This is a genomic window from Nocardioides sp. WG-D5 (assembly GCF_054031175.1).
This window is the reverse complement of the sequence record NZ_CM132928.1, coordinates 2,281,625-2,393,660: the sequence shown is the minus strand read 5'-3', so window position 1 is coordinate 2,393,660 and position 112,036 is coordinate 2,281,625. Positions and strand designations below refer to the sequence as shown.

General features: G+C 69.7%; 106 protein-coding genes and 1 tRNA gene (2 of these 107 cut by a window edge). 56 read left to right on the top strand and 51 right to left on the bottom strand.

Features of this window, described 5'->3' with window-relative positions; all coding sequences use genetic code 11:
• From ACWZJV_RS11695 to ACWZJV_RS11685, 3 genes are all read right to left on the bottom strand, one after another.
• A protein-coding gene (locus ACWZJV_RS11695) for a hypothetical protein (RefSeq protein ID WP_457181554.1) crosses the window boundary here: on the bottom strand, nt 1-604 show its 5' portion. The gene continues 224 nt to the left of window position 1, outside the view; 604 of the gene's 828 nt are visible here — the first part of the coding sequence; the start codon lies at nt 602-604; its stop codon lies off the left edge, out of view.
• Nucleotides 605-689: 85 nt separating this feature from the next.
• Nucleotides 690-1,631 (bottom strand): oxidoreductase, encoded by a 942-nt coding sequence (locus ACWZJV_RS11690; protein ID WP_457181553.1) that lies wholly within the window; start codon nt 1,629-1,631, stop codon nt 690-692.
• A gap of 60 nt (nt 1,632-1,691) precedes the next feature.
• Nucleotides 1,692-2,300: a LysE/ArgO family amino acid transporter gene (locus ACWZJV_RS11685; protein WP_457181552.1), complete on the bottom strand. Its 609-nt coding sequence runs from the start codon at nt 2,298-2,300 to the stop codon at nt 1,692-1,694.
• A 74-nt stretch (nt 2,301-2,374) separates the two neighbouring features.
• Here ACWZJV_RS11685 and ACWZJV_RS11680 point away from each other — a divergent pair, with 74 nt between their 5' ends.
• Nucleotides 2,375-3,277, top strand: coding sequence for a LysR family transcriptional regulator ArgP (locus ACWZJV_RS11680; RefSeq protein WP_457181551.1), 903 nt, complete (start codon nt 2,375-2,377; stop codon nt 3,275-3,277).
• Between the two features lie 4 nt (nt 3,278-3,281).
• On the opposite strand, the gene ACWZJV_RS11675 is transcribed toward ACWZJV_RS11680, so the two are convergent.
• Together ACWZJV_RS11675 and ACWZJV_RS11670 are read right to left on the bottom strand one after the other, a co-directional pair.
• Entirely contained in the window at nt 3,282-3,641 is a 360-nt protein-coding gene (locus ACWZJV_RS11675) for a hypothetical protein (RefSeq protein WP_196872574.1), read from the bottom strand.
• Nucleotides 3,642-3,733: 92 nt separating this feature from the next.
• Complete coding sequence (locus ACWZJV_RS11670; RefSeq protein ID WP_457181550.1) at nt 3,734-4,954, bottom strand: MFS transporter; 1,221 nt, start codon at nt 4,952-4,954, stop codon at nt 3,734-3,736.
• Between the two features lie 82 nt (nt 4,955-5,036).
• On the opposite strand from ACWZJV_RS11670, the gene ACWZJV_RS11665 reads away from it, so the two are divergent.
• Entirely contained in the window at nt 5,037-5,912 is an 876-nt protein-coding gene (locus ACWZJV_RS11665) for a LysR family transcriptional regulator (protein ID WP_457181549.1), read from the top strand.
• Between the two features lie 90 nt (nt 5,913-6,002).
• On the opposite strand, the gene ACWZJV_RS11660 is transcribed toward ACWZJV_RS11665, so the two are convergent.
• Nucleotides 6,003-7,856, bottom strand: coding sequence for an acyl-CoA dehydrogenase (locus ACWZJV_RS11660; protein WP_457181548.1), 1,854 nt, complete (start codon nt 7,854-7,856; stop codon nt 6,003-6,005).
• Nucleotides 7,857-7,972: 116 nt separating this feature from the next.
• Nucleotides 7,973-9,217 (bottom strand): MFS transporter, encoded by a 1,245-nt coding sequence (locus ACWZJV_RS11655; protein WP_457181547.1) that lies wholly within the window; start codon nt 9,215-9,217, stop codon nt 7,973-7,975.
• 72 nt (nt 9,218-9,289) lie between these two features.
• Here ACWZJV_RS11655 and ACWZJV_RS11650 point away from each other — a divergent pair, with 72 nt between their 5' ends.
• Nucleotides 9,290-9,742, top strand: coding sequence for a nuclear transport factor 2 family protein (locus tag ACWZJV_RS11650; RefSeq protein ID WP_457181546.1), 453 nt, complete (start codon nt 9,290-9,292; stop codon nt 9,740-9,742).
• Between the two features lie 26 nt (nt 9,743-9,768).
• Here the strand turns inward: ACWZJV_RS11650 and ACWZJV_RS11645 are convergent, their stop codons facing one another.
• The 5 genes from ACWZJV_RS11645 to ACWZJV_RS11625 all read right to left on the bottom strand — a co-directional run bounded on the left by ACWZJV_RS11645 (nt 9,769) and on the right by ACWZJV_RS11625 (nt 14,430).
• Nucleotides 9,769-10,401 carry a DUF2461 domain-containing protein gene (locus ACWZJV_RS11645; protein ID WP_457181545.1) on the bottom strand — a complete coding sequence of 211 codons (633 nt, stop codon included), beginning with the start codon at nt 10,399-10,401 and terminating at the stop codon, nt 9,769-9,771.
• Nucleotides 10,402-10,505: 104 nt separating this feature from the next.
• On the bottom strand, nt 10,506-11,882 hold the full coding sequence (locus ACWZJV_RS11640) for a class-II fumarase/aspartase family protein (RefSeq protein ID WP_196872581.1): 1,377 nt from the start codon (nt 11,880-11,882) through the stop codon (nt 10,506-10,508).
• 856 nt (nt 11,883-12,738) lie between these two features.
• Nucleotides 12,739-12,814 (bottom strand) — tRNA-Gly (locus ACWZJV_RS11635).
• Between the two features lie 49 nt (nt 12,815-12,863).
• On the bottom strand, nt 12,864-13,655 hold the full coding sequence (locus ACWZJV_RS11630; protein WP_457181544.1) for an SGNH/GDSL hydrolase family protein: 792 nt from the start codon (nt 13,653-13,655) through the stop codon (nt 12,864-12,866).
• Between the two features lie 82 nt (nt 13,656-13,737).
• Complete coding sequence (locus ACWZJV_RS11625; RefSeq protein WP_196872582.1) at nt 13,738-14,430, bottom strand: hypothetical protein; 693 nt, start codon at nt 14,428-14,430, stop codon at nt 13,738-13,740.
• 56 nt (nt 14,431-14,486) lie between these two features.
• Between ACWZJV_RS11625 and dcd the strand changes: the two genes are divergently transcribed.
• From dcd to ACWZJV_RS11580, 9 genes are all read left to right on the top strand, one after another.
• Nucleotides 14,487-15,062 carry a dCTP deaminase gene (gene dcd, locus ACWZJV_RS11620; protein ID WP_008354516.1) on the top strand — a complete coding sequence of 192 codons (576 nt, stop codon included), beginning with the start codon at nt 14,487-14,489 and terminating at the stop codon, nt 15,060-15,062.
• Between the two features lie 36 nt (nt 15,063-15,098).
• Entirely contained in the window at nt 15,099-15,701 is a 603-nt protein-coding gene (locus ACWZJV_RS11615; protein ID WP_008354514.1) for a DNA-3-methyladenine glycosylase I, read from the top strand.
• 94 nt (nt 15,702-15,795) lie between these two features.
• Nucleotides 15,796-16,854 (top strand): iron-siderophore ABC transporter substrate-binding protein, encoded by a 1,059-nt coding sequence (locus tag ACWZJV_RS11610; protein WP_008354512.1) that lies wholly within the window; start codon nt 15,796-15,798, stop codon nt 16,852-16,854.
• 8 nt (nt 16,855-16,862) lie between these two features.
• Nucleotides 16,863-17,894, top strand: a complete 1,032-nt coding sequence (locus ACWZJV_RS11605) for a FecCD family ABC transporter permease (protein WP_457181543.1) — start codon at nt 16,863-16,865, stop codon at nt 17,892-17,894.
• On the top strand, nt 17,891-18,928 hold the full coding sequence (locus tag ACWZJV_RS11600) for a FecCD family ABC transporter permease (protein WP_457181542.1): 1,038 nt from the start codon (nt 17,891-17,893) through the stop codon (nt 18,926-18,928). The genes ACWZJV_RS11605 and ACWZJV_RS11600 overlap by 4 nt, the downstream gene beginning before the upstream one ends.
• 16 nt (nt 18,929-18,944) lie before the next feature.
• Nucleotides 18,945-19,760: an ABC transporter ATP-binding protein gene (locus ACWZJV_RS11595; RefSeq protein ID WP_457181541.1), complete on the top strand. Its 816-nt coding sequence runs from the start codon at nt 18,945-18,947 to the stop codon at nt 19,758-19,760.
• 1 nt (nt 19,761) lies between these two features.
• Complete coding sequence (locus ACWZJV_RS11590) at nt 19,762-20,688, top strand: siderophore-interacting protein (RefSeq protein WP_196872587.1); 927 nt, start codon at nt 19,762-19,764, stop codon at nt 20,686-20,688.
• An 83-nt stretch (nt 20,689-20,771) separates the two neighbouring features.
• On the top strand, nt 20,772-22,502 hold the full coding sequence (locus ACWZJV_RS11585; RefSeq protein ID WP_196876268.1) for a sodium:solute symporter family protein: 1,731 nt from the start codon (nt 20,772-20,774) through the stop codon (nt 22,500-22,502).
• Nucleotides 22,503-22,513: 11 nt separating this feature from the next.
• Nucleotides 22,514-22,789, top strand: coding sequence for a hypothetical protein (locus ACWZJV_RS11580; RefSeq protein ID WP_008360358.1), 276 nt, complete (start codon nt 22,514-22,516; stop codon nt 22,787-22,789).
• A 10-nt stretch (nt 22,790-22,799) separates the two neighbouring features.
• Here the strand turns inward: ACWZJV_RS11580 and ACWZJV_RS11575 are convergent, their stop codons facing one another.
• From ACWZJV_RS11575 to ACWZJV_RS11540, 8 genes are all read right to left on the bottom strand, one after another.
• Entirely contained in the window at nt 22,800-23,561 is a 762-nt protein-coding gene (locus ACWZJV_RS11575) for a DUF4097 family beta strand repeat-containing protein (protein WP_196872588.1), read from the bottom strand.
• Nucleotides 23,562-23,634: 73 nt separating this feature from the next.
• Nucleotides 23,635-24,225, bottom strand: a complete 591-nt coding sequence (locus ACWZJV_RS11570; protein WP_457181540.1) for a toxin-antitoxin system HicB family antitoxin — start codon at nt 24,223-24,225, stop codon at nt 23,635-23,637.
• Between the two features lie 151 nt (nt 24,226-24,376).
• Nucleotides 24,377-27,766, bottom strand: a complete 3,390-nt coding sequence (locus tag ACWZJV_RS11565; protein WP_457181539.1) for a heterodisulfide reductase-related iron-sulfur binding cluster — start codon at nt 27,764-27,766, stop codon at nt 24,377-24,379.
• A gap of 183 nt (nt 27,767-27,949) precedes the next feature.
• Complete coding sequence (locus ACWZJV_RS11560) at nt 27,950-29,122, bottom strand: choice-of-anchor P family protein (RefSeq protein ID WP_457181947.1); 1,173 nt, start codon at nt 29,120-29,122, stop codon at nt 27,950-27,952.
• Nucleotides 29,123-29,493: 371 nt separating this feature from the next.
• Nucleotides 29,494-30,477: a hypothetical protein gene (locus ACWZJV_RS11555; protein ID WP_040755855.1), complete on the bottom strand. Its 984-nt coding sequence runs from the start codon at nt 30,475-30,477 to the stop codon at nt 29,494-29,496.
• A gap of 251 nt (nt 30,478-30,728) precedes the next feature.
• On the bottom strand, nt 30,729-31,589 hold the full coding sequence (locus tag ACWZJV_RS11550; protein WP_196872592.1) for an HpcH/HpaI aldolase/citrate lyase family protein: 861 nt from the start codon (nt 31,587-31,589) through the stop codon (nt 30,729-30,731).
• Nucleotides 31,590-31,591: 2 nt separating this feature from the next.
• Nucleotides 31,592-32,662: an HpcH/HpaI aldolase/citrate lyase family protein gene (locus tag ACWZJV_RS11545; protein ID WP_457181538.1), complete on the bottom strand. Its 1,071-nt coding sequence runs from the start codon at nt 32,660-32,662 to the stop codon at nt 31,592-31,594.
• 57 nt (nt 32,663-32,719) lie between these two features.
• Nucleotides 32,720-32,851 carry a hypothetical protein gene (locus tag ACWZJV_RS11540; RefSeq protein ID WP_008360370.1) on the bottom strand — a complete coding sequence of 44 codons (132 nt, stop codon included), beginning with the start codon at nt 32,849-32,851 and terminating at the stop codon, nt 32,720-32,722.
• Between the two features lie 70 nt (nt 32,852-32,921).
• Between ACWZJV_RS11540 and ACWZJV_RS11535 the strand changes: the two genes are divergently transcribed.
• Nucleotides 32,922-33,875 carry a GlxA family transcriptional regulator gene (locus ACWZJV_RS11535; RefSeq protein ID WP_457181537.1) on the top strand — a complete coding sequence of 318 codons (954 nt, stop codon included), beginning with the start codon at nt 32,922-32,924 and terminating at the stop codon, nt 33,873-33,875.
• 104 nt (nt 33,876-33,979) lie between these two features.
• Nucleotides 33,980-34,588 carry a dihydrofolate reductase family protein gene (locus ACWZJV_RS11530; RefSeq protein WP_457181536.1) on the top strand — a complete coding sequence of 203 codons (609 nt, stop codon included), beginning with the start codon at nt 33,980-33,982 and terminating at the stop codon, nt 34,586-34,588.
• 3 nt (nt 34,589-34,591) lie between these two features.
• On the opposite strand, the gene ACWZJV_RS11525 is transcribed toward ACWZJV_RS11530, so the two are convergent.
• The 4 genes from ACWZJV_RS11525 to ACWZJV_RS11510 are packed head-to-tail and all read right to left on the bottom strand — an operon-like array spanning nt 34,592 to nt 39,258.
• The gene (locus ACWZJV_RS11525; RefSeq protein ID WP_008360376.1) at nt 34,592-35,134 is read right to left on the bottom strand and encodes a DnaJ family domain-containing protein; all 543 of its coding nucleotides are present in this window, start codon (nt 35,132-35,134) and stop codon (nt 34,592-34,594) included.
• A gap of 25 nt (nt 35,135-35,159) precedes the next feature.
• Complete coding sequence (locus tag ACWZJV_RS11520) at nt 35,160-36,614, bottom strand: MFS transporter (protein WP_457181535.1); 1,455 nt, start codon at nt 36,612-36,614, stop codon at nt 35,160-35,162.
• Nucleotides 36,611-37,915 (bottom strand): M20/M25/M40 family metallo-hydrolase, encoded by a 1,305-nt coding sequence (locus tag ACWZJV_RS11515; RefSeq protein ID WP_457181534.1) that lies wholly within the window; start codon nt 37,913-37,915, stop codon nt 36,611-36,613. Before ACWZJV_RS11515 ends, ACWZJV_RS11520 begins: the two co-directional genes overlap by 4 nt.
• Nucleotides 37,916-37,968: 53 nt before the next feature.
• On the bottom strand, nt 37,969-39,258 hold the full coding sequence (locus tag ACWZJV_RS11510; protein ID WP_457181533.1) for a C39 family peptidase: 1,290 nt from the start codon (nt 39,256-39,258) through the stop codon (nt 37,969-37,971).
• A gap of 48 nt (nt 39,259-39,306) precedes the next feature.
• On the opposite strand from ACWZJV_RS11510, the gene ACWZJV_RS11505 reads away from it, so the two are divergent.
• The gene (locus ACWZJV_RS11505; RefSeq protein ID WP_457181532.1) at nt 39,307-40,479 is read left to right on the top strand and encodes a GTPase family protein; all 1,173 of its coding nucleotides are present in this window, start codon (nt 39,307-39,309) and stop codon (nt 40,477-40,479) included.
• A 6-nt stretch (nt 40,480-40,485) separates the two neighbouring features.
• Here the strand turns inward: ACWZJV_RS11505 and ACWZJV_RS11500 are convergent, their stop codons facing one another.
• Nucleotides 40,486-40,974, bottom strand: a complete 489-nt coding sequence (locus ACWZJV_RS11500) for a winged helix-turn-helix transcriptional regulator (protein ID WP_457181531.1) — start codon at nt 40,972-40,974, stop codon at nt 40,486-40,488.
• A gap of 106 nt (nt 40,975-41,080) precedes the next feature.
• Here ACWZJV_RS11500 and ACWZJV_RS11495 point away from each other — a divergent pair, with 106 nt between their 5' ends.
• From ACWZJV_RS11495 to ACWZJV_RS11485, 3 genes are read left to right on the top strand one after another with little or no spacing between them, the layout of a single operon-like run.
• Nucleotides 41,081-41,746 carry a dihydrofolate reductase family protein gene (locus ACWZJV_RS11495; protein ID WP_457181530.1) on the top strand — a complete coding sequence of 222 codons (666 nt, stop codon included), beginning with the start codon at nt 41,081-41,083 and terminating at the stop codon, nt 41,744-41,746.
• Nucleotides 41,746-42,276 (top strand): dihydrofolate reductase family protein, encoded by a 531-nt coding sequence (locus tag ACWZJV_RS11490; protein WP_457181529.1) that lies wholly within the window; start codon nt 41,746-41,748, stop codon nt 42,274-42,276. The genes ACWZJV_RS11495 and ACWZJV_RS11490 overlap by 1 nt, the downstream gene beginning before the upstream one ends.
• Nucleotides 42,277-42,293: 17 nt before the next feature.
• Nucleotides 42,294-43,232, top strand: a complete 939-nt coding sequence (locus ACWZJV_RS11485; protein WP_457181528.1) for an SDR family NAD(P)-dependent oxidoreductase — start codon at nt 42,294-42,296, stop codon at nt 43,230-43,232.
• 37 nt (nt 43,233-43,269) lie between these two features.
• Here ACWZJV_RS11485 and ACWZJV_RS11480 read toward each other — a convergent pair whose 3' ends face one another.
• Nucleotides 43,270-44,211 (bottom strand): type IV toxin-antitoxin system AbiEi family antitoxin domain-containing protein, encoded by a 942-nt coding sequence (locus ACWZJV_RS11480; RefSeq protein ID WP_457181527.1) that lies wholly within the window; start codon nt 44,209-44,211, stop codon nt 43,270-43,272.
• 202 nt (nt 44,212-44,413) lie between these two features.
• On the bottom strand, nt 44,414-45,010 hold the full coding sequence (locus tag ACWZJV_RS11475; protein WP_457181526.1) for a nitroreductase family protein: 597 nt from the start codon (nt 45,008-45,010) through the stop codon (nt 44,414-44,416).
• A gap of 146 nt (nt 45,011-45,156) precedes the next feature.
• Between ACWZJV_RS11475 and ACWZJV_RS11470 the strand changes: the two genes are divergently transcribed.
• From ACWZJV_RS11470 to ACWZJV_RS11460, 3 genes are all read left to right on the top strand, one after another.
• Nucleotides 45,157-45,279: a hypothetical protein gene (locus ACWZJV_RS11470; RefSeq protein ID WP_008360395.1), complete on the top strand. Its 123-nt coding sequence runs from the start codon at nt 45,157-45,159 to the stop codon at nt 45,277-45,279.
• A gap of 115 nt (nt 45,280-45,394) precedes the next feature.
• Nucleotides 45,395-48,313, top strand: a complete 2,919-nt coding sequence (locus ACWZJV_RS11465) for a helix-turn-helix transcriptional regulator (RefSeq protein ID WP_457181525.1) — start codon at nt 45,395-45,397, stop codon at nt 48,311-48,313.
• Nucleotides 48,314-48,439: 126 nt separating this feature from the next.
• Nucleotides 48,440-51,748 carry an efflux RND transporter permease subunit gene (locus ACWZJV_RS11460; RefSeq protein WP_457181524.1) on the top strand — a complete coding sequence of 1,103 codons (3,309 nt, stop codon included), beginning with the start codon at nt 48,440-48,442 and terminating at the stop codon, nt 51,746-51,748.
• Here ACWZJV_RS11460 and ACWZJV_RS11455 read toward each other — a convergent pair.
• Both ACWZJV_RS11455 and ACWZJV_RS11450 read right to left on the bottom strand, forming a co-directional pair.
• Entirely contained in the window at nt 51,722-52,399 is a 678-nt protein-coding gene (locus ACWZJV_RS11455; RefSeq protein ID WP_457181523.1) for a response regulator, read from the bottom strand. The genes ACWZJV_RS11460 and ACWZJV_RS11455 overlap by 27 nt on opposite strands.
• Nucleotides 52,396-53,553 (bottom strand): sensor histidine kinase, encoded by a 1,158-nt coding sequence (locus tag ACWZJV_RS11450; protein WP_457181522.1) that lies wholly within the window; start codon nt 53,551-53,553, stop codon nt 52,396-52,398. The genes ACWZJV_RS11455 and ACWZJV_RS11450 overlap by 4 nt, the downstream gene beginning before the upstream one ends.
• Before the next feature lie 154 nt (nt 53,554-53,707).
• Between ACWZJV_RS11450 and ACWZJV_RS11445 the strand changes: the two genes are divergently transcribed.
• From ACWZJV_RS11445 to ACWZJV_RS11410, 8 genes are all read left to right on the top strand, one after another.
• Entirely contained in the window at nt 53,708-53,848 is a 141-nt protein-coding gene (locus tag ACWZJV_RS11445) for a hypothetical protein (protein ID WP_176883792.1), read from the top strand.
• A 59-nt stretch (nt 53,849-53,907) separates the two neighbouring features.
• Entirely contained in the window at nt 53,908-56,829 is a 2,922-nt protein-coding gene (locus ACWZJV_RS11440; protein ID WP_457181521.1) for a helix-turn-helix transcriptional regulator, read from the top strand.
• A 93-nt stretch (nt 56,830-56,922) separates the two neighbouring features.
• Nucleotides 56,923-57,519, top strand: coding sequence for a hypothetical protein (locus tag ACWZJV_RS11435; RefSeq protein ID WP_457181520.1), 597 nt, complete (start codon nt 56,923-56,925; stop codon nt 57,517-57,519).
• 39 nt (nt 57,520-57,558) lie between these two features.
• On the top strand, nt 57,559-58,410 hold the full coding sequence (locus ACWZJV_RS11430; protein WP_457181519.1) for an aldo/keto reductase: 852 nt from the start codon (nt 57,559-57,561) through the stop codon (nt 58,408-58,410).
• A gap of 263 nt (nt 58,411-58,673) precedes the next feature.
• Complete coding sequence (gene dnaK / locus ACWZJV_RS11425) at nt 58,674-60,533, top strand: molecular chaperone DnaK (RefSeq protein ID WP_008360408.1); 1,860 nt, start codon at nt 58,674-58,676, stop codon at nt 60,531-60,533.
• Nucleotides 60,530-61,267 (top strand): nucleotide exchange factor GrpE, encoded by a 738-nt coding sequence (gene grpE, locus ACWZJV_RS11420; protein ID WP_457181518.1) that lies wholly within the window; start codon nt 60,530-60,532, stop codon nt 61,265-61,267. Before dnaK ends, grpE begins: the two co-directional genes overlap by 4 nt.
• 81 nt (nt 61,268-61,348) lie before the next feature.
• Nucleotides 61,349-62,533, top strand: a complete 1,185-nt coding sequence (locus ACWZJV_RS11415; protein ID WP_008360411.1) for a DnaJ C-terminal domain-containing protein — start codon at nt 61,349-61,351, stop codon at nt 62,531-62,533.
• The gene (locus tag ACWZJV_RS11410; RefSeq protein WP_008360413.1) at nt 62,533-62,967 is read left to right on the top strand and encodes a heat shock protein transcriptional repressor HspR; all 435 of its coding nucleotides are present in this window, start codon (nt 62,533-62,535) and stop codon (nt 62,965-62,967) included. The genes ACWZJV_RS11415 and ACWZJV_RS11410 overlap by 1 nt, the downstream gene beginning before the upstream one ends.
• 202 nt (nt 62,968-63,169) lie before the next feature.
• Here the strand turns inward: ACWZJV_RS11410 and ACWZJV_RS11405 are convergent, their stop codons facing one another.
• The 6 genes from ACWZJV_RS11405 to ACWZJV_RS11380 all read right to left on the bottom strand — a co-directional run bounded on the left by ACWZJV_RS11405 (nt 63,170) and on the right by ACWZJV_RS11380 (nt 67,504).
• Nucleotides 63,170-63,928, bottom strand: a complete 759-nt coding sequence (locus ACWZJV_RS11405; RefSeq protein ID WP_457181517.1) for a DUF6230 family protein — start codon at nt 63,926-63,928, stop codon at nt 63,170-63,172.
• Nucleotides 63,925-64,914, bottom strand: a complete 990-nt coding sequence (locus tag ACWZJV_RS11400) for a hypothetical protein (RefSeq protein WP_457181516.1) — start codon at nt 64,912-64,914, stop codon at nt 63,925-63,927. Before ACWZJV_RS11400 ends, ACWZJV_RS11405 begins: the two co-directional genes overlap by 4 nt.
• 6 nt (nt 64,915-64,920) lie before the next feature.
• The gene (locus ACWZJV_RS11395) at nt 64,921-65,391 is read right to left on the bottom strand and encodes a DUF6114 domain-containing protein (RefSeq protein ID WP_457181515.1); all 471 of its coding nucleotides are present in this window, start codon (nt 65,389-65,391) and stop codon (nt 64,921-64,923) included.
• On the bottom strand, nt 65,388-66,299 hold the full coding sequence (locus ACWZJV_RS11390) for a DUF6230 family protein (RefSeq protein WP_196872615.1): 912 nt from the start codon (nt 66,297-66,299) through the stop codon (nt 65,388-65,390). The genes ACWZJV_RS11395 and ACWZJV_RS11390 overlap by 4 nt, the downstream gene beginning before the upstream one ends.
• The gene (locus tag ACWZJV_RS11385) at nt 66,296-66,814 is read right to left on the bottom strand and encodes a DUF6114 domain-containing protein (RefSeq protein ID WP_457181514.1); all 519 of its coding nucleotides are present in this window, start codon (nt 66,812-66,814) and stop codon (nt 66,296-66,298) included. The genes ACWZJV_RS11390 and ACWZJV_RS11385 overlap by 4 nt, the downstream gene beginning before the upstream one ends.
• An 84-nt stretch (nt 66,815-66,898) precedes the next feature.
• Nucleotides 66,899-67,504 carry a DUF6230 family protein gene (locus ACWZJV_RS11380; protein WP_040755861.1) on the bottom strand — a complete coding sequence of 202 codons (606 nt, stop codon included), beginning with the start codon at nt 67,502-67,504 and terminating at the stop codon, nt 66,899-66,901.
• A gap of 276 nt (nt 67,505-67,780) precedes the next feature.
• Between ACWZJV_RS11380 and lepB (ACWZJV_RS11375) the strand changes: the two genes are divergently transcribed.
• From lepB (ACWZJV_RS11375) to ACWZJV_RS11350, 6 genes are all read left to right on the top strand, one after another.
• Entirely contained in the window at nt 67,781-68,419 is a 639-nt protein-coding gene (lepB, locus tag ACWZJV_RS11375) for a signal peptidase I (protein ID WP_457181513.1), read from the top strand.
• Entirely contained in the window at nt 68,416-68,988 is a 573-nt protein-coding gene (gene lepB, locus ACWZJV_RS11370; RefSeq protein ID WP_457181512.1) for a signal peptidase I, read from the top strand. The genes lepB (ACWZJV_RS11375) and lepB (ACWZJV_RS11370) overlap by 4 nt, the downstream gene beginning before the upstream one ends.
• Nucleotides 68,989-69,155: 167 nt before the next feature.
• On the top strand, nt 69,156-70,475 hold the full coding sequence (locus ACWZJV_RS11365) for a hypothetical protein (RefSeq protein ID WP_457181511.1): 1,320 nt from the start codon (nt 69,156-69,158) through the stop codon (nt 70,473-70,475).
• A complete protein-coding gene (locus ACWZJV_RS11360; protein ID WP_457181510.1) occupies nt 70,472-71,476 on the top strand; it encodes an Abi-alpha family protein in 1,005 nt (334 codons plus the stop codon). Before ACWZJV_RS11365 ends, ACWZJV_RS11360 begins: the two co-directional genes overlap by 4 nt.
• Nucleotides 71,477-71,571: 95 nt before the next feature.
• Nucleotides 71,572-72,894 (top strand): hypothetical protein, encoded by a 1,323-nt coding sequence (locus ACWZJV_RS11355; protein WP_355017707.1) that lies wholly within the window; start codon nt 71,572-71,574, stop codon nt 72,892-72,894.
• Complete coding sequence (locus tag ACWZJV_RS11350; protein WP_008360429.1) at nt 72,891-73,784, top strand: Abi-alpha family protein; 894 nt, start codon at nt 72,891-72,893, stop codon at nt 73,782-73,784. The genes ACWZJV_RS11355 and ACWZJV_RS11350 overlap by 4 nt, the downstream gene beginning before the upstream one ends.
• 15 nt (nt 73,785-73,799) lie before the next feature.
• Here the strand turns inward: ACWZJV_RS11350 and ACWZJV_RS11345 are convergent, their stop codons facing one another.
• Both ACWZJV_RS11345 and ACWZJV_RS11340 read right to left on the bottom strand, forming a co-directional pair.
• Nucleotides 73,800-74,129 carry a hypothetical protein gene (locus tag ACWZJV_RS11345; protein ID WP_457181509.1) on the bottom strand — a complete coding sequence of 110 codons (330 nt, stop codon included), beginning with the start codon at nt 74,127-74,129 and terminating at the stop codon, nt 73,800-73,802.
• A gap of 1 nt (nt 74,130) precedes the next feature.
• Complete coding sequence (locus tag ACWZJV_RS11340; RefSeq protein ID WP_457181508.1) at nt 74,131-74,985, bottom strand: DUF692 domain-containing protein; 855 nt, start codon at nt 74,983-74,985, stop codon at nt 74,131-74,133.
• Between the two features lie 178 nt (nt 74,986-75,163).
• Here ACWZJV_RS11340 and ACWZJV_RS11335 point away from each other — a divergent pair, with 178 nt between their 5' ends.
• Entirely contained in the window at nt 75,164-77,392 is a 2,229-nt protein-coding gene (locus ACWZJV_RS11335; protein WP_457181507.1) for a transglycosylase domain-containing protein, read from the top strand.
• An 85-nt stretch (nt 77,393-77,477) separates the two neighbouring features.
• Here the strand turns inward: ACWZJV_RS11335 and ACWZJV_RS11330 are convergent, their stop codons facing one another.
• From ACWZJV_RS11330 to ACWZJV_RS11315, 4 genes are all read right to left on the bottom strand, one after another.
• On the bottom strand, nt 77,478-78,341 hold the full coding sequence (locus tag ACWZJV_RS11330; RefSeq protein WP_008360433.1) for a hypothetical protein: 864 nt from the start codon (nt 78,339-78,341) through the stop codon (nt 77,478-77,480).
• Between the two features lie 179 nt (nt 78,342-78,520).
• A complete protein-coding gene (locus ACWZJV_RS11325; RefSeq protein ID WP_457181506.1) occupies nt 78,521-79,783 on the bottom strand; it encodes a lytic transglycosylase domain-containing protein in 1,263 nt (420 codons plus the stop codon).
• Between the two features lie 171 nt (nt 79,784-79,954).
• Nucleotides 79,955-80,188 (bottom strand): hypothetical protein, encoded by a 234-nt coding sequence (locus tag ACWZJV_RS11320; RefSeq protein WP_196872627.1) that lies wholly within the window; start codon nt 80,186-80,188, stop codon nt 79,955-79,957.
• On the bottom strand, nt 80,176-80,610 hold the full coding sequence (locus tag ACWZJV_RS11315) for a hypothetical protein (RefSeq protein WP_196872628.1): 435 nt from the start codon (nt 80,608-80,610) through the stop codon (nt 80,176-80,178). Before ACWZJV_RS11315 ends, ACWZJV_RS11320 begins: the two co-directional genes overlap by 13 nt.
• A 155-nt stretch (nt 80,611-80,765) precedes the next feature.
• Here ACWZJV_RS11315 and clpB point away from each other — a divergent pair, with 155 nt between their 5' ends.
• The 4 genes from clpB to ACWZJV_RS11295 all read left to right on the top strand — a co-directional run bounded on the left by clpB (nt 80,766) and on the right by ACWZJV_RS11295 (nt 86,019).
• On the top strand, nt 80,766-83,351 hold the full coding sequence (gene clpB, locus ACWZJV_RS11310; RefSeq protein ID WP_457181505.1) for an ATP-dependent chaperone ClpB: 2,586 nt from the start codon (nt 80,766-80,768) through the stop codon (nt 83,349-83,351).
• A gap of 94 nt (nt 83,352-83,445) precedes the next feature.
• On the top strand, nt 83,446-84,036 hold the full coding sequence (locus tag ACWZJV_RS11305; RefSeq protein WP_457181504.1) for a chloramphenicol phosphotransferase CPT family protein: 591 nt from the start codon (nt 83,446-83,448) through the stop codon (nt 84,034-84,036).
• 163 nt (nt 84,037-84,199) lie between these two features.
• Nucleotides 84,200-85,276 (top strand): hypothetical protein, encoded by a 1,077-nt coding sequence (locus ACWZJV_RS11300; RefSeq protein WP_457181503.1) that lies wholly within the window; start codon nt 84,200-84,202, stop codon nt 85,274-85,276.
• A 62-nt stretch (nt 85,277-85,338) separates the two neighbouring features.
• Entirely contained in the window at nt 85,339-86,019 is a 681-nt protein-coding gene (locus ACWZJV_RS11295) for a hypothetical protein (protein ID WP_457181502.1), read from the top strand.
• A gap of 6 nt (nt 86,020-86,025) precedes the next feature.
• Here ACWZJV_RS11295 and ACWZJV_RS11290 read toward each other — a convergent pair whose 3' ends face one another.
• Both ACWZJV_RS11290 and pyrE read right to left on the bottom strand, forming a co-directional pair.
• A complete protein-coding gene (locus ACWZJV_RS11290) occupies nt 86,026-86,700 on the bottom strand; it encodes a DedA family protein (RefSeq protein ID WP_008360447.1) in 675 nt (224 codons plus the stop codon).
• 42 nt (nt 86,701-86,742) lie between these two features.
• Entirely contained in the window at nt 86,743-87,279 is a 537-nt protein-coding gene (gene pyrE / locus ACWZJV_RS11285) for an orotate phosphoribosyltransferase (protein WP_008360449.1), read from the bottom strand.
• A 57-nt stretch (nt 87,280-87,336) separates the two neighbouring features.
• Between pyrE and ACWZJV_RS11280 the strand changes: the two genes are divergently transcribed.
• A complete protein-coding gene (locus tag ACWZJV_RS11280) occupies nt 87,337-88,503 on the top strand; it encodes an aminotransferase class I/II-fold pyridoxal phosphate-dependent enzyme (RefSeq protein WP_008360451.1) in 1,167 nt (388 codons plus the stop codon).
• On the opposite strand, the gene ACWZJV_RS11275 is transcribed toward ACWZJV_RS11280, so the two are convergent.
• Nucleotides 88,500-89,279 carry a DedA family protein gene (locus tag ACWZJV_RS11275; RefSeq protein WP_457181501.1) on the bottom strand — a complete coding sequence of 260 codons (780 nt, stop codon included), beginning with the start codon at nt 89,277-89,279 and terminating at the stop codon, nt 88,500-88,502. The genes ACWZJV_RS11280 and ACWZJV_RS11275 overlap by 4 nt on opposite strands.
• A gap of 56 nt (nt 89,280-89,335) precedes the next feature.
• Between ACWZJV_RS11275 and ACWZJV_RS11270 the strand changes: the two genes are divergently transcribed.
• Entirely contained in the window at nt 89,336-90,025 is a 690-nt protein-coding gene (locus ACWZJV_RS11270) for a TrmH family RNA methyltransferase (RefSeq protein WP_457181500.1), read from the top strand.
• A 79-nt stretch (nt 90,026-90,104) separates the two neighbouring features.
• Here the strand turns inward: ACWZJV_RS11270 and ACWZJV_RS11265 are convergent, their stop codons facing one another.
• On the bottom strand, nt 90,105-90,881 hold the full coding sequence (locus ACWZJV_RS11265; RefSeq protein WP_457181499.1) for a septum formation family protein: 777 nt from the start codon (nt 90,879-90,881) through the stop codon (nt 90,105-90,107).
• A 286-nt stretch (nt 90,882-91,167) separates the two neighbouring features.
• Here ACWZJV_RS11265 and ACWZJV_RS11260 point away from each other — a divergent pair, with 286 nt between their 5' ends.
• Nucleotides 91,168-92,667, top strand: coding sequence for a fibronectin type III domain-containing protein (locus ACWZJV_RS11260; RefSeq protein ID WP_457181498.1), 1,500 nt, complete (start codon nt 91,168-91,170; stop codon nt 92,665-92,667).
• Between the two features lie 6 nt (nt 92,668-92,673).
• Here ACWZJV_RS11260 and ACWZJV_RS11255 read toward each other — a convergent pair whose 3' ends face one another.
• Together ACWZJV_RS11255 and ACWZJV_RS11250 are read right to left on the bottom strand one after the other, a co-directional pair.
• Nucleotides 92,674-93,159 carry a SigE family RNA polymerase sigma factor gene (locus ACWZJV_RS11255; RefSeq protein ID WP_040756042.1) on the bottom strand — a complete coding sequence of 162 codons (486 nt, stop codon included), beginning with the start codon at nt 93,157-93,159 and terminating at the stop codon, nt 92,674-92,676.
• Nucleotides 93,156-94,295, bottom strand: a complete 1,140-nt coding sequence (locus tag ACWZJV_RS11250) for a hypothetical protein (protein WP_457181497.1) — start codon at nt 94,293-94,295, stop codon at nt 93,156-93,158. Before ACWZJV_RS11250 ends, ACWZJV_RS11255 begins: the two co-directional genes overlap by 4 nt.
• A gap of 162 nt (nt 94,296-94,457) precedes the next feature.
• On the opposite strand from ACWZJV_RS11250, the gene fbaA reads away from it, so the two are divergent.
• From fbaA to ACWZJV_RS11230, 4 genes are all read left to right on the top strand, one after another.
• Entirely contained in the window at nt 94,458-95,480 is a 1,023-nt protein-coding gene (gene fbaA / locus ACWZJV_RS11245; protein ID WP_008360465.1) for a class II fructose-bisphosphate aldolase, read from the top strand.
• A gap of 264 nt (nt 95,481-95,744) precedes the next feature.
• Nucleotides 95,745-97,472 carry a fibronectin type III domain-containing protein gene (locus tag ACWZJV_RS11240; protein WP_457181496.1) on the top strand — a complete coding sequence of 576 codons (1,728 nt, stop codon included), beginning with the start codon at nt 95,745-95,747 and terminating at the stop codon, nt 97,470-97,472.
• A 311-nt stretch (nt 97,473-97,783) separates the two neighbouring features.
• Complete coding sequence (locus tag ACWZJV_RS11235) at nt 97,784-98,506, top strand: FadR/GntR family transcriptional regulator (RefSeq protein ID WP_050800884.1); 723 nt, start codon at nt 97,784-97,786, stop codon at nt 98,504-98,506.
• Nucleotides 98,503-99,162, top strand: a complete 660-nt coding sequence (locus ACWZJV_RS11230) for a cache domain-containing protein (protein ID WP_008360471.1) — start codon at nt 98,503-98,505, stop codon at nt 99,160-99,162. The genes ACWZJV_RS11235 and ACWZJV_RS11230 overlap by 4 nt, the downstream gene beginning before the upstream one ends.
• Nucleotides 99,163-99,172: 10 nt before the next feature.
• On the opposite strand, the gene ACWZJV_RS11225 is transcribed toward ACWZJV_RS11230, so the two are convergent.
• Nucleotides 99,173-100,645 carry a DHA2 family efflux MFS transporter permease subunit gene (locus tag ACWZJV_RS11225; RefSeq protein ID WP_196872640.1) on the bottom strand — a complete coding sequence of 491 codons (1,473 nt, stop codon included), beginning with the start codon at nt 100,643-100,645 and terminating at the stop codon, nt 99,173-99,175.
• A gap of 58 nt (nt 100,646-100,703) precedes the next feature.
• On the opposite strand from ACWZJV_RS11225, the gene ACWZJV_RS11220 reads away from it, so the two are divergent.
• The 4 genes from ACWZJV_RS11220 to ACWZJV_RS11205 all read left to right on the top strand — a co-directional run bounded on the left by ACWZJV_RS11220 (nt 100,704) and on the right by ACWZJV_RS11205 (nt 105,128).
• A complete protein-coding gene (locus ACWZJV_RS11220; protein ID WP_196872641.1) occupies nt 100,704-101,117 on the top strand; it encodes a DUF3151 domain-containing protein in 414 nt (137 codons plus the stop codon).
• A 108-nt stretch (nt 101,118-101,225) separates the two neighbouring features.
• Complete coding sequence (gene lysS, locus ACWZJV_RS11215; RefSeq protein WP_196876271.1) at nt 101,226-102,680, top strand: lysine--tRNA ligase; 1,455 nt, start codon at nt 101,226-101,228, stop codon at nt 102,678-102,680.
• Between the two features lie 27 nt (nt 102,681-102,707).
• Nucleotides 102,708-103,688 carry a helix-turn-helix transcriptional regulator gene (locus ACWZJV_RS11210; RefSeq protein WP_196872642.1) on the top strand — a complete coding sequence of 327 codons (981 nt, stop codon included), beginning with the start codon at nt 102,708-102,710 and terminating at the stop codon, nt 103,686-103,688.
• Between the two features lie 156 nt (nt 103,689-103,844).
• Nucleotides 103,845-105,128, top strand: a complete 1,284-nt coding sequence (locus tag ACWZJV_RS11205; RefSeq protein WP_008360478.1) for an adenylosuccinate synthase — start codon at nt 103,845-103,847, stop codon at nt 105,126-105,128.
• Here the strand turns inward: ACWZJV_RS11205 and ACWZJV_RS11200 are convergent.
• The 3 genes from ACWZJV_RS11200 to ACWZJV_RS11190 all read right to left on the bottom strand — a co-directional run bounded on the left by ACWZJV_RS11200 (nt 105,121) and on the right by ACWZJV_RS11190 (nt 108,059).
• A complete protein-coding gene (locus ACWZJV_RS11200; protein ID WP_008360481.1) occupies nt 105,121-105,459 on the bottom strand; it encodes a hypothetical protein in 339 nt (112 codons plus the stop codon). The genes ACWZJV_RS11205 and ACWZJV_RS11200 overlap by 8 nt on opposite strands.
• 22 nt (nt 105,460-105,481) lie before the next feature.
• Complete coding sequence (gene purD, locus ACWZJV_RS11195) at nt 105,482-106,768, bottom strand: phosphoribosylamine--glycine ligase (RefSeq protein WP_008360482.1); 1,287 nt, start codon at nt 106,766-106,768, stop codon at nt 105,482-105,484.
• 76 nt (nt 106,769-106,844) lie between these two features.
• Complete coding sequence (locus ACWZJV_RS11190; RefSeq protein WP_196872646.1) at nt 106,845-108,059, bottom strand: DUF4032 domain-containing protein; 1,215 nt, start codon at nt 108,057-108,059, stop codon at nt 106,845-106,847.
• Between the two features lie 54 nt (nt 108,060-108,113).
• Here ACWZJV_RS11190 and purB point away from each other — a divergent pair, with 54 nt between their 5' ends.
• The 5 genes in view from purB to ACWZJV_RS11165 are tightly spaced (at most 53 nt apart) and all read left to right on the top strand, a layout consistent with a single transcriptional unit that may run on beyond the window.
• On the top strand, nt 108,114-109,529 hold the full coding sequence (purB, locus tag ACWZJV_RS11185; RefSeq protein WP_457181945.1) for an adenylosuccinate lyase: 1,416 nt from the start codon (nt 108,114-108,116) through the stop codon (nt 109,527-109,529).
• Between the two features lie 53 nt (nt 109,530-109,582).
• Nucleotides 109,583-110,149, top strand: coding sequence for an RNA polymerase sigma factor (locus ACWZJV_RS11180; RefSeq protein ID WP_457181492.1), 567 nt, complete (start codon nt 109,583-109,585; stop codon nt 110,147-110,149).
• Nucleotides 110,146-111,273, top strand: coding sequence for an LCP family protein (locus ACWZJV_RS11175; RefSeq protein WP_457181490.1), 1,128 nt, complete (start codon nt 110,146-110,148; stop codon nt 111,271-111,273). The genes ACWZJV_RS11180 and ACWZJV_RS11175 overlap by 4 nt, the downstream gene beginning before the upstream one ends.
• Before the next feature lie 30 nt (nt 111,274-111,303).
• Nucleotides 111,304-111,711: an NUDIX hydrolase gene (locus ACWZJV_RS11170; protein WP_457181488.1), complete on the top strand. Its 408-nt coding sequence runs from the start codon at nt 111,304-111,306 to the stop codon at nt 111,709-111,711.
• Nucleotides 111,712-111,751: 40 nt separating this feature from the next.
• Nucleotides 111,752-112,036, top strand: partial view of an oxygenase MpaB family protein gene (locus ACWZJV_RS11165; RefSeq protein ID WP_457181487.1) — the 5' end (the start) only. 615 nt of this gene lie beyond the right edge of the window; the window shows 285 of its 900 coding nt (coding positions 1-285); its start codon is at nt 111,752-111,754; its stop codon lies off the right edge, out of view.

Genomic DNA, 112,036 nt, shown 5'->3' with positions numbered 1-112,036 from the left:
CGACGGGCCAGACGTACTTCAGGTGGTTCGCGACCCACTTGATCCATTCGGGGATCTGTACGTTCGGCAGGTCCGGCCAGGGGATCGACGGCCACGGGATGCTGGGGAGGTCGGGGAGCGGCAGGTCGGGGAGGTCCGGCGGGTCCGGCAGGTTCGGGAGCGGGATGTCCGGCAGCGAGATCCGGGCGACGATCCACGCCACGACCATCGCCGCGACGATGCCGCCGACGACGCCCGCGGCGCCGCCGAGAGTCTCGACGAGGGCATAGCGCCTGGGGTGGTCGAGCACCCGACGTTCGTACGCAGCAGCCCGCGATCCCGGAGCCGGGGTGAGGTCCACGCCGCCGATGCCGGCCATCCCGGCCAGGTCCTCGCCGGGCGCGAAGTAGGTCGCGCGGCGCGGCGTACCGAGCCCGGAGTGGATCACGAGCAGGCTCCCGTGCGTCGTGGTCTCGAGCCGTGCCCGGTCGTCCGCGGTCTTCCGGGCGAGGACCTCCTCGCCGTCGACGGTCCACACGAACCGACGGACGATCTCGCCGGTCACCTCGAGATGGTGGGTGTGCCCGGAGATCGTCCGCGACCAGATCTGGACCTTCTTGCTCACCCTGGTGAATCTAGGATCCGGGGCACCACCAGGGCATCGGCCCGAGGTAGCGACCGGGGTCAGACTTTGGTCAGGGGTAGGCCAATCAGGGGTAGGCGATACCGGTGGTCTGCTCGGAGAGCTCCCATAGTGCCCGCGCCGCTTCGGGATCGCGCGCGAGCCGCGATGCGGTGACCGGCTTCGGCACGCCGCGGGCCTCGAAGGCGTCGCTCGGCCCGATGTAGGTCCCCGGCTCCAGCCCCGGATAGGTCGCCGCCATCAGCGCAGGCCAGGCACCCGCTACGGGGGTCTGCGCCATCGCGTGGACGGCGGCCTCGCTGATGCTCGCGATCGGTGCGATCAGCCGCCTGGACGTACCGTTCGCCATCAGTCGGGTCGAGGCGAGCCCCGGGTGGGCGGCGTACGCAGAGATCGGCAGCCCCGCCTTCTCCAGCCGCCGCTGGAGCTCGAAGGTGAAGAGCAGGTTGGCGAGCTTGGACTGCGAGTAGACGTTCCAGGGTGAGTACCGCCCGACCTGCACGGTCGGGTAGCCCAACGGCGCCTTGCGGGCCAGCTTGTGCATCATGCTCGACACGGTCACGATCCGCGCCTCGCCGCTCTCGGCCAACGGCTCGAGCAGCAGCCCGGTCAGCAGGAACGGCCCGAAGTGGTTGGTCGCCATCTGCAGGTCGAGGTCGTCGACGGTGCGCGACTGGGGCGTCGCCATCACACCCGCGTTGTTGACCAGGAGGTGCAGCGGCCCACCGCCGTCGAAGGTCGCCGCGGCGATCGCCTCGGCCCCGGCCCGCACCGCCTGGAGCGAGGAGAGGTCGAGCGCGACCCGATCGAGCTTGGCCCCAGGAACCTCGTCGGCCAGAGCCGCGGCGGCCGCGTCGAGCTTCTCCCAGGACCGCCCCGCCAGGATCACCCGTGCCCCGGCCGCTGCGAGGCCGCGCGCGGTGAAGTAGCCGATCCCGCCCAGGGTCGGTCCGGTCACCACGGCGTTCTTGCCGGTCAGGTCAGGAATGTCGGAGGTCGTCCACGGCATGCGGCCACACTAGGCGGCGACTCCACACAATGGACGCATTTGACCGTCGGCCCCGGCCTGTCAGCCCAGCCCGCCCAGCGCGAGCCCGCCGGCGATGGCGAGCATCATGCACCCGATGAGGCTGTCGAGCACCTGCCACGCCCGCCGGCTGGCGAGCAGCGGCCCGAGGAGCCGGGCGCCGTAGCCGAGGCCGGCGAACCAGATGATGCTGGCCAGGCACCCGCCGACGGCGAACCCCCACCGCGCCGAGCCGTACGTCGCCGCGATCGACCCGTGGAGCACAAGTGTGTCGATGTAAACATGCGGGTTGAGCCAGGTGAACGCGGCGGCCTTGGCGATCACGCGGGGGAGTGCCTCACGGGGTGCGTCCGCCGCCTCCAGACCAGATGGGCTCAGCGCCCGCCGGAACGATCCGATGCCGTACCAGCTGAGGAACGCCACTCCCAGCCAGCGCAGCACCTCTACCACCCAGCCCGCACGCGAGACGACCGCCCCCATCCCGCCGACCCCCGCGCAGATGAGGACGAGGTCGGAGACCGCGCACACGCTCACCACGACCAGCACGTGCGAGCGCAGGATGCCCTGCCGCAGGACGTACGCGTTCTGCGACCCGATGGCGACGATGAGGCTGAGCCCGGTGAGGAGCCCGGCGAGGCTGGCGTTGATCACGCCAGCGACGCTAGAGCGCCACCACCCAACAGGCCAGCGAAAGAATCTTACCGAAGATAAGCCACACTTAAGGCATGCCGGCCCTCGACCCGACCCAGCTCGAGACCCTCGTCGTGATCGCCGAGGAAGGCACCTTCGACGCCGCGGCGCGCCGCCTGCACATCACCCCGAGCGCCGTCAGCCAGCGGATCCGGGCGCTCGAGCGCGCGGCCGGACAGGTGCTGGTGCGGCGTACGACTCCCTGCACGCCCACCGAGGCCGGCGAGCCCCTGATCCGCCAGGGAAGACAGCTCCGCCTGCTCCTCGCCGAGGCGGCCGCGTCCCTGGGTGCGGACGAGACCAGCGCCGACACCGTCGTCGACCTCTCGGTCGTGGTCAACGCGGACACCCTCGCGACCTGGTTCCGGCCGGTGCTCGACGAGGTCGCGACCTGGGACCGGACGGCGCTGCGGATCACCGTCGAGGACCAGGGCTACTCGGCCGACGCGCTCAGACGCGGCGAGGTCCTCGCCGCGGTCACCAGCGAGCCGAAGCCGGTCCAGGGCTGCACGGTCGAGCCGCTGGGACGGCTCCGCTACACCCCGGGCGCGACACCGGAGCTCGTCGAGCGCCACCGCAAGGGCAGGGGCATCGAGTGGAGCGCGATCCCGATGATCGTCTTCAACGAGAAGGACCACCTCCAGGACGAGGTGCTCGCCGCGCACGGCGCGACCCGCCCGCCGGTCGTCCACCGGGTCCCGAGCAGCCACGACTTCCACGAGGCCATCCGGCGCGGACTCGGCTGGGGCATGCTCCTCGATGCGCAGGCCGAGGCCGACCTCGCGTCCGGGAGAACGATCCCGCTCCCCGGCGCGAAGCCGATCGACGTCCAGCTCTTCTGGCAGCGCTGGCGCCTCGACTCGGTCGCTCTCGACGACCTGAGCGAGGCCGTACGCCGCGCCGCCCGCTCCGGGCTACGCCCGACGCGCCGCCGCTGAAGGGTCAGCCCCGGCGACCGGGGTAGCCGGCACCGAAGTGCTGGGCCTGCGGGGCGTTGCCCGGCATGGGCTGCCCGGCCGGCGGGTAGTGGCCCTGCGGAGGCGGGCCCGGCGGGTAGTGCCCCTGCGGCCCGCCGGCGTAGGGGCCGGGGTCGTACTGGCGGTGCTCGACGGCGGTGGTGTGCTGGGACCGGTTCACCGACAGCAGGACGCCGATCACGATCGCGAGGCCGCCGGTGACGACGAAGATCCAGCCCAGCGGCTCGCTGGCGATCGCGCTGGCGACCTCGTCGGGCAGATCCACGGCGCTGGTGAGCAGGACGAGTCCGAGGACCAGCAGGATGATCCCTAGGCCGATGGTCATGACAGAACTCCAGAGGTTGGGGGCTGGCGCGCCACGCTACCCAGCGGGTTCAGGCCCCCATACCGTCCCCCGCATCACGGGCGCCCAGCCGTTCAGGCCGTACGCCGCGTCCCGGCCACCCCGCGCGCCGCGACCCCGAGCAGCACCAGCAGGAGCGCGCCGAAGGAGAGCATCGCGGGATCGGTGGCGACGTACTGCACCAGGATCCCCAGCAGCACCACCGGCACCGTGATCCCCAGGTAGGCCATCAGGAAGAGGCCGGCCAGCGCCTCACCGCGGCTGTCCGCGGGTGCCACCGAGATCACGGTCGCGACCGCCGCCTTGAACGACATCCCCGACCCGGCCCCGGTGACAACGGCCCCGACGACCAGCATCCAGAACGTGCCGGACAGGAGGGCTCCGACCACGAGGAGCAGCCCGGCGGTGAGCGCGACCAGGCCGGTGACGTACAGCTGACGGCGCTGCCAGCGACCGGCCAGCACCTGGAAGAGCGCCGCGGCCCCGAAGATCGAGAACCCGACCGCGCCCGCGACCACGTGGGAGTGCAGGGAGAGCTCGTCAGCCAGGAACGACGGCACCAGCGAGGTGAAGAAGCCGAACATCGCGAACGCCACGAAGCTCGCCATCCCGGCGGCGAAGTAGGCGCTGCGTGCGTCGGCAGGAACCCGCACCCGCTGCGGCCGGTAGGTCCATCCCGGCTGGTCGGTGTCGACCGTCTCCGGCGCCGCCACCACCGCCAGCAGCCCGATCACCATGAGGAACGCGAAGACCGCGTACGGCGTGTAGAGCGGCCGCGGCGCCCACTCGGCCAGGGCGCCGGCGACCAGCGGGCCCAGTCCGAGCCCGCCGATGTTGGCCGCGGTCGCGACCACCTCGGCGCGGGTCGCCGGCGCCTCCGGACGCGCGGTCCGGTGCAGCTCGGCGAGGTGGGCCGTCGCCGTCGCGGTCAGCATCCCGACGCCCAGCCCGGACAGCAGCCGCGCCAGCAGCAGCCAGCCCAGCTCATGGGTCGAGAGGAAGATCAGCGCGGCGAGCACGTTGAGCAGCACCGCCGGCGCCACCACCCGCCGCCGCCCGAACCGGTCCGAGAGGTGTCCGGCGAGGAAGAGCGAGATCGCCACCCCCGCGCCGTACGTCGCGAACACCACCGTGATCGCGAACGAGCCCCACCCCTGCTCGTCGACGTAGAAGACGTAGAGCGGTGCCGGCGCGGCCGCGAAGCCCATGGTCGCGGCGAACAGGAACGCCACCGACCAGAACCCGCGGACGTGGTGCTGCCGCTCGGTGAGAGGCGCTGCCTGGATCGTTGTCATGCCTCCATGCTCGCCGATCAGCATGATCATCTCCAACGAATCCTTTCGAAGGTAACCATCACGATCTGCGATAGTGGGAGCCATGCAGCCGCACCAGCTGGAGTACTTCGTCGCCGTCGCCGAGACCGGCAGCTTCACCGCCGGCGCGGACCGGGTCGGTGTCGTGCAGTCCGCCGTCTCCGCAGCCATCAAGCAGCTCGAGCGTGGCCTCGGGGCGCCGCTGATCGAGCGCGGCTACCACCGCCTCACGCTCACCGCCGAGGGCGAGGCGCTGCTCCCACGCGCTCGCGACGTGCTCGCCGGCATCGAGGCTGCCCGAGAGGCGGTCGCCGGCGCCCGCGGCCAGGTGGTGGGCACCGTCCTGTTCGGCACGCTCTCCTACACCGGCCGCTGGAACATCGCCGAGGTCCTGCAGGGCTTCGCCGCCCGACACCCCGGCATCACCGTGCGCATGCGCCAGACCATCTCCGGCAGCGCCACCAACGAGGCAGACGTACGCTCCGGGGCCCTCGATCTCGCACTGGTCTCCACACCCGCGGCCTCGCTGCCCGGGCTGACGCTGACCCGGATCCACGGCGACGAGCTGGTCTTCGTCTGCGCCCCCGGCCACCGCCTGGCGCGGACTGGCGTGGTGTCCGCCGCCGACCTCGCCGAGGAGACCTGGGTCGACTTCCCGACGGGGTGGGGCAACCGTACGGTCGTGGATGCCGCGTTCGCCTCCGCCGGCGTCTCCCGGACGGTCCGCACCGAGGTCACCAGCTTCGAGCTCGCCCGCAACCTCGTCTGCCGCGGTCTGGGCGTCTCCGTCGTGCCCCGGTCGTCGATCGCGGGCGACCCCGGGGTCGTCGCCGTCCCGATCGGCCTGGAGTGGTCCTTCCAGCTCGCCGTCCCGAGCAACCGACGGATCTCCGCGGCCGCCGCGCGGCTCGCCGAGGCGGTCACCGCCTCGGCGCTCTGAGCGGCAGGAGCGGCAGGAGCGGACGACGAAGCGGCCCGCCCGGAGAACCGGGCGGGCCGCTGCGTACTGCAGGTCAGAACCTGGGAAGCCTCAGAAGGCCGACTCCGGCAGGTCCATGATCGAGTTGTCGATCGCCTCGGCGATGGCCCGCTCAGCGGTCAGCTTGGGCAGGTTGTAGGAGGCGAAGAACTTCGCGGCGGCGACCTTGCCGGTGTAGAAGTCCTTGTCCTTGCCGGGGTCGCCGGCCAGGGCGGCGAGGGCGATCTCGGCCTGGCGCAGCAGCAGCCACGCGACCACGACGTCGCCGACGGCGAGCAGCAGGCGCGAGGTGTTCTGGGCGACCTTGTAGATGTTGGTGATCTCCTCCTGGGAGGCCATCAGGTCGTTGAACATGTGGCCGACGATCGCGTTGACGTCCTCGAGCGCGGTCGCGAGCAGGGCACGCGACTCCTTGAGCTCGGCGGAGCCCTCGTTGTCGAGGAAGGCCTGGATCTCGCCGGCGACCTGGCCGAGCGCGGCGCCCTGGTTCTTCACGATCTTGCGGAAGAAGAAGTCCTGGCCCTGGATCGCGGTGGTGCCTTCGTAGATCGAGTCGATCTTGGCGTCGCGGACGTACTGCTCGATCGGGTACTCCTGCAGGAAGCCCGACCCACCGAAGGTCTGCAGCGACTCGGTGCCGAGCAGCGTCCAGGCGCGCTCGGAGCCGTAGCCCTTGACGATCGGCAGCAGCAGGTCGTTGACCGCGGCGGCCAGCTTGTTCTCGTCGGAGCCGTCCTCGGTGAGGACGACCTTCTCCTGCCACGAGGTCGTGTAGTAGACCAGCGCGCGCATGCCCTCGGCGAACGACTTCTGCACGAGCAGCGAGCGACGTACGTCGGGGTGGTGGGTGATCGTGACGCGCGGGTCGGTCTTCGCGGCCTTGGTCAGGTCGGCGCCCTGGACGCGGGTCTTGGCGTACTCCAGCGCGTTCAGGTAGCCGGTCGACAGGGTCGCGATCGCCTTGGTGCCGACCATCATCCGAGCGTTCTCGATGACGTCGAACATCTGGCGGATGCCGTCGTGCACCTCGCCCAGCAGCCAGCCCTTGGCGGGCTCGCCGCCGCCGACCTGCGGGTCGCCGAAGGTGAGCTCGCAGGTGTTGGACACCTTGATGCCCATCTTGTGCTCGACGTTGGTGACGTACGCACCGTTGCGCTCGCCGGTCAGCTCACCGGTCTCGTGGTCGAAGTGGTACTTCGGCACGAGGAAGAGGGAGAGGCCCTTGGTGCCCGGGCCGCCGACGCCCTCGACGCCCTTCGGGCGGGCGAGGACGAGGTGCATGATGTTCTCCTGCAGGTCCGACTCGGCGCTGGTGATGAAGCGCTTGACGCCGGTGATGTTCCAGGAGCCGTCCTCGTTGGGGGTGGCGAAGGTCTTGCCGGCGCCGACGTCGGAGCCCGCGTCGGGCTCGGTCAGCACCATCGTGGAGCCCCACAGGCGCTCGACCATGATCTTGGCGATCTGCTTGTCGCGGTCGTTGCCGTTCTCGTAGACGACCTTCGAGAAGAACGGGCCGGCGGCGTACATCCAGATCGCCGGGTTGGCGCCGAGCAGCATCTCGGCGGTCGCCCAGATCAGCGAGTTCGGGGCCACCTGGCCGCCGATCTCCTCGGGAGTGTGCAGGCTCCAGAAGCCCGACTCCATCCACGCGTCGTAGGACTTCTTGAACGCGGCCGGGACCGGAGCGGTGTTGGTCTTGGGGTCGAAGACCGGCGGGTTGCGGTCGGCCTCGACGAACGACTCGGCGAGGTCCTCGCGAGAAAGACGCTCGACCTCGGCGAGGATCTCCTTCGCGGTGTCGACGTCCAGGTCCGCGAAGGGACCGGTGCCGAGCACCTTGTCGGTGCCGAAGACCTCGAACAGGTTGAACTCGATGTCGCGGAGATTGCTCTTGTAGTGGCTCACTGATCCACCTTCATAACCTTTGTCGGATTTACCAGTTGCGGGAGCGCCGGTCGGCACGCACTACTGGCGGGTAACATCAAGAATAGGCATGCGGTTAAGGGGTGGCAAGCCCAGGGCTACTCACAGGTAGGGTTCTTTGTCACAGCGGAACGCCAGGGGAGCAGTCCGGAGGAGAGCAGGAGTACGCCGCCGACCACCGCGATCGCGGTCCGCGGGCTCGTCGCGGTGGCCAGTGCCCCGGCCGCCAGCACACCGATCGGCTGGGCGACCCTCATGGTGATCGACCAGGCCGCCTGGACCCGCGCCATGTGGTCGTCGTCGGTCTCGCGCATCCGGTAGGCGGCGAAGGTGGGGTTGAAGACCCCGGCGCAGAGGATCGGCCCGAAGTTGGCCGCGGTGAACCACGCGAACCCGGCCACGCCCGCCGGGGTGAGCGCGATCAGGACGGTCCAGACGGTCCGGGCGACCCCCGACCCCAGCAGCACCGCCCGCTCGCCGAGCCGGTGGGTGAGGCGAGGTGCGCACATCGCGCCGAGGATGCCGCCGAGGCAGGGGAGGCCCATGGCGACGCCGTACATCCACGGCTCCATGCCGAGCTCCCGGAGTGTCAGCACGGTCTGCAGCGGGCTGGTCGCGATCACGCACGAGCCGAAGAGAGCGGCGTTCAGGAAGAGCGCGCGCAGATCGGGCCGGGCGAAGATGTAGCGCCAGCCGGCGGTCACCTCGGCGAGCCAGTGCTGCGGCTTGCGTGCCGGTGGTTGCGGCTCCGGCGTACGGATGGAGCGGATACCGAGCGCGGAGAGCAGGTAGGTCACCGCGTCCACGAGCACCGTCAGTGTCGGCCCGAACGCGGAGACGAGAGCGCCGCCGATCGGTGGACCGGCGGTGAACGTGGTCCAGAACGTCGTCTCCAGCCGGCTCGTCGCGGTCAGCCTGGCCTCCGGACCGACCAACGCCTTCAGGTGCGCGCCGGAGGCGGCGGTGAAGGCGAGCTCGCACGTCGCCGCGAGGACGCCGACGACGCACAGGTGGGCGTAGGTGAGCAGGTCCAGGAACCCAGCCGCGGGAACGCTGAGCATCGCTACGAACCGGATCAGGTCGGCGCCGATCATCGTCGGTCGCTTGTAGCGGTACTCGATCCACGGTCCGAGCCGGACTCCTGCCGCCGCGGCCGCGAAGCCGGACAGCGCCGCCAGCAGCGACACCTGGAACGTGGACGAGTCCAGGACGAGCACCGCGACCAGCGGGAGAGCGCCGTAGGCGATCGTCGACCCGGCCTGGCTCGTGGCGGTCGCCAGCCAGAGCCGGTTGAAGTCCCGCCCCGGTGTCGCGGTCCTGCGATCGGTCTCCGAGACGGTCACCCGGAGACCCTATCCGGGCAGGAGTCGGCGATCAGGTAGAACACGTTTCAGTTTCGGCGTACGATCTGCCGCATGATCTCCTCCGACGCCATCACCTGGAACGCCCCCGACGACGAACACCCCGCACGTACGGCCGGCCAGCGCTCCTATGCCGCCGTCGCCAAGGGCGACCTCGACGAGTGGTTGACGATCTACGCCGAGGACTGCGTCCTCGAGGACCCGGTCGGGCCGTCGATGTTCGACCCCGAGGGCAAGGGCCACCACGGTCACGAGGGACTGAAGGCGTTCTGGGAGAAGGCGATCGCGTCGGTCCACAGGTTCGAGTTCGAGATCAACGACTCCTTCGCCAACCCCGAGGGCAACACCTGCGCCAACATCGGCCGCATCAAGACCTCGTTCCCCGACGGCAGCTACACCACCACCGACCTGATCATGGTCTACACCGTCAACGAGGAGGGCCGGATCAAGTCCATGAAGGCCTTCTGGGAGCCCGAGCGCACGATGGCGAGCTTCACCGCCGCCTGACCCCGCGAGACCCCACAAGCACGGCGTCAAGCCACCGCGTGCTCGGCGATCCACTCGACGAGGGGGCGGGTGGCACGCCAGTCCTTCTTGACCTCGTCGACGAGGGCCGAGGTGTGGATGACGTCGTCGAACCCGATGGTGCGGCCGAGGTGGATGGACTTGTGGCGGAGCAGCTCGATCTTGGGGTGGTTCTTGTCGAAGCCGCGCGGCGCGGTCTTGAGGCGGTCGCCGGTGACCTCGTAGCCCTTCTTCTCCGCGACCGCGAGGCGCTTCTCCAGGTCGGCGCCGTAGTGGTCGTGGACGATGGCGTCGCGGAAGGCGGCCAGGCGAGGCGGCTCGAACCAGTAGCAGCCACCGCCGGTGCGGATGCCGCGGGGCGAGACCTCGACGTAGTAGCCGGTCTGCGGCGCGACGGCCACGAAGGCTCCCTGGTGGGTCTTGTAGGGGAGCTTGTCCTTCGAGAAACGTACGTCGCGATAGGGCCGGAAGATCTTGGCGCTGCCGAACTCCTCGGCGAGCTCGTCGGTGAGCGCCTTCATCGGCGCGAGCACCGACTCCTTGTAGACGTGCTTGTGGGCTTCCCAGAACGACTTGGTGTTGTCGACCTCGAGATCGTCGTAGAAGTCGAGCGCTGCAACGGGGAAACCTTCGAAAGCCACGCGTGCAACCTTACGGGTTGATCGACAGACGACCCAGCGAGGTAGTCGGGGATCAAACGGTCGCTCTACCCGCGAGTAAGCGACCGTTTGATCCCCGACTATTGCTAGACGCTCGGGATCTGGATCGTGTCCGCGACCCGGCGCGCGTGCTCGGCCATCGAGCGGGCGATGTTGGCGGACTCGCCGAGGTGGCGGCAGGGATCGAGCAGCGCGGTGATCTCGTCGCGGCTGAAGTGGGCCGAGACCTCGGGGGAGGCGGCGAGCAGCGAGGCGAAGTCGAGCTCCTCCACGGCGGAGCGCTGGGCCAGCTCGAAGACGACGTCGTGGGCGACCTGGCGGCCGATGCGCTCACCGAGCTCGAGCATCAGGGACTCCGAGCCGATGAGGCCGCCGGAGAGGGCCAGGTTGGCGCGCATCCGGTCCTCGTCGAAGGTCAGGCCGGTGAAGATGACCACGAGCCGGGCCAGGACGTCACCTGCGAGACGCGACGCCTGGGCGACCGCGTCCTCGAGGATCCCGGTCATGGCGCCATTGGCCTCGTGGTCGTGGAGCATCGACTCCATCGCCGGGGCGACGAGCCCGCGCAGCTGGGTGGCGGCGGTGATCACGTCCAGCGTCAGCTGCGGGTTGCGCTTGTGGGGCATCGTCGAGGAGCCGATGGTGCCCTCCGGGATCGGCTCGAAGGCCTCGCCGAACTCGGGCTGCATCATCGAGTAGACGTCCTTGCCGATCTTGCCGGCGGTGCCACCGAGCATCCCCAGGATCGAGACCCACTCGACCATGCCGTCGTTGATCGCGCGCGAGGGGACGGGCATCGAGCCCATGTCGAGCCGGGACGCGGTCTCGGTCTCGATGGCGCGAGCGTGGGTGCCGAAGGAGGCCATGGTGCCGGCAGCGCCGCCCATCAGCAGACGGAAGACGCGGTCCTCGACCGAGCGGAGCCGGTCGACGTGCGCGGCGATCTCGTCGATCCAGATGGCGACCTTGAAGCCGAAGGTGATCGGAACGGCGTGCTGGGAGTGCGTACGTCCCGGCATCGGCACCTCGGCGCCGGCCTCGGCGACCTTCGACAGCGAGCGGAGCAGGTCGCCGAGCAGGTCGAGGATCTTGTCGTGTGCCTGGCGCAGCAGGATCAGGTCGGCGGTCTGGGTGATGTTCTGCGTGGTCGCGCCCCAGTGGACCCAGCCGCCGTGCTTCGCGCCGACGACCCGGCAGAGCTCCTCGACCAGCGGGGTCAGCGGGTGGCTGTGCTCGGCGGTCGCCTTCTCGATGCGGTCGAGGTCGAGCTTGTCCAGGTCGGCGGCCTCGGCGATCGCCTCGCCGGCCTCCGCCGGGATCACCTTCACGGCCGCTTCTGCCTCGGCGAGTGCCGCCTCGACGTCGAGTCGCGCCTGGAGGCGTGCCTCGTAGGTGAACAGGTCTCCGATGCCGTGGTCGGGGACTCGTCCATCGGTGAATCGGCTGCTCGAGCCCGCGCTCATGGCGAGTGATCCTTTACGTGTCGTTCACACAATGATTGGAAAACAGAAACCCAATCTTAATCCACGCAAAGCGCAAACACCCGTGATCGTGTGCTGCATCACTTGGATCGTGCAAGTGAACTGAAACAGGCCGCGCCACATGACACGACCTGGATCCGTGGAGCGGACGACGAGGCGTCGACCCTGGCAGTCAGTTTACCCCACCCCACATCCACTCTTCCGTGCTTCCGCGGACCGGGATTCGGTGCTGGCTCTTCATGACGGTGATGGGCCTGGACAAGAATATCGGGACTATCCGGGGGCGGGGGCGAGTGTCCGGATCGCGGGGCTGAGCGTCACCCGTTCCGGCATCTGCGCCTGGATATCACGGACTGGACGTCGTCCCGTGCATCTGGAACGCGTTCCTGGTTACCGTGTCTGGTACCAACGGGGCAGTCTGGGTGACTACTCCTACGTGGGGTGCGACACCACGATGGGCGCCGTTGGTGCCGTGGTCTCGGGCACCGACCCGGGGCCGCGGTCTAGTTGGCGGGCCCGACATGGCCTGCTGGCGAAGGGCCGGAGAGTGCACGACGTACGGACCCCCGCCGTCGTCGTGCCGAAGAACTGGCGTTGCTCGCGAATGAGGACCAGCGTCCTCCACGAGAGATTGCGGTTCCAGTTGCTGGCTCTGGAGAGTGAGCGCTCGGTCGACGGACTGGGCGCTCTTCTTCATGTGCGCGGCACGGGGACCGGCCGCCAGGCCCGCACGCCACCGCGATGACGATGGGCGCACCTTGGGGGCATCTGGGGCCCAAACAGAAACCCGCACTGACGACGATGACGACGAAAGTGCGGGCTGATCTGCTGTGTTACGTGGAGCGGACGACGAGGCTCGAACTCGCGACATCAACCTTGGGAAGGTTGCGCTCTACCAACTGAGCTACGTCCGCAGGTGCGACCAGGATGTTACCCCACCCGCGTGGCCAGGTGTGAACCGACTCAGGAAAGTCGTGTCATCCGGGGATAGCGAGCCGACAGCCCGTCGCCGGCGGGGCCGCGCAGCATGCGGCGTACGGCCCAGGGGAGCGCCCGGGCGGCCAGCCGCCGGACCTCGCGGATCGGGGCGGCCAGGCCGTTCGGGCCCGGCTCCTCGATGACGACCAGCGGCTTCGGGGTGGGCAGGTGGTGGCGTACGCCGAGGGTGTCGAGGACCTTGATCGCCATCAGCTGATGGCCGGGAGCCCCCAGGAAGCCGTGGCCGTCCCAGTAGCCCGCGTCGTCGTACTCGGTCATCCGCCAGAAGTCGACCAGCGTCGCTCCCCGCCGCTGCGCGATCTCCCGGACGGCCTCGTTGTAGACCGCGAAGCGTCCGCGCAGCAGCCGCCCGACGGTGGAGGCCCGGGCGCCGTACGCGGTGAAGACCAGCACCTTCGCGCCGCTGTCGACCAGCTGCCCGATCGCGGTCTCGTAGGTCGCGAGCAGGGCGTCGATGTCGACGTGCGGCCACATCAGGTCGACCGACCCGCCGTAGATCGTCACCACGTCCGGCTCGAGCGCGAGCGCCGCCGACACCTGCTCCTTGACGATCCGGTCGATCCCACGGCCGCGGACGGCGAGGTTGGCGTAGCTGAACTCGGGGGTCCGCTCGGCCATCACCTCGGCCACTCGGTCGGCCCAGCCGCGTACGCCGTTCGGGCGTCGGACGTCGGTGTCACCGACGCCCTCGGTGAAGGAGTCGCCCAGCGCGACGTACCGGCGATAGCCGCCGGGGATCAGCGCATCCAGTGCCATGCGTCTGATTCAACCGGGTTTACGCCGGGACGTACGACTCTGACGTGGAATCTGTGACGGATGGGGTAGATGGTGCTGTGGATCAGGGCAGGACCGTCGGGACCAGGTCTTTCAGCATGCTTCTGACGGTGGATTTGGCCGCGATCACGTTGAGCATGTCGTCCCAGACCGAGAGAACCAGCACCACCCGATCTATGCGGAGCGAGCCTGCGCCCCAGCCGTCTCCAGCGCCGACGGTCGCTTCGTCGCCGATGATCTCCGGATCGCCGTCGATGATGCCCGGTGCTGCTGCAGCCGCAGAGGCCACGTTCGGGTACTCCAGTACGTGGAGGATCGTCTCGGTCTCAGGATCGTCCTCGGGCTCGTCCTTCGGGAGGATCCAGCAATAGGAGGCCGAGGTCGGTTTCGGTATCTCGGTGAGCAGGGGAAAGGTCTTCTGTTGCTCAGCCCAATCCGGCGATCCGACCTTCGCGACGCCGAACTGTGACTTCACGGCCGACTCGCTCGTGAAGTACGCGTCAGACTTGGCCAGTGATCGGCATGGCTCCCCGTACACGTACACGTCCTGGATCGACTTGATCCGCGAGGTCTGTGGTGTTGGCGACGGAGCGGAGGATGCGGCTGTCGGGCTCGCCGACGAGGTGGTCGGAGCGCTGCTGGCGGTGGATGGCTTCGGATCCGCGTTCGCACGTGGATCGGATCCGCAACCGGCGGCAAACAGTGCGCTCGCGACGGAAAGTGAGAGTGCCCGAGTCACAGAGGAGTTGTGACGCACAAGCGCAGCCTATGGCGGCGGCTAACGGTGCGCACGAGAACCGGTAAGTTGGCCTCGTGCTGCTGAGCGACAAGGACATCCTGACCGAGATCCACGACGGAAGGATCGTCATCGACCCCTGGGACGAGTCGATGCTGCAGCCGTCGTCCGTCGACGTACGTCTGGACCGGTTCTTCCGGGTCTTCGACAACCACAAGTACGCCACGATCGACCCGGCCGTGGACCAGTCCGAGCTCACCCGGCAGATAGAGACCGAGGGCGACGAGCCGTTCATCCTGCACCCGGGGGAGTTCGTGCTCGGGTCGACGTACGAGACCGTGACCCTGCCCGACGACATCGCCGCTCGCGTCGAGGGGAAGTCGTCGCTGGGACGGCTCGGGCTGCTCACCCACGCCACCGCCGGCTTCGTTGACCCGGGTTTCTCGGGTCACGTGACCCTCGAGCTCGCCAACGTCGCGACGCTGCCGATCAAGCTCTACCCGGGCATGAAGATCGGCCAGTACTGCTTCTTCCGGCTCACCTCGCCGGCGCAGAACCCCTACGGCAGCGAGAAGTACGGCAGCCGCTACCAGGGCCAGCGCGGCCCGACCGCCTCGCGCAGCTTCCAGAGCTTCCACCGCACCAAGATCTGAGCGGGTCTGTCGGTGGTCGCCGCTAGGGTCGGGTGGATGAGTGAGACACCGTTCCTGGCCCCCGACGGCCAGACGCGTTGCGCGTGGGCCGGCGGGGCGCCCGAGTTCTTGGACTATCACGACACCGAGTGGGGCTTTCCTGCCGGCGGTGACGTGCGGCTCTTCGAGAAGGTCTGTCTCGAGGGGTTCCAGAGCGGGCTGTCGTGGCGCACGATCCTCAACAAGCGGCCGGCGTTCCGCGAGGTCTTCGCGGGCTTCGACTTCCACAAGGTCGCCGAGTTCGACGAGGGTGACGTCGAGCGGCTCCTGCAGGACGCGCGGATCATCCGCCACCGCGGCAAGATCGAGGCGGCGATCAACAACGCGCGCCGCGCGGTCGAGCTCGTCGAGGAGCGCGGGTCGCTGGCTGCGTACGTCTGGGACTTCGAGCCCGAGCCGTTGAAAGTCCCGGAGGTGGTGGCCACCTCGCCCGCCTCGGTTAGCCTCTCCAAAGACCTCAAGAAGCGCGGCTGGAAGTTCGTCGGGCCGACGACGATGTACGCGTTCATGCAGTCGATGGGGATCATCAACGACCACTCGCTCGACTGCGTGATCCGGGATCGGGTCGAGGCCGAGCGGGCGGCGTTCGTCAGGCCCTGACCTGTCCATATCCGGGGCCCGATACCTCGCGTCGAGGCAAGATGTGTTTAGGCTGTCCTAACTAAGCATTGCCTAACCCGAGGTGGTTTCCCCCGTGATTCGTCGATCCGTTCTCATCGCAGCGAGCCTCGTGCTCGCTGCCACCGGCCTGGCTGCGTGCAGCACAGGCGCGACCGACTCCGCGGACAGCTCCGCGGACTCCGCTTCGAAGGCAGACAAGGGCGCCTTCCCTGTCACCGTCGAGCACGCCTACGGCAGCACCGAGATCACCGAGGAGCCGACCAACGTCGCCACCATCGGCTGGTCGGACCACGACGTGGCGCTGTCGCTGGGCGTCGTCCCGGTCGCAGCCCAGGCCATCACCTGGGGCGGTAACGAGCAGCAGTCGACCGACTGGTTCGACGCCGAGCTGAAGGAGGTCGGCGGCAAGCAGCCGGTGCGCTACAACGCCGACACCAGCATCCCCTTCACCGAGATCAGCAAGGCTGCGCCCGACCTGATCCTGGCCACCAACTCGGGCATCACCGAGGCCGACTACAAGAAGCTCAGTGAGATCGCCCCGACCGTCGCCTTCCCCGGTGACCCGTGGCTGACCTCCTGGCAGGACTCGCTCGAGATGATCGGCAAGGCCACCGGGCGGGTCACCCTGTCCGAGGAGGTCAAGAAGGAGACCGAGGACAAGATCGCGCAGGCCCAGAAGGACCACCCGCAGATCGTCGGCGCCAGCTACCTGGTCACCGGTGTCCAGGACAACTCCAAGCTTGGCACCATCGGCCTCTACGGCGCCGGCGACGCCCGCCCGCAGATGCTCACCCAGCTCGGCATGGAGCTCGCCCCGGTCGCCGACAAGCTCGTCCCGGCCGGCCAGTTCTACACCGACGTCTCCGCGGAGAAGGCTCCCGAGCTGGAGTCCGAGGTGCTGATCAACCTCGGCTACACCGCGGGCAGCTTCGAGGCCCTGCAGAAGGACAAGCTGCTCAGCCAGATCCCGGCGATCAAGAACGGCCACTACCTCGACGTGACCGACCAGCCGCTGTCCCTGACCTTCTCCGCCGCGAGCACCCTGTCGATCCCCTACTTCATCGACGAGCTCGTTCCCTCGATCGCCGAGGCGGTCGACGGCGGGAAGGTCAACGTCACCGCGGCTGAGTGAAGCCCGCGTTGACCATCCGTACGCCTCTGGCCCCGGCCGACCCGGCAGCAGCTGCCGCCGCGGTCGTCCGGGGTCGACGGCTGCCCGGGGTCGGACTCATCCTGGGTGTGCTGCTCCTCGCGGCGGTGGCCTCGGTCCTGCTCGGCGCCGAGTGGGTCCCGCCCACCGGTCTCTTCGACGACGGCAGCTTCGGGCAGGCGATCCTGGAGAACCGGATCGCCCGCACCGCCATCGCCTTCGCCGTCGGCGGCGCGCTCGCGCTCGGCGGTGCCTGCCTGCAGGGGCTCACCCGCAACCCGTTGGCCGACCCGGGACTGCTCGGCCTCAACGCCGGCGCGGCCTTCGCGGTCGTCGTGGCGCTGGTCTACGTCGGTGCCACCGGTCTCGACTCGCTGCTCTGGGCCGCCTTCATCGGCGCGGCCGTGGCCGCGATCCTCGTGCACGGCATCGCCGCGATCGGCCGCGACGGCGCCACTCCCGCCAAGCTGGTGCTGGCCGGCGCGGCGCTGACCGCGGCGCTGACCAGCTGGACCAGCGGCATCCTGCTGATGGACCACAAGGGCCTGGAGGTCTTCCGGCAGTGGCAGGTCGGCACCATCGGCAGCGACTGGGGCGACCTCGCGGTCTGTGCTCCGTTCCTCGCCGTGGGTGCCCTGCTGGCGCTGCTGGGCGCGCGGGTCCTGGACGCGCTCGCGCTCGGCGACGACCTCGCCAAGGGACTCGGCCGCCGCACCGGTCTGGACCGGGTGGTCGTCGGGATCGCGGTGGTGCTGCTCAGCGGCACCGCCACCGCCCTGGTCGGCCCGGTCGCCTTCGTCGGCCTGGTCGTCCCGCACGCCGTACGCGCCCTGGTCGGTCCCAGCTACACCCTCGTGCTGCCGCTCTCGATCGCCGCCGGGGCCGCGCTCACCGCCATCGCCGACGCGCTCGGCCGGGTGGTGCTGCCGCCCACCGAGGTGCAGGTCGGCATCATGACGGCCGTCGTCGGCGTACCTGCATTCGTGTGGTTCCTGCGACGTGGACGGATGGCGGGCCTGTGAGCACAGCAACTGCCGAACCGACCCGGCCCGTCGACGTCGTACGCAAGGCCCGGCGGGCGCCGCGACGACGCCATGCCCTCGTCATCGCGGCCCTGGTGGTCCTCCTCTTCGGAGCCTTCGTCGCCCGGGTGCTGCTCGGCAACTTCATCATCACCGTGCCCGACTTCTTCAGGATCCTCGGCGGTGCCGAGATCCCGGGCGCGACCTTCCTGCTGATGTCGGAGAAGCTCCCCAGGGCGATCCTCGGCGTGCTGGTCGGGATCGCGTTCGGCAGCGCCGGCGCGGTCTTCCAGAGCACCCTGCGCAACCCGCTGGCGAGCCCCGACATCGTCGGCGTCTCGCTCGGCGCGAGCGCGTCGGCGGTCTTCGCGATCGTGGTGCTCGACCTGCAGGGGCTGGCCCTGAGCATCGCCGCGATCGTGGGGGCGATCGCGATCGCGGTGGCGGTCCGGCTCGTGGCCGGCTCCGACGGCAGCTACCGGCTCGTCCTGGTCGGCGTCACCGCCGCGGCCGCGATGACCGCGGTCGTCCACTACCTCTTCACCCGCGCCAACGAGTTCGACGCCCTGCTCGTGCTGCGCTGGCTGACCGGCGCGCTCAACGGCGTCACCTGGCCGACGATCTGGACGCTGCTGGGCTTCCTGGTCGTGCTCGTCCCTGCGCTGATCCTGACCGCACGGTCCGCCCAGATCCTCCAGCTCGGCCCGGACGTGGCCACCGGGCTGGGCGTCAGCCGGCGGCGTACGGACCTGCTGCTCCTGCTCGCCGTCCTGCTCACCGCTCTCGGCGTCGCCGCCGCCGGTCCGGTCGCCTTCGTCGCGTTCGTCGCAGGACCGATCTCGAGGGCGCTCAACGGCGGGCGTACGACGCTGGTCGGCGCTGCGCTCGTCGGCGCCATCGTGATGGTGGCGGGCGACTACATCGCCGACTATGCGGTCCCCGGCGTCTCCTTCCCGGTAGGCGTCGTCACCGGTGCGTTCGGGGCGCCGTTCCTGTTGTGGTTGCTCGCCGCCGGGCGGGCTGGAAGGCGATGACATGAAAGAGGCCCAGATGAGACTCGCTGCGGAGAGTGTGAGCCTCGGCTACGGCGCAGACCTGGTCGTCGACGGCGTCTCGCTCGAGATCCCCGACGGCCTCACCACGGTGATCGTCGGCGCCAACGGCTGCGGGAAGTCGACCCTGCTGCGCGGCATGGCGCGGCTGCTGAAGCCCATCTCGGGGCAGGTCGTGCTCGACGGCAAGGCGGTCCACAAGCAGCCGACTCGCGCGGTGGCCAAGACGCTCGGCCTGATGCCGCAGTCGCCGGTCGCTCCCGAGGGCATCACCGTCGTCGACCTGGTCGGCCGCGGACGCCAGCCGCACCGCGGTGCCCTTCAGCGCTGGTCGTCCGAGGACGACGCCGCGGTCGCGGAGGCGCTCGAGCTGACCGACACCCTCGACCTGGCCGACCGTGTCGTCGACGAGCTCTCCGGCGGTCAGCGGCAGCGGGTCTGGGTGGCGATGGCGCTCGCCCAGCAGACCGACCTGCTGCTCCTCGACGAGCCGACCACGTTCCTCGACGTCGCCCACCAGGTCGACCTGCTCGACCTCCTCCACGGGCTGCGCTCCTCGCGAGGGACCACCGTCGTGATGGTGCTCCACGACCTCAACCTGGCGGCCCGCTACGCCGACCACCTGATCGCGATGAGCGGCGGAAAGGTCGCCGCCACCGGCACGCCCGCCGAGGTGGTGACCGCCGACCGCGTCGAGCAGGTCTTCGGGCTGGAGTGCCAGGTCATCCACGACCCCGTCTCGGGCACACCGCTGGTCGTCCCGATCGGACGCCACCACCGACCCGCAGCTCACCCCCACGCACAAGGAGCCTGACATGCCCATCCTCGCCCGCGTCTCGGTACGCTCCGTCGAGCGCCTCTCGCCCTCCTTCGCCCGGATCGAGCTGGTCGGCGACGACCTGGCCGACTTCGGCAACGACGGGCCGAGCCTCGATCAGCGCATCAAGCTCTTCTTCCCGGCCACCCCGGGCGTGCTGCCGGAGCTCTCGGCCGAGGACTGGTACGCCGAGTGGCTCGCCCTCCCCGACGACGAGCGCCCGCGGATGCGCACCTACACGATCCGCTCGATCGAGGGGGAGGGGATCGAGAAGCGCCTGTACGTCGACTTCGTGCTCCATCCCGGAGCGCACGGTCCCGGCTCCGACTGGGCCGGTGCGGCCGAGCCGGGCGACGAGATCATGGTGGCCGGCCCCAAGCTCGGCGAGCCCTACGGCGGGATCGAGTGGCTCCCCGGCGACGCGACCCGGCTGCTCCTGGTCGGCGACGAGACCGCCGTCCCGGCGATCGTCTCCATCCTCGAGTCCCTGCCGGCGGACGCCACCGGATCGGCCTTCCTGGAGGTGCCGGTCGCCGGTGACGTACAGGAGGTGGCTGCGCCCGAGGGGCTGAAGGTCACCTGGCTGCCGCGCGAGGGTGCGCCGGTCGGTGGTCCGGCCCTGGCCGCCGTCGGCGGCCTGCTCGGCTTCGAGGCGACGCCCGAGGACGTCACCTCGGTCGAGGTCGAGGACCCGGACCTGTGGGAGACCCCGATCTACTCGTCCTCCGGCGAGGAGGTCGCGGTCGCCGAGAGCGGCTCGGCGAGCGGCTCCGAGAACGGCGAGGACGGGCGCTACGCCTGGATCGCCGGAGAGTCCCGGATGGTCACCGCACTGCGCCGTCACCTCGTCAACGAGCTCGAGATGCCCCGCAAGCAGGTGGCCTTCATGGGCTACTGGCGCGAAGGCGTGTCGATGAAGGGGTGACCCAGCGCGGTTTTGACGCGTGCGCGTGGTTAAGTTTGGTGCGCCCAATCAAATAGAAGGGTCTCGGAATGCAAGCAAGCATCCTGGCCGCGGACACCCTGATCCAGGCCAACACGGTCGATTATCTCCTGATCGCCATCTACTTCGCGTTCGTCCTCGGCATCGGCTTCCTGGCCAGCCGTGGCATGTCGAACTCGGTCGACTTCTTCCTCTCGGGCCGGTCGCTGCCCGCCTGGGTCACCGGGCTCGCCTTCATCTCGGCGAACCTCGGTGCGGTCGAGATCATGGGTATGTCGGCAACGGGAGCTCAGCTCGGGCTCCCGACCGTCCATTACTTCTGGATCGGTGCGATTCCCGCGATGTTGTTCCTGGGTGTCGTGATGATGCCCTTCTACTACGGCTCGAAGGTGCGCTCGGTCCCCGAGTTCATGAAGCGCCGTTTCGGCACCGGTGCCCACCTGGTCAACGCGCTCTCGTTCGCGCTGGCGCAGCTGCTCATCGCCGGTATCAACCTCTACCTGCTCGGCTCGATCGTGCACGCGCTGCTCGGCTGGCCGCTGTGGGTGGCGCTGATCGTGGCCGCCCTGATCGTGCTGTCCTACATCACCCTCGGCGGTCTGAAGGCCGCGATCTACAACGAGGTGCTGCAGTTCTTCGTGATCGTCGCCGCGCTGCTGCCGCTGACCCTGCTCGGTCTCCACCGGGTCGGTGGCTGGGACGGCCTCACCTCGAAGATCGAGAAGGCCGCGGCGGCCAACCCCGACACCATCGCGCCTGCCGCTGACCAGCTCAACTCCTGGCCCGGTGCGGCCCTGACCGGCTTCGGCTCCGACTTCCTCTCGGTCGTCGGCATCGTGTTCGGTCTCGGCTTCGTGCTCTCCTTCGGCTACTGGACCACCAACTTCGTCGAGGTCCAGCGCGCGATGGCGGCCGACTCGATCTCGGCCGCCCGGAAGACGCCGATCATCGGTGCCTTCCCGAAGATGTTCATCCCGTTCATCACCATCTTCCCCGGCATGATCGCGGCGGTCCTGGTCACCGAGATCGCGCGTACGAAGGCAGGGGAGGCGGTGCCGGGTGGTGCCTCCGGTGAGGGCGTGACCTACAACGACTCGCTGCTCTACCTGATGGCGGAGGTGCTGCCCAACGGTCTGCTCGGGCTGGCGATCACCGGTCTGCTGGCCGCGTTCATGGCCGGTATGGCGGCCAACGTCTCCGCGTTCAACACGGTGGTGTCCTTCGACATCATCCAGGAGTACATCATCAAGGACCGCCCCGACGACTTCTATGTCAAGCTGGGGCGCTGGGCGACCGTCGCGGCGACCGCCATCGCGATCTTCACCGCGGTGCTGGCCTCCAACTTCTCCAACATCATGGACTACCTGCAGACCCTGTTCGGGTTCTTCAACGCGCCGCTGTTCGCGACGTTCATCCTGGGTATGTTCTGGAAGCGGATGACCGCGACCGCCGGTTGGACCGGTCTGGTCTCCGGCACCCTGGCGGCCGTGCTCGTCGGCATCCTCGCCGACGGCACGCTCGGCGGGCTCTCCGTCGGTGTCCTGCCGCTCTCCGGCCAGGGCGCCTCGTTCGTGGCGGCCGGTGCGGCCTTCGTGGTCGACATCGTGGTCAGCGTGATCGTCTCGCTGGTGACCGCGCCGAAGCCGGAAGGCTCCCTGAAGGGTCTGGTCTACTCCGAGACCCCGAAGGAGGACCTGGTCGACGCCGAGGACGCCGGTCGCCCGTGGTGGGAGCGCCCGGTGCCGCTGGCGGGTGTCGCGCTGGTCCTGGTCATCATCCTGAACGTGATCTTCTAGAGGAGGCTGAGATGTCCACCGAAACCAACAAGGGGTTCCTTGCGGTGCTGTTGTCGCTCTTCGACATCCGCAACGTGATCGGGTCCCTGCTCGCGGTCTACGGCATCATCCTGCTGCTGATGGGCCTGTTCGGCGACCCCGAGGTCGACAAGACCGGCGGCCCCAACGCCAACCTGTGGGCCGGCATCGTCCTGCTCGTCATCGGTGCCGTCTTCATCGCCTGGGGCGTCCTGCGGCCGGTCGTGCCGGACGCTCCTGGCTCCAGCAAGGTGAACGAGGACAAGTAGCCCGTTCGGCTCAGAGTCCTACGAGCGTGATGTCGCCACTGACGGTGGTGGTACGCAGCTCGACATAGGGCTCACCCGCGGCCGGTGCGCCAGCGCTCTCGACAGTGCTGGTGCACCGGCCGCTCACTGTGTTGACGTCGGTCCACACCGGGGTGCCGTTCGGGATCCCGATGCGTACGTCAGAGGAGGCTCCCTTCACCGAGATCCGGCCCGCGCTGACCGAGTGGATGGCGAAGTCACCGGCACCCGTCGAGTGGCTCACGTCGCCCTCGACCTCGTCGATCTCCACGCTGCCGGAGCCGGTCTTGGTGTGCAGGTCGTGGGCCGTACCGATCCGGATGTCACCGGATCCCGACTTGATCGAGGCGCGCCCGTCGAGGGTGTCGGCCTCGATGTCTCCCGAGCCGGTCTCGACCTGGAACTCCTCGGTGACCCGGTCGACCCGTACGTCGCCCGAGCCGGTCTGGAGCCATGCCGCCCGGAGGACGCCCTGGGTGGCGATGTCGGCGCTCCCGGTGCGGACGCGCAGCTGGCTGCGGGCCGGGACGGTCACCGCGATGTCGTAGCGCCGCGAGCGGCTGAACGGGCCCTTGTGCGGGTCGACGATGTTGATGGTGTCGCCGTTCTGCTCGACCACGAGATGCTCGGCGTCGTCGCCGTCGATCTCGATGGTCGTCTCCTCGGCGTCGGTCGCCGAGACCTCGAGGTTGCCCTTCCCGAACTCGACGAACAGCTTGGCGGGTGCGGTGGACATGAAGGTGTACGTGCTCATGATGATGCTCCTGAGGGTGTGCTGATCTACCGGACCGGCCGGGCGGCCGTCCGTTGGTGCGTCTGGGTTCAGGTCAGAGCCAGCCGGTCATCCGGCGGTCGGACCTGCCGCGGTTGCTTCCGCGGAACGGATCGAGGCTGTTCATCGCCTCGGTGACGATGTGGGGGATCGCGGAGAGGTCGACGTCGACGTTGACCGCGTTCTCCCGGGTGGCCGCGCGTACGGCGCCGACGAGCCAGGTGTTGAGCGACTGGCCGGCCTCGGCCGCCGCCTCCTCGGCCTTCGCCTTGAGCGACTCCGGGATGCGCAGGGTCACCCGGGCGAGGGAGTCGTCGGCCTCGGGCTCCGGCGGCGCCGGGGGAGTCGGGGGAGCGGGCGGCGCCGGGGGCGCGGGAGGGGTCGGCGGGATCGGCTCCGCGATCTCCGGCAGCGTGACCCCGAACTCCAGGTCACGTCCCCGCAGACGTACGTCCACGTTGCCCGTCGGCAGCTCCGCCGTGATCTCCGCGGCTGCCTGGCTCACCGCCTCCATGACCGCCAGCCGAGCCGCCGGGTCGAGTGCGTAGGTGAGCCGCTCCGCGGTCTCCCGAGCCTCCGGCCCCGATGCCTCGGCCGCGGCCAACAGGTCTCGTCGCAGGCTGTCGATGTACGGCGTGATGTCCATGTGCACCACTATGACATCACGATGACGTCATCGCAACCCGAATCTGATGTCACGTGATGTCAGGCCTGTGCTGAGGCCTCGGCGAAATGACGATGACACCTTGTGAAGTGCTCACAAGGTGTCATCGTCTGGTGCAGCGAGCTGCGGCAGGTCAGAGGTCGAAGAGCGACCCTGCCTCGTGGATGTCGACGTCGGTACGCGGCGTGTGAGCGTATCCGCTCACGGCCGGCGCCGGCTTCGGCTCCGGTGCGGGGGCGGGCTTGGCCTCGGGCTCCGGCTCGGCCGGGGCCTCCACCTCGACGGCCGTGTCCTCGGCAGGCGTCTCCTCGACCACGGCCTCCGGCGCAGCCTCGGCGGCGGGAGCAGGTGCCGCAGGCGCAGGAGCCGCGGCGGCGACCGTGCCCTCCGGCGCCTCGATGTCGAAGAGAGAGCCGAGGCTGTCGAAGTCGACGTCGGTCTTCGGCTCCGAGGTCACCCCCGAACCCGCCGCAGGAGCAGCGGGCGCGGCAGGTGCGACCGGAGCAGCAGCCTCGGGCGCCTCGGCCGGAGCAGCGGCCTCGACCGGCGCAGCGGCCTCGGGAGCCTTCGCGGGAGCGGGCTCAGGCTCGCTCGCCGGGATGTCGAAGAGCGAACCACCAGCGCTGAGGTCGATGCTCGGCTCCTCGGCGGCCGGAGCCGCAGCCGGGGCGGGTGCCTCGGGCTCGGCGGCCGGAGGCGCTGCCTTCGCCTCGGGAGCCGGTGCGGCCTCCTCGGCAGGTGCGGCCGGGATGTCGAAGAGCGAGCCGCCCCCACCCAGGTCGACAGCAGGCTCCTCGGCCGCCGGTGCCGGAGCAGCCGGCGCCGCCTTCGCCTCGGGTGCGGCAGCAGGCTCCGCCTCCTGCGCGGGGACGTCGAAGAGCGACCCACCGGTCCCGAGATCGGCAGCAGGCTCCTCGGCCGGCTTCTCCGCGGTCAGCTTCTCTTCGGCGGGTGCCTCGGCAGGCGTGTCGAAGAGCGACCCACCGTCGTCGAACAGGGAGCCACCCGAGGCCGGCTTCTCCGGCTCGACGGCCGGAGCGGGCGTGTCGAAGAGCGAGCCGCCGCCCGACGTACCGCCCGAGGCCGGCTCGGCCGGGGCAGGGGTGTCGAAGAGCGAGGACGCGTCGGCCGGAGCCTTCGGGGCCTCAGCGGTCTCAGCGGCCTCGGCAGGGGAGTCGAAGAGCGACGAGCCCGCGGCAGCACCGGCGGCCGGGGCGGCCTCCTCGACAGCCGGAGCGGCCTTGGTGGCGGCACCGACCTTCGCACCCTCACCCGGGGCCAGCTTGGTGGCCTGCTCGCCCTTCACGGACGCGAGCAGCATCTGCGCGACGTCGAGGACCTCGACCTCCTCGCGCGCCGAGCCGTTGGCCTGGGCCTTGGTCAGGCCGTCGGAGAGCATGACGCGGCAGAACGGGCAGCCGACGGCGATCTGGTCGGCGCCGGTGGCGACGGCCTCGTCGGTGCGGTTCTCGTTGATCCGCGACCCGATCTTCTCCTCCATCCACATCCGGGCACCACCGGCACCACAGCAGAAGGAGCGCTCGGAGTTGCGCGGCATCTCCTTGTACTCGGCGCCCGGCATGATCTGCAGCAGCTCGCGCGGCGGCTCGTAGACGCCGTTGTGGCGACCGATGTAGCACGGGTCGTGGTAGGTGATGGAGCGCTTGTGGGCGCCGGCGCCGTCCGCGATCGGAGTCAGCTTGCCCTCGCGTACGAGACGGTTGAGCAGCTGGGTGTGGTGGACGACCTCGAGCTCGATGCCGAACTCCTTGTACTCGTTCTTCAGCGTGTTGAAGCAGTGAGCACAGGTGGTGACGGCCTTCTTGACCTTGAACTCCTTGAACGTCTCGACGTTCTGCTGAGCCAGGCCCTGGAAGACGAACTCGTTGCCGGCGCGGCGGGCGGAGTCACCGGTGCAGGTCTCGCCGTTGCCGAGTACGCCGAAGGTGACCCCGGCCATGTCGAGCAGCTCGGCCACGGCGCGGGTGGTCTTCTTGGCCCGGTCCTCGTAGGCGCCGGCGCAGCCGACCCAGAACAGCCAGTCGACCTCCTCCAGCGACTCGATGTCCTTGCCGACCTCCTTGACCTCGAAGGGCAGGTCCTTGGCCCAGTCCATGCGCGCGTTGGCGTTCATGTTCCACGGGTTGCCCTTGCCCTCGAGGCCCTTGAACAGGCCGTTGAGCTCGGAGGGGAAGTTCGACTCGACGAGCACCTGGTAGCGGCGCATGTCCATGATGTGGTCGACGTGCTCGATGTCGACGGGGCACTGCTGGACGCAGGCACCGCACGAGGTGCACGACCAGAGCACGTCCTCGTCGATGACGAAGCCGCCGTCCTCGGGGTTGTAGAACCAGTCGAGGACCTCGGTGTTGCTCTCGGCGCCGGCCGGAGCGGCGTCGGCCTTGCCGATCAGCGGCTTCTCCTTGAGGTCGGAGTCACCGGCGGCGGCGTACGCGTGCTCGCGCAGACCCATCACCAGCAGCTTCGGCGAGAGCGGCTTCTCGGTGTTCCAGGCGGGGCACTGCGACTGGCAGCGACCACACTCGGTGCAGGTGGTGAAGTCGAGGATGCCCTTCCAGGAGAAGTCCTGGATCGAGCCGACACCGAGGATGGCGTCCTCGGGGATGCGGTCCTCCTCGACGTCCTCGAGGGTGACGGGCTTGCCGTCGATGAGCATCGGCTTGATCGCGCCGAGCGCGGTGCCGAGCGGGCGGGCGCCGTCGACGGAGGACGTACGCGAACCCGGCTCGCGCTTGAACCAGATGTTGAACCAGGCGGTGAAGCGGTGCCAGGCGACACCCATCGTCAGGTGGGTGGAGACGATGGTCAGCCAGATCAGCGCCGTGATGATCTTGAAGGCCGCGATCGCGTAGATGACGTTCTCGAGCGTGTGGATCGCGTCGGGGCCGGTGGGGTAGAGCGCCCCGAAGAACTGCGAGATCGGGAAGTGGAACGCGGTGGCGTGCTCGGCGACCTCGCCGCCGTGGGCCTTGGCCAGGTTGTACTCCGCGCCGCGGATGAACAGGATCGCCGCGCTCTCGACCAGCACCATCGCCTCGACGAAGAACGCCTGCCACTGAGTGGAGCCGAAGAACCGGGTGCCGCGGCCCATCTGCGCGGGCTGATGCGTCAGCCGGTAGATGATCAGCGGGATGATGCCCAGCGAGCCGAGCAGGCCGAGGATCTCGGCGATCCACTCGTAGGCGAACAGCTTGCCGACCACCGGCAGCGTCCACTCCGGGTCGAAGAGCTGGAAGTACGCCGCGCCGACCGCCGTGGAGAGCACGATGAACGCCGCGAAGGCGAACCAGTGCAGGATCCCGACCCAGGTCCACTGCAGCATGCGGGTGTGGAGGACGGTCTCTTTCAACATCGTCAGGGTGCGGGCCAGCGGCTGGTCGACGCGGCTGATCGGCGTACCGATCTTGATGACCGCGAGCATCGACCGGACCGCCTTGATCACCAGGTAGGCGGTGGCCACCGTTGCCGCGAGACACACGACGATGGCGATGATCTGCAACATGCCTAGGCGCTCCTCATCAGGGGGCAGGACTGCCGGAATACAGCCGAGCCTAGTGCTTGTGCTCGGTTCGGCCGTGTAAGGGTGGGTTGATACTACCCGTCGGTAACTTCAGAACGAAGAAACGGCCCGCGACCTGGTCAGGACGCGGGCCGTTTCTTAGGACAGCCTTAGTGGATCAAGGCCTCACGCGTTCGAGTTCACCTTGAACTTGGCGTGACCGATGTTCACGACCGTCTTGGTGCCCTTGGTCGCGTCGAGGAGCGTCAGCCGCAGGGCGACGACCTCGACCAGGTTCTTGCTGCGCTCGACGACGACCTTGGTCTCGATCTTGGCCAGGCCGGGGATGTCGACGCGGGAGAGCGCCGACTCGAGCTGGGCGAGGGAGACCTTCTGGTCACCGACGTAGATGTCACCGAACTTGGTGCCCGAGATGGACGTCGAGGCGCCCTTGCCCTTGACGAACTTGGCGTTCGCCTGGGCGCGGATGGCCTCGATGCGGATCGCACCGTCGCCGATGTTGACGCTGGCGACCTCACCGAAGGTGTAACCCTCGGCGGTGGTCTTGGTCTGGTTCGAGCGCTGACCGCTGGTCAGGCCCTTGACGTCCAGGATGTCACCCGCGTTGCCCAGCGGCACGCCGGCGATGGACTTGGTCTTCAGCTTGCCCTTGGTGCCGGCGCAGCCGGCGTTGGTCAGCGGGTTCTTGCCGACCTGGACGGCGCCGCCGAGAGCGGTGGCGTCGACGGAGTCAGCGAAACCGCGGAAGGTCGCGGTGAAGGCCTGGCCGTTGATCTCGGCGCGGGAGCGACCGACGATGACCTCGGAGTCGCTGCCGTGGAGCTTGATCCAGATGCCGTTGGCGTAAGCCTCGGCGCCGTCGGCGTTGGTCTTCTCGACGGTGTTGCCGATGCCGATGGTGGCGATGCCGGGGATGACCAGCGGCTTGTCACGGCCGGGGATCGGGAGGTCGATCTTCTGGCCGGGGCCGGCCGGGTCGAGGACCACGTGAGCGATCTTGGCCTTGGAGTCGGCCTTGTAGCCCTTGCCGTCCCACCAAGCCTGGGAGACCGAGCTCAGACCCTCGACGGTGACCTTGCCCAGCGGGCTCTTGTCGAGGACGACGTCGGCGATCTTGTGCTCCGAGATGGACTTGACCGTCTCGCCGGACTTGATCGTCCGCTGCTTGGTCGTGGTCGCACCGATCGTGCCGATGCCGGGCACCTTGGCGCCGGCGGTGTTGTTGTTGACGTTGTGACCAGCCTTACGGGTGCAGCCGATGGTCTGGTACCCAAGGTCGCCCGAGTTGGCCGGGATGCTTCCACCGGTCACGCGGGTACCGAAGCCGCTCGCGAACATCCCGAAAGAGGTGTTCGTCAGTGCGGCCTGTGAGGGCGCCGGCACAACCAGAACTGCGCCGACGACGGCGGCAGCGGCTGCGGACAGCGCAAGCGTACGGATGCTTCGCATTGTTGGTTGGACTCCGATTCTGCGGTGGGGATCCCCCAAGATCCCCGCAACGGGGCCGTGCCACCTGCCAGATCCGGGGGAACCTGGCGCACTCCCGAGTTAAGGGGTGGCACATCGGGCAAACGAGAGAAAACCACGGAAGTTATCGGGACGGAGGTCCTATTTCTAGATGACCCTTCCTGGCCATGGGTAACCCACCCGGGCATAGGCAAACGGGCCGTGACCTCGGAGGAGGTCACGGCCCGTTCGAAGACCCTCGCTTACGGGGTCAAGTCGAGCTGAATTCCGGTGAGACCGTCGATCACGCCGGTCACGGTGTCGAGCACCGGGGCCACGACGTTCTCGCCGATCGACGGGGGAGCCGGTGCCGGGGTCGGCTCGGGCTCGGGGTTCGGCTCGGGCTCCGGCTCGGGGTTCGGCGCGGGCGCGGGCTCGGGGGCCGGCTGGGGAGCGGGCTTCGGGTCCTTGTCCTCCAGGGGGGTCGCGGTCTGCGGGGTGGAGACGGATCCGCTGGCGGCGTGGGCGCCACCGTAGGCCTCGGCCGTGGAGGGGGCGTCGTAGTCGCCGCTGGAGTGCTTGCCGGGAGCCGCGCGTCCGGCCGTGCGGGAGAAGAGGGTGGTCTCCTCCGGTGCGATCACGCCGGGGGCGTCGATGACCTTCTGCTCGGTGTCGACGACCGCGATGGCGTCGTACTGGTCGGCGTGGGCCTTGACCTGCTGGGTCTCGATGTCCGGGTCGACGTTCGACTGGGCGAAGGCGCCGAGGCCGGCCGAGGCGATCGCCATCGCCGCGAGCGGCAGCAGCACCGCCTTCTTGCTGCGGGCACGGTTCTTCGGGATCCGGTACTCCGCGACCGCCGCGTTCCGGTCCGGCACCTGCGCGGCGGCGTACGGCGGCATCGCCGGGTTGGCGAACGTCACCGGTCCGGCGGGGTGGTACTGCTGAGCCGTGTAGGGGCTCGGCTGGTAGGCGTACTGCGGCAGCCGGGTGTGCGGAGGCAGCGGGCGCTGGTAGTTGGGCCGCGGCGGCTGGTAGCGGACGGGGACGGGAGCGGGCTGCACGGGGACGAGCGCCGTGCCGGGCTGTGGCGGCGGGGCGTACGGAATGTGACGCGGCCGCCCCCGGTCGGGGGCGGCGTTGGTCTTGGGAGAGTCGAACCACGACTCGGTCGCCGGCGACAGCCCCTCGAGAGCGCGGTTGGCGATCTCGAGGGGGTCGGCCGTGGCGTCGTTCTTGCTGCGCATCTGTGGGGCGTGGTGTCGAGCCGGCGTGGGCGGGACGTTCGAGAGGTCCCCCGTCGCGGGCCGACTGTTCGCTTCAGTCATCTGACGCTGTCTCCTGAGCGCTTAGCGAGTGTCGGTTGTGTCGCGCAGCACGTAACGGAACCAGAATCCCGCCGGTTTGTCACCTTCTTCTCGGAAAAAAGTTACTGATCAGCCAAAATGGGAGAGGAGTAACTTTTTCTATACATTGAGAGATATTCCTGGGCGGTGGCCTACAGCGCGGCGATGGCCTCGGCGATGCTGAGGACTCGCTTGGCGGACTCGACGTGGAGGGCCTCGACCATCTTGCCGTTGTAGGTCGCGACGCCGCTGCCGGCGGCCTCGAACGCCTCGATGAGACCCTTGGCGTCGGCCACGGCCTGCTCGCTGGGTGCGAAGCCTGCGTTGGCGCCCTCGACCTGGCTGGGGTGGACCAGCGTCTTGCCGTCGAACCCGAAGATCCGGCCCTGCTCGACCTCGGCCGCGTAGCCCTCGGCGTCCTTCACGTTGTTGTAGACGCCGTCGAGGATGACCTTGCCGCTCGCGCGCGCGGCGAGCACCGCGAGCTGGAGCGACGTGACCAGGTTGGCGCGGGCGGGGACGTGGTCGACGTAGAGCTCCTTGACCAGGTCGTTCGTGCCCAGGACGAGCACCGTCAGCCGCTCGGAGGCGGAGGCGATCTCCTCGGCGTGGAGGATGGCGTACGGGCTCTCGATCATCGCCCAGAGCTTGGTGTGCTCCGGGACGCCGGCCTTCTCGAAGGCGGCGACGAGGTCGAGCACCTGCTGGGGGCTGTTGACCTTGGGGACGACGATCGCGTCGGGGCCGGCCTTGGCGGCAGCCGCCAGGTCGTCCGCGTGCCACTCGGTGTCGGCGCCGTTGATGCGGATGGTGAGGTACTTGTTGCCGTACTCGCCCGACGTGACGGCCGCGGCCGCGTTCTCGCGCGCCTCCGACTTCGCGTCGGGGGCGACGGCGTCCTCGAGGTCGAGGATCAGCGCGTCGGCGGCGATCGTCTTGGCCTTCTCGAGGGCACGCGTGTTGGAGCTCGGCATGTAGAGGACCGAGCGGAGGGGACGGAAGGTCTCGGTCATGATCAGTCCTCGATCTCGATGGTGTCGTAGAGCTCCTTGAGCTTCGGGTCGATGGCGGCCAGCTCCTCGGCGAGGTCGACGAGGACCAGGCACTGCTTCAGCGAGGCGTCGTCCTCCATCTTGCCGTCGAGCATGACCGCACCGGTGCCGTCGCCCATCGCGGCGACCACGCGACGGGCGTGCTTGATGTCCTCGACGCTGGGGGAGAAGACGCGGTTGGCGATCTCGATCTGCTTGGGGTGCAGGCTCCAGGTGCCGACGCAGCCGAGCAGGAAGGCGTTGCGGAACTGGTCCTCGGCCGCGACCACGTCGGTGATGTCGCCGAAGGGGCCGTAGTAGGGGTAGATCCCGGCCTCGGCACAGGCGTCGACCATCTTGGCGATCGTGTAGTGCCACAGGTCCTGCTGGAAGATCGCGCGGTTGCCGTGGATGTCGCCGTCGACCGGGTCCTGGCGGACCAGGTAGCCCGGGTGGCCGCCGCCGACGCGGGTGGTCTTCATCTTGCGGTCGGCCGCGAGGTCGGCCGGGCCGAGGCTGATGCCCTGCATGCGCGGCGAGGCGAGGGCGATCTCCTCGACGTTGGCCACGCCGCGCGCGGTCTCGAGGATCGCGTGGATGAGGATCGGCCTTTGGATGCCGCCCTTGGCCTCGAGCTGCGCCAGCAGCCGGTCGACGTAGTGGATGTCCTCGGGGCCCTGCACCTTCGGCACCATCACGACGTCGAGCTTGTCGCCGATCTCGGTGACCAGGGTGACGAGGTCGTCGAGCACCCACGGGGAGTCGAGGCTGTTGATCCGGGTCCAGAGCTGGGTCTTGCCGAAGTCGGTCGCCTTGGCGATCTCGACCAGGCCCTCGCGCGCGGCGACCTTGTTGTCGGCCTTGACGGCGTCCTCCAGGTTGCCGAGGAGCACGTCGACGGTGCCGACCATGGCGGGCACCTTGGCCGCCATCTTCGGGTTCGACGGGTCGAAGAAATGGATCGCGCGACTCGGCCGTGCCGGGATCTCCCGCAGCGGTGCGGGAGCGCCCACCGCCAACGGCGCGAAGAAGTCCTTAGGGCTCTTGTGACTCATGCCGGTCACCCTAACGGCCGGGGGTTACCGGTCGGTAGGCGTCTCGGCTTGTAACGATCACGGTCGGCGGCGGGAGGGGTGGTCCTTCGGTACGCGGGCACCGTGCCGGATCCGGGCGCCGGCGTCGAAGCCGGCGAGGACGGAGCGCACCGTGGTGCGCAGCTTGCGGTTCTTCCTGGTGTTGGTCATGACTCCATCGTGCTCGTGCGACGCCCCTCGGAGGAGTGGCAGGATTGACTATAAATGTTAGGTTCTTGCCATGCCTGCGAAGCCGTCCATCGCCATCCCGATCGTCGAGGGGATGACCCTCTTCGAGATCGGGATGCCGCTCGAGGCGCTCGGCTACGACTGGGACCACGACGCCAGCCCGCTCTACGACGTGGTGCTCTGCGGTGACCTGCGGGGCGTACGTGTCCACGGCGGGCCGCGGCTGACGCCGCAGCGTCCGATGGCCGCGCTGAGCGAGGCGGACACGGTGCTGGTGCCGGCCATCCGGCCGGGCGAGACGATCAGCCCGACCCTGCTCCGCGAGCTCCGGCGGGCCGCCGAGGGCGGAGCCCGGATGGTCTCGCTGTGCACCGGTGCCTTCGCCCTGGCCGAGGCCGGGCTGCTCGACGGTCGCCGAGCCACGACCCACTGGCGCTGGACGGAGCTGTTCCGGCGTACGTATCCGGGGGTCGTGCTCGACCCGCGGGCGATCTACGTCGACGACGGCGTGCTGACGAGCGCGGGCTCGGCCGCGGGGCTGGACCTGTGCCTCCACCTGATCCGCACCGACCACGGCCAGCACGCCGCCAACACCATCGCCCGCAACCTGGTGATCGCCTCGCACCGCGACGGCGACCAGGCCCAGTACGTCGCGGCCGACCCGCTCACCGAGCAGGCCCACTGGCTCGACGAGCTGCGCACCTGGCTCCGCGCCAACCTGCATGAGGAGGTCACCCTCGAGCGCCTGGCCGCGGCCGCCGCGCTCTCGCCGCGCACCCTCGCCCGGCGCTTCGAGCGCGACCTCGCCACCACCCCGATGCGCTGGGTGGCGGCCGAGCGGATCGCGGTCGCCAAGACCCTCCTCGAGACCACGGACCTCCCGATCGACCGGATCAGCCACGAGGCCGGCTACTACTCCCCGGTGACCTTCAGGGCCGGGTTCACCTCGGAGGTCGGGGTGACGCCCGGTCGCTACCGGGCACGGTTCACCGCTCGGGCGGTGTGAGCGGCCCTCGCCGGCCGGACGGCGGGGCCGGCGATATTCGCTGTGCGCGGTCCATCGGTGGTGGGAGGCTGCCGGAAGGGCAGTGACAACGACAGGAGACGCCGATGTCCCTCACTCGCGTGCACAACTTCTCGATCTCCCTGGACGGCTTCGGGACCGGCGAGCCGCAGACCCTCGAGACGCCGTTCGGCCATGCCGGCGAGCGTCTCCATGAGTGGATGTTCGTCGACTCCACGGGGGTCGACGACCTCTTCGCCCGGCAGTACTCGACCGGGATCGGCGCCGAGATCATGGGCGCCAACAAGTTCGGCCCGCCGGGATGGCACGAGGACCCGGAATGGAAGGGATGGTGGGGCGACAACCCGCCCTACCACCACCCGGCCTTCGTGCTGACCCACCACACGCGCGAGCCGATCGAGATGGAGGGCGGCACCACCTTCCTCTTCCGTGACGCGACGCCGGCCGAGGTCCTGGAGGAGGCGCGTGCGGCGGCGGACGGCCAGGACGTGCTCATCGGCGGCGGGGCCACGGTGGTGCGCGACTTCGTCCGGGCCGGTCTCGTCGACCTCATGCATGTCGCCGTCGTCCCGATCGTGCTCGGCCGCGGCGTACGCCTGTGGGACGGTCTGGAGGAGCTCGAGTCGACCTTCGACGTCGAGTCCGTCGCCTCGCCCAGCGGCGTCACCCACCTCACCTTCTCGCGCAGGCGGTGAGGCTCAGCGCCGCTGCCACCAGCGGCGCTTCTTCTCCGGTGTGGTGGCCTGGCGGCGTCTGGCGGCCTCCACCCTGGCCGCGCGGCGCTCGCGCCAGGCGGCCAAGGTGGCGTCGACGTCGCGGGGCATGGTGATCAGCGGCGGCCCCTCGGGCGCGCCGTAGCGGGCCGCGATCACGCGCTCGTTGAACTCCTCGACGATCCTGCGGGCGCCGTCCTCGGTGGTCTGGGTGTCGAGGAGGTCGTCGAGCTCGGCGTCGTCCTTGCGGAGCTGGACCGACCGGGGGAGCACGACGATCTGCTCGCGCTCGACGAGCTGCTTGACCCACCAGTCGGGGTCGTGGTCGCGGTCGAGGTTCTTGATCGGCTTGCCGGCGCCGGGCAGGTTGTCGAACTCGCCGCGCTGGATCGACTGCTGCACCTGGAGGTCGACCCACTTGGCCTGGTTCTCGATCCGGGCGGCGGCCGCGGCCTTGCTGGCAGCGTCGGAGAGAGGGGCAGCCTGCGTCTCCGGGCGCTCCTCGGGCCGGTCCTCGCTCGTGGGCATGTGATCACCTCCAGCGCGGGAAAGTTTACCGAGCGCTGGTTGTGCGGCGGGTTGTTCGGCGGGGCAGCAGGAGCAGCAGCCCGGCGACGAGCGCGGTGACCCCGCACACCGCCCACACCGTCAGATAGCCCGACAGCGGCGCGTGCGCCTCGCCGCTGATCGACCCGTCCGCGGCGAGCGCGATGGCGAAGACCGCCGAGGCGATGGCGCCGCCGACCGTCTTGGTGGCGTTGGTCATGCCGGTGGCGAACGCGGTGCGGGAGGCGGGCGCGGCCGCGGCGGCGGCCGCCGGCAGCGAGGCCACCAGCGCTCCCGAGCCGAGCCCGACGACCGCCATGTTGAGCAGGCCCTGGCCGGTGGAGCCGTGGAACGGGAGCCACATCAGATAGCCGGCAGCGACCAGGAAGCACGCCACCGCTTGGGCACGCGTCGGCCCGAGGAACCGGGCCCACAGCGGGAAGGTGAAGGCCGAGACGGCCATCGCGATGACGTACTCCGCGATCAGCAACGACACGAACGACGCGTCCGCTCCCAGCCCGAAGCCGGCCTCGGCGGGGTCGGTGCGCGCGAAGGTCGACAACGGGATCTGCGCCCCCAGCACCGACATCCCGAACAGGAACGCGGTCAGCTGGATCGGCCACTGCCCGCGCGAGACCAGCAGGCGTACGTCGATCAGCGGCTCTCTCCGGTCGGCGTCGTCCAGCGCGGTCTCGATGCGCCAGAACGGGACCAGCGTGAGCAGCCCCAGGACCACGAGTGCCCAGGCCAGCAGGGACCCGGCGCCGAGGACGCGTACGCCGACCAGGCCGGCCATGACCAGGCCGAGCACGAGCGTCAGCACGGTCAGCCCGAGCCAGTCGAAGGCACCGCCGCCGGCCCCGGAGTCGCTCTCGATGCCGACGGCGATGACGACGAAGACCGCGGTCACGGCCACGGCCGGGAAGGCGAGGATCGCGGTCATCGGCAGCACCCCGACGAGAGCACCCGCGGCGACCGCGCCGACGATCACCGAGAGCTGCAGCGCTCCGACCAGGACGCCGGCGGCCCGCCGGGTCAGCGCGGTGTCGCCCCCGGTGCGCTTGTGGACGATGGCGACCTCGAGCGGGAGCCAGATGACGTAGGCGCCCTGGATCGACCAGGCCACCAGGAACGAGCCGAAGTCGGGGGCGACCACGGTCCACCAGGTGGCGAGCGCGGTGATCCCGGTCGCCAGCAGGAGCACCTTCTTGTGGCCGATCAGGTCGCCGAGCCGGGCGAGCGGCGGGACGCACAGTGCCGAGACGATCAGCTGCCCGGCCTCGAGCCAATTGAGGTCGGCGTCGGAGACGCCGAGGTGGTCGGCGAGGTCGGAGAAGATCGGGGTGTAGTAGCCCTGCAGGATGCCGCTGGCGAACTCGACGGCCACCAGGAAGCCGACGATCACCCAGATCCCGCGGGCGGCCTTCTCCAGGCCGGTGCTGTTCTGGCGTTCAGTGGTCACAGCGACTCGATCAACCTTCGGTAGAAGCGGATCCCGTCGAGGTAGTCATCGACCCTGATGTTCTCGTCGGCGGCGTGGATGGTGGCCCGCTGGGCTGCGGTCATCCGGAACGGCGCGAACCGGTAGACCCGGTCGCTGATCTCGTAGAAGAAGCGCGAGTCGGTCGCGGCCATGACGGTGTAGGGAGCCGGCACCGCCTCCGGGAAGATCTCCGCGATGGTGTCGGTGATCTTCGCGAAGGCCTCGTCACGAGGCGAGATCGGGGACGGCTCACCCGCGCGGACGACCTCGATCGCTACCTGCTTGTCGCCGATCGCGGCCCGCAGCCGCTCGACGACCTCGGCGACCGTCTCGCCGACCATGATCCTCAGGTTGACCCCGGCCGAGGCCGCCGAGGCGATCACGTTGGCCGCCGGGCTGCCCTCGAGCGTCGTGATCGCGACGGTGGTGCGGGTCAGCGCGGCGGGCTCCGGTCCGAGCCGGGTCAGCAGCCGGGCCAGCGCCGGCGCCAGCCTCCCGGCGTTGGCGAGCACGGGCTGCAGGGGCTTGGCGGCGTACGGGGCGATCCGCTCGAACATCTCGACCGTCGGCGCCGGCAGCTGCACCGGCATCGACATCCGGTCGAGCCGGGTGATCGCGCGGGCCAGCCGCGCGGTCGGGCCGTTCCGTCGTGGGGTGGAGGAGTGGCCGCCGTCGCCGGTGACCCGGAGGCGTACGTCGGTGGTGCCCTTCTCGGCGACGCCGACGACACCGACCGGAGCCGTGATGGTGGGGAACGCGTCGAAGGCGACCGCGCCACCCTCGTCGAGCACGAACCAGGGCGCGACCCCTTGCCTCCGCAGCTCCTCGACCGCCGCCCGCGCAGCTTCGCCGGTCGTCTCCTCGTCGGAGCCGAACGACAACCACACGTCGTACGCCGGCGCGAACCCCTCCACGAGGAGCCCCTCGACCGCGGCGCAGATGGCGACGAGCTGGCCCTTGTCGTCGAGGGTGCCGCGCCCGTGGATCACGCCGTCGACGATCTCGCCGCCGAACGGGTCGTGGGTCCACTCGCCCGCGATCGGGACGACGTCCTGGTGGGCCATCAGCACGACCGGCCTGTCCGCCGAGGCGCCGGGCCAGCGGAAGAGGAGCCCGTGCCTGCCGACCGGGATGAGGTCGAGGGAGGAGTGGAGCTGCGGGAAGTGCTCGCGCAACGCGTCGTGGAGCTGCTCGAACGCCTGCTGCTCCGCCCCCGAGCCGTCGTTGACGGTCGGGGCCCGAAGTGCGTCCTGAAGAGCGGCAACGGGGTCGAGTGTCATGACCGAAACCTAGTCGGTCCCGGGTGGTGCGGATGACCCCGTTGACGACTCCGTCACCAGTTTGTGGCGCTCCCGGGCAGCTGCACGTCACGCGGGTGGATGACGTAGGTGATCCCGTCGGTCGAGGTCTGCCAGACCCGCTCGAAGTTATCGCGGGTGTAGACGTTGCGCACCTCGTCGTTGGAGGCGTGGTTCGGGTCGTAGACGACCGGGTCGCCCTCGGCGGTGAAGCCGCCGATGACCAGCAGGTGGCCGTCGGTGCCGTAGCCCGCCTCCGGCATCTCCTCACGCTCCCAGCTGGCCGAGACGACCAACGGGAAACCGGCCGCCACCAGGGTCTCGGCCTCGGCCAGCGAACGCAGCCTGGTCACGGCCCCGTCCAGCCCCCAGCGGCCGGCGTAGGCGGTGTTGAACGGCCAGTTGCCGGCGCCCTCGTAGGCGTAGTCCCAGGTGTTGATCGCGGCGTAGGCGACCTGCGGGTCGCCGTGGGGCGCCTCGATGCCCGCCAGCTCGCTCGCCGGGACCTCGTGACCCCAGTGGTACTGCACCATCGTCGTCGACGTCGGCGAGCACCAGACCTGGCCGCCGCCGCCGAACTCCGGGTATTCGCCGCGGTGGATGTTCTGGCTGAACGGTGGGACGCCGAGGTCGATCGCGTCGTCGAGGGTCGGCGTGCTCGTTCCCGGGTAGGCGGAGTCGGGCAGGTATTCGTTGGTCAGCGTCGCGACCGATCGCAGGCTGGGGGAGACGGTCGCGCCCTCGGGGCGCAGCAGGGTGATCCGGGTCTGGAAAGCCTCGGGTTCCTTGCCGGTCCGGGCGACGTACGTGTCGGTGTAGAGCGCCGCGTCGGTGTCGCTCTGTCCCTCGACCGAGGTGCGGTGGATGTCGCCGGCCGCGAAGTCGTCGCCGGCCGTCCAGCGACCCATCACGAACCACTTCGTCCAGGTGCCGTCCGCCTTCCGGCCGCGGAACCGGATCTCGGCCCAGGTGCCGGTCGGGGTGTCGACGTCCCACGAGGTGATCGACTCGTCGATCGCGTACCCGGTCGTGACCACCGGCGAGGTCCAGGTGCCGAGCTCGTACGTCCTCGCCGAGCCGTCGCCGAACGGGTCGGTGTAGGTCGTCGTCTGGCTGCCATGGCCGATCCGGAGGGTGCCGTGCCGGTCCGGCCGCAGGTTGCTCGACCTGCCCTTCGCGAAGTCCTCGAGGCTGTTCCACCGGGTGAGGGTGATCTCGGTGGGCTGGGTCTCAGGCTCGGCCGCGTGGACCGGAGTCGTTGGTGCGACCAGGACGGCTGCGGCGGCGAGGGCGGCGACGTACGCGAGGCGGGACCGAGATCTCATGTCGGAACGCTATTCCTCCGCGGAACGCGCGGCCACGACAATTCGTCGGTGCCGGCTGGCATCCTGGTCGACGTGAACAACTTCGCATCCGACGGCTGGTTCAAGGACGAGTTCCACAAGAGGTATGCCGAGTCGGCCAAGGAGATCGGCAGGTTCAACCTCGCCGTCTTCGGCAAGACCGGCGTCGGCAAGTCGACGCTGGTCAACGCCGTCTTCGGGGCGGAGGTGGCGAAGACCGGGATCGGTGAGCCGGTGACGAAGGAGTCGACGCTCTACCTGCACACCAGCGGCTTCTTCGGGCTGCTCGACACCCAGGGCCTGGAGATCGGCATCGAGGGCGACCGGGTGATCCGCGATCTGGCGAAGCTCATCCAGGAGCGGCGGCGCAAGCCGCAGTCGGAGCAGATCCACGTCGCCTGGTACGCCGTACGTTTCGCCGATCGCCGTTTCGAGGACACCGAGGCCGCGTTCGTCCAGAAGCTCGCCGACCTGGGGCTGCCGGTCGTGCAGGTGATGACCCAGGTGCCGACCTCACCGACCGGCGCCTACCACCCGGACGCGGTCGAGTTCGCCCAGCAGATCGACGCGCGCGGCCTGCCCGTGCACGGCGCGCGGGTCTACCTGACCAACGCCAAGGCCGACGACTTCTCGGGCCAGCAGGTCCACGGCCTGCAGGAACTTGTTGATGCCACCTTTCGATGCGCGCCTGCAGGCGTCGAGGAGGCCCTCACCGCGGCGCAGAGGGTGGATCTCAAGCGGAAGCAGGAGCAGGCGAACACCGTGATCGCGGGTGCCGCGACCGCGGCCGGCGCCGCCGGTGCCACCCCGATCCCGTTCTCCGACGCGGTCGTCCTGGTGCCGATCCAGCTCGGGATGATGGCGCGCATCTCGGCGATCTACGGCATCGAGGTGGACAAGGCGGCGATGGCGTCGATCGCCGCCACCGCGGCCGCCACCCAGGCCGGGCGCACCGTGGCCGGCAACCTGCTCAAGCTGGTCCCCGGCTTCGGCACCGTCGGCGGCGGCGCGATCAACGCCACCGTCGCCGCGGGCTTCACCGGCGCCATCGGCGCCGCCTGGTCGGCCGTCTGCATCAAGCTCGGCGAGGGCAAGCTCCGAGGCGTCAACGGGGCCCTGGACACCGAGAGCATCCGGTCGTTGTTCCTCGACGAGCTGAAGAACCAGGTCTCGAAGCTGAAGCTCCACGCCAAGGAGAAGTGAGACCTCTCAGTCGGCCATCGCCGCCTCGTACGCCGCAGCGAGCTGCTCGCTCGCGCGCGGAGCGTCCGGGTCGGGCCGAGGCGTGCCGAGGTGGAGCTCGCGGAGCTCGTCCATGAACGACTCGACCATCTCGGGACCCGCGTCGCGCAGCAGCTCCGCACGCACCCGTAGCTGCCGGGTGCCGTCACGATGGGCGAGTCCCCAGTTGCCCAGCGCGACCATGATCGGCAGCGTCTGGATGCCGGCCTCGGTCAGCGCGTAGGCGGCCCGCTGGCCGCGGCCGGCCTGCTCCTTGGTCAGCAGTCCGCCCTCGACGAGCTTCTTCAGCCGGCTGCTGAGGATGTTGGAGGCGATGCCCTCCTCGGAGCTCGCCAGCAGCTCGCGGAAGTGGCGCCGGTTCCCGAACATCACGTCGCGCAGCACGATCACCGACCAGGGGTCGCCGAAGACCTCCACGGCTGCGTTGATCGGGCAGCCCGACCTGGGTTCGCTCACTGGCCTGCTCCTGTCCGGAAATAGTGGTTGCAATCTGCAATCGGAAAGTCTACTCTCGGTCGCAGTGATTGCAAAGTGCAATCACTCTGAGCTTGAGGAGATCGCCATGTCACTCGTCCGTGCTCACAACATCGGCATCTCGCTGGACGGCTTCGCCACCGGTGAGGGTCTGAGTCTCGAAGCGCCGTTCGGACACGCCGGCCACCGGCTGATGGAGTGGTTCTTCCCGACCGCGACGTTCCAGGCCGCCACCGGGGTCCGCGAGCGGATGGAGGTCGACCCGGCGGCCGAGCCGGACGACGTCTTCGCCCGGCGCGGCTGGGAGGGCATCGGCGCCGAGATCATGGGTGCCGGCAAGTTCGGACCGCCGGGATGGCAGGACGACGCCGACTGGACCGGCTGGTGGGGCGAGGAGCCGCCGTTCCACACCCCGACCTTCGTCCTGACCCACCAGCCCCGCGAGTCGATCGAGTTGAAGGGCGGCACCGTCTTCCACTTCCGCAACGCCCCGATCGAGGAGGTCCTGGCCGAGGCGCAGGAGGCGGCCGACGGCCAGGACGTACGCCTCGGCGGGGGCCCCTCCTCGATCCGGGACTACCTCGCGGCCGGTCTCGTCGACCACCTGCACGTGGCCGTCACCCCGATCATCCTGGGTCGTGGCGTACGGCTGTGGGACGGGTTGGAGGCGCTCGAGGACGGCTACGAGGTGGCCGCGACCACCACGCCGAGCGGCGTCACCCACGTGACCTTCGACCGGAAGCAGGTCTCGTGATGACCGGCAAGGTGCTGTGGCACTTCTCCATGTCGCTGGACGGGTTCGTCGACGCCCGCGAGCCGGGGATGGCGTGGCTGAAGGGCGTCACCGGCCCGCCCGGGGTCGCGGAGGCGTACTCCGCCCAGCTCGGCGCCGTCCTGGGCGGGCGCAACGGTCACGACGCCTACCCCGATGCGATGCCGTACGGGGACTGGCAGGGTCCGGTCTTCATCCTCACCAACCACCCCGAGGACGCCCGGCCGCAGGAGCACGTGACGTTCCTCAGCTGCGACGTCGGCGAGGCGCTGCGGATCGCCGTCGAGGCAGCCGACGGGAAGAACGTCGAGGTCCATTCCGCCGACATCGGCCGCCAGCTCCTCGAACGCGGCCTGATCGACCAGATCGACCTGCACATCGCGCCGGTCCTCTTGGGCGACGGCATCCGCCTCTACGACAACCCCGGCGCCGAGCCGATCCGGCTGCACAACCTCATCGGCGACGATCCGCACCTGGAGGTCGACCTCCGCTACGCCCCGGCGCGTTCCTGAGGCCCTAGGGTGCAGGCGTGGTCAGTCTTCTCTCGCTCCCGCTCCTGCAGACTCCCCGCGCCCGCGTCGCTCGCGCGCTTCGGTCGGTGACCGGCGGCCCCAGCCCTCTCGATGAACGGACCGTGCTGATCACCGGCGCCAGCTCCGGGATCGGTGAGGCCACCGCGTACGCCGCGGCGCGACGTGGCGCGCACGTGCTCCTCGCCGCACGCCGGAGCGAGGAGCTCGAGCGGGTGCGGAAGGGCATCGAGGCGAGCGGCGGGAAGGCGTCGACGTACGTCGTGGACATGGCCGACGGCGACTCGATCGACGCGCTGGTGGAGCGGCTGCTGGCCGAGCACGGCGCGGTCGACTACCTGGTCAACAACGCGGGTCGGTCGATCCGGCGCTCGCTGGAGCTGACCCACGACCGCTTCCACGACTTCGAGCGGATGATGGCGGTCAACTACTTCGGTGCGGTGCGGCTCACGATGGGCCTGCTGCCGGCGATGCGGGCCCAGCGGTTCGGCCACGTGGTCAACATCGTCACCTGGGGCAACCAGATCAAGGCACCGAAGTTCGCCGCCTACATCGCCGCGAAGTCGGCCCTCGACGTCTTCGGGCGGATCCTGAGCCGCGAGGCCTACTTCGACAACGTCACCTGCACCAACATGCGGGTCGCGATCGTCCGGACGCCGATGATCGCGCCGACCGCGGAGTACGAGGGCCGCGGCGAGAGTCCCGAGGAGTGCGCCGAGCGGGTCGTCCGGGCGCTCGAGGACCGGCCGGTCACGGTCGACGGCGCGTTCGGCTCGGTCTTCGAGATCCTCAACATCGCGGCGCCCCGGCTGGCCGATCTCGCGATGGCGGTCTCCCACGTGCGTACGCCGGACTCGGCTGCGGCTCGTGGAGTGGATGTTCATCCAGGTATGCAGCGGAGCATCCACTTCCCTGGCGGAGGTCCACGAGGGGAATGATGGTTCGTCTGCATACCTAGACGAACATCCGCCCGGATCACCCCGCCCGGCGCATCGCCCGAAAGAGCCGTTCGATCGACTCGGCGGGGCGGTCGTAGTCGGACCAGATGAATCGGATCATCGCCGACCTGGTCAGCTCGCGCAGCTCGTCCTCTCGGCGCTTCTCCTCGAACACCACGTCACCTGGGTTCTGGCCAGGCTCGAGCAGCCTGCCGTACTTGACCTTTCCGTCGAACTCGCCGAGCAGACCGTACTGCGGCCATGCCCAGTCCGTGATGCCGGCGAGCGTGCCGTCGGGGCGACGCACCTCGTACTGCAGGACGGGCCGGGGGACGCCGTAGCGTTTGAACATCGCCGTGCCTCGCGACTCACCGACCGAGCCTGACCGCCCGTCGGCGTAGGGCAGCACCGTTCCCACGCGGCGCATGAAGGGCCAGTGCTCCATGATCGAGTACGCCGCGTCGAGCTGTTCCCGGTTGAACCTCTTGCTCCGCAGACCTGAGTCGAGCAGACACCACGCCGCCTCGGTGTCGATGCGTGATGCTGTCTCGAGTACGCACCGTTCCGGGCGCACCACCCGCTGACCTTCCACCTCGATGATGTCGTCGTGACCGGTGAACCCTTCATGGTGCACCACGTCACCCTCGATCCGGCCCGGGCCTCCGTCGAGCCGGGTGACGTGCACGCGGTCGAGCGGGACCCGCCAGAGGTCGATGTCGTGGCGTACGACTCCTGACGCGTGGCTCAACGCCACATTCGGCCCGAGCGCGTGGAGCACGGCGCTGGAGCGCACGCGGTGACGGCCGACGTCGTCGAGTTTCGCCCAGGCGGCCGCCGAGGCGTAGGCGCCCCTTCTGATCCGGTGCCACTCCTTGCGCCGAACCATCTTGGTGATCTCGCGGTCGGCGTAGCCCGCCGCCTTGGCGTGTTGTGTCGTGAAGAAGCCGGCTCGTTCGACGGCAAGGTCCAGTTCATCCATGGCCCGACCGTCGCCCGGTCGCGACTGCGTTTCCAGCCCGATCCGGATGCGTGTGGATAACCCGTGCATGAGATGCCCATGTGGATGGTCAGCGGCCCGGGGGATGTTGGTCTAGGTACGCAGCCGAACCGTCACTCCCCTCGTGGAACTCCGCTGGGGAAGTGGATGTTCGTCTGCATACCTAGACGAACATCCACCCCCCTCACCACCGGCCGCGGTGGACGACCTCCTCGAGCGGGGCCCGCTTGCGGCGGGTGGGCGAGCCCTTGGCGCCGCCGGAGGCGGGGTGGCCGATGGTGACGGCGCCGATGGGGTCGAAGTCGTCGGGGATGTCGAACGCCTTGCGGACGGCGGCGTCGGACTCCGGCGGGATGCCGAAGTAGAGCGCGCCGAGGCCCTCGTCGACCACCGTCTGCAGGATCAGCATGGTCGCCATCGCGGTGTCCATGTGCCAGAACGGCATCGGCCAGTGGGCCTCGTCGCGGTCGGTCCAGCCCTTGTCGGGCTCGGCGTAGCGGTCCAGGTAGGCGGCCTTGGACGAGCACGGGATGACGATCACCGGGGCCGTCATCATCCCGGTCAGCCACCTGTCGGGACTGTCCACGTCGGCCGTGGCCTCCCAGTAGCGGCGTACGTCCTCGGGGGTGTCGAGCACGAGGAAGGCCCAGCCCTGGGAGAAGCCGGCCGACGGCGCCCGGGTGGCGTTGTGCAGGATCTTGTCGATCACCTCAGGGTCGACCGGATCGCTGGTGTAGCTGCGGACCATCTTGCGGCGGCGTACGACCTCGGAGAACTCCATAGGCCCAGTCTGTCGTCTAAGGCGCTCGGGCCGGGGCTGAGGTCGGAAAGTAAGGCGCGCGACCGATCCCGGCACCTACCTCAGCGGAGGAGTCTTCTCGATGTCAGCAGGACAGCCCAGCAGGGCAACGAAACCAGGAGATCGAGATGTACAGCACCGTAGGTTACGAAGCAGAGGTCAAGTACCGCCGCCAGCAGATCCAGAAGGACCTGGCCAAGCGCCAGCGGGCCAGCGAGGCTCGTCAGACCCGACGCAACCGCACCCGCTGAGATGCGGGCGCGGGACCCACAACGCCGAGCAGGAGAGATCCGGCTCGGCGTTGTTCCATGTCCGGGCCACGGAAAAGAGGACGAAGCGGTGTCCGATGGCGCGATGATTGCGCCCATGGCTCAGAGTGCCGAGAGGCTGGTCGGACGCGACGCCGACCTGGAGACGCTGACGGGCCTGCTGGGACTGGCCGGTCCGGACGGCATCGCGCAGCCGGGTGCGGGCAGGCATGTCCTCCTCGCCGGCGACGCCGGTGTCGGGAAGACCAGGATCCTGCGCGAGCTCCGCGCCCGTGCCACCGGGGACGGCAGGCAGGCGCTGGTGGGGCACTGTCTCGACTTCGGCGACAGCGCCGAGGCCTACCTGCCCTTCGCCGAGATCCTCGACACCATCACCACCGCGCTGCCCGACGTGGTCGCGCAGGTCGCCGACGTACATCCGGCGCTCCTGCGGATGGCGCCGGTCGCCCGTGCGCTCGGCGGGGCTGACACCGCCGTCCAGGAGGCGCTCGACCGGGGCAACCTCTTCGCCGCGATCCATGCGCTCCTGGAGCACGCGGCCGAGAAGGCGCCGGTGCTGGTCGTGGTCGAGGACACCCACTGGGCCGACCAGTCGACCCGCGACCTGCTGACCTTCCTGTTCACCCGGCCCTTCGACGGCCCGGTGACGATCGTCGCGTCCTACCGTGCCGACGACCTCCACCGCCGCCACCCGTTGCGCCGCCAGCTCGCCGAGTGGACCCGGCTGCCGTCGGTCGAGCGGTTCCATCTCGGCCGGCTCTCGGACGACGACGTACGCATCCTGGTCGGCGAGCTCACCGGCCAGCTCGCCGACGAGACCGACGTCGAGAGCGTCGTACGCCGCGCCGACGGCAACGCCTTCTTCGTCGAGGAGCTGGTGCAGGCCGCGGGCGCCGACGAGCTGCCCTGGGACCTCGCCGACCTGCTGCTGATCAGGCTGGAGCAGCTCGACGCGACCGCGCGCGAGGTGGTCGACACCGCCAGCGCCGCCGGCCGCGACGTCAGCGACGAGCTCCTCGAGGCCGTCGCCGGTCTCGACCGGGCCACCCTCGACGCCGGGCTGAGGCAGGCGATCGAGCGCGCCATCCTGGTGCCGCGCGAGGACGGCTACTACGTCTTCCGGCACGCCCTGCTCGGCGAGGCGGTCTACGACGACCTGCTCCCGGGGGAGCGGGTCCGGCTCCACCAGCGGTACGTCGAGGCGCTGCGCAGCGACCTCTCGACCGGCAGCGCGGCCGGGCTGGCCCGCCACGCCCGTCTTGCCGGCGACCACGAGACCGCGCTCGTCGCCGGGATCGCGGCCGGTGACGAGGCCGCGGCCACGGGTGGTCCCGACGAGGCCTCCCAGCACTATCAGCAGGCGATCGCCCTGCTCGCCGGCCGGGCCGGCTCCGACCACGACACCCAGCGCCTCGTCGACCTGGTGGTGAAGGCCAGCGACGCGATGGTGGCCGCCGGCCACGCCGACCGCGCCGGGAAGCTGGCTCGTGAGCAGCGGGAGTCGCTCCCGGCCGACGCGCCCGGCCTGTGGCGCGCGCAGCTGATGACGGTCGAGATCGAGACCAGCTTCGCCTACGTCAACGACGTCCAGGTGGGGGAGCTCGCGGAGGCGGCGATGGCCGAGCTTCCCGAGGACGCCCCGCCGATCGTGCGTGCGCGGCTGCTCGCGGCGTACGCCCGGACGCTGATGATCTACCGGCGTCACGACGACGCCGAGAGAGCCGGCCGGGAGGCGCTGGCGCTGGCCGAGGAGCTCGGCCGGACCGGCCTCGCCGCGGAGGTGGCGGTGACGCTGGCCGGGTCGTGGGGACGCCCGCCGCGGCCCTGGATCGAGCCGCTGCGCGAGGCCGTGGCCAGGGCCGCCAAGGTCGGTGCTCTCCACCCGGAGCTGCGTGGGCGGATCCAGCTCGGCTTCGCCCTCGACGCCGCCGACCGGCTCGACGAGGCCGGCGAGAACTACCGCAGTGCCTTCGAGCTCGGCGTGGAGCGGGGCGTCCCATGGGCGCCGTACTCGTTCGACGCCCGGATCGCCTGGCTCGACCATCTCCACACCGCCGGCCGCTGGGACGAGGCGCTCGCGCTCACCGACGCGTACGGCATCCCGCCGGCGCTGTGGCCGTGGCTGGAGTCGAAGCGGCTGATGATCGAGCAGGCCCGCGGCGCCGATGTCGGCGCGGAGGCACGGCGGCTGCGGCCGTCGTGGAAGCAGGAGGTCGCCACCGCCAGCGAGTCGGGGCCGGTGGAGATCAGGGCCGCCGGAGCCCGCGGGGACGTGGACGCGGTGGTCGAGGCGTACGAAGCCGGCGTCGCGGCCCTCACGACCGGCTGGGGGAAGTGGTTCGGCGCCCACGCCCGGCTCGCGGCGATCGCCGTCGGTGCGATCAGCGCGGCGATCCCGGCCCTTCCCGCTGGTGAGCGCCCCGAAGTGATGGCGCGGGTCGACCGCATCATCGCGAAGGGCACCCGGCCCGCCGGGTCGAAGCAGCCCTGGGGACTGGAGGGCCAGGCGTGGTCGGCGCGGCTGCGCGCGGAGGGGCTCCGCGCCCACTGGCTGGCCGGCATCGCCGTTCCGGACCAGGCCGAGCTCGTCGACGCGTGGCGGGCGAGCGTCGACGCCTTCACGGCCTTCCCGCACGTCCACGAGCTCGCCTGGTCCCGCGCCCGGCTCGCCGAGATCCTCCGGGCCGGCGGTGACATTGCCGGCTCGCGTGAGCTGGCCGACCAGGCCCGGGAGACCGCGAAACGGCTCGGTGCCCAGCCGCTGCTCGACCACCTGCTCGCCCTCGGCACCACGCCGCAACGGTCGGCGGCCGGTCCGTCCGGCCAGCTCACCGCCCGGGAGAGCGAGATCCTCGCCCTGGTCGCAGCCGGGAGGAGCAACGGCGAGATCGGCAAGCAGCTGTTCATCTCCACCAAGACGGTCTCCGTCCATGTCTCCAACATCCTGGCCAAGCTCGGCGCCTCCGGGCGCACCGAGGCGGCAGCCATCGGACGGCGTCGCGGCCTCGTGGACTAGGTGGGGTCCGAGGACTCGTCCATCTGCAGTAGACGGAGTCGGTGCGTCCGGCCGATGTCTGGAACCGGCGACTTGGCGAGCATCGAAGGGTCCCATCCGAGTCTGCACTTCGCGGGGAGTCTTCCGTTGTTCCAACTCACCAGAGCCAGCCTGGCGAACAGAGCGGTCGTCGCTCTGCTGACGCTCCTGACAGCCGCCGCCGGCGTGCTGTCCCTGACCTCTTTGAAGCAGGAGCTCTTCCCGGACTTCGAGCAGCCGCAGACGACGGTGATGACCGTCGTCCCCGGCACCGGCACCGAGGTGGTCGACGAGCAGGTCACCCTGCCTCTGGTCAAGGCCCTCGAGCAGGTGGACGAGGTCGATGAGGTCACCTCGACCTCGTCGAGCGGCGTGTCGGTGATCTCGCTGTCGACCGACTTCGGCGTCGACCAGGACCAGGTGGTCGCCGACGCCCAGGAGGCGATCGGCACCGTTCAGCTCCCCGATGGAGCCGAGCCCGAGGTCTCCAGCGGTGGCTTCGGTGATCTCCCGGCGATGACGCTGACCGTCTCCTCGGACGCCTCGGAGCAGAAGCTGGGTGAGCGACTGGACGACGTCGCGGTCCCCGAGCTGCGCACCGTCGAAGGCGTACGCGACGTGTCGGTCAGCGGCGTCACCGGCCAGCGGATCACGATCACCCCCGACGCCGAGAAGCTGAGCGCCCACGGCTTGACCGCAGACTCCATCTCCCAGGCGCTGACCGCGAACGGGTCGACCACCCCGGCCGGCAGCGTCATCGAGGACGGCAACACCGTCTCCGTCCAGGTCGGCGACGAGCTGACCTCGGTCGACGACGTCGAGAGCCTCCCGCTCACCGCGTCCGCAGGTACGTCCGGAGCGGCCGCCGCTGGTGGCCGGCCCAACGCCCCGCCGGTGGAGCTCGGTGACGTCGCGAAGGTCGAGATCACCGGCGACCCCGTCACGTCCCTCACCCGCGTCAACGGGGAGCCCGCCGTCTCGCTGTCGATCACCGCCACCGACGACGCCGACGTCGTGTCCCTGTCGGCCGATGTCGAGGACAAGCTGGACGACCTGGAGAAGAGCCTGGGCGACGACGCCGAGATCACCGTCGTCAGCGACCAGGCCCCATTCATCTCCGACTCGATCGAACACCTCGCGATCGAGGGCCTGCTCGGCCTGGCGATGGCGGTGATCGTCATCCTGATCTTCCTGCGCTCGGGCCGCCCGACGGTGGTCAGCGCGCTCTCCATCCCGCTCTCGATCCTGGTCACCTTCATCGGGCTCTACCTGTGGGACTACTCGCTCAACATGTTCACCCTCGGCGCGCTGACGATCGCGATCGGTCGTGTCGTCGACGACTCGATCGTCGTCATCGAGAACATCAAACGGCACCTCGGCTACGGCGAGGAGAAGCTCAACGCGATCCTCAACGGCACCAAGGAGGTCGCCTCGGCGGTCACCGCCTCGACCATCGCCACCGTCCTGGTCTTCGTCCCGATCGCGGTCGTGGGCGGTTTCGTCGGCGAGCTGTTCCGGCCGTTCGCGCTGACGGTCACGATCGCGATGGTCTCCTCGCTGCTGGTCGCACTGACGATCGTGCCGGTGCTGTCGTACTGGTTCCTGAAGAAGCCGGACCACCCGGCCGGCGCCGAGCTCCCGGCTTCCGATCTGGAGGAGGGAGAGGAGGCCGAGCCCAACGTGCTGCAGCGCTACTACCTGCCGATGCTGCGTTGGACGACCCGGAGGCCGATCGCGGTGATCACCGCGGCGGTGCTCCTGCTCGGCGGGGCGCTCGCGCTGATCCCGCAGCTCAAGGTGGAGTTCATCGGGGACACCGGTGGCGACAGCGTCAGAGTCACGCAGACCTTCGACTCGGGGCTGGCGGTCGACGAGGTCACCAGCCGGGTGAGCGACACCGAGAAGGTGCTGCACGACGTCGAGGACGTCGAGGACGTCGTCGTGACCGCGAGCCTGGCCGGCTCCGGCGACATGATGATGCGGGGTCCGGACGAGGGCGCCTCGGGCGACACCACCGCGACGTACACGATCACGGTCGCCGACGGTGCCGACGTCCCGACGGTCACCGACCGTGTCGAGGACGCCGTCCTCGAGCTTCCGGACCCGAACGCGATCACCGTGGGTGAGGGCGGCGGTGGCGGCGTCGGCGGGTCGACCGTCGACGTAGCGGTCACCGGCACCGACCGTGCGAGTGTGGAGAAGGCGACCGACCAGGTCTACGCCGCGCTCGAGGACGTCCCCGAGACGACCGAGGTCAGCAGCAGCCTGGCCGACGAGCAGCCCACGCTGCGCGTCCAGGTCGACCGGGCCAGGGCCGCAGAGCACGGGCTCACCGAGCAGGCGGTCGCCGGGATCGTCGCCTCGGCGATGACACCGCGGGCCGTCACCGAGATGACGATCGACGACCAGCAGCTCTCGGTCTACGTCGCCGGCACCCCGGTGAGGACCACCGAGGAGGTCGGCGACCTCGCGCTCGGCGCCGGCGATCTCCGGCTGGAGGACGTCGCGAAGATCAGCGAGGTCGCCGGTCCCTCCAGCATGGCCCGGACGGGCACGGACCTGGTCGCCACCGTCTCCCTGACCCCGGCCGACGGTGAGCTCGGTGCGGTTCAGACCGAGGTCGACGAGCGTCTCGATGAGCTCGACCTGCCCGAGGGCACCGACACCTCCGTCGGGGGCGTCTCGGAGCAGCAGAGCGAGGCGTTCAGCCAGCTGGGTCTGGCGATGCTGGTGGCCGTCGGCCTGATCTTCGTCCTGCTCGTCGCGATCCTGCGCTCGCTGGTGCAGCCGCTCATCCTGATGATGTCGATCCCGTTCGCCGCGATCGGGTCGCTGGGACTGCTCTTCGTCACCGGTACGCCGCTGGGCGTCTCCGCTCTGATCGGCATGCTGATGCTCATCGGCATCGTGGTCACGAACGCGATCGTCCTGATGGACCTCATCAACCAGTATCGGCGCCGTGGCCAGTCGGTGGCCGAGGCCATCCACCACGGCGCGGGACGGCGCGTACGTCCCGTCGTGATGACCGCGCTGGCGACGATCTTCGCGCTCGTCCCGATGGCTACCGGGATCACCGGCGGGAGCGGCTTCATCTCGCAGTCGCTGGCCATCGTCGTCATCGGTGGCCTGGTGTCCTCCACGTTCCTCACCCTGCTGCTCGTGCCGGCGGTCTACCAGCTCGTCGAGGGTCGTCACGAACGACGCGAACGCCGCCGCCTGGGTCGTCGCCCGGGTCGCCCCCTGCGTCGTCGCCGGCCGAAGCGGTCCGAGCGGCGGACGATGACGGTCGCGGAGCTGCGTACGGCGATCGCCGACATGCCCGGCGAGAGCGAGATCGAGATCGACATGGTCCAGGTGCCGCAGGGCCTGACGGCGAACGGCGTGGCGCTGTCAGGCGCCCGGGGTGACCAGCCCTGACTCGTAGGCCCAGATCACGAGCTGGGCGCGCCCGGGAGCGTCGAGCTTGGTCATCATGTTGTTCACGTGCGTCTTCGCGGTGAACGGCGAGATGACCAGCTCGTCGGCGATCTCCTGGTTCGACAGGCCACCGGCCACCAGGACCAGGATCTCCCGCTCCCGGGGCGTCAGCTCCTCCAGGCGCCGCGCGTCGAAGCGTCCGCCCGTGGCCACCCTCCGGTCGACCTTCAGATAGCGGCTGATCAGGCTGCGGGTGGCGGCGGGGGAGAGGAGCGACTCCCCGTCCCGAACCGCGAGTACGCCACGGACGATCTCGTCCGGTTCGGCACCCTTTCCGATGAACCCGTCGGCGCCGGCCCGGAGGGCGGCCAGCAGGTACTCGTCCTCCTCGAACGTGGTCAGGATCAGGACGCGCGTGGACTCGAGGTCACCATCGGCACGGATCGTGGAGGTCGCCTCGATCCCGTCCATCACCGGCATCCTGATGTCCATCAGGACCACGTCCGGGCGGAGCTCGCGGGCCAGACGTACGGCCTCGCGGCCGTTGACCGCCTCCCCGACGACGTCGATCTGCCCGCTGCTGCGGAGCAGCTGGACCACGGCCGTCCTGATCAGGACCTGGTCGTCGGCTACCAGCAGAGTGACTGTCATTCCTCGGTTCCTGTCTCGGCGACGGGGAGGGTGGCCGAGACCACGAAGCACCCCTCGGTCACGCCGTACTCGACGGCGCCACGCACCGATGCGACGTGCTCGGCCATGCCCACCAGTCCATGGCCCGTGCCCGCGTAGGACCGGTCCACGAGCGGGTTGGACACCCGGATCGACACGCTCCGTGGCCCGACCTCGACATCGAGGTCCGCGGTCCCCGGCCCGTGCCGCAGGGCGTTCGTCAGGCCCTCCTGGATCACCCGGTAGGCGACGATGTCGACAGCCGTGGACACCCGCGCGGGATCACCGGACATCGCGTACGTCACCACCAGCCCGGACTTCTCGAACTGCTCGACCAGGTCGGTCACGGTGGCCAGGCCGCGTGCCGAGATGGCCTCGGGCGACTCGTCGGGGGAGCGAAGCGTCGCGAGCATGTCGCCGATCTCCCGCAGCACCATCCGCGACGACTCCCGGATGGTGTGCAGCGCCTCACGGGCGGCGTCCGGCCGGTCGGTGATCGCCGCGGAGGCGACCCCTGCGTTCAGGCTGATCACGGTGATCTGGTGGGCCACCGCGTCGTGCAGGTCCCGGGCGATCCGCAGCCGGTCCTCGGCGACCCGGCGGCGTGCCTCCGCCTCCCGCGTGGCCTCGGCCCGGAGCGCACGGTCGGTGATCTCGGCGATGTAGGCGCCGCGGATCCGGGCGGTCTGACCGAGTGCGACGGCCAAGGCGACCTGGACGGTCACCGGGATGCCGTACTGGGCGGTGAGGCTGCCGATGATGGCGCCGATCGCGGTCACCAGGGCCGCCGCGACCAGGACGCCCATGCTGATCGCGATCCGCCAGGGGTTCCTAGCCGAGACCGTGTAGACCGCGATCAGGAGACCGAGTGTCGACACCGGTGTCGTGGTGAAGGTGAGCACGAGCGCGCACTGGAGTGCGACCGCCCCGGCCAGGACGACCCAGGGGAACCGGGTACGCACCAGCAGCAGTGCCGTGAACACCCCGATCAGGACGTAGCCGAGCGGCGTACGTTCTTCTCCCAGACCCTTGGTGATGGGAACGAAGAACGCCAGGCCCGCGAAGAGCGCGACAAGGGTCTCGCGAACTGGTGTGGGGACGCGGGCCAGCAGGCTCGCGTCGGTCGCCTGGTTCACGACCCCAGTGTGCCGGTTGCGGTCCTGATCTGTATCGACCGCTCGGGCGAGGCGGCCTACTGCGCTCGCAGTAGGCAGGAATGAGGCACCCCTGACCTACGCCTAAGGCAGGCGCCTCATGCGTGGCGCTACCTCAGGAGCCGAATCTGGATGCATGACTTACACCAACCAGATCAGCTACGACGCCGAGCTGGCGTACCGCCAGCAGAGCATTCGCCGCGCCACCGCCGCCGACCGTCTCGCCCGCCAGGTGAGGCGCCGCCGTCCGCGCCGGATGGACTCGATACACAACTGAGTCCTCGGAGGTCGGTAATGCGGGAGAATCCCGGGCCCGGAGGCGCGATGATAGGGGACATGGCGCAAAGTGCTCGGTCCTTCGTAGGTCGCGACCCCGAGTTGCAGACCCTCACCGGGCTGCTCGGAGTCGCCTCGACCACGGACGCCCGGCGCCAGCACGTCCTGCTCGCCGGTGACGCCGGCGTCGGCAAGACGCGCCTGCTCACCGCGCTGCGCGACCGGGCGGTGACCGACGGCTGGCAGGTGCACGCCGGACACTGCGTCGACTTCGGCGAGAGCGCCGTGGCGTACATGCCGTTCTCGGAGATCCTCGACCGGATCGTCGCCGACCTGCCGGACGTCGTCGAGCGGGTGGCGGCCGACTATCCGGCGCTGGCCAGACTGCGGCCCGTACGCCGCGTGATGGGCGCCAACCAGGGCGCCGCCGCGTCGGGCACCGACCGGGGCCAGCTCTTCGACGCCGTCCACACCCTCTTCGAGGCGGCCGCCGAGAAGGCGCCGCTGCTGGTCGTGGTCGAGGACACCCACTGGGCCGACCAGTCCACCCGCGACCTGCTGACCTACCTCTTCACCCGGCCCTACAACGGCCCTGTCGCGATGGTCGCGTCCTACCGTGCCGACGACATCCACCGCCGCCACCCGCTGCGCCGCCAGGTGGGCGAGTGGGGCCGGCTGCCCGACGTCGAGCGGATCGTGCTCGAGCCGCTCTCCGACGACTCGGTGCGACTGCTGGTCCACGAGCTGGCCCCCGGCAAGGTCGACGCCGAGCGGGTCGTACGCCGCGCCGAGGGCAACGCCTTCTTCGTCGAGGAGCTGGTCCAGGCCGGCTGCGACGAGGACCTCCCGGTCGACCTCGCTGACCTGCTGCTGGTGCGCCTGGACCGTCTCGACGGCGCGGCCCGGAGCGTGGTCCGGACCGCGAGCATCGCCGGACGACGGGTCACCCACGAGCTCCTCGCCGCGGTGACCGAGATGAAGACCGACGAGCTCGACGACGCGCTGCGCACCGCGGTCGAGCAGAAGGTGCTCGAGCCGACCGGCTCGCGCTACACCTTCCGCCACGCGCTGCTCGCCGAGGCGGTCTACGACGACCTGCTGCCCGGCGAGCGGGTGCGCCTGCACGCCCGGTTCGCCGAGGTGCTGAAGGAGACGCCGGGCCTGGGCGCCGCCGCCGAGCTCGCGCTGCACGCCAAGCACGCCGGCGACCTCGCCACCGCGCTGCGCGCGCGCATCGCCGCGGCCGAGGAGGCTCGCAACGTCAGCGGTGTGGGCGAGGCCGCTCACCACTACGAGAAGGCGCTCGGCCTCGCCGCGGACCCGAAGGTCGCCAAGGCGGCGGCGGTCGACCTCGACCGGGTCTACGAGCGCGCGGCCGACACCCTCATCCTCGCCGGGCTGCCCTCGCGCGCCGACGCGATCCTGGCCGAACGGCTCGACGCCATCCCGGTGGAGCCGTCGGTCGGGCGTGCGCTGCTGCTGGCGACGCGGGCCGAGGCGGCCCTCGCCATGGAGAACGGCGACCCGCTCACCCATTCGCACGACGCGATGGTCGCGCTGCCCGAGGACGCCGAGCCCAAGGCGCGGTGTGCGGTTCTCGCCGTGCGCACCCGGACGCTGGTGACCTTCCGCCGCAGCGAGGAGGCCGAGGCGGTCGGGCTGGAGGGCATCGAGATCGCCGAGCGGCACAGCCTCTCGAAGCTGGCCTCCGACATGGCCACGAGCCTGTCCATGCTCAAGGTGCGCACCGGCCGCGGTGGCGGCGACAAGGTCGAGGGTTTCCGGCAGGTGCTGCGCGAGACGATCGACCAGGCGCGGCGGGTCGGGTCGACGTACGCCGTCAGTCGCGGGCTGTTCACGCTCGGCCGCTCCTACGACGAGGCCGGTGACTACGCGGAGGCGCTGAAGTGGTTCCGGGCGGTGATGGCCGATGCCGGCGGGGAGTCGCTGCAGTGGTCCCCCTACGCGGCTGCGGCCCGCGCGGACACCGTCCGGATCCAGATGGTCCTCGGAGAGTGGGACGAGGCGCTGGCGCTCACCGGCGGCAACCACCCCGACGCACCGCCGATCCCGGTCGCGCTCCTCGACATGCTCCGGATGATGATGGAGCAGGCCCGCGGAGCGTCGGTCGGTGAGGCCGCGGCCGCGCTGCGTCCCTTCTGGACCGAGGAGGGCTTGATCGCCCTCTACGGCGCCACCGTGGAGATGGTCGCCGCGGGCCGCGCCGGGGACCACGCTGCCGTCCTCTCCGTCTACGCCGACACCGTCGAGACCCTCTCCCAGTTCTGGACCGAATGGTTCGGCGGCCGGGTCCGGCTGGCGGTCGTGGCCGCCTCGGCGATCGCGCAGATGCTGCCCTCGCTGCCGGCGGCGCAGTGGCCGGCGCTGGTGGAGGCCGTCGACGGGCTGCACAGCGACGGCGAGCAGGTGGTCGCGCAGTACCAGCCGGGGGAGTGGGGCCCGGAGGGCCGCGCCTGGACCGCGCGGTTGGAGGCGGAGGTGCTCCGCGTCCACTGGCTGGCCGGCATCGACGCGCCGCCGCAGGAGTCGCTGCTCGCGGCCTGGGCGCGTGCCGAGCAGCAGGTCGAGGCCTACGGCGATGTGCCCGGGCTGGCCGCCGTCCGGACCACGTACGCAGCGATCCAACGCGCCACGGGCGACGTGGCCGCGTCGCGGGTGACCGCCGACAAGGCCCGGGAGACCGCCAGGCGGCTGGGGCTGCAGCCGTTGCTCGACGAGCTGCGATCGCTGGGTGCGACGGCGGTCAAGCAGCAGCCGGCGACGTCGACGGCGCTCACGCCGCGCGAGAGCGAGATCCTGACGCTGGTGGCCGCAGGACGCAGCAACGGCGAGATCGGCAAGCAGCTGTTCATCTCGACCAAGACGGTCTCCGTGCACGTCTCCAACATCCTCGGGAAGCTCGGCGCCGGGAGTCGCACGGAGGCGGCGGCCATCGCGCGCCGCCAGCAGCTGATCACCTGAATTCTGTGGTGCTCGATGGGAACGTGTGGCTGAATTGTCACCATCACCACACGTCGGTCAGGGACAGTTGTGGCCGGACGTCGAGGAGCAGATGTGAAGCAGGGCCAGCAGCACCCGATCGCGGCCGGTGTCACCGCCCTCGTGGCGGTGGCCGTCGGGGTCGGGCTGATCATCGGGATCGGGATGTTCATCGGTGCCAACGTCATGGGACTCGGCGGCGGTGGCGCCGCCGGGGACCAGGCCACCGACCCGGGTGCGGGCGCCTCGCTCTACGCCCCGTCGCCCAAGCCGACCAAGACCGCGTCCGGTCCGGCGATCACGCTGCGCGCCTCGCCCACGAGCACTCCGAAGAAGCAGTCGGCCACCACCTCCTCCAGCCCGTCTGCGTCCAAGACGGTCGCGGCGAGGCCGGCGAAGAAGGAGATCACCCTCCAGGTCGGCACCGTCGCGGCGAAGCCGATGGAGCGGATCGACATCAGCGGGATCTACCCCGGCGGCGAGGGTGCGATCCTCCGTCTGGAGCGCAACGACGGCAAGGGCTGGGAGGACTTCGGCATCCCCGACGTACCGGTCACCGGCGAGCAGTTCTCGACCGTGATCCAGTCCGGCCGGACGGGGAAGCACGAGTTCCGGATGAAGGACGTCGACACCGGCACCTTCTCCAACGTGGTGAGCGTGACGATCGGCTGAGGCTGGAATAGGGCTGGACCCGGTTGGTTGTATGGGGACATGACGGTTCCCACGATCAAGCTCAATGACGGCACTTCGATCCCGCAGTTCGGTCTCGGCGTCTGGCAGGTCCCTCAGGACGAGGCCGAGCAGGTGGTGAGTCAGGCTCTCGAGGTCGGCTACCGCCACATCGACACCGCGCAGATGTACCAGAACGAGGCCGGTGTCGGCGCCGCGCTGAAGAGCGCCGGACTCGCCCGCGAGGACGTCTACGTCACCACCAAGCTCAACAACTCCCAGCACGACCCTGCCAAGGCCAAGGCATCGCTCGAGAAGTCCCTGGAGCTGCTCGGTCTCGACCGCGTCGACCTGTTCCTGATCCACTGGCCGCTCCCGACGCAGTACGACGGGACGTACGCGAAGACCTGGGAGGCGCTCGTCGGCCTCCGCGAGGAGGGCCTCACCACCTCCGTCGGAGTCTCCAACTTCCAGCCCGCCCACCTCGAGAAGATCGTCGCCGAGACCGGCGTCGCGCCCGCGGTGAACCAGATCGAGGTCCACCCCTACTTCGCCAACGAGGCCGCGCGCGCCGCCACCCTGGCCCAGGGTGCGAAGGTCGAGGCGTGGTCGCCGCTCGGCCAGGGCGGCGGCGAGCTCACCGACCCGGTGGTCGCCGAGATCGCCTCCGCGCACGGCAAGTCGCCCGCCCAGGTCCTGCTCCGCTGGCAGATCGACCGCGGCGACATCGTCTTCCCCAAGTCCGTACGCCGCGAGCGGCTCGAGGAGAACCTCGCTATCTTCGACTTCGAGCTGAGCGCCGACCAGGTCGCCGCCCTCGCTGCCCTCGACAAGGGCGAGTCCGGCCGCTCCGGCCCCAACCCGGACACCTTCGACTGGATCCCGTCCTTCTGATCCCTCCCCGTCGGGCCGGCTCGTCATGACGAGTCGGCCCGACGGAGTTTTCGGTCAGGACGAGCCGACTCGGCCTGATTCTGGGTGGACTGGAATAGGGGGCGTAGGGTCTTCGTTGTGGACAGTGAACGAAGTTGAGTTGAACCGACTCAACTTGTTTGCAACACTCGGCGGCAGCAGCCGCGGGGTCGGCGCAGACCAACCAGTCTTCCGGGCTCCCCGGATCCACATACACACAGCTTCAACAAGCGGAGGTAGCAAAGATGGCACGTGCCGTCGGTATCGACCTCGGGACCACCAACTCGGTCGTCTCGGTTCTGGAGGGTGGCGAGGCCACCGTCATCGCGAATGCCGAAGGCGCCCGTACGACGCCTTCCGTGGTCGCGTTCAGCAAGTCCGGTGAGGTGCTGGTCGGCGAGGTCGCCAAGCGCCAGGCCGTCACCAACGTCGACCGTACGATCAAGTCGGTCAAGCGTCACATGGGCACCGACTGGAAGGTGACCATCGACGACAAGGACTTCACGCCGCAGCAGATCAGCGCGTTCGTCCTGCAGAAGCTCAAGCGCGACGCCGAGGCCTACCTCGGTGAGACGGTGACCGACGCGGTCATCACCGTCCCCGCCTACTTCTCCGACGCGCAGCGCCAGGCCACCAAGGAGGCCGGTGAGATCGCGGGCCTCAACGTCTCCCGCATCGTCAACGAGCCGACCGCCGCGGCGCTGGCCTACGGCCTCGACAAGGGCGACGACCAGACCATCCTGGTCTTCGACCTCGGTGGCGGTACGTTCGACGTCTCCCTGCTCGAGATCGGTGAGGGCGTCGTCGAGGTGAAGGCGACCTCCGGTGACAACCACCTCGGTGGTGACGACTGGGACAACGCGATCGTCACGTGGATGGTCGACAAGTTCAAGGCCGCCAACGGCGTCGACCTGTCCAAGGACAAGATCGCCGCGCAGCGCCTCCAGGAGGCCGCCGAGAAGGCGAAGATCGAGCTCTCCTCGAGCCAGAACACCTCGATCCACCTGCCCTACATCACCCACGGTGAGTCCGGCCCCCTCCACTTCGAGGAGACCCTGACCCGGGCTGAGTTCCAGAAGATCACCGCGGACCTGCTCGACCGCACCAAGAAGCCGTTCGAGTCGGTCCTCAAGGACGCCGGTGTCGCCCTCAAGGACATCGACCACGTCGTCCTGGTCGGTGGTTCGACCCGTATGCCCGCCGTCACCGACCTGGTCAAGAGCCTGCTCGGTGGCAAGGAGCCCAACAAGGGCGTCAACCCCGACGAGGTCGTCGCCGTGGGCGCCGCGCTGCAGGCCGGCGTGCTGAAGGGTGAGGTCAAGGACGTCCTGCTCCTCGACGTCACCCCGCTGAGCCTCGGCATCGAGACCAAGGGCGGTGTCTTCACCACCCTGATCGAGCGCAACACCACCATCCCGACCAAGCGCTCCGAGATCTTCACCACGGCTGACGACAACCAGCCGAGCGTCGAGATCAAGGTCGCCCAGGGCGAGCGCCCGATGTGGTCGGAGAACCAGCCGCTGGGCAACTTCGAGCTCACCGGTCTCCCGCCGGCGCCGCGTGGCGTGCCGAAGATCGAGGTCACCTTCGACATCGACGCCAACGGCATCGTGCACGTCTCCGCCAAGGACCAGGCCTCGGGCCGCGAGCAGTCCATGACGATCTCCGGCGGCTCCGCGCTGTCGAAGGACGACATCGACCGCATGGTCAAGGAGGCGGAGCAGTACGCGGAGGAGGACGCCAAGCGTCGCGAGTCCATCGAGATCCGCAACCAGGGCGACAGCCTCGTCTACACCACCGAGAAGTTCATCACCGACTCCGGCGACAAGGTCCCGGACGACGTGAAGACCGAGGTGCAGGCCGACCTGGACGCGCTGAAGAAGGTCCTCGAGGACACCGAGGCCGACAAGGACGCCATCCAGACCGCGATCACCAAGCTCGGTGAGTCCTCGCAGAAGATGGGTGCGGCCATGTACGCCGCGGCCGAGGCCGAGCAGTCCGCTGCCGGCGGTGCCACCGGTGCCACCGGCGAGGCCGACGACGACGTCGTCGACGCCGAGATCGTCGACGAGCCCGTCGAGGGCGAAGAGGGCGACAAGAAGTGACCAAGCGCCGCCCCGGCGGGGCGGAGGAGGTCGTCGAGGAGACGGCCTCCGAGTCCCCGCCGCCCGAGACCGACACTGCGACAGAGGCCGGCGAGGAGTCGACCGAGGACGCCGAGGTGGACGCTGCTGACGGCGACGCCTCGGACGCGGACGGCTCCGCCGACGCCGGCTCCGACAAGAAGGCCTCCGACGAGGAGGCCGTCGAGGAGTCGACCGACGACGAGGACAAGGACGAGGACGACGAGACCGAGGACGAGGCAGACGTGATCATCGACGAGAGCGAGGTGGACCTCATGGGCGATGCCGCCGACGAGGTCGACAAGCGCGTCGCCGAGCTGACCACCGACCTGCAGCGTCTCCAGGCCGAGTACGTCAACTACAAGAAGCGGGTCGACCGTGACCGCGAGCTGGTCTCGCAGAACGCGACCTACAAGGTGCTCACTCCGATCGTGGAGGTGCTCGACACCATCGACCGTGCCCGCGAGCACGGCGAGGTCGAGGGCGGCTTCAAGGCCGTCGCCGACCAGCTCGAGAAGATCGTGACCAACCTGGGTCTGAAGAAGTTCGGTGAGCCGGGCGACGTCTTCGACCCCAACCGTCACGAGGCGCTCAGCCACATGGGCACCGACCCGGAGGTCGAGGAGACCTCGGTCAAGCTGGTCGCCAAGGCCGGCTACATGATCGGCGACCGGGTGGTCAGGGCCGCGCAGGTCCTGGTCGTCGACCCGGAGTGACCCGGAGTGACAACGATGGGTGGTCGAGCCTGCCGGGAGACCGGCAGGCTCGGCCACCGAGAAGAAGGGAGGAGGGGCTAGGTGGCTGAGAACGACGGGATCCGGTCGGACTGGATCAACAAGGACTACTACGCCGAGCTGGGTGTCAAGAAGGACGCCTCGAGCGACGACATCAAGAAGGCCTATCGCAAGCTCGCGCGGGCCAACCACCCCGACTCCAACCCGGGCGACGAGGCCAAGCACGAGAAGTTCAAGAAGGTCGCCGAGGCCTACGACGTCGTCGGGGACGCCGAGAAGCGCAAGAAGTACGACGAGGTGCGCACCCTGGGTGCCACCGGCGGCTTCCCGGGCGGTTTCGGCGGCGGGGGCGGCCGCGGCTACAACTTCGAGGACCTCTTCGGTGGCGGCGGTGCTCAGACCGGCGGGCTCGGCGACATGTTCGGCGACCTGTTCGGCGGTGGCGCCGGCGGAGGCTTCGGTGGGCGGCGTACGGCCCCGAGGGCTCGGCCGATCAAGGGTGCCGACGTCGAGACGAGCGCCACGATCGGGTTCACCGACGCGCTCGACGGCGTGACCATCTCGCTGCGGCTGACCTCGGACGCCGCCTGCCCCGACTGCAACGGCACCGGTGGCAAGCCCGGCACCAAGCCGCGGGTCTGTCCCGAGTGCGAGGGTGCGGGCTACGTGGTCAACTCCGTGGGCGGCGCGTTCTCGATGAACGAGACCTGCCCGCGCTGCGGTGGCCGTCAGCTGATCTACGACGAGGCCTGCCCGACCTGCCACGGCTCCGGTCGCGGCACCTCCGCGCGCACCATCCAGGCGCGCATCCCGGCCGGCGTCAAGGACCGCCAGCGGATCCGGCTCAAGGGCAAGGGCGCCGCCGGTGAGAACGGCGGCCCCGCCGGTGACCTCTACGTCACGGTGCACGTCACGCCCCACCGTGTCTTCGGCCGCAAGGACGACAACCTCACCATCGACGTGCCGGTCGGCTTCGACGAGCTGGCGCTCGGTGCCGAGGCCAAGCTGCCGACCCTCTCCGGCTCGCCGGTGACGCTGCGGATCCCCGCAGGGACCCCCAACGGACGTACGTTCCGGGTCCGTGGCAAGGGGTTCCGCCGCGCCGACGGCACCGTGGGTGACCTGCTTGCGACCGTCGAGGTGCAGATCCCGGCCGTGCTGGACGCCGATGCGAAGGCGGCCGTCGAGGCCTATCGGGCCGCGATGGCCGGCAAGCCCCTGCGTACGTCTCTTCTCGAGGAGTCATGATGAGCGACGGATTCAGCAGCCCGTCCCCGGATGCCGCGGTCTACGTCATCAGCGTCGCCGCGGAGCTGACCGGGCTGCACCCGCAGACGCTGCGCACCTATGAGCGGATGGGCCTGATCACCCCCGGTCGCACCGGGGGTGGCGGGCGCCGCTACTCCTTCCACGACATCGAGAAGCTGCGTTCGATCGCCGACCTGACCGCGGCCGGCATCGGCATCGAGGGCGTGCGTCGCATCCTGGCCCTCGAGCAGCACGTCGACGCCCTGCGGCGGCGCAACGAGGAGCTGCTGCACGAGCTGGCGGCGACCCGCGAGGCGCTCGCCCAGGCGACGGCGGCGGCTCCGGCTCCGAAGAGCCCGGCCAGCAGGCTTCCTGCGGTTCGTCAGGCGCCGCCCGGACAGGCGATCGTGGTCTGGCGGCGCCAGCAGAGGTAGCACCTTTCCTACTGATCGCTTGACAGATTTGTTGGCGAGTTGTGGGTTTTGGTTAAAACCGATGTTGGTTCGATACCCCCATACTGATGAGTAAGCCGCGAGTGTCGGACCAACCCCCATATGGTCGGGGCACGCGCGGCGGACCCGGTGGAGCCGACCCGAGACGGACCCGCCGGGTCCTTCCAATTTCAGGCGAGCACGCTCAGTTCGGGAACTTCCCCGCCTGCGCCGCGGTCTTGCAGGACTGGTTGCCCGGGAGCAGCTCGATCTCCAGGTTCGGCAGGGTCACCTGGCCCTCGATCTGGGCCTGCCGGACGTCGCCGTAGACGGCGTTGAGGTCGGCGACGGTCGCGTCGATGCCGGTGAAGCCCTGGCCGTTGTTGTGGCCGCCGTTGCCGCTGGACTGGTACCACTTCGCGTCGAACCCCTGGGGCACGCCCATCGGGTTCGCGGCGTAGGGCGCCGTGCCGGGATTGGTCGTCAGGTCGGTGGTAGCCAGCCCGATCTGGGCGGTGCCCTGCAGGTTGACCCCGGGTGAGGACGCGGCCCGGAGCTGGGTGATGTCGAAGGCGGCCATCTGCGCGCTGATCTCGTTGGTCGCCGGGTTGCCGTCCCCGGCGGTGAGCTTGATCGTGTAGCTGCCGAGCGGACCGACCTCCTCCACCCGGGAGAGACAGAAGCCGTTCATCGTCGCGGAGGCGAAGCCGGCACGCAGCACCGGCGTCCAGTCACCCCCGCTGCTGGCGGCCGCCTGGGTCTGCACCAGCGCCGTGCCGAACGCCGCGTCGGCGGCATGGATGTTGGTCGAGGAGAACGTCGAGCTGCCGTTGTTGATCGTCAGCGTGGGGCTGAAGACCGCGGACGCGGAGGAGCCCATCGCCACGACCATCGCGCCGAGCAGGCCGAGCCCCACCGTCGTCGCTGCGACCATGCGGTGCCAGCGCGTCCCGTACGTGCTCATTCCGCGGTCACCGTGATCGTCGTGTTGGGGAGCTGGATCGAGTTGAGCGGGTTGGTGGGGCCACCCGGCGGGTAGACGTAGGGGTCGTTCGCGGCGTTGTTGTCGTGGGTGAACAGGTAGTAGAACTCCAGGTTCGCCGCCAGGATGTTGTAGTCGCCGCCGGCGGCCAGGCCGCTGAGGATCGCGGTGACCAGGTCGTTCCAGCCACCGGTGCCGTCGCCGGCGAGCGTGCGGATCTTCAGCCGGCACGAGTCGCCGTTCCAGCCGGCCGTACAGATGGTGTTCTTCTGCGAGGTCGTGGTCAGGCCGGCGGCGATGATCAGGATGCCGGCCAGGTTGGTGACCGTACGCCACGGGATCGCCACCCACGAGTCGCCCGTGGTGAGCAGATTCGTCTTCACGCCCGGCCCGCCGACGGTGAACGGACCGTCCGGAGCGATGCGAAGCGCGTGCGGCACCTTCGCGGTCGGAGCGGGCGCGGTCGACGACCTCGCGGTGAGCACCGGAGCGCCGAAGGAGGCGACGTTGCTGCGGAAGACGAGGTCGCTGAAGGCGATCTGGAACAGGCACATGCTGCCCGTGGCGGCGTAGTAGTAGGTGAACCCCTTGTTGCTGTCGCAGTTGCCGTCGCTGGTGTTGGCGTAGATGCCGCGTACGTCGGCGGCGACGTTGGTGGTGCCGCTCCCGTTCGGCTCGCCGGCGGTCAGGGTCCAGCGCGTCCCCGACAGGCACGGGAACATCCGGGTGCCGAAGAAGCGACTCTGGAACGTGCCGTTGTCGCCGCTGTTCTTGAGGGGCACGACCTGCCGTCGCTGCTGCGGGTTGCTGCTTCCGGGCTGGTCGCACTGGAACGGCTGGTAGCTGTTGTTCTGGCTGTTCGCGCCGGCCCGCTCGGCCGAGGGCCACAGCGCGGAGGACATGATGACGAGCGCGATCGCGGTGATGACGACGAGGCGCTGCCTGCCGACGGTGAGGTCGTGGGCCACCGCCGATCAGCCGCCGGAGGTGCCACGCCGGGCCGGTCGCGGCTTCTTCTCGCCCCAGGACCAGACCATCGAGCCGCCGATGATGCCGAGGACCGAGCCGACGACGAAGCCGCCCAGGTTGGCGGTGGGGAAGGCGCCGAGCGCGATCAGGAACCCGACGACCCCCGAGAGCGACTTGTAGTGCGGCGCCAGCCACGTGACCAGGCCGAACATGATCAGCGAGCCGCCCATGACGTAGCCGGCGGAGTAGGACCAGCCCCCGGTCAGCGCGATGCCGATGTCGAAGGACATCCAGTAGATGATCCAGGCGCCGGCGACGATGAGCCACAACGCACCCCAGAAGGGCCGCGTACGTCGCCACGCCCGGAACCACGAGCGGGCTGCTGCGAGGAGCGCGCCGAACCGGTTGGACCGGTGTGCGCTTCCCGGGCCGGGGTCGGTGGAGAAACCGAGGTCGTCCGTCAGTGAGTCGGTCATGAGCAGTCCGCCTGCGTCCGGGTCCCGGGGACGACCCTGATGTTCAGGTCCGGCAGGGTGATGTTGCCCTTCAGGTTGAGTCCGTAGCTGTTGCCGTTGAGGCCGGCGACGTTGAGCTGGCGGGCGTAGAGGCCGAAGGCCCCTGCCTTGGGCAGCTGGTTGGCGTTGCCCTCGAAGGCCAGGCCGGCCGAGTCGCCGACGGTCTCGGCCGACTGGCCGAGGTTCATGCCGGAGATCTTGTTCCCGTAGCCGCTGAGCGCGTCGGAGTTGAGATACAGGTTGGTCGCCGAGATCGCGTTGTCCAGGCTGCCGTTGGTGAGCTTGCCCGTGCTCGGGTCGGTGGTGGTGCCGGTCGGGATCGACGAGCCGTTGTAGCTGTCCGGGACGTCGTCGCCGGCGGTGATCATCAGCGAGTAGTTCCCGACGAGCGGGATGTTCTCGGTGGCGATCCCGCACAGCCCGGCGAGCTTGGCCTGGTGGATGCCGAGCTCGGTGACCCCGCACTGCGCCTGGACGTCGGCGGTGTCCGCGTCGCAGTCGGTGGCCCCCTGGCGGCTGGTCGGGGCGAGATAGCCCGCCGCGTGCTCCGCATCGAGGTAGTTGGAGTAGAGCTTGAACTTGGAGTTGCCGGTGGTGAAGTTGACCGCCAGGGCGTTCTGCGAGACCGCGCCGAACATCGCGACTAGCGCGGCGCTCCCGAAGATCATCAGAGGCAGCGAGCGCTTCCGGCTGCCGCGGCGGACGGACTCCGCCTCCTCCTGCATCTGCGCCGACTGCTCCGCGGCGCGGTCGATGGCGGCGTACGCGGCTCGGTAGAGACGTCCCGTGAGCCGGCCCCACGCGCTGCGCACGCCGGGCTCGTCGCCCCAGGGGTCGGACCGCTCGAAGCGGCGGGCGCGGGGGCTCATGCGGTCGCTCCGCTCCGGGCCGGCTTGCCAGCCTCCTTGCGGGCGCGCTTGCGGGCGTCCCTCTCGGCCATCTTGGTCAGCTGCTCCTCGGTGTAAGGAGTCCAGGCGACGATCAGGGCGCCACCGGTGATGCCGGCGACGGTGCCGATGATCAGTCCGCCGAGGTTGGCGAGCGGGAGGGCCGCGATCGCGAGCGCGACCGAGACGATCCCCGGGAACGTACGCTGCGACGGCATGAACATCGCGATCAGCGCCGCGGCGGCCAGGGTGAAGGAGATCAGCACCGGCGGCAGGGTCTGGTTGCCGAAGGCGGCGAAGATCGTGAAGTCGAGATGTTTCGAGAGGGCCGAGGACCCGATCAGCCACGACGACCACAGCAGGATCAGGCTGCCCCAGAAGGGGCGGGTGCGCCGGAAGCGCTTGAAGCCGCGCGGCGTGGGGCCGTCGGCCGTGGGGTTCATGGTGGGGTCGGGCATCGCGTCGGGACCGGTGTCGGTGGGCGTCTTGTCAGGCATGGCTTCTCCGGCGGGCTGGGGCTGAGTCGTTGGCGGGCGCTCCGGAACGCCCGCCAACGCCTGCTGGTTGGTGGGTTGGAGGCGTTACGGGTTGAGCCTGATCGACAGGCTGTTGAGGCTCAGCGAGCTGAGCTGCACCGCGTACGCCTGTGCCGACAGGTCGTTCAGCACCTGCTCGCCGCTCTCACCGGCGGTCTGCGCGGCCTGGAGCGCGAAGCCGTCGGCCACGTAGCCGGGGCCACCCGGATCGAACCCGGCGTCGGCCTGCGACTGACCCAGGGTGACGTTGGCCATGGTGGCGCCGCTCGGGGTGTTGAGCGAAGCGGCGTTCAGAGCCACGTTGCCGAGGTTGATCTCCGGGTCGCTCGAGGTGATCCCCAGGTTGAGGCTCAGGCCCGGGAGGACCTCGACCCTGGGCGTCACCACGTTGAGCCCGTTGGCGACCGAGCCTTGGGTCTGAGCGTAGATCGTGCCTTGGTTGTTGCCGGCTGAGCCGACCTCAGTGGCGCCGGTGCGCATCTTCAGCGCATCGGCGGTGAGGTCGGTGCTGAGACTGAAACCGCCGGTGGACGAGATGACCGCCCCGACCATGCCGGACAGCATCGCGTAACCCATGCCGGCGGAGACGACCGCCGCCGGCAGCGTGACGGCCGCGAAGCGGCCGAGACTGGTATGCCCCAACTTGTTCATATGTGCTCCCTCTGTGAGCCCGTCCCTCACGGGCTGATGAACCCCGAGAAAAGTGCGCCGCCCGCGGTCCCTATACCCCGGGCGGCATCCACACTGTGACGGCCGCCACGTGCTACGGTCAAGCACATCTGGACAATTTGTCCCTAAATGTCTATGAAGTGTGGCTATTCCTGCGTCGGTTTGGCTGCGCTGTCCTTGCTCTGCCTGAAAGGGGACCTGGTTGTGTCCGGACGGCCTCTGAATGCTCCTGTCGCTGACGAACGCGGCTCCGCCGCGGTGGCTGTCGGGTGGGTCGCCCTGGTGGCGTTCCTGCTCGCGATGACGGCCGTCGTGGCGGCGCTGTTCGGGTCCTTCACGGTCAAGGGCCGGAGCATGGAGCCGACGCTGGTCTCCGGCGAGCGGATCCTGCTCGACCCGCTGCACAACGACGAGATCGAGCGCTTCGACCTGGTCCAGGGCGTCGAGCCGGGCCCGGAGCGCTTCGGTGGTGGCTCCCAGGTGGTCAAGCGGGTGATCGGGATGCCCGGCGACCGGGTCGCGATCGCCGGGGGTGACCTGCCGGTCGTCTATGTGAGCCCGGCCGGGTCCGAGGACGTCTTCCGGGTCGACAACCCGGCGTGGCCGACCCGGATCGGGGACGAGGTCGGGATGTGCTGCGAGCGGGACGGGACGTACGACGGGAATGCCGTGGCGGGCGCCTGGGTGACGGTCCCGAAGGACGCGCTGTGGGTCCTCGGGGACAATTGGGGCGGCTCGACCGACTCCCGTGCGTTCGGCTTCCTCCCGGTGGCCGACGTCTCCGGCACGGCGCGGCTGCGGCTGCTGCCGGCCGGTTCGTTCGGTGGGTTCGGCGACGGTGGCGTCGAGCTCGTCGAGGTGACCGAGCCGGTCGCCGGGTTGGGTGCGCGGCCGTGAGGAAGGTCCTCGTGGTGGGCGGGATCGGCGCCGGGGTGGCGGTGTTCGCCGCGCTCGTGCTGGTGGTCGCGGCTCTCGCCTTCTCCGTCACCGTCGACGGCACCAGCATGGAGCCGACGCTGCGCGACGGGGACCGGATGTTCCTGGAGTTCTGGACCCACGACGAGATCGAACGCTTCGACGTCGTCGAGGCGGACGCGCCGAGCACCGTGGCCGGCGGTGCTCGGATCCTCAAGCGCGTGATCGGGATGCCCGGTGACCAGGTCTCGGTGTCCGCTGATGGGCGGGTGCTGGTCCGGCCCGAGAGGGACCGGCAGACCTACGTGGTCGACAACCCGGCCTGGTCCGCCGAGGCCGGTGTCGAGCAGGACTGGCTCACCGTCCCCCAGGACGCGTACTGGCTGCTCGGCGACAACTGGGGCGCCTCCACAGACTCGCGCAGCTTCGGTTTCGTCGATGCAGACGCCGTTCATGGCAGGGTGGTCTTCCGAATGCTCCCCCTCGGTCGGAACGGGACGATTGCCCGTGACGTCCGGCTCGCTCCCGTCGAAACGAGCTCGGCGCGGTAGCTGCGCGCGTCGCGTCTGCCTGCAGGGTCGTCGGATCGGTATGTGAGCGATCGGTGGACATTTTGCCCCAAGTTGTCAAGCAGTGCACTAGCCTTCGCGCCAGGGAGACCACGACACTGCGTGCACCTGAGGCGGTCTCGTGGATGAGGGAATGAAGGTCAGGTCTTGTGTCAAACACCATTTCGGCAGGGCTGTCCCTGCTAGACGACTTCAGCTGGTTCGAGTTCTGGTCGGTGCCGATCTTCACCGCCGTGATCGGCTGGCTGATCAACTGGTCGGGTCTGTGGATGCTCTTCTCGCCGATCCACTTCCACGGGATCACCGTGCCCGGGCTCAAGCAGATCGCCGGCTCGCTGCCGCGCAAGATCCAGGAGATCCCGGGCATCCTGCGCGGCGGGATCGGCTGGCAGGGGATCGTGCCCGCGCGGGCCGCGAAGATGGGCTCCATCGCGGTCGACCGGGCGCTGTCCCAGATGGCGACCGCACGCGACTTCTACGAGCAGCTCGAGCCCGACAAGATCGCCGCCCACATCGTCGACGTCTTCCGTCCGGAGATCCCGTTGCTCGTCGACGAGATCATGTGGCGCGAGCATCCCCGGTTCTGGCGTGATCTGCCGCGGCCGCTGCGTACGGTCGTCATCCAGCGGGTCCAGGACCGCCTGCCCGCGGTCGTCCGTGACGTGACCGTCGAGATCGGCAACCACATCGACCAGATCTTCGACCCGAAGATCATGGTGATCGAGAACTTCGAGAAGGATCCCTCGATCATCGTGCGGATCTTCAAGGACTTCGGTGCCCGTGAGCTGCGGATGATGGTCGTCTTCGGCGCGGTCTTCGGGTTCCTGCTCGGCATCCCGGTCGCCGTCGTCGACCAGGCCTTCCACATCTGGTGGCTGCTGCCGATCCTCGGTGTGCTGGTCGGCTGGACGACCAACCTGCTCGGCATGCTGCTCATCTTCGAGCCGGCCGAGCCCAGGCGGATCGGTCCGTTCAAGATCCAGGCGCTCTTCGCCCGGCGGCAGTGGCAGGCCTCCGACGTCTACGGCAAGCACATCGCCCAGGACGTGATCACGCTCGAGCACATCGGCGAGCACCTCCTCAACGGCCCCTCCGGCGACCGCACCCGGCAGATGCTCGCCGCGGCCCTCGAGCCCGCCGTCGACGCCGCGGTCGGTCCGGCCTACGGTGCGGTCCGGGTGGCGGTCGGGACGAGGAGGTTCGACGCGATCCGGTCCTCGGTCGCCGAGCAGGCCGTCGAATACACCCTCACCCCGCTGCGCGACGCCGCCTTCAGCCAGCAGCAGTCCTGCAACATCCGCCGGCTGATCGCCGACCGATGCCGTGCCCTACCTCCGAGGACCTTCGTTGAGATGATGAGAGCTGCGATCAAGGAGGACGAGTGGCTGCTCTACGCCCACGGGGCGATCATGGGCCTGGCGGGCGGGTTCCTGCACGTGGCGGTCTTCGAATGGTGGAACGTGCTGTGAGCGCCCTCCACATCAACACCGAGCCCGGGGCCCGCCGGCCCGAGACGTACGCCGCGCCGACCGAGGAGCTCGTCGACGGCCGTGAGGGGATGCACCGGATGCCCACGCCGGCGCCCGGCGGCGGTCTCGTCGACGGCGCGATCGACGTGCTCCCGGGCCTGCTCAGGATCTCCGCGGTCACCGTGGCCCACACCGCGGGGTGGGGGCTGAGGACGTACGCGCGGGGGGTCGGGAGGGTCGCCAAGGCGGTCGTCGACCCCAACGAGGCGGTGCGGCTCACCGAGGACGTGGCGACCAACGCCCGCCAGGTGACCGGCTTCGCGAAGCGGGTCGCGACGGGCAACCCGATCACCGGCCTGCTGGAGCGCTATGCGCTGCCGGCCGCCGAGACGGCGAGGGCGGCGATGGAAGGTCGCGCCGCTCGGGTCAACGGGGTCGAGCCGGGCACGAGTCCCGACCACCTGCGGCGTACGGGGGAGGAGCTGCTGCGCCGCTCCCGCGACGTGTGGGACGAGAACGAGCGCCATCCGGCCTTCGTCAGCATCCTCGACGAGCTGGCTCCCGACGAGGCCCGGATCCTGGTGCTGATGCTTAAGGACGGTCCGCAGCCGGCGGTCGACGTGGTCGAGGGCGGCCTGGTCGGCCACCTGCGCGGGTCGCGGATGATCGCCCGTGGCCTGACCATGATCGGCGCGCAGGCCAGCGTGCGCTACCCGTCGCTGGTGCCGCAGTACCTGAACAACCTGACCCGGCTGGGTCTGGTGTGGCAGTCCGAGGAGCCGGTCAGCGAGCTCATCCGCTATCAGGTGGTCGAGGCGCAGCCCGACGTGCTCGAGGCCGTCCACGCCAAGGGCGGCGCCCGGATCAAGCGGCGCTCGATCCACCTCACCCCGTTCGGGCAGGACTTCGCCCGGGCCTGCTTCGCCGATGCCGAGGATCTCGACCGGCTGCCGAGCCATGAGATCCCGCCGGGTGCGGCCACGGAGGCCTCAACCGACTAGCCCAACCCGAATGGCAGACGCTTCGGGGTGTTTGCGTTCGCGTGTGGGTAGGGTACGCATACTGACGGTCTGGAACTCTGGCGGAAGGAGCTCGGATGTCGCCGGAGTGGCAGGACTCGCTGGTCAGCTGGTTCGAGGACTGGGCTGCCCACGTCCACTGGCTCTCGCTGATCACCATCCCGATCTTCACCGGAGTGATCGGCTGGCTGATCAACTGGTCGGGCCTCTACATGCTCTTCTCCCCGCTCTCCTTCAAGGGGTTCCAGGTGCCCGGGCTGCGCGAGCTGACCAGGGTGCTGCCGCACAAGCTGCAGGAGGTCCCGGGCTTCGCCCAGGGCGGGATCGGCTGGCAGGGCATCATCCCCGCACGGGCCGCGAAGATGGGCTCGATCGCCGTCGACAAGGCGATCGCCAAGCTCGGCACGCCCAGCGACTTCTACCAGCAGCTCGGCCCCTCGGAGATCGCCACGCACATCGTGGAGACCTTCCGTCCGGAGGTCCCCGAGCTGGTCGAGCAGATCATGATGCGCGAGCACCCGCGGCTCTGGCGCGACCTGCCGCGGCCGGTCAAGGACGCGATCGCCGTCCGGGTGCAGGCGCAGCTCCCCTCGATCGTGCACAAGGTCACCGACGACATCGGCGTACACATCGACCAACTGCTCGACCCGAAGCTGATGGTCATCGACCACTTCCGCAAGAACCCCGCCCTGGTGGTCAGGATCTTCCGCGACTTCGGGCAGCGCGAGCTCAACCTGATGGTCGCCTTCGGGTTCATCTTCGGCTTCCTGCTCGGCATCCCGGTGGCGCTGATCGACCAGACCTTCCACGTCTGGTGGCTGCTTCCCGTGCTCGGCGTGGTCGTCGGCTGGGTGACCAACCTGCTCGGCATGTGGCTGATCTTCGAGCCCGCCGAGCCGCGGCGCATCCTGGGGATCAAAGTGCAGGGCCTCTTCCCGCGCCGCCAGGAGCAGGCCGCCGAGGTCTACGCCGACATCATCGCCACCGACGTGATCACGCTAGAGCGGATCGGCGATTTCCTGCTCGACGGCCCCCGCGGCGACGCCACCCGCAAGCTGCTGATCAACGCGCTGATGCCCGCGGTGGACAGGGCGGCCGGGCCTTACCGGGGTGCGGTGCGGATAGCGCTCGGCTCGGAGCGGTTCGACCGGATCAGCACCTCGGTGGCCAACGAGGCTGCGGATCGTACGCTGGTGCCGTTCCGCGATCCCGGCTTCAGCCGTCACCAGGCGGACAAGATCCGTGACCTGGTCGCGCGGCGCACCAAGGAGCTCCCACCGGGCGACTTCGTGGACATGATGAGGTCAGCGATCAAGGAGGACGAATGGATGCTCTACGCCCATGGCGCGATCATGGGGCTCGCGGGCGGCTTCCTTCACCTTCTAATCTTTCCGACATGAGCCTCCTGGGCAAGGTCCTTCCGACCGCCTCCGCCGTCGCCGGCACCGCTCCCGGTCTGGCCAGGGTGGCGGCGGGTGCTGCCTGGCACACCGCCGGATGGGGGCTGCGCACCTCCGGCCGCGCCGGTGTCCGGGTGGCCCGGGCGGTGATCGACCAGGACGTACGCGACGGGTTGGTGCGCGAGACGGCCGAGGCCGTGGGCATCGTCGCCGGCACCGCTGCGCGGATCATCCTGCCCGGCACCAAGCCGGTGATCGAGCTCTCCGAGTCCGACTACGAGGCCGCCGGCAAGGACGTCGTGCTCGCGCGGACGCGCGAGGCCGAGGCGTCCCAGGACTCCCTACCGGTGCTGCGCCGCCGCGGTGCCGAGCTGCTCGACCGCTCCCGCGACGTCTGGGCCGACGAGCAGGGGCATCCTGCGTACGCCCGGATCCTCGACGAGCTCGCGCCCGACGAGGCCCGGATGCTGCTCTACCTGCTGGAGGCAGGCCCGCAGCCCTCGGTCGACGTACGCACCGGCGGACCGGCCGGTCTCGTCGGCAGCACCATGATCGCACCGGGGCTCAACATGATCGCCGGCCGCAGTGGGGTGCGCTATCCCGAGCGGGTCCCGGCCTACCTCAACAACCTGTTCCGGCTCGGGCTGGTGTGGTTCTCCAAGGAGCCGTTGTCGGACCCTCTCGAATACCAGGTCCTCGAGGCCCAGCCCGACGTACTGGAGGCGCTGCACTCGGTGAAGTTCGCCAAGATCGTGCGCCGCTCGGTGCACCTCACGCCGTTCGGCGAGGCCTTCGGGCGCACCACCCTCGTGGACGAGGGGTCGGCCGAGTCGGCCTTCCCGGAGCATCAGGCTCCGGTCACCGGCGGGGCGGACCTGCCCAAGGCCTGAGGGCCGAGTCGTCGCTCAGTTGCCGCCTCCGCCGCCGCACGACGAGCCCCCGCCGCACGACGAGCCCCCGCCACATGACGCGCTGCTGCACGAGGACGAGCTGTGGCCGTCCCCTGAGCGACCGTCTCCGCCTTGGGCGCCGGACCACGAGCAGCTGAAGCCGGTGTCCGCGCCCCAGGTGACCCGCTCGTGACCGCGGTGGATCGGTGCGCCGTGCCGCCGCCTGCGCTGCCTGCGCCGGCTGTTGCGGCGCAGGTTGCTGTGGCTGAACACCATCGTCAGGGCGACCGATAGGACGACGGCCGCGATGATTCCCAGAAATACGAGTCCGATGAGCAGGTCCATGTCAGCTCCTCGACGCAGTCCGATCGACTGCTCTGGCCAGGTTCTCGAACTCCGGAGCGACCGTCTCGGGTGAGACGTCACCGTCGCGCTCGAGCATGATGCCGGGCAGGTCTCGCCCGGCGTAGGCGTCGACCAGGGTCTCGAGAAGCGAGAGCACCGGCGGCGGCATCGGGTGGGCATGGGTGTCGAGATAGAGGCCGTCGCGCTCGATGCCGCCGGCCACATGAACGTACGCCACGGCTTCGAGCGGAAAGCGTCGGAGCTCGGCTGCGGGGTCCGTGCCGCGAGCGCTTGCGGAGGCGTAGAGATTGGCGACGTCGAGGACGATGCCTACGCCGGTGCGCTCGACGAGCTCGGTCATGAAGTCTGGTTCGGTGTAGGTGTCTTCGGGCCAGGTGAAGAGCGCCGCGATGTTCTCCAGGGCGAGCGGGACGGGGAGCGCGCCCTGAGCGATGCGTACGTTCTCGCACAGCACGTCCAGCGACTCCCGTGTGCGCGGTGGGGGCAGCAGATGGCCGGCTTCCAAGACGTCGCCGTGGAGATGGGAGGGGGAGTCGGCGGCGCGTACGAACGCGACGTGCTCGGACACGAACGGGCTGTCGATCGCCTCGGCGAGCCCGGCCAGATGAGCCAGGCGCTCGGCAGATGGCTCCGCCGCGCCGCCGAGACCCAGCTCGACCCCGTGCACGACCACGGGCACTCCGAGCGACGTGAGCGAGGCAGGCAGCCGCTCCACGGAGAGATTCTCGGCGACGACCTCGGTGAACCCGAGACGGCCGGACGAGGCGTAGGAGACGAGGAGGTCCGCAATCGACGGGCGCCAGGCCACCGCCACCCCCTGGACCTGTCGTGTCATGCACCAAGTGTGGTCTGGACGGTGGTCGATCGTCTCCCGAATTCCTTCGCCGGTCCGGTATTCTGGCAACGTTTCCCGTTGCTCAGTTTCCACCGCCGGTCCTGGCCCGAGGCCCGGGTAGGAGCCCCCCATCTTGGCGCGCAAAGTCGTTCGTTCCCTTCCTTTTCATCGCGTCGTGATGCGGTTCGCGGCTCTCATCGGCGTTGCCGCGGTGACGGGGCTGGTGGCCTCCGGGATGGCGATCCCGTTCATCCATCTGACCGGTGTCGCGGCCAAGTCGGGCGCCGAGGTGATGGACGACCTGCCCCTCGACATCGACATGGGCGAGCTGTCGCAGACGACGCGGATCCTGGACGTGCACGGCAAGGTGATCACGACCCTCTACGACCAGAACCGGTCCTACAAGGCGCTCGACCAGATCTCGCCCAACATGCCGAAGGCGCTGCTCGCGATCGAGGACAGCCGCTTCTACGAGCACGGCGCGATGGACCTCAAGGGCACCCTGCGGGCGCTGCTGCGCAACTCGGCCTCGGAGTCGGGTGCGGTGCAGGGTGGCTCGTCGATCACCCAGCAGCTGGTCAAGACGACCCTCGTCTACGGGGCCGACTCCGACGAGGAGCGCGCGGCGGCGACCGAGAAGTCCACGGCCCGCAAGATCCGCGAGCTCCGCTACGCGATCTGGCTCGAGGAGAACCACGACAAGGACTGGATCCTCGAGCGCTATCTCAACGCGGCCTACTTCGGTGACTCCGCCTACGGGGTCCAGGCGGCCGCGAAGCACTACTTCGGCGTCGACGCCGCCGACCTGACCTGGGGGCAGGCCTCGATGCTGGCCGGGATGGTGAAGAACCCGACCGGCTACGACCCGACCGACTACCCCGACGCCACCCTGGCCCGGCGCAACCTGGTGCTCGAGCGGCTGGCCCAGGTCGGCGACCTGCCGCGGGCCGACGCCGAGAAGCTCAAGGAGAGCGACCTCGGGCTCAACGTGCAGGACAGCCGCAACGGCTGCTTCGGCTCGTCGGCGGAGTTCTTCTGCGACTACGCGCTGCGGTGGCTGCTCGCCGACGAGTCACTGGGCGAGACCGAGGCCGAGCGCTGGCGGCTGCTGCAGACCGGCGGCCTGACCATCCGGACGACCCTCGACTCGAGCTTCCAGAAGGCGGCGCAGAAGTCGGTGAGCCGGCATGTTTCGCCGACCGACGACGCGGTCGGCGCCCTGGCGATGGTCGAGCCCGGCACCGGCATGGTCAAGGCGCTCGCGCAGTCGAGGCCGATGGGCGAGAGCCGTCGCAAGGGCGAGTCCTATCTCAACTACCTGGTGCCGAAGGAGTACGGCGACGCCAACGGCTTCCAGGCCGGCTCGACCTTCAAGGTCTTCGTCGGCGCCGCGGCGATCGAGAAGGGCTTCCCGCTCCGCCAGGAGATCAAGTCGCCGGAGAAGAAGACGTTCAACCAGGCGTCCTTCGCCAACTGTCCCGGCGAGGGCAACTTCAACCCCAACCCCTACCCGGTCGGCAACTCGACCACCTCGGGCAACAAGAACCTCTACACCGGCACCCGGGAGTCGGTGAACACCTTCTACGTGCAGCTCGAGCAGTTCACCGGCGTCTGCGCTCCCTACGCGCTCGCGAAGAAGATGGGCGTCCATCTGACCGATCCCGCCCACGAGCGGGTGCCGTCGTTCACCCTCGGCCCGGTCGACGTCAGCCCGCTGGAGATGGCCGAGGCGTACGCGACGTTCGGTGCCCGCGGCAAGCACTGCGACTCGCGGCCGGTGACCGCGATCCTCGGGCCGGACGGGAAGACGATGAAGGAGTACCCGGCCTCGTGCGAGCAGGTGATGCGCGCCGGGACGGCGGACGCCATGAACGACATCCTCCGCGGCGTACTGCAGCCGGGTGGGTTCGGGCAGAAGCTCGCGCTGAGCGTGCCGGCCGCCGGCAAGACCGGGACCACCAACAGCAACCGCGCGGTGTGGTTCAACGGCTACACGCCCAAGCTCGCGACCTCCTCGATGATCGCGGGCGCGAACTACGAGGGCAACTGGGTCACCCTCAACGGCCAGCGCCTGCGCGGCGGCTACATCGCCTCGGCTTCAGGCTCCACCGTCGCCGGCCCGATGTGGGCCGACGCGATGCGAGCGATCGACGGCAAGCTCGGCTCCGCCAACTTCGTACGCCCCGGCGCCAGCGTGATCAACGGCAAGGGCATCAAGATCCCGAAGGTCGAGGGGCTCTCGATCGCCAAGGCCACCGCCCGGCTGAAGGCGGCCGGGTTCAAGCCGGTCGTCGGCAAGCGGGTGAAGTCGCGCTGGAAGGCCGGCACCGTCGTCGGGACGGTTCCCGGCAGCCGCGCGATCAAGGGCGCGACGGTCGAGATGCTCGTGTCGAAGTGGCGCGGGTAGGAGTCGCGGGGCGGGCGGTTCGTCTAGGTATGCAGACCAACCGTCACATCCCGTGTGGAACTCCGCGAGGAAAGTGGGGGTTCGGCTACATACCTAGACGAACCGCCCGCCGCGCCTGAGCTGCCTCGACGGCCTCACGGAAGGCGCGGGCGACGTAGTCGGGGACGGGGAGGCCGCGGTCGCGGGCCCAGAGGAGCTCCTGCTCGACCCGGGCCACGTCGGCCGCCAGGTCGCGGCCCTCGTGGTCGACGCCCAGGGTCTCCATGACGTCGCCGAAGTCGGCCAGCTGACTCACGTTGTTGACCCCGACCGGGGCGAAGGAGATCCGGCGCATGCGTCTGACCAGCCACTTCTGCCAGGCCGCGAGCGTGGCCCAGTGGGCGCGGGCGGAGAGCTGGTAGAAGGCGTAGTGGCCCGGCTCCTGGCGTTTGATCGGCCCGATGACCGTCTCGGCGACGGCCTGCTCGCCGGTCTCGACGACCCCGTCGTGGAGCAGGTTGTAGGCGATCACCGCGGAGCGCTCGGTGGCCATCCCGGTCAGGTAGTAGAGCATCCGGCAGACGTCCTGGAACGGCTCCAGATGCGCCAGCAGGCCGAGCACCTTCAGCTTCAGGCCGACATGGTCCAGATCGGTGGTCGCCGGCGGCCGCCCGACGACCTGCTGGAGCCGGTCGAGGATCAGCCCGTGCTGGATCTCCTGCGGCTGCCACACCTCGGCGTAGAACCGCTTGTCGACCTCGGGCGGGTTGGGCAGCATCGTGGAGATCTCGAGTACGTTGCGGTCGACCTCGAGCTCGACCCGAGCCATGTAGTCGAGCACGTGGCCGAAGCGGGCGCCGAAGCCGGCCGGGTCGTTCACGGTGAAGTCGACGGAGTCCATCGGGATCGGCGGGTGCTCCTCGCCGAGGCGCGCCACATGGGCAACGAGGCGGTCGTTGTCGGTGAGCATCCGGGGCGGCTCCTGGTGGGGGAGTCAAGCGGCGCCTTTAGTGTGCCCGTACCCGGCGGGGTTGTAACGCGATTTAACCCAACCGAAGGGTGTTCGCCTCGACACGTTCGCCGCGGCGGCTGCGGCGGTTCGACCGGCGGGGGAGGGTGTGTCGAAGCGAGCACGTTCTGGGCCGGGCCTCAGGGTGTGGGCGCCGTGGTCTCTGCTTCGCCTGGCTCGGTGGTGGACGACGCCGTGGCGGAGGGTGTCTCGGACGGTGTCTCGGACGGGGTCGGGGATGGTGTCTCGGTCGGGGTTTCGGTCGGGGTTTCGGTGGGAGCCGGGTCCACGGTGGGTGTCTCCGTCGGGGGCGTCGTGGGCGTCTCGGTGGGCGTCTCGGTGGGCGTGTCGGTGGGCGTGTCGGTGCGTGTGTCCGTCGGCGTCTCGGTGGGGGAGCCGGTCGGTGACGCCTCGGAGGTGGGCGAGGGCGACGGGGACGAAGGCGTGGTCGAGTCGGCACCGGGCGTACCGGTGTCCGCTCCTTCCGAGGACTCACCGGAGGAGGGCCGGGGCGGCTGAGCGCTCGGCGAGGCGCCGGAGAGCGGCTCGAGGTCGGCGGGCGAGGTGACCGGGATCTGCGCGGCGGGCAGGACGACACCGGTCGGCGCCTCGAAGGTGCCGAGGCGATAGCCCTCGGCGATCTGCAGGACGGCCGAGACGTACGCCTCGCTGTGGTTGTAGCGCAGCACCGCCGAGCGCTGACCGGCCTCGGTGGACAGGTCGGCGGAGCCCGAGCACAGGTAGACCGCGGCGGCGAGCGCGGCGTCGTCGACGTCCTGCGGGTCGCGGCGGCCGTCGCCGTCGGCGTCGACCCCGACGGTGGACCAGGTCGACGGGATGAACTGCATCGGCCCGACGGCGCGGTCGTGGACGAGGTCGCGGTCGTAGGTGCCGCCGTCGGTGTCGAAGATGCGTGCGGTGCCGGCGGCCCCGGTGAGGGGTACGCCGAAGATCCCGGGCGTCGCGACCCCGGAGACGGACAGCGCGTTACCGCCGGCTCGGCCGTGGTCGGACTCGACCCGCCCGATGGCGGCGATCAGCGACCAGTCGAGACGGCACCCGGGGTCGGCGTCGGCGAGCACGGTCGCGGCGCGCTGGTAGGCCGAGAGCGCGGTCTGGGGGATGACACCGGCGGCGTACGTGGTCGGCTCGACCGCCAGGGCGGGAACGGCCCTGGAGATCGGCTCGACCGCGGAGACGCTCACCGGCGGCCTCAGCTCCTGGGTCGGCACCTCGACCGGCACCTCGATCGGCACCTCGATCGGCACCTGCCGCACGCTGGCCGTGGCGTCGACCGGCCGACCCTCCTGGATCGCCTGGATGGTCCAGGCGGCGGCTGCCGCGGTGGCGGCGGCAACGGGAAGCGCCGCTGCCTTGAGCAGCAGACCTGGTCGGGAGGTCATCCGCGGTCACATCCTCGTGTCGGGCGGGTGCTGGATCGATGTCACCGATCCAGCCATCATGTGATCCCCGCCATGACGTGCTGCGCGCGATCCGGGCCGAGAATCCCCGAAACTACGCATGTACGGCTCTGTGGGGATGTGGTCGGGACGAGCCGCTCGGCGGGGGCGGGGTCAGTCGCCGCCGCCTCCACCGCCACAGCTCGAGCCGCAGGAGGAGCTGCTGCAGGAGCTGTCGTGGTTGTTGCCGCCGTCGTAGGTGGAGCCGCACGAGCTCGAGCTGCAGCTGCCGCCGCGGTTGCGCCTGCGGGGGCCTCGGCGGCGGTTGCCTCGGCTGCTCGCGAAGGCGGCTTGGAGGCACCCGAGGATGATCAGGCCGAGGACGACGATGACGATCAGGTTTTCCACGGGGAGCTCCGTTTCCAGGTGCGGCGTTCGAGGTGCCAGATCTGTGAGCCGAGACCGATGGTGAGTACGCGGCGCCCGGCGATCCGGGTGAGCGCCCACCGCCGCCGGCCGTCATAGACATCGTGGAGGCGGAGCCAGCCCTCGTCGATGGTGGCCAGGAAGGCGCGTACGTCGTCGTGGGCGCAGCCCTGCTGCGGATGCTGCGCCGCCCAGGCATGGAATCGGGCGCGCCAGCCCGGCAGCAGATCGAGCTCGGGGGCGGCGTGGTGCGCGGCCGAGGAGCGCTTGTGGTGCAGCACCTGCGTCGTCGCGGTCGTTCCGGCCGCGTCGAACCCCGGCGGCGTACGTCCCGCCAGCAGGTCGTCGAGCACCTCACGCTGGCGCGCGGCGAGCTGGTCGCGTACGGCGCCTCGGGAGTCCACGGGAGCAGTGTGCCCGATTCGCTTGGGCCGCCGCCGCAATATAAAAATGTCAAAGTTGAGTGGAACAGACTCAACTTTGGTTGTGTTGAGATAGATGCGGGTGACAGGCACTCGCGGCAGACTCAGGTGCGTCCCCAGGAGGAGAGCAGAGACAGATGAGCCAGTTTTCGGCAGACAAGTTCACCACCAAGGCTCGCGAGGCCATCGAGGCCGCGCAGCTCTCCGCCACGACGGCGGGCAACACCACGACCGAGCCGATCCACCTGCTGGTCGCGCTGCTGCAGCAGGACGAGGGCACGGCGACGTCGATGGTCACCAAGTCCGGTGTGGACGCCGAGGAGCTGACGCGAGCGGCGGCTGCCGACCTCGCCGGTCTCCCGCGCGCCAGCGGGTCGACGGTGCAGCAGCCCGCTGCCTCGGGTGCGCTGACCCGCGTTCTTGCCGGGGCGATCACGCTGGCCACCTCCCTGAAGGACGACTACGCCGCCACCGAGCACCTGCTGATCTCGCTGGCCACGGTCGAGTCGTCGGCGCAGAAGGTGCTCAAGGGCGCCGGGCTCACCGAGAAGGGGCTGCGCGAGTCGCTGAAGGCGGTCCGCGGCAACCGCCGGGTCACGAGCCAGGACGCCGAGGACTCCTACGAGGCGCTGGAGAAGTACTCCCAGGACCTCACCGAGGCCGCCGAGCGCGGGAAGTTGGATCCGGTCATCGGCCGTGACGCCGAGATCCGCCGGGTCATCCAGGTCCTGAGCCGGCGCACCAAGAACAACCCGGTCCTCATCGGCGAGCCCGGCGTCGGCAAGACGGCCGTCGTCGAGGGGCTCGCCCAGCGGATCATCGCCGGTGACGTACCCGACTCGCTCAAGGGCCGCCGCGTGCTGAGCCTCGACCTGGCGGCGATGGTCGCCGGTGCGCAGTACCGCGGTCAGTTCGAGGAGCGGCTCAAGGCCGTCCTGGAGGAGATCAAGGCCGCCGAGGGGCAGGTCATCACCTTCATCGACGAGCTCCACACCGTCGTCGGCGCGGGCGCCGGCGGCGACTCCGCGATGGACGCGGGCAACATGCTCAAGCCGATGCTCGCGCGCGGTGAGCTGCACATGATCGGTGCGACCACGCTCGACGAATACCGCGAGCGCATCGAGAAGGACCCCGCCCTGGAGCGTCGTTTCCAGCAGGTCTTCGTCGGTGAGCCGTCGGTGGAGGACACCGTGCAGATCCTGCGCGGGATCCAGGAGAAGTACGAGGCCCACCACGGTGTTCGCATCACCGATGCCGCGCTGGTGGCCGCCGCGACCCTGTCCGACCGCTACATCACCGGCCGTCAGCTGCCCGACAAGGCGATCGACCTCATCGACGAGGCCGCGTCCCGGCTGCGGATGGAGATCGAGTCGTCCCCCGAGGAGATCGACCAGCTCCGTCGTGCTGTCGACCGGCTGAAGATGGAGGAGTTCGCGCTCTCCAAGGAGTCCGACGACGCATCTCTGGAGCGCCACGCGGCGCTGCGCAAGGAGCTCGCCGACAAGGAGGAGGAGCTCCGCGGGCTGGAGGCTCGCTGGGAGCGGGAGAAGGCCTCTCTCGAGGGTGAGGGTGCCCTGCGCAAGCAGCTCGACGCGCTGCGCATCGAGGCCGAGCGGCTGCAGCGTGAGGGGTCCCTGGGCGAGGCGTCCGAGATCCTCTACGGCAAGATCCCGGTGCTCGAGGAGCAGATCGCCGCGGCGGCTGCTGCCGAGGACGAGGTCACCGACCGGCTGGTCGGTGAGGAGGTCGCCGCCCAGCAGATCGCCGAGGTGGTCGAGGCGTGGACCGGCATCCCGACCGGCAAGATGCTCCAGGGCGAGCAGGCCAAGCTGCTCGAGATGGAGTCCGTCATCGGGCGGCGCCTGATCGGGCAGAAGTCCGCGGTCACGGCCGTCGCCGACGCGGTCCGGCGCTCTCGGGCCGGCATCGCCGACCCCAACCGCCCCACCGGCTCGTTCCTGTTCCTGGGTCCGACCGGCACCGGTAAGACCGAGCTCGCCAAGTCGCTGGCCGACTTCCTCTTCGACGACGAGCGCGCGATCGTACGCATCGACATGTCCGAGTACTCCGAGAAGCACTCGGTCGCTCGGCTGGTCGGAGCGCCTCCGGGCTACGTCGGCTACGACGAGGGTGGTCAGCTGACCGAGGCGGTGCGCCGTCGCCCCTACTCGGTGGTCCTGCTCGACGAGGTCGAGAAGGCTCACCCCGAGGTCTTCGACATCCTGCTGCAGGTGCTCGACGACGGTCGCCTGACCGACGGTCAGGGCCGCACGGTCGACTTCCGCAACACGCTGCTCATCCTCACCTCCAACCTGGGCTCGAACTTCCTGGTCGACCCGGTGCTGGACGAGCACGCGAAGCACGAGTCGGTCATGGCCGTGGTCCGGGGATCCTTCAAGCCCGAGTTCCTCAACCGCCTCGACGAGGTCGTCATGTTCGACGCCCTCTCGCTGGCCGACCTCACCAAGATCGTCGACATCCAGCTGGGTCTGCTGGAGAAGCGCCTGGCCGCCCGCCGCATCTCGATCTCCGTCACCCCCGAGGCTCGGGAGTGGCTCGCCGAGACCGGCTACGACCCGGCGTACGGCGCCCGCCCCCTCCGCCGCCTCATCCAGTCCGCCATCGGCGACCCGCTCGCCCGGAAGCTCATCGGCGGCGAGGTCTCCGACGGTGGCCAGGTGACCGTCGACCGCGACGGTGACGGCCTCACCCTGAAGGTCTGAGCCGCCGAGGCGTCACCCCGGTCGGCCGAGTGGGCACTCAGATGCCCACTCGGCCGACGTACGTGACGCCTCGGCAGGTGGGTAGCCTCCACGCATGCGGACTGGTCGGATCATCCTGCTCAACGGGGCGTCGAGCTCGGGCAAGAGCAGCGTCGGGCGGGAGCTGCTGCCGCTGCTGGAGGACCCGTGGTTCCTGGTGCCGGTCGACGGGATCAGCGGGATGCGGTCGACGGTGCACACGCGGGAGCTCGACGAGGCGGGGATCGCGGAGATGCTGCGGCGTACCCGGCTCGGCTATCACCGCGCCGTCGCGGCCCTGGCCTCGGTCGGCAACGACGTGATCATGGACTACCCGCTCAGCGAGACCTGGCGGCTCGACGACCTGCTCGAGGTGCTCGAGGGCTACGACGTCACCCTCGTCGAGGTCTGGTGCTCGCCCGAGGAGCTCGAGCGGCGCGAGGCCGCCCGCGGCGACCGCCCTGCGGGTCTGGCTCGATCGCAGACCCTGGTCTACTCCCATCCCTACGACATCCGCGTCGACACCACCGCCGCGACCCCGGCGGCATGCGCGAAGGAGATCGCCGAGGCTCTCCCCGCTCTCCCCGCTCTCCCCGCTCTCCCCGCTCTCCCCGCTCTCACCGCGCCCAAGGCCTTCGACCGCCTCCGTCTCGGCCACGCCGAGTAGGCACGTACGTCGGCCGAGGCGTCACCCCGGTCGGCCGAGGCGTCAGCTGCGTCGGCCGAGCCGTCATCGCCGTGCCCGCTCGGCCGACGCGGGCGGCGTCTCGGCCGACGCGCGTGACCTCTCGGCAGGCGAAGTTGGCCGGGATGAGAAAATGATTCCCGACATGTCTGAAACGAAGCTTCCCCGCCCAGGTCAGGCCACCCTCGCCGGGTGGCTCATCGTGCTCGGCTCACTGCTCACGGTGGTGACGGCCTGGGACCAGATCGCCGGGCTGCGCAGCCTGGACACCCGGGAGCGGGTGGAGGAGGTGCTGGCCGAGCCGCCGCTGGCCGGCTCGGGGATCGGCCTCGACAGCATTCTGACCCTCATGCACGTGATGGCGCTGGTCACCGGCGCGATCGCAGCCGCAGCGGTGATCCTCGGCTGGCACGTGCTGCAGCGCAACAAGCAGGCCCGGCTCGCGCTCACGGTCATCGCGGCGCCGCTCTTCTTCGCCGGGATGTTCGGTGGCGGGTTCTGGTCGACGCTGTCGGCCGTCGCCGTCGTACTCCTGTGGATGTCACCCACCCGCGACTGGTTCGACGGGGTCTCCCCGACGAAGCGGGAGGCTCTCGACAGCGGCGACCCGGACCAGAAGTCGTACGTCGCGCCCACCCCGCCCGAGGCCCCGACAGGCCCAACCGCCCCGACCGCGTCGACCGCCTCGACATCCCCGACCACCGGCCCGGCCCGCCTCTCGGCGCAGCAGCCGCCGCCGTGGACCGGTGCGGTCGCCCAGCCGACCAAGGCAGCGCCCACGCGCCGCCCCGGCGCCGTGATGGCGGCGGCCGTGCTCACCTGGATCGGCTCCGGGTTCACCGCGCTGATGATGCTTGCCTCGGCGGTGACCGCGACCGCCAACCCTGACCTGATCCTCGATCAGGTGCGCAAGCAGGCGGAGAGTGATCCGGCGATGCGGGACGTGGCGGGGCTCTACACCGCCGACGTCATCATCGCCTCGGCCTGGATCATGGCCGTGCTGGTGGCGCTCGTCTGCGTCGCCGCCGGGGTCTTCGCCGTCTTCGCGATCCGCCGCCACTCCTGGGCCCGGATCGCACTGATGATCTCGGCCGGCGTCTCGGCGCTCTCCCTGCTCCTCTTCGCGCTCGCCTTCCCGCCGGCCGTGGTCCTCTTCGGCGCAGCGGTGGCGACCTTCTCGTTCCTGCTGCGACCCGAGGTCGCGGCCTGGTTCCGTGGCTGAACCCGAGGCGCGAAGCCTTAAAGCAAGGCAGCTGACCCGGCGGGCCGGATAGGCTCCGCGGCATGTCAGATCAGTACGGCTCCTTCGACAACCCCTACGGCGGCAAGCCGCCGTTCCAGGGGCAGGAGCCGCCGCCCCCGACGCCGTACGCCTCACCCCAGCCGTACGCCGTCCCCCAGCCGACCCAGCCGACGCCGCAGCAGCCCCAGGGATGGGGCCAGGCACCGCCGGCCTACGGCCAGTACGCGATGGGGCAGCAGCCCCCGGCGTACCTCCGCCCTTATTACCCGCAACCCGATCCCGACACCCGGCCGGGGACGGTCGTCGCGGCATCGATCATGACGATCGTCGGGTCGGTGATCGCGCTGTTGATCTCGTTGTTCATGGTGCCGGCGGGGATCGCCGACTACAACGACCCGTCGTCCTCGGACAAGGGCGTGACGCTGGCAATGGTGATCTGGTTCGCCGTGTGCGGCGTGCTGAGCCTGATCGCGATCCCGCTGGGGATCATGGTGCTGTTCCGCTCCAAGGTGGCCAGGGTCCTGCTCACCGTGGTCGGCTCGATCGCCGCGCTGCTCTCGCTCTTCGTGGTGGTCTTTCCGGCGGTGATCATCGCCGCGATCGTGATGCTGTACGCAGGCCGAGCAGGCACCTGGTTCGCCCGGCGCACACCCGGCGACCCCTGGCAGCAGCCAGCGTCGGCGGTGCCGGGACCGACACCGCCGACGCACCAGCAGTTCTAGCCAGAGCTAGGAGACGAGCGAGTCGTCCTTGGCGCCGTTGTCGGAGCCGCGGACCATCTTGTAGACGCGCACCGCGATCCACGCGACGACGGCCACCCCGACGACCAGGATGACGATGTTCTGGAACCGGCCGACGATCGGCTCGACCTTCTCCCAGTTGTCACCGAGCTGGTAGCCGGCGACGACGAAGATGGTGTTCCAGATCGCGGAGCCGACGGTGGTGAGGATCAGGAACTTCCAGATCGGCATCCGGGTGACGCCGGCGGGCACCGAGATCAGCGACCGGAAGATCGGGATGAAGCGGCCGAAGAAGACCGTCCACGCGCCGTACTTCTCGAAGAACGCCTCGGTCTTCTCCAGGTCGGAGGTCTTGACCAGCGGCAGCTTCTCGCCGACCCAGTAGACCCGCTCGCGGCCGATCAGCGCACCGATCAGGTAGAGCGCGAGCGCGCCGACGACCGAGCCGAGCGTGGTCCAGATCAGCGCCTCGGCGATCGTGAAACGGCCCTGGGCGGCGGTGAAGCCGGCCAGCGGCAGGATGATCTCGGAGGGCAGCGGCGGGAAGAGGTTCTCCAGCGCGATGCCGAGCCCAGCACCCACCGGGCCGAGCTTGTCCATCAGGTCGACCGCCCAGCCGGCGACGCCGGTGAGCTCCTCGGGCTGGGTAGAGGTCAGGATCATGGGGCTCTCTTCGAGTGTGTGGGTGGGCCGGGCGGCCGAAGCCTAGGAGGCTGCGTTGACCGCGTCCAGGTCGGCCCGGGTCAGTACCGAGCGGATCTCCAGCTCGACGTCTCGCAGGGACTCACCGGGCTCGGGCGACCGGTCGATCGCACACACGACAGTGTCCACGATCGCACCAAGCGGACGGAGTGCGTTGACCGCGTCGCGCACCGCGCCGCCGGACGTGATGACGTCCTCGATCAGGGTGACCCTCTTGCCCGAGAAGGACGGCCCCTCGGCGAGCTTGGCGGTCCCGTACTCCTTGGCCTTCTTCCGGATGAAGATGGCCGGGATGCCGGTCTTGGCCGACACCATGGTCACGATCGGGATGCCGCCGAGCTCCAGCCCGCCGAGCACCTCGGTGCCCTCCGGCAGCAGCTCGACCATGCGTGCCGCGACCCGCTCCAGGAGCGCCGGGTCGGCCTCGAAGAGGTACTTGTCGAAGTAGGTGTCGCTGACCTGCCCCGAGCGGAGCGTGAACTCCCCGTGCAGGCGGCAGGTGGCGTCGATGTCGGCAGCTAGGGTCTGATCCGTGGTCACGACCCCTAGCCTAAGTGGCATGAGTGAGCGCCAGCGAACGACCATAGGGGCGGCGGCATGACGGCACGACGACTCCACGGCATCCCGCCGACGATCTTCTCCGAGATGTCGGCACTGGCCGCCTCCACCGGCGCCGTCAACCTCGGCCAGGGCTTCCCCGACGTGGACGGGCCCGAGGAGATCATCAAGGAAGCCGTCGCCGCGTTGGAGAGCGGACGGAACCAGTACGCCCCGGGCCCCGGCATCCCGGCGCTGCGCGAGGCCGTCGCGGCCCACCAGCAGCGCCACTACGGCCTCACCTTCGACCCGGCGCGCGAGGTCACGGTGACCACCGGCGCGACCGAGGGGATCGCGGCGGCGATCCTAGCCCTGGTCGACCCGGGCGACGAGGTGATCCTCGTCGAGCCCTACTACGACAGCTACCCGGCCATGGTGCAGTTCGCAGGCGGCGTACGTCGCCCGGTGACGCTCAGCCTGGACGAGTCCGCTCCGGGCGGGCGGCTGCCCCGTGAAGCGCTCGAGGCGGCCGCCTCGGAGGCGACCAAGGTGCTCCTCCTCAACTCTCCCCACAACCCGACCGGCACGGTGCTCACCCGCGAGGAGCTCGAGACGGTCGCCGCCTTCGCGCGAGACCACGATCTGACGGTGGTCTCGGACGAGGTCTACGAGCACCTGACCTTCGACGGCACCCCGCACATCCCGATCGCCACGCTCCCCGGCATGCGCGAGCGCACCCTGACCCTGTCGAGCATCGGCAAGTCCTACTCCTTCACCGGCTGGAAGGTCGGCTGGGCGACCGGCCCCGAGCACCTGGTCCAGGCGCTGCTGGGCGCCAAGCAGTGGCTGACGTTCACCTCCGGTGCCCCGCTGCAGCCGGCGGCTGCGTACGCGCTGGAGCACCTCGACCACTGGCCCAAGGAGCTCGCCCTCGATCTGCAGGGGCGGCGCGACCTGCTCTGTGACGGGCTGAAGGGGATCGGCCTGGACGTGACGATCCCGGAGGGCACCTACTTCGCCGTCTCCGACATCACCGACCTCGGGTGGAGCGACGGTCTGGAGTTCTGCCGGGCGCTGCCGGAGCGGGCCGGCGTCGTGGCCATCCCGCTGCAGGGGTTCTACGACACCGATGCCGGGAAGCACCTGGTCAGGTGGACGTTCACCAAGCAGCGCGAGGTGATCGAGGAGGCCCTGGAGCGCCTCGCCCGGGGCGACCTGCGTCGCTAGTGGTCGGCCCGGCGGTCCGCGTCCTCGTCCTCGGAGGTGCGCGGCCGGACCGTCATCCCGAGGATGTCCCGGTCGGGGTGACCGTCGTGGTCGAGGTCCGCGGCCAGCCGCGAGGCCGTACGCCGCCGGCGCCACCACTCCACCATCGCGGGCGCGAACGCGAGCGCGAAGAGCAGCAGGATCAGGTAGTCGACGTTGTCAGCCAGCCAGGGCCAGCGCGCGCCGACGAAGAACCCGAACAACGTCACCGCGAGCACCCACAGCACGCCGCCGACGAAGCTCCAGAAATAGAACCGCCGCCGGTCCATGTGGGTGACCCCGGCGACGACGGTGACATAGGTGCGTACGAAGGCGATGAAACGCCCGATCACCAACGCCTTGTTGCCGTGCTTGTCGAAGAACTCCCGGGTCTGTTCGAGATGTCGCTTCTTGATGAAGCGGCCGTCGCGTTCATAGAGACGCGGCCCGAGCTTGCGCCCGATCTCATATCCGGTCACGTTGCCCGCGAAAGCGGCGGCGAGGAAGAAGAGCATCGCGATCACGATCTCGAGGCCGGGAGGCCCGGGGAAGATGTCGATCTTGCCCGTCGCGATGAAGATCCCGAGTGCGATCAGCAGGCTGTCGCCGGGTAGGAACGGGAAGAAAAGACCGCATTCGACGAAGATGATGATGAGGCTGATCCAGAAGAGCGGCTCGCCGAAAGTGGCCAGCAGAAAGTCCGGACTCATCCATTCCAAACCGGCCACCATCGGCGCAAAATTCCCCGCACCTGTCACGCGCCCTACGGTACCCATAGGTAACAACTCTTGTTGTCGAATATTCTGACTCGCCGATGAACGAGACACGACCGTCCGAGGACGATTCCCGAGCGCCGTACGACCCGATGCCCCACGGGCAGCCCGAGGTCGGCGTGGGCCCGTGGCAGGGGGAGTGGCCCGAGGGGGAGCACTGGGACCCCGAGCTGCTGATTAACGGTGACCGCCGCAACGTGGTCGACCGTTACCGCTACTGGACCCTCGAGGCGATCGTCGCCGACCTCGACCAGCGCCGCCACGGCTTCCATGTCGCGATCGAGAACTGGCAGCACGACTTCAACATCGGCACCATCGTCCGCACCGCCAACGCCTTCCTCGCCGCCGAGGTGCACATCGTCGGCAACCGGCGCTGGAACCGCCGCGGCGCGATGGTCACCGACCGCTACCAGCACGTCCATCACCACCCCGACGTGCCCGCGCTCGCGGCCTACCTCCACGAGCGAGGCGTACGCCTCCTCGGCATCGACAACCTGCCCGGCTCGCTCCACCTGGAGACGATGGAGCTGGCCAGGTCGGTGTGCTTCCTCTTCGGGCAGGAGGGTCCGGGCCTGTCCGAGCAGGCGCGCGCGAGCGTCGACGGCACCTTCTCGATCGCCCAGTTCGGGTCGACGCGGTCGATCAACGCCTCCGCCGCCGCGGCGATCGCGATGCACTCCTGGGTCGTCCAGCACGCCGACCTGTCCTCCGAGGACGCCTGGCGCGGTTGACCGGAGCCGATCACGTGAAAACGCAGCGATCCCCCGGGGAAGCACCCCGGGGGATCGAGCGTCGTGAACGATCAGCGGATCAGTTGGTGTTCCGCTCGTAGCAGACGACCCAGTGGTCGCCGGTCTGCCACTCGTACTTGCTCGGCTTGCTGTAAGCCCTGGTGCGGCTCGGGCAGTTGTTGCCGACGGCCCGCTCGAACGAGGCCGTGGTCGGGTAGGTCGTGCCGGCCTTCTTGAAGGCGGAGATCGACTTGTAGGTGTGCGAGCTCAGGCAGGAGTACGGCCCGGCGTACGTCGAGCTCAGGCAGCCCCGGGTGCGCTGGGTCAGCGCGACGCCCTCGAGGAACTTCGCGCGGTTGGTCGGCAGGTTCTTGAGGGTTTCCTTGCCCGGGAGCGCGACGTCGCAGCGGAACCAGCGCTGGCCGGCCCTGAACTGCTCGGCGTTGGGCACGAAGAACGCCCACACGTACGCCGACTGGTTCCGCTTCGAGTAGGTGCTGCCCAGCTTGTCCCTGAGCGCACGGATGCACGTCTTGGAGATGTGAGCGGCGCTGGCCGATCGGGTGATGGACTCCTGGGTGCGGGTCGTCCCGGACAGAAGCGTTCCCAGCGCGATGGTCTTCGCGGTGTGGGCGTCGCTGCAGGAGACCTTCTTGCCGGTCTGGGACAGCGCGTTGAAGGCGGTCCAGCCGTAGTTGTAGCAGGTGCCGACCGTGGGCTTGGGCGGCACCGCCGCGTCGGCCTTGGGGGCGGTGAGACCGATGAGGGAGAAGACGCCGACGACGAGCCCAAGGATGAGGGCCGCCATCACGGGCGTCTGCGCAGGCGCGAGCGCGCCGGCACGAAGGCGAGACATGATCGTGCTTTCGGATCAAGGGATGGGGCGGGCTGAATCATCGCAGCGCGATGCCGGGCGGGGCATAGTCAATTCGGGTGGTTGTAAAGCGGTTACGCCCCGGTGTCCTCGATGAAAACCTGATCCGCTAAAGTTAACTCCGGGTCGCCCGGATGTGCCCCTTTTCTAGGGTGCGTGGCCTCGGGGCCGGGCGGCAGCGGGGGACTCCACGACCGCTGCCCGCAATGCGCGGATCGGTCCGCAGGGCGTCACGCCCCATTCATCCGTACGCGGCATGCTGACCGGCATGTGCCAGACGAACCTGTCGCGCCGGACCCTGCTCAGATACTCCGCTCTGGTCGCGGCGACCTTCCCGGCGGCTGCTGCCACGGACAGCTGGAGCCTGGCGGCCCAGGCGGCGGAGTCGGGGCTGGCGGTGCCGATGCACGCCGAGCTGGTGACGGTCACCGACACCAGCGCGGTGGTCACCTGGTTCACCGGCGACCCGTTGCGGCGCGACGGCTTCGGCCGCCCAGCGGCGCTGCAGGCGCCCGGCCGGGTCCTGATCGGCACCTCGCTCCTTCCCTCGACCTGGCGCGAGGCCGGCTCGCACGGCCCGACGGCCTACCACCACGTCGAGATCACCGGGCTGCAGCCGGACACCACCTATCACTGGCGCGCGGAGAGCAACGGGATCGTCGCCGGTCCGAGCCCGGTCACCCCGTGGGCGGCCCCGTCGACCTTCACCACGCTGAAGCGCCCCGCCGGCCGCGAGCTGGGTCGGGTCGCCTGGCTCAACGACCTGCACTTCGGCGAGCAGATCGCCGGGCTCGCGGTCGGCATCGACGGCTTCCCGGGCGGCGGGCTGCCGCCGGGCATCCCGGTCGACCCGGAGCATCCCTACTGGCGCACCATGGGTGCTGCAGCGGTGGCCGAGTCGCGGGCCCGCGGCTGCAACCTCCTGCTGGCCAACGGCGACCTCTCCAACGAGGCCGAGGCCGAGGCACTGGCCGAGACCAGGACCGCCCTGGACGGCTTCGGCACCCTCGGTGGCGTCACCCGTCTCGGCAGGGGCGATGCACCCCGCTACTTCGTCACGCGTGGCAACCACGATCGCGCCCGTACCGGGGCCGTCGAGGGTGAGCTGGTCGACCGGTTCGGTGGGGAGTTCGACGCCGGCTTCGAGCCCGGCACGCAGCACTTCTCGGTCGGCTACGGCACCGGCAGCCAGACGTACCGGTTCGTCGGCCTGGACTCCAACGACGGCGAGAGCACGGGTGTCCTCCGCGCGAGCGAGCTGGAGTTCCTCGAGGCCGAGCTGGGCCGCGGCGACCTGACGATCCCGCTGTTCCACCACCCCGCCAGCCAGCAGGACAACAAGGTCGACGCCGACGGTGCGCGCCGGTTCCGGACCCTGCTCGCCGGCTACGACAACGCGGTCGGCGTCTATGCCGGCCACACCCACCGCAACCACCTCTCGACCAGCTCCGAGACCGCGACACTTCCCTACTTCGAGGGCGGTGCCGTCAAGGAGTACCCCGGCGGTTACACCGTCGTACGCCTCTTCGAGGGTGGCTTCATGGTCAACTTCTACAAGTCCAGCCATCCGGACGCCCTGGCCTGGTCGGAGGCCTCCCGCGCCGAGTGGTTCGGACTCGCGCCCGCCTACATGCTCGGTGGCCTCGGTGACCGCAACTGGGCCCACCACCTCGACACCCGGCGTACGCAGACCGCCGGCGTCCTCCGCGACGGCGGCGACGCCCTCACCGCCGAGATCGGTGAGGGCGTGCTCGACGCCATCTGCTGAACCGCCTCAGGCGGGCTCGGCGGCCTCCAGCCGCTTCCGCAGCGCCTCCAGTCCCCGCGAGGAGTGGCTCTTGACGGTGCCCTCGCTGATCCGCAGCTCGCGGGCGGTCTCGGCCACCGACAGCTGCAGCCAGTGGCGCAGGACGACCACCTTGCGCTGCATCTCCGGCAGCTCCTGGAGCGCGTCGAAGAGCTCGGACCGCTCCTCGACCTGCTCCGCGGGACCCGACCGCTCGGGCAGGTCGCCCGACCGCTCCCGCTTCCACCACGGCCGCCGGGTCTGGTCGATGTGGGCGCGGACGAGGATCGTCCGGACGTACGCCTCCTCCGCGCCGGACTCGACCCGCCGCCACGCGGCGTACAGCTTGATCAGGGAGGTCTGCACCAGGTCGTCCGCCCGGTGCCAGTCGCCGCACAGTGCGTACGCCACGCGCAGCAGGTGCGACCGCCGGGCCGCGACGAACGTGGTGAAGGCCTCGTCGTGCGCGCTCATGCCCACGGCCCTCCCTTGGGACCGCTGTTCCGCCTGACGATCGCGGCGAAATCCTCGAGCGAGACCGGGCCCCGGTCCTCGGCGTACGGGGCCGGACGCAGGTGGTAGGCGAAGGCCCACGAGACGTTCTTCGTCCGGGTGGCGCTCTCCTTCTCCTGGACCAAGACGTACTGCTCCTCGCCCTCGACCGTGATCCGGGCGGCAGCGGTCTGCGACGTGTCGGCCGTAAAGGAATCGTTGATGTCCGGGTCGGCGACCTGTTCGAGGATCTTCACTCCGTCCTCGGTGGGGACGAGAGTCGAGCCGCTGAACTCGACCGCATGGGTGATGGCTGGTTCCCCGAGGTTGCGGTCGTTCGGACGGTAGGCCGTGCGATCCGACTTCTCGATACTTGTCAGCCAGTCGTCGATGGTCTGGCCGGGAATGGCATACGTCGAGCCGCCGTCGGGTGCCAGCGACAGGGCTGTCTGGCTCTGTCGGAAGAAGAGCCACTCCTCGAGGCCTTCTCGCTCGATGACCGCTCCGACCGAGTCCCAGGGAGCGTCGTATCCGAACGGGTTGGAGATCTCGCGGACGATCTTCCAGCCGCTCCCGCCGACGGAGAGCCGGCCGCCAGCTTCCCATGTGGTGTCCGGCAGGTGGTCGGGAAGCTCACGTGCCCACGTCCGGAAGTCCTTCGCGGTGCGGGATGCGTCGGTGAAAGAGACGTCGTCCGGTTGCGGGAAGTAGGCATAGATCGTCTTCTCTCCGTCGGTTACCGCGACCGCCAGCGAGTCACTGGTGGTGAGGGCTCCGAGCCGGTCCACCTCGGTCCAGCCCTTCTGGAACCTGGTCTCGCCGGTGTCGAAGTCGTAGGCCACCGGAGCGAGGTCGCTCAGGGGGATGTCGACCTCGGGCGCCTCCTCCTCAGCTGTCGACCGCGTCGCGATCGGGGGCTCGGGGTCGGCGTGGTCGCGCGAGGGGTCGACGACCGCGCCGATCCCGACCACCGCGGCGACCGCAGCGACCGAGCCGGCGACCACGGCGAGCCGCCGGCGACGTACGAGTCTCTTCCCGTCCGCCACGAGCGCGGCGGGGTCGGGTTGTGCGGGCGGGGGGTGGGGGATCGCCCGTTCCAGGGTTTCCTGCCAGTCCATGATGCCTCCAAGGTCAGTCTCACCCGTGGATACGGATCTCGTGGCAGATCGGTTGTCCTGGTTGATCGATCCAACTGCGGGCGTTGGGCGGGGTGGCCCGGGAGCGCATTACGCTGGCCACCAGCGCACCGGTCGACAACGGATCTTCAAGGAGACCCCCAGATGCCCATCGCCACCCCCGAGAAGTACGCCGAGATGCTCGCGACCGCGAAGGAGAAGGGGTTCGCCTTCCCGGCGATCAACGTCTCCTCGTCGCAGACGCTCAACGCGGCACTGGCCGGCTTCGCGGAGGCCGGCTCGGACGGCATCATCCAGATCTCCACGGGTGGCGCGGAGTACCTCTCCGGCCCCACGGTCAAGAACATGGTGACCGGCTCGGTGGCCTTCGCGGCGTACGCGACCGAGGTCGCCAAGTCCTACGACGTCAACATCGCGCTGCACACCGACCACTGCCCCAAGGACAAGCTCGACGGCTTCGTACGTCCCCTGCTCGAGCTCTCCGCCGAGCGCGTCCAGCGCGGTGAGGCGCCGCTGTTCCAGAGCCACATGTGGGACGGCTCCGCGGTGCCGCTGGCCGAGAACCTGCAGATCGCCCAGGAGCTGCTGGCGCTGGCCAAGACAGCTCACATCGTGCTCGAGATCGAGGTCGGCGTGGTCGGTGGCGAGGAGGACGGGATCGTCGGTGCGATCGACGACAAGCTCTACTCGACCCCCGAGGACGCCATCGCGACCGCCGACGCGCTCGGTGTCGAGGGCTACCTGACCGCGCTCACCTTCGGCAACGTGCACGGCGTCTACAAGCCGGGCAACGTGAAGCTCCGTCCCTCCATCCTGCGTGACGCCCAGGACGCGGTCGTCGCCAAGCTCGGCCTGCCCTCCGGGTCGAAGCCGTTCGACCTCGTCTTCCACGGCGGCTCGGGCTCGAGCGCCGAGGAGATCGCCGAGGCCGTCTCCTACGGCGTGGTCAAGATGAACATCGACACCGACACCCAGTACGCCTACACCCGTGCCGTCGCCGGCCACATGCTCGCCAACTACGACGGCGTTCTCAAGGTCGACGGCGAGGTCGGAAACAAGAAGCAGTACGATCCTCGCGTCTGGGGCAAGCTCGCGGAGGCAGGTATGGCCGCTCGGGTCGTCGAGGGTGCCCAGCATCTCGGTTCTGCGGGCAACTCCATCGGCTGAGCGACACGCCGGGGACGGCCAATGGTCCCGATTCGGAAAACGTTTGTGGCACACGGCATAGCAAACACGGGCTTATGTCGTTGTGCCGGTCATTGGTAAAGCGATTCAATGCCCTGGCTGGACGGCGACTCACGGGTAAGACAGTCGAACCGTCCCCTCGGCGTTGATCTTGGGAGGGACATCCTCGGAATGGAAACCACTGCGCGAAACCGCACAATCGGCGGAATCGTCATAGGCGCGATCATCCTGATCCTGCTTCTCGTCTTGTTCTCTTGCACCGTAAACAGCGACCCGGAGAGCTCGCCGAAGAAGGATCCGACAACCGGGGAGTCATCGCTCCCCAGCGATCCTGACACGATTGAGCCCGACGACAAGCCGTCGGAGAAGGACTCCGACGACCCGGAGATCGTCGACGACGACATCGTCCCGGCCGCCAACACCGGCGTGACCTTCATCCCCGCGGGCAACGTTCCCTCGGGCAGCACGCCGACCTGTGAGCTCGACCCGAGCGCCTGTGAGGACACCCGTCCGCCGGGTGCCGGTGTGGACATCTGTGAGATCCGCCCGGATCTGACCCAGTGCCAGGAGCCGGAGCCGCCGACCACCCCGCCGGGTGACGGCGAGCCGACCACGCCGCCGGACGACTGCCTGCTCCCCTTCGACCTGCTCTGCCCGGAGGACCCCGGCCCCGAGGACCCCGGTCCGGAGGACCCCGGCCCCGGTGACCCGGAGGACGACGAGACGGCTCCTGACGCGGTCACGGTCAGTTCCTGTGTCGTGAACAGCAACACCTCCGCGACCATCGACTGGTCCGAGGCCAAGGACAAGAGCGGGATCGACCACTACACGGTGACGTCGCGTCCCAACGCCGGCGACCCGGGTGAGACCGACCGGACCTCGGCGACCTTCCCCGATCTTCGGGCAGGGGTGACCTACACGTTCTCGGTCACCGCGACCGACAAGGCCGGAAACGAGTCCGCGGACAGCAACGACGTCGACTGCGTCATGGACGTCACGGCGCCGCAGATTCCTCAGGACCTCACGGTTGAGGAGGGTGACCCGAGCGACAGCACGCTGAACGTGAGCTGGTCCGAGGCCGAGGACAACACCGACGGCGTCGGCGACGTGTCCTACAACCTCTACCGCGACGGTGAGCTCCTCACGGCTCTCAACGACACCTCCTTCGAGGACACCGGCCTGAAGGCCGGCACGGAGTACACCTACTCCGTGCAGGCTGTCGACGGTGCCGGCAACGAGTCCCGTCGCTCCGAGGGCGTCTCGGGCACGACCACGAAGATCGCGCCGACGGTCCCGACCGGTCTCGACGCGACCAACGAGGGCCCGCTCGGCTTCGACCTCGCGTGGAACCCGTCGACGGACGAGGACGGTGTCACGCCTGCTGCGGAGATCGACTACCGGGTCAGCGTCACCGGCGGAATCTGCGTCGGTGGCACGACCACGGGCCAGACCACCTACAGCGTGACCTGCATCCTCCTGTGGGACTCGGTCCGGGTCACGGTGACGGCGATCGACGGTGACGGCAACGAGTCGGCTCCGAGCCGCGCGCTGACGGTGAACTCCGACGGCAGCGAGGCCCAGCCGCTCAAGGGCAACACCGCGCTCCGCTCGAACACCCCGGGCGAGGACAAGTCCGACGCTCCGGGCGACAGCCCGGTTCCGTCCGACGCCCCGGACGTGAAGGCTCCGGACGAGGTGGCTCCGATCGAGAAGCCGACCGAGGAGGACGCGCCGCTGCTGCCGGGTCTGGACGACATCCTGCCGGGCGGCGACGACACCGCCGAGGAGCCTGCTGCCGAGGAGCCGGCCGAGCCGGAGGCGACGCCGAGCGAGTCGGAGAGCCCGGCCGCGCGGCCGACCACCGAGGAGCCTGCTGACGAGGCGACCGAGGAGGCTCCGGCCGAGGAGGACGAGGGTGGCCTGCTGGGCGACATCGTCGACTCGGTGACGAGCGCCGTGGCTGCGGTGTTCTAGCACATACGCACAGAAACAGGGCGGGGAGAGCCGAAAGGTTCTCCCCGCCCTGTCGTATTCAGAGGCAGGTCGTCCCAAAATCAAGGAGTCGGATGCCCAGCGCCCCCCACAAGCCCTGGACATCCGACGATCTTGGGTGACCGACACCAAGTCTGCGTCAGTCGTGGCCACAGAGTAGGCATAGAAACGCCCATGGATCCAGATAGTTAAGACGAAATTCATGAACTTCCTGTGCCCATTCGAACAAAATCGAACAGATCTGAGCGGCCCAATCATCTGGAGCCATACATTAGAATTTGGGTGTGCGTGTGATGACCTCCCGTGCCCGCGCGGCCATCTTCGCCCCCATCGGCGACGAGGGCAGGGCAGCGCGTGTCGAGAACCGTCTCGCCGAGGCGATCCGCTCCGGCGTGCTCGCGCACGGGGAGCGGCTCCCGAGCGAGCCGGAGCTCGCCCAGATGCTCGGCGTCGCCACGGTCACCGCGCGAGAGGCGCTGGTCGCGCTGCGCGCCAAGGGCCTGGTGGTGACGACCAGGGGGCGTGGCGGCGGCTCGTTCGTACGTGCCCCGAAGAGCGCCGACCTCGTCGAGGACCGGCTCGCCGCGATGTCTCGCATCGAGCTGCGTGACCGGGCCACCGTCTATCAGGTGGTGCTCACCGGGTGCGCGGAGATCGCGGCGGAGCGTACGGATCCTGACGAGGTCGAGGACCTGCGTGACCTGCTGATCCCGCTCAACGTCAGCGACGTGGCCCGCTGGCGCAGTGCGGACAGCGAGCTCTACCTGTCGGTGGCCGCCCTGACCCAGTCGGCCAGGATGACGCGCGAGGTGGTGCGCCAGGAGGCCGACTTCGGCGCGCTGCTCCGGATCCCGCTCGAGGAGCCGGGCTTCCGGGAGGCGACGGCGAGCCGCCATCAGGAGCTTGTCGAAGCCCTGGCATCGGGAGATGCTGTCAGGGCCCGGGAGAGCGTACGTGAGCACGTGGCTCACTCCCTTGAACGCTTGGCTGAGATCCATGAGGCGGTGCGACGATGAGCAACACGATGACTCCTCTCGACTGTGTGGCCCAGGTCGAGGATCACTTCGGGCCGATCGTGACCGAGCTCGAGCGCGTACGCAGCGAGGTGGCTGCCCTCTTCGAGGCCGGTCCGGTCAGCAGCGCCTCCCTGCGGGAGCGGCTCGAGCCCGGGTCCCTGGAGTTCCTGCGCAACCCCAACCTCGTCGGTGGCGGCTTCGTGGTGGCCCCGGGAGTCCTCAGCGACCGCCGGCTCTACCTCGTCTGGTGGCAGGGCGAGGAGCGTGACTTCCTCGGCGACGCCGACGCCCCGGCCACGGGCGAGGCGATCGACTACACCCGCCAGCCCTGGTACCGCACCCCGGAGCGCACGGGCGAGCTCACGCTCGTCGGGCCGTACGTCGACTTCGTCTGCACCGACGAGTACGTCATGACCACGACGATGCCGGTCTACGCCGGCGGCCGCATGGTCGGCGTCGCGGGGGCCGACACCCTGGTCGAGACGCTCGAGACGATGCTCCTGCCCGGGCTGCGTGAGGCCGGAGCGACGCTCGTCAACGGCCACGGAAAGGCGATCGTCTCGGCCGACCCGCAGCTGGCCACCGGCGACCCGCTCACCACCGCCCGCGACATGATCCCGTGCCGGGGTCTGCCGCTCTCCGTCGCCCTTTCCTAGTCGCTCTGTCCTAGGCGGGCGGCTTCACCATGTGGCGCGGCGTGGTGAAGAAGAGCACCGCCACGAAGCCGACCGCCAGCGCGACCGCCGGCAGCAGGGTCGCCTCGGCCATCGCCTGGGAGAACCTCTCGGCGACCTCTGCAGGCAGTTGGGCACCGGCGCCACCCGCGGTCTCCGCGCTCGCGTCGAGGCCGTTGGCCCTGATCCGGGCGTCCATGAGCACGGCGATGGCGGCCGAGCCGACCACCGAGCCGACCGTGCGGGTCGCGTTGTAGACACCTGACCCCGCCCCGGCCTGGTGCGGCGGCAGATTGCGCGTGGCGGCCGCTGCCAGCGGCGCCCACACGAACGCCATCCCGAGCCCGAGCAGGCCCATCGGGACGAGGAGCTCCCAGACCGCCGAGCCCGGCGTCATCGGCCCGGCGAGCCAGAAGATGGCCGCGGCGCAGCAGAAGAAGCCGAAGCTGGTGAGCCAGCGGGGGTGGACCTTGTCGTTGATCCGGCCGACCACCGGCGCGAGCACCAGCGAGACCGCGGCCATCGGCACCATCAGCAGCGACGCCTCGAGTGCGTCGTAGCCACGGACGATCTGGGCGTAGAGCATCAGCGGGAAGCCCATCGTCGTGGCCGCCATCCCCATACAGGTGATCGCGATGTTGGCGACGGAGAAGTTGCGGTCGCCGAAGAGACCCAACGGCAGCAGCGGCTCCTGCTTGTTGCGCGCCTCCCACAGCACGAACAGACCCAGCACGGCGACGCCGCCGATCACCAGCGCCCAGATCAGCCCGTCCCAGCCGCGCTGCTCGCCGTCCTGGAGGCCGAAGACCAGGCCGAACATGCCGATCCCGCTCAGCGCGACGCCGAGCCAGTCGAACACGTGCGGGTGGGTCGGCAGCAGCGGGACCAGCCGCCAGTTGAGGACGAGCGCGACCACGCCGACGGGGATGTTGATGAAGAAGATCCACTCCCAGCCACCGAGGTCGACGAGCACGCCGCCGAGGATCGGGCCGACCAGCGTCGCGATGCCCGCGGTCGCGCCCCACAGCGCCATCGCCGCACCGCGCCGGTCGGCCGGGAAGATCCGGGTGATCACCGCCATCGTCTGCGGCGTCATCATCGACGCACCGACGCCCTGCACCGCACGGGCGATGATCAGCATCGTGATGTCGTCGGCGAGCCCGCACCACAGCGACGCGAGGGTGAAGATCGCCAGGCCGCCGAGATAGAGCCACTTCGGCCCGAACCGGTCGCCGAGACGCCCCATGATCAGCACCGGGACGGCGTAGGTGAGCAGGTAGGCGCTGGTCACCCACAGCACGTCGTTGGTGCTCGCCTCGAGGTCCCTCATGATGTCCGGCGTCGCGACGGTCACGATCGTCATGTCGACGAGGATCATGAAGAAGCCGATGCACAGCGCGGCCAGGCTGCGCCAGGGATGTTCCACGGTGGTGCCGGGCGCCTGCGACGCGGTCGTCTCGGTCATGGACACAGTCAACACCCGACCACCGACGGTTTCGGGGGTCGCGGGCACAATGGTTCGCATGACGCACCAGGACCTGATGGCCGGACCGCCGCCGACCCACCTCCCCGCCGACCCCGCGACCGACGAGCTGGCCGCCGGGACGGAGCCCGCCGAGGTCGTACGCCGCCACCCCGCCTCGCCCGCGGCCTGGGCCGCGCTCGCCACGGCCGCCAAGGAGACCGGCGCCGAGGATGTGACCATCTACGCCTACGCCCGCGTCGGCTACCACCGCTCGCTCGACATGCTCCGCCGCAACGGCTGGAAGGGCCACGGGCCGGTGCCGTGGGAGCACGAGCCCAACCGCGGCTTCCTGACCAGCCTCGCCCTCCTCGCCGAGCAGGCCAAGGCGATCGGCGAGACCGACGAGTGGGAGCGTTGCAGCGAGTTCCTCCGCGACAGCAGCCCGACGGCGTACGACACCCTTCTCGGCTGAATTACCGAATCGCGTCGGACCAGCGATTTCGCCTAGCCTTGCCCTGTGACTGAGCAGCCCTCCAACGCACCCGACGCCCCCGAGGTTCAGCAGAGCCTCAACGAGCAGATGCTGGTCCGGCGCGAGAAGCGCGAGCGCCTGCTGGCCGAGGGCAAGAAGGCGTACGCCATCGAGGTCGGCCGCACGCACACGCTCGCCGAGGTGCGCGAGGCCTACGAGGACAAGCTCGAGGCCGGCGAGGAGACCCAGGACGTGGTCACCGTCGCCGGTCGGGTCATGTTCGTCCGCAACACCGGCAAGCTGGCCTTCGCGACCCTCCAGGAGGGTGTCGGCACCCGGCTCCAGGTGATGCTCTCGCTCGCCGAGGTGGGCGAGGAGGCGCTCGCGGAGTGGAAGAGCCTGGTCGACCTCGGCGACCACGTCGCCGTCACCGGCCGGGTGATCTCCTCGCGGCGCGGCGAGCTCTCCATCATGGCCTCGAGCTGGCAGATGGCGGCCAAAGCGCTGCGTCCGCTGCCGGTGCTCCACAAGGAGCTCTCCGAGGAGTCCCGGGTCCGGCAGCGCTACGCCGACCTGATCGTGCGCCAGGAGGCGCGCGACATGGTGCGTACGCGGGCGAAGATCACCCAGGCGATCCGCCGCTGCCTGGAGGACGACGGCTACCTCGAGGTCGAGACCCCGGTCCTGCAGCTCATCCACGGTGGTGCGCACGCGCGGCCGTTCAACACCCACATGAACGCGTTCGACCAGCCGATGACGCTGCGCATCGCGCTCGAGCTCAACCTCAAGAAGGCCGTCGTCGGCGGCATCGACAAGGTCTACGAGATCGGCCGGATCTTCCGCAACGAGGGCGTCGACTCCACCCACAGCCCCGAGTTCACGATGATCGAGGCCTACCAGGCCTACGGCGACCAGTTCACCATCGCCGAGCAGATCCGCCGGATGTACCTCGCCGCGGCCGACGCCGTCGGCTCGCGTCAGATCGAGACCGAGGCCGGTGTCATCGACCTCGACGGCGAGTGGAAGTGGCTGCCGGTCTACGAGGGCGTCTCCGAGGCCGTCGGCGTCGAGGTCACCCCCGACACCGACGTCGAGACGCTCAAGGCGCTGGCCGACAAGCACGACGTCGAGCTCGACCCGGCCTGGAACGCCGACAAGATCGTCATGGAGCTGTGCGGCGAGCTGGTGGAGCCCCACCTGATCCAGCCGACCTTCCTGTGCGACTTTCCGGCGATCGCCCAGCCGCTGGCGCGGATCAACGACGAGGAGCCGGGCAAGGTCCTCGCCTGGGACCTGATCATCGGCGGTGTCGAGCGCGGCACCGGCTTCACCGAGCTGATCGACCCGGTCGTCCAGCGCGAGGTGCTCACCGCCCAGTCCCTGCTGGCCGCCGGCGGTGACCCCGAGGCGATGCAGCTCGACGAGGACTTCCTGCGGGCGCTGGAGTACGGCGCCCCGCCGATGGGCGGCCTCGGGCTCGGCCTGGACCGGGCGATCATGCTCTTCACCGGCGCCGGGATCCGCGAAACGATCCTCTTCCCGCTGCTCAAGCCGGAGGCCTGACACCTATCTGGCATTACAGTGCCAGGTATGGAGAACGGCCGGTCGGAGACGCTGATGACCGCGCTCGGGTTCGACCCGGCCGCGGCGCAGCTCTACAGTCGCCTCCTCCCGCTCACCGGATGGCCCTGCATGGTGGTGGCGGCGACGCTGTCCACCTCCGAGGGCGAGCTGAAGGAGGAGGCCGCGCCCCTGATCGAGAGCGGAGTCATCAGCTGCGGTGAGACGCTGACCGTGCTGAGTCCTCCCGCGGTGGTCGCCCACATGCTGGAGCGGGCCGCGACCAGGGCCCAGGACGCCCACGACCACCTGCTCAAGATCTCCCAGTCGGTGCCGTACGTCGCCGGCACCGCCGCACGGCTCCCGGCCACGATCGGCGAGGAGCACCCGATCGACGGCGAGGTGATCGCGACCGAGTTCACCCCGGAGACCTTCGAGCGGCTGGTCTCGGCCACCTCGGGCGACATGATGTGGCTGCGCCCGGCGGTGACCGTGCATCCCTCGGAGATGCGGTTCATCTCGGTCATCGAGTCCACGATCAAGTCGGGTCGCCGGTGCCGCGGCATCTACCCGGTGGCGGCCCTGAAACACTCGCCCGACGTGCTGCGGATGCGGGTCGAGATCGGGGAGGAGATCCGGATCCTGCCGCGCGTGGCCACCCATCTGATGGTCGTCGGCAGCACCCACGCGATGTTCCCGGACCCGCTCGGCCCGGTGGAGCAGCCGATGATCAACGTACGCCAGCGGGGCATCGTCGAGGTGGTCACCTGCTACTTCGAGGAGCTGTGGCGCCGGGCCCTCCCGGCGGCCGAGCTCGAGGACCTGCCGAACGCCGAACGCCGTCTGCTGCTCGCCGAGCTGGCCAGCGGAGCCCAGGACGAGCAGATCGCCCGGAGGCTCGGGGTCTCGCTGCGTACGGTCCGGCGGCGGGTCGCCGAACTGCTCGAGGACCTCGGCGCGACCTCACGGTTCGAGGCGGGTGTCGAGGCCGCACGGCGAGCCTGGCTGTGACGTACGGGCCGGTATTTGCTAGCGTGTGGTCGCAAGAGCCCTGGTCTTGCCAGGGTTTTTTGCTTTCTGTAGATGGATCGAGCACACACTAGATATTGGTGCGTTGAGCAGCCGGGCACGCCCGGAGGGACTCCGTCCGGAGCGAAGGAGCAACACATGCCCGCGATCACGATCATCGGCGCCCAGTGGGGCGACGAAGGCAAGGGCAAGGCGACCGACCTTCTCGGTGAGCACGTCGACTACGTCGTGAAGTTCAACGGCGGCAACAACGCCGGCCACACGGTGGTCATCGGCAAGGAGAAGTACGCCCTCCACCTGCTGCCCAGCGGCATCCTGACCGCCGGCGTGACGCCGGTGATCGGCAACGGCGTCGTCGTCGACCTCGCGGTCCTCTTCGAGGAGCTGAGCGGCCTGGAGGAGCGCGGCGTCGACATCTCCAAGCTGAAGCTGTCGGCCAGCGCCCACGTCATCGCCGACTACAACCGCCAGCTCGACAAGGTCACCGAGCGGTTCCTCGGCTCGCGCAAGATCGGCACCACCGGCCGCGGGATCGGGCCGACCTACGCCGACAAGGTCAACCGCATCGGCATCCGCGTCCAGGACCTCTTCGACGAGTCGATCCTGCGCGGCAAGGTCGAGGGTGCGCTGGAGCTGAAGAACCAGCTGCTCTCGAAGGTCTACAACCGGCGCGGCTTCACCGTCGAGGCGGTCGTCGAGGACCTGCTGTCCTACGCCGACCGGATCGCGCCGATGGTCTGCGACACCGGCCTGCTGCTCAACCAGGCGCTCGACAAGGGCGAGACCGTGCTGCTCGAGGGCGGCCAGGCGACCCTGCTCGACGTCGACCACGGCACCTACCCGTTCGTGACCTCCTCCAACGCCACCTCGGGTGGTGCCTGCACCGGCTCCGGCATCCCGCCGACCCGGATCGACCGGGTCGTCGCGATCGTGAAGGCCTACACCACGCGGGTGGGCGAGGGGCCGTTCCCGACCGAGCTCTTCGACTCCTCCGGCGACTACCTGCGCGACAACGGTCACGAGTTCGGCACCACCACCGGCCGCCCGCGCCGCTGCGGCTGGTACGACGCCGTCATCGCCCGCTACGCCGCCCGCGTCAATGGCGTCACCGACTTCGTCCTCACCAAGCTCGACGTGCTCGGCGGTCTCGACGAGATCCCGGTGTGCGTGGCCTACGACGTCGACGGTGTCCGCCACGACGAGATGCCCGTCAACCAGTCCGACTTCCACCACGCCAAGCCCATCTTCGAGATGCTGCCCGGCTGGAAGGAGGACATCTCCGGGGCGCGGTCGTTCAGCGACCTCCCGGCCAACGCCCAGGCGTACGTGAAGTACGTCGAGGAGATCTCCGGCGCTCCGATGTCGGTCATCGGCGTCGGCCCGGCGCGCGACGAGACGGTCATCATCAACTCCCTCACCTGAGGTCGTGGAGCTGGGAGTGGCCTCGTGGCCACTCCCAGCTCCACGGGTGCGCGCTCGGACGACGGATGATGACCCGCCCGGCCTTCAGATCGACCCCGTGAGGCGGGTCGTCGCCGTCGGGCGAGGGGATCACGTGACCGACGTTGTCCTGCTCCTTGAGCTCGCGCGCGGCGCGCGCGTTGCCGGGGTCGAAGACGTCGATGAAGCTGCCGAGGCCGTCGCCGAGCCCGGAGGAGACGCCGCGCCGCGAGGAGCGCAGGGCCTTGGTGCAGGCCGCGATCATCAGGCCGAGCACGACAACGACGGCGACGCCGAACACGACCCAGGTCATGTCCGGCAGGCTACGCCGATGCTCAAAGCAGCGAGGCACCCTCGACGACGCCGAGCGGCTCGGCCGCGATGTCGGAGCGTCGCTGGAGACCGTCGAAGGTGATCAGGTCGGCGGCGGCGTACGCCCGCGAGCGCGCGTCGTCGATGTCGTAGCCCTTCGCACGCACCGCCAGCACACGGCCGCCGGCGGTGACCAGGTGGCGGTGGTCGGGCTCCTCCGGCGTGGAGGCGTCGACGATCGCGGTGCCGGCGTGGATCACGTCCACGTCGTTGATCGAGTTGGCGTTGCCGACGCCGGTGATGACGTCGCCCTTGGAGGAGGACTCCGGGTAGCCGGCCGAGGCCAGCACGACGGTCACCGAGGCACCGTCGGAGAAGGCCGGCGCCTCGACGGTGTCCAGCGCGCCGGTGGCCGCCGCGAGCAGTAGGTCGCCGAGCGAGGACTCCAGGAGCGCGAGCACGGGCTGCGAGTCGGGGTCGCCGAAGCGGCAGTTGAACTCGATCACCTTCGGGCCCTTGGCGGTCAGCGAGAGCCCGACGTAGAGGCACCCGACGAACGGGGCGCCACGCTTCTCCATCTCGGCCAGCGTCGGCTCCACGACGGTCGCCAGCACCACGTCGGCCAGGTCGGGCTGGGCCCACGGCAGCGGCGAGTAGGCACCCATGCCGCCGGTGTTGCCGCCCTTGCCGCCGTCGAAGATCCGCTTGAAGTCCTGCGCCGGCTGCAGCGCGTAGGCCCGGGTGCCGTCGCAGATCGCGAACAGCGAGACCTCGGGGCCGTCGAGGAACTCCTCGATGACGACCCGCTCGCAGGCGGCCGCGTGGGCCAGCGCCTCCTCGCGGTCGCGGGTCACGACGACGCCCTTGCCGGCGGCGAGCGCGTCGTCCTTGACGACGTACGGAGCGCCGAACTCGTCGAGCGCGGCGGCCGCCTCCTCGGGCGTGGTCGCCACGCGCGAGCCCGCGGTCGGGACGCCGGCCGCGGACATCACGTCCTTGGAGAACGCCTTCGACCCCTCGAGCTGCGCGGCGGCCTGCGACGGCCCGAAGACCGCGATCCCGGCCTCGCGGACCGCGTCGGCGACGCCGGCCACCAGCGGGGCCTCGGGGCCGACGACGACCAGGTCGACGCTCAGCTCGCCGGCCAGGGCCGCGATCGCGGGACCGGACATGATGTCCACGTCCCGGAGCGTGGCGAACTCCGCGATCCCGGGGTTGCCGGGTGCGGCGTACACCTCGTTCCCCTCCTGGGAGAGCTTCAGAGCGAGCGCGTGCTCACGACCACCGGTGCCAACGACAAGGATCCTCACGGGCCCACCTTATGCTGCGACGAGGTCGTGAACCCGAGCGTGGTCCCCAGGTCACTCTCGGCCTCACCACCAGCGGTCAGTCCTCCGGCGGCGGGGTGACCGCCTCGTCGGGGCGGTGCTGGATGACGTCCTCGTAGTAGGACTCGGCCGCGTTGATGAGCTTGACCCACTCGCCGGCGAACTGGGAGAGCACCCAGCGGTGCTCGAGGATCTCGTGGAACATCTGCGCCGGGGTGAGCTTGGCGGCTGCGCCGGGCGGGCGCATGGCGACGATGGGCTCGTAGATCTCGCGCAGCCAGCGATTGGCGGCGACCTCGATCGGCAGGTCGCCCAGCTCGCGGGTGGCGCGGTAGGCGGAGATGTCGTTGAGGATCCGGCGGGCCTGGGCGTCCTGGACGTCGAGCCCGGTCAGCGTACGCAGCTCGCGGCGGTGGTGGCCCAGCTCGACCACCCGCGGCCGCAACGCCACCGTGTCGCCGTCCTCGCTGGTCGTGATGTCGAGCTCCTCGACGTCGAAGCCGAGGTCGTGGAGGCGCTCGATGCGCTGCTCGATGTGCCACATCTCCGCGGCGGAGAAGACCTGCTCCTCGGTGAGCTCGCGCCACAGCGCGTCGTAGCGGCTCTGCAGCCGCTCGACGATCGCGTCGATCGGGAAGGCCTCCGGCAGCGACTCGCTCGCCTGCAGGTCGAGCAGCTCCCCGTAGATGTTCTGGTAGGCGACGTCGAGGTCGTACTCCCGGAGCCGGTCGGAGAGCTCGGCCTTCAGCTCCCCGGTCTCGGCGTCGACCAGGTAGGCGGCGAACCCGTTCGCGTCGCGGACGAAGAGGACGTTCGACAAGGAGACGTCGCCCCAGTAGAAGCCGGCCAGGTGGAGGCGTACGAGCAGGACGACGAGGGCGTCGATCAGGCTGGGGAGCCGATCGGCGGCCAGACCCCGCTCGAACAGCGCGCGGTAGGGGAGCGAGTAGGTGAGGTGGTCGGTCATCAGCGCGGCGTTCAGATCGTTGCCGTCGCGGTCCTTGCGGCCGGTCACGACGCTCTTCGCGACCACCGTCGGCAGGCCGAGGCGCTGCAGCTCGCGCAGCATGTTGTACTCGCGGCGGGCGATGTCGGCCTGGGTCTCCTTGACGGCGTAGACGTTGCCGCGCACGCGCACGATCCGGACGACGTGGCGGCTCAGCCCACGCGCCAACGGCACCACGACGTCGTCGGGCCACTCCTCCAGGGGAAGTGACCAGGGCAGGGTGTAGAGGGCCGGATCGGGCCGGCTGGCGAGCATCCGCAGGGCCATACCGCCACGTTAGTGGGGTGGGGCACCGGACATGGGAGAATGTCCACCGTGACTGTGGTGCCCAACGTCCTCGCCAACCGCTATGCCGCTGCCGACCTCGCCGGGATCTGGAGTCCCGAGCACAAGATCGTCCTGGAGCGCCAGCTCTGGATCGCGGTGCTCAAGGCTCAGAAGGATCTCGGCATCGACGTCCCCGACGGGGTGGTGGAGGCGTACGAGAAGGTCGTGGACGACGTCGACCTCGACTCGATCGCGGCCCGTGAGCGGGTCACCCGCCACGACGTGAAGGCGCGGATCGAGGAGTTCGCCGCGCTGGCCGGCCACGAGCACATCCACAAGGGCATGACCTCGCGGGACCTGACCGAGAACGTCGAGCAGCTCCAGGTGCTCTCCTCGCTGAAGGTGATCCGCGACCGTGCCGTCGCGACGCTGGCGCGCCTCGCCCGGCTCGCGACCGAGCACGAGACCACCGTCATGGCCGGCCGTTCGCACAACGTGGCGGCTCAGGCGACGACGCTCGGCAAGCGGTTCGCGACGGTCGCCGACGAGATGCTCGTCGGGCTCCAGCGGGTCGAGGAGCTCATCGCCCGCTACCCGCTGCGCGGGATCAAGGGCCCGATGGGCACCGCTCAGGACATGCTCGACCTGCTCGACGGTGACGCGAGCAAGCTCGCCGCCCTCGAGGAGCGGGTCGCGGCTCACCTCGGCTTCGAGAACGTCTTCACCAGTGTCGGCCAGGTCTACCCTCGCTCGCTCGACTTCGACGCGGTCTCGGCGCTGGTCCAGCTGGTCTCCGGCCCCTCCAACCTGTCGACCACGATCCGGCTGATGGCCGGCAACGAGCTGGTCACCGAGGGCTTCAAGGAGGGCCAGGTCGGCTCCAGCGCGATGCCCCACAAGATGAACTCGCGCTCCACCGAGCGGGTCAACGGCCTCTCGGTCGTGCTGCGCGGCTACCTCTCGATGATCTCCGAGCTGGCCGGCGACCAGTGGAACGAGGGTGACGTCTCCGACTCGGTCGTGCGCCGCGTCGCGCTCCCGGACGCCTTCTTCGCCGCCGACGGCCTCTTCCAGACCTTCCTGACCGTGCTCGACGAGTTCGGGGCCTTCCCCGCCGTGATCCAGCGCGAGCTCGACCGCTACCTGCCGTTCCTGGCCACCACCAAGGTCCTGATGGCCGCCGTCCGCAACGGCGTCGGTCGCGAGGAGGCCCACGAGGCGATCAAGGAGGCCGCCGTCGGCACCGCGCTGTCGATGCGCAAGGGGCAGGCCGAGAACGACGTCTTCGCCAAGCTCGGCGCCGACCCCCGCCTCGGCCTGACCGAGGACCAGATCCAGTCGCTCGTCGCCGAGCCGATCGAGTTCACCGGAGCCGCCGTCGCGCAGGTCCAGGAGGTCGTACGCCGCGTGGAGGCCGTCACCGCCGCGCACCCCGAGGCCGCCGCCTACGTGCCGGGCGAGATCCTCTGAGATCTGACCGAACCGGCGTGTGACGCTCGGTGCCGAGCCGGACATGGAGGGGCGTGACACGTCTCGCCGATCCGTCCGCAGCGCTCTTCAGGGCGCTCTACGACGCCAACTTCCAGGCCGTGCTCGGCTACGCGCTGCGGAGGGTCGACCAGCCCGCCGACGCCGCGGACGTGGTCAGCGAGACGTTCCTGGTCGCCTGGCGGCGGCTCGATGACGCTCCGGCCGGCGACTACCGGCCATGGCTGTTCGGGATCGCCCGCAACGTACTCCTCAACCAGCACCGTTCCACCCGGCGCCGGGCGCGCCTGGGGGAGCGGCTGCGGGCGTTCCTGGGTGGGGCCGACGTACCCGACCCGGCCGCGGGCGTGGCCGAGCAGGATCGCGTACGCCGTGCCCTGGCCACCCTCTCCGTGGCCGACCGCGAGCTGCTGACCCTGATCGCCTGGGACGACCTGACGCCGAGCGAGGCGGCCGAGGTGCTCGGGATCGCGGCCGGCACCGCGCGGATGCGGCTGGCCCGGGCTCGGGCGAGGTTCGCGCAGGCCCTGGGTGACGCCGCCCCGGTGGCGGGACATGTGCGTGGTGTACCCCACCACTTCGCGACCGAGGAGGGCCGATGACCGACGATCTGTTCCGGCTGCGCGCGAGCAACCCGCTCACCCGGCAGGATCTCGACGTGCTGGTGCCGGCCTCGGAGCGCGCCGAGCTCCTCGAGGAGATCCTCATGTCCGCACCCGTCTTGGACCGTACGCAGCAGCGGCCGCGCCGCGCACGGCGCTGGGTCGCCGTCATCGGCGCCGTCGCGGCGGTCGCCGTGCTCGCGGTCGCCGCCCCGCTCGCGCTGAACCGGGACGACGCGCCCACGCTCGCCGCCGCGGGCAGCGGCAAGCCGGTCGACATCCTCGTGCTCGGCTCCGACAGCCGCTCCTGTGACGGATGCCAGGTCGACGGGGAGCGCGGCCCGGCCGGCTCGGACACCACGATCCTGGTGCATCTCGCGGCCGACCGCCGCTCGGCGTACGCCATCAGCATCCCGCGCGACCTGATCGTCACCCCTCCGGCCTGCGGGCAGCGCCAGGGCAGCGGGCAGCAGCGGTGGAACGCGGCCTACGTCGAGGGCGGCGGAGCCTGTGTCGCCGAGCAGCTGGAGTCGGTCACCGGCGAGCTGTGCGAGGAGTGCCGGGTGACGGTGGACCACGTGGTCGACCTGGACTTCGCCGCCATCCCGGCCATCGTCGACGCGCTCGGCGGCGTCGACGTCTGCCTCCCCGAGAAGGTCGCAGATCCTTACACCGGCGCGAGGTTCCACCAGGGCTCCCAGACCCTCGACGGGCGGGAGGCGCTCGACTACGTACGCCTTCGCCACGGTCTCGGCGACGGCGGCGACCTCGACCGGATCACCCGGCAGCAGGCGTTTCTCGCCTCGATGACCAGCAAGATCCTGGCGGCGGGCACGCTGTCGGACCTCGACACGGTCCTGTCGATCCTGGAAGCGGCCGGTTCAGGACTGAAGACCGACCTGGACCTGCGTACGCTCGCTGAGCTCGCCGCGGGCCTGGACGGCATCGGGCGGGACGACGTCACCCTGATGACGGTGCCGACGGAGACGGAGCCGCAGGACCCCAACGCCCTGCTGCTCGACGAGACTGCGGCCGCCGATCTCTTCGAGGCGGTCGCGAACGACGACCCGGCGCCGTCACCGAGCAAGCCCGCCGACGACTCGAGGGACGTCGGCGTCTGCTGAGCTCCGCGGGTCGCGTGAGAGGCTTCGCGTGTGTCCGAGCCCAACGTCATCACCGTCGCGGCAGTCGTCTTCCGGGACGACGTGGGCCGGATGCTGACCGTCCGCAAGAACGGCACCGCGAGCTTCATGCTGCCCGGCGGGAAGCTGGAGCCGGGGGAGTCGGCCGTCGAAGCGGCCGTGCGCGAGGTCGCGGAGGAGCTCGGCGTACGTCTCCGGGTCGAGGAGCTCACGCTGCTCGGTGAGTTCGAGGCGGATGCGGCCAACGAGCCGGGCCACCTGGTGCGCTCGACGGTCTTCACCTGGGCTGGCGCGGTGACGCCGGACGCGGCCGCCGAGATCGCGGAGCTCCGCTGGGCGAGCCTGGCCGAGATCACCGACGGAGCCGACTTCGCCCCGCTGACCCGGGAGTACGTCGTCCCGGCCCTCCAGCTCGCCTGAACCCCGGCGGCGGGCCACCGCGCGGTGGCAGACTGTCGACATGTCCGGGTACTTCGCCGCCGACTCGATGGTCGTGCGTGCGATGCGTCAGCGGGTGGTCGGCCTCACCTGGGGACAGCGGGCGCTGATCATCGGCGGTCTGCACCCGCGGCTCTTCGTCGGCACCGCCCAGCACACGGCTCATCGGGCGACGCCGTACACCCGGCTCGCGCTGACCGCCCGGCTGATGGAGACGGTCTTCCTCGGGACGAAGGACCAGGCCGACAGGGCGCTCGCGTTCACGGCGAAGAGGCACGTGCCCGTCGACGGGACGATGGAGGTCGAC

Bases quoted from the DNA above. Each gene is read 5' to 3' on its own strand.
- ACWZJV_RS11690 (WP_457181553.1), bottom strand. From the start codon at position 1,631: ATGCCGTGGACGACCTCCGACATTCCTGACCTGACCGGCAAGAACGCC.
- ACWZJV_RS11680 (WP_457181551.1), top strand. From the start codon at position 2,375: ATGCCGGCCCTCGACCCGACCCAGCTCGAGACCCTCGTCGTGATCGCC.
- ACWZJV_RS11675 (WP_196872574.1), bottom strand. From the start codon at position 3,641: ATGACCATCGGCCTAGGGATCATCCTGCTGGTCCTCGGACTCGTCCTG.
- ACWZJV_RS11670 (WP_457181550.1), bottom strand. From the start codon at position 4,954: ATGACAACGATCCAGGCAGCGCCTCTCACCGAGCGGCAGCACCACGTC.
- ACWZJV_RS11665 (WP_457181549.1), top strand. From the start codon at position 5,037: ATGCAGCCGCACCAGCTGGAGTACTTCGTCGCCGTCGCCGAGACCGGC.
- ACWZJV_RS11650 (WP_457181546.1), top strand. From the start codon at position 9,290: ATGATCTCCTCCGACGCCATCACCTGGAACGCCCCCGACGACGAACAC.
- ACWZJV_RS11640 (WP_196872581.1), bottom strand. From the start codon at position 11,882: ATGAGCGCGGGCTCGAGCAGCCGATTCACCGATGGACGAGTCCCCGAC.
- ACWZJV_RS11630 (WP_457181544.1), bottom strand. From the start codon at position 13,655: ATGGCACTGGATGCGCTGATCCCCGGCGGCTATCGCCGGTACGTCGCG.
- ACWZJV_RS11615 (WP_008354514.1), top strand. From the start codon at position 15,099: ATGAGTGAGACACCGTTCCTGGCCCCCGACGGCCAGACGCGTTGCGCG.
- ACWZJV_RS11595 (WP_457181541.1), top strand. From the start codon at position 18,945: ATGAGACTCGCTGCGGAGAGTGTGAGCCTCGGCTACGGCGCAGACCTG.
- ACWZJV_RS11590 (WP_196872587.1), top strand. From the start codon at position 19,762: ATGCCCATCCTCGCCCGCGTCTCGGTACGCTCCGTCGAGCGCCTCTCG.
- ACWZJV_RS11580 (WP_008360358.1), top strand. From the start codon at position 22,514: ATGTCCACCGAAACCAACAAGGGGTTCCTTGCGGTGCTGTTGTCGCTC.
- ACWZJV_RS11575 (WP_196872588.1), bottom strand. From the start codon at position 23,561: ATGAGCACGTACACCTTCATGTCCACCGCACCCGCCAAGCTGTTCGTC.
- ACWZJV_RS11570 (WP_457181540.1), bottom strand. From the start codon at position 24,225: ATGGACATCACGCCGTACATCGACAGCCTGCGACGAGACCTGTTGGCC.
- ACWZJV_RS11565 (WP_457181539.1), bottom strand. From the start codon at position 27,766: ATGTTGCAGATCATCGCCATCGTCGTGTGTCTCGCGGCAACGGTGGCC.
- ACWZJV_RS11560 (WP_457181947.1), bottom strand. From the start codon at position 29,122: ATGTTCGCGAGCGGCTTCGGTACCCGCGTGACCGGTGGAAGCATCCCG.
- ACWZJV_RS11555 (WP_040755855.1), bottom strand. From the start codon at position 30,477: ATGCGCAGCAAGAACGACGCCACGGCCGACCCCCTCGAGATCGCCAAC.
- ACWZJV_RS11550 (WP_196872592.1), bottom strand. From the start codon at position 31,589: ATGACCGAGACCTTCCGTCCCCTCCGCTCGGTCCTCTACATGCCGAGC.
- ACWZJV_RS11545 (WP_457181538.1), bottom strand. From the start codon at position 32,662: ATGAGTCACAAGAGCCCTAAGGACTTCTTCGCGCCGTTGGCGGTGGGC.
- ACWZJV_RS11540 (WP_008360370.1), bottom strand. From the start codon at position 32,851: ATGACCAACACCAGGAAGAACCGCAAGCTGCGCACCACGGTGCGCTCC.
- ACWZJV_RS11535 (WP_457181537.1), top strand. From the start codon at position 32,922: ATGCCTGCGAAGCCGTCCATCGCCATCCCGATCGTCGAGGGGATGACC.
- ACWZJV_RS11530 (WP_457181536.1), top strand. From the start codon at position 33,980: ATGTCCCTCACTCGCGTGCACAACTTCTCGATCTCCCTGGACGGCTTC.
- ACWZJV_RS11525 (WP_008360376.1), bottom strand. From the start codon at position 35,134: ATGCCCACGAGCGAGGACCGGCCCGAGGAGCGCCCGGAGACGCAGGCT.
- ACWZJV_RS11515 (WP_457181534.1), bottom strand. From the start codon at position 37,915: ATGACACTCGACCCCGTTGCCGCTCTTCAGGACGCACTTCGGGCCCCG.
- ACWZJV_RS11510 (WP_457181533.1), bottom strand. From the start codon at position 39,258: ATGAGATCTCGGTCCCGCCTCGCGTACGTCGCCGCCCTCGCCGCCGCA.
- ACWZJV_RS11495 (WP_457181530.1), top strand. From the start codon at position 41,081: ATGTCACTCGTCCGTGCTCACAACATCGGCATCTCGCTGGACGGCTTC.
- ACWZJV_RS11490 (WP_457181529.1), top strand. From the start codon at position 41,746: ATGACCGGCAAGGTGCTGTGGCACTTCTCCATGTCGCTGGACGGGTTC.
- ACWZJV_RS11480 (WP_457181527.1), bottom strand. From the start codon at position 44,211: ATGGATGAACTGGACCTTGCCGTCGAACGAGCCGGCTTCTTCACGACA.
- ACWZJV_RS11475 (WP_457181526.1), bottom strand. From the start codon at position 45,010: ATGGAGTTCTCCGAGGTCGTACGCCGCCGCAAGATGGTCCGCAGCTAC.
- ACWZJV_RS11470 (WP_008360395.1), top strand. From the start codon at position 45,157: ATGTACAGCACCGTAGGTTACGAAGCAGAGGTCAAGTACCGCCGCCAG.
- ACWZJV_RS11465 (WP_457181525.1), top strand. From the start codon at position 45,395: ATGGCTCAGAGTGCCGAGAGGCTGGTCGGACGCGACGCCGACCTGGAG.
- ACWZJV_RS11455 (WP_457181523.1), bottom strand. From the start codon at position 52,399: ATGACAGTCACTCTGCTGGTAGCCGACGACCAGGTCCTGATCAGGACG.
- ACWZJV_RS11445 (WP_176883792.1), top strand. From the start codon at position 53,708: ATGACTTACACCAACCAGATCAGCTACGACGCCGAGCTGGCGTACCGC.
- ACWZJV_RS11440 (WP_457181521.1), top strand. From the start codon at position 53,908: ATGGCGCAAAGTGCTCGGTCCTTCGTAGGTCGCGACCCCGAGTTGCAG.
- ACWZJV_RS11430 (WP_457181519.1), top strand. From the start codon at position 57,559: ATGACGGTTCCCACGATCAAGCTCAATGACGGCACTTCGATCCCGCAG.
- dnaK (WP_008360408.1), top strand. From the start codon at position 58,674: ATGGCACGTGCCGTCGGTATCGACCTCGGGACCACCAACTCGGTCGTC.
- ACWZJV_RS11410 (WP_008360413.1), top strand. From the start codon at position 62,533: ATGAGCGACGGATTCAGCAGCCCGTCCCCGGATGCCGCGGTCTACGTC.
- ACWZJV_RS11405 (WP_457181517.1), bottom strand. From the start codon at position 63,928: ATGAGCACGTACGGGACGCGCTGGCACCGCATGGTCGCAGCGACGACG.
- ACWZJV_RS11395 (WP_457181515.1), bottom strand. From the start codon at position 65,391: ATGACCGACTCACTGACGGACGACCTCGGTTTCTCCACCGACCCCGGC.
- ACWZJV_RS11390 (WP_196872615.1), bottom strand. From the start codon at position 66,299: ATGAGCCCCCGCGCCCGCCGCTTCGAGCGGTCCGACCCCTGGGGCGAC.
- ACWZJV_RS11385 (WP_457181514.1), bottom strand. From the start codon at position 66,814: ATGCCTGACAAGACGCCCACCGACACCGGTCCCGACGCGATGCCCGAC.
- ACWZJV_RS11380 (WP_040755861.1), bottom strand. From the start codon at position 67,504: ATGAACAAGTTGGGGCATACCAGTCTCGGCCGCTTCGCGGCCGTCACG.
- ACWZJV_RS11355 (WP_355017707.1), top strand. From the start codon at position 71,572: ATGTCGCCGGAGTGGCAGGACTCGCTGGTCAGCTGGTTCGAGGACTGG.
- ACWZJV_RS11350 (WP_008360429.1), top strand. From the start codon at position 72,891: ATGAGCCTCCTGGGCAAGGTCCTTCCGACCGCCTCCGCCGTCGCCGGC.
- ACWZJV_RS11345 (WP_457181509.1), bottom strand. From the start codon at position 74,129: ATGGACCTGCTCATCGGACTCGTATTTCTGGGAATCATCGCGGCCGTC.
- ACWZJV_RS11340 (WP_457181508.1), bottom strand. From the start codon at position 74,985: ATGACACGACAGGTCCAGGGGGTGGCGGTGGCCTGGCGCCCGTCGATT.
- ACWZJV_RS11335 (WP_457181507.1), top strand. From the start codon at position 75,164: ATGCGGTTCGCGGCTCTCATCGGCGTTGCCGCGGTGACGGGGCTGGTG.
- ACWZJV_RS11330 (WP_008360433.1), bottom strand. From the start codon at position 78,341: ATGCTCACCGACAACGACCGCCTCGTTGCCCATGTGGCGCGCCTCGGC.
- ACWZJV_RS11325 (WP_457181506.1), bottom strand. From the start codon at position 79,783: ATGACCTCCCGACCAGGTCTGCTGCTCAAGGCAGCGGCGCTTCCCGTT.
- clpB (WP_457181505.1), top strand. From the start codon at position 80,766: ATGAGCCAGTTTTCGGCAGACAAGTTCACCACCAAGGCTCGCGAGGCC.
- ACWZJV_RS11305 (WP_457181504.1), top strand. From the start codon at position 83,446: ATGCGGACTGGTCGGATCATCCTGCTCAACGGGGCGTCGAGCTCGGGC.
- ACWZJV_RS11300 (WP_457181503.1), top strand. From the start codon at position 84,200: ATGTCTGAAACGAAGCTTCCCCGCCCAGGTCAGGCCACCCTCGCCGGG.
- ACWZJV_RS11295 (WP_457181502.1), top strand. From the start codon at position 85,339: ATGTCAGATCAGTACGGCTCCTTCGACAACCCCTACGGCGGCAAGCCG.
- ACWZJV_RS11290 (WP_008360447.1), bottom strand. From the start codon at position 86,700: ATGATCCTGACCTCTACCCAGCCCGAGGAGCTCACCGGCGTCGCCGGC.
- ACWZJV_RS11280 (WP_008360451.1), top strand. From the start codon at position 87,337: ATGACGGCACGACGACTCCACGGCATCCCGCCGACGATCTTCTCCGAG.
- ACWZJV_RS11270 (WP_457181500.1), top strand. From the start codon at position 89,336: ATGAACGAGACACGACCGTCCGAGGACGATTCCCGAGCGCCGTACGAC.
- ACWZJV_RS11265 (WP_457181499.1), bottom strand. From the start codon at position 90,881: ATGTCTCGCCTTCGTGCCGGCGCGCTCGCGCCTGCGCAGACGCCCGTG.
- ACWZJV_RS11260 (WP_457181498.1), top strand. From the start codon at position 91,168: ATGTGCCAGACGAACCTGTCGCGCCGGACCCTGCTCAGATACTCCGCT.
- ACWZJV_RS11255 (WP_040756042.1), bottom strand. From the start codon at position 93,159: ATGAGCGCGCACGACGAGGCCTTCACCACGTTCGTCGCGGCCCGGCGG.
- ACWZJV_RS11250 (WP_457181497.1), bottom strand. From the start codon at position 94,295: ATGGACTGGCAGGAAACCCTGGAACGGGCGATCCCCCACCCCCCGCCC.
- fbaA (WP_008360465.1), top strand. From the start codon at position 94,458: ATGCCCATCGCCACCCCCGAGAAGTACGCCGAGATGCTCGCGACCGCG.
- ACWZJV_RS11235 (WP_050800884.1), top strand. From the start codon at position 97,784: ATGACCTCCCGTGCCCGCGCGGCCATCTTCGCCCCCATCGGCGACGAG.
- ACWZJV_RS11230 (WP_008360471.1), top strand. From the start codon at position 98,503: ATGAGCAACACGATGACTCCTCTCGACTGTGTGGCCCAGGTCGAGGAT.
- ACWZJV_RS11225 (WP_196872640.1), bottom strand. From the start codon at position 100,645: ATGACCGAGACGACCGCGTCGCAGGCGCCCGGCACCACCGTGGAACAT.
- ACWZJV_RS11220 (WP_196872641.1), top strand. From the start codon at position 100,704: ATGACGCACCAGGACCTGATGGCCGGACCGCCGCCGACCCACCTCCCC.
- lysS (WP_196876271.1), top strand. From the start codon at position 101,226: ATGCTGGTCCGGCGCGAGAAGCGCGAGCGCCTGCTGGCCGAGGGCAAG.
- ACWZJV_RS11210 (WP_196872642.1), top strand. From the start codon at position 102,708: ATGGAGAACGGCCGGTCGGAGACGCTGATGACCGCGCTCGGGTTCGAC.
- ACWZJV_RS11205 (WP_008360478.1), top strand. From the start codon at position 103,845: ATGCCCGCGATCACGATCATCGGCGCCCAGTGGGGCGACGAAGGCAAG.
- ACWZJV_RS11200 (WP_008360481.1), bottom strand. From the start codon at position 105,459: ATGACCTGGGTCGTGTTCGGCGTCGCCGTCGTTGTCGTGCTCGGCCTG.
- ACWZJV_RS11190 (WP_196872646.1), bottom strand. From the start codon at position 108,059: ATGGCCCTGCGGATGCTCGCCAGCCGGCCCGATCCGGCCCTCTACACC.
- ACWZJV_RS11175 (WP_457181490.1), top strand. From the start codon at position 110,146: ATGACCGACGATCTGTTCCGGCTGCGCGCGAGCAACCCGCTCACCCGG.